Raw genomic sequence first — 115343 nt, forward strand, 5'->3', positions numbered from 1 at the left:
CGCATTGCCTCAAATTAAAAGTAACTTTAGGAGAAACGTTGCCTCACAATAGATGTTACCTTGGGCAGAGAATAGAGAGCTGCCGAGGGAGCTATGATGAGTCAACAAAGCAAGCGAGAATTAGTAGAAACCATCCGACCCCGCTATCAAAAAGGGAACAAAACAGAAAAAGCAAGAATACTGGATGAATTAGTCGCCATCACGGGATATCATCGTAAGTATGCGATACGAGTATTGGGTAGGACGGGAAAACCAAGAGCCAAAAAGAAACCGGGGCCACGGAGAATCTATCAAGGCGAGGTGGTCACGGCCCTGGAGTATATCTGGGAAATATGTGGTCAGATTTGTTCGAAGCGTCTAAAGCCATTTTTGCCAGAAATCGTAAAGGTACTTGAACGGAATAACGAAATCCACATATCGCCAGAGACAAAAAAGTTACTGCTGCAAATGAGCCGGTCCAGCATAGACCGGTGTTTGAGTTCAAGATATGACGTGCGTCCTCATGGGCTAAGCACCACAAAACCAGGTACACTCCTTAAAAAATCAATTCCGGTACGTACCTATACCCCCTGGAATGAGGAAAGACCGGGGTTCATGGAAATTGACCTTGTAGCTCACTGTGGAGATACAGCCGCAGGTCAATTCGTAAATACATTGACCTGCGTGGATATTTGCACGGGGTGGACCGAGTGCCAGGCAGTCTTCCCGCGTAGCCGACAGACGGTTCTGGAGGCTATTGTGGCCATGCAAGAACGCCTCCCGTTTGATCTATTGGGGCTTGATTCAGATAATGGCAGCGAATTCATCAATGAGATGTTGTTCCAATACTGCCAATTTGAAAAGATCACTTTTACACGCTCTCGCCCTTATCGCAAGAATGATCAGGCTCATGTCGAACAGAAGAATTGGTCTGTGGTACGTCATCTGGTCGGTTATGACCGCTTTGATACTCTCTCTGGATATAATCTTCTGCAGAGTATTTACTCTGATCTCAGTCTCTATTTCAATTTCTTTCAACCAGTGCTTAAGCTTATCTCCAAGGAGTATGTTGATGGTCGAATTATCAAACTCTATGACAAAGCGGCTACTCCCTACCAACGAGTTCTCGGTTCTGATCTGATCCCCTTCCAGATCAAAGCCAACCTCACCAATTTGTATGTTCAGCTAAATCCAGTTACTCTTCGTAAGTCCATAGATCAGAAGGTTCACCAATTATGTACTTTATCTCGGTAACATCAATTATGAGGCAACGATTACCCTTTGGTTACATTTTCCCGTGAGGCATTACGTCCACTTTAATTTTTTGTTGAATTGCGAATTAGGCTTTCTCACGGTATACTCTTTCAAAATTCTTCGCTGAAAATAAAAACATAGGAGAGAGTTTTGAAACGAGCTGTCAGCATCAGCATAGGATCTTCAAAACGGAATAAGTCAACACAGATTGATCTTCTTGGGGAAACCGTAGTCATTGAAAGGATTGGCACTGACGGCGATATGGAAAAAGCTGCCCAGTTATACGCCAATCTTGATGGAAAAGTTGATGCATTTGGAGTGGGTGGTACTGATCTCGGTTTTTGTATTGATGGAAAGTTCTTTCCACTTAATAGTATCCAATTCATGTTTAAATCTATTAAGAAAACACCCCTTGTTGATGGTAATGGACTAAAAATCCTGCTTGAATCACAGGTCGCAAAAATTTTACAAAATAACCTGGATGAAACAATTAAACCGAATAAAGTCCTGCTGGCTTCAGCTGTTGACCGATGGGGTTTGGCTGAATCATTTCGTCTGGCCGGATATACCTGCCTGTACGGTGATGTCATGTTTGCCCTCGGACTTTCTATTCCGGTCTACTCCATTAATACTCTACGGCGGCTTATCTCAGTCTTAATTCCAGTTGTATCCAACCTTCCCTTTAATTGGATCTACCCTACAGGTGAATCACAGGACAAACGGACACACAAATGGCAAAAGTATTTTGAATGGGCCGATGTGATCGCCGGAGATTGCCATTATCTGCACCGTTATATGCCAGATTATGTCCCGGGAAAGATCATTGTTACCAACACAACAACGCAAAGTGATCGAGATTTCTTCAAACAAACTGGCGCTTACGGATTGATGACAACAACCCCTGTTCTTGATGGCAGATCATTTGGAACCAATATGATGGAAGCCGCTTTGATTGCAGTTTCTGGTTGGAAAAAACCGATAGACTATACGCAAAATAGTGAATATCTCAACCATTTGAAAACCTTAATTGAATCGATTCACCTGGAACCTCATTTACAAATCCTGAATCCATAATGAATAACATTTCCTCTTCCCTTACTCCTCTGGATGCCATAGTAACAGCGGGTGGTACTCCAACACAGGGTGAACCTTTATACCAATACTGTGGTGGTAAGCCAAAAGCGTTAATGGATTTTGCCGGTAAACCAATGATTCAATGGGTGCTCGATGCACTTTCCTCCTCCAAGAATATCCATCGTGTTGTGGTTATCGGTTTACCGCCATTCACCGATATTTCATGTTCCCATCCAATGACAATTCTGGAAACTAAAGGCTCCATTTTGGCAAACCTCCAAGAAGGTGTCCGCGAACTTCAAAAACAGGGTGGAATCAGTCAGAAAGTCCTGGCTGTATCCTCTGATATTCCGGCTGTTACTGGCGAAATGATCGATTGGCTCATTGAGAAAGTCCATCAGACTGACCACGATCTTTATTACAATGTCATATCCCGTGAAATCATGGAAAAGAAATTTCCAGCATCAAAACGCACGTATATCAAATTGCAGGATGTAGAAATTTGCGGTGGTGATATCAACGCATTTGATTATGGAATGGTATTTCAAAAACAGAAGCTCTTTGATCAGATCATCAGTGCCCGCAAGAATCCCATTAAACAGGCATCAATTCTGGGTTTTGACACACTTTTCTTCCTATTAATAAAGAAGATGACTCTTCTTCAGGCTGAAATCAGCGTCAGTAAAAAGATAGGGTCACGGGGACATGCCATATTATGCCCCTATGCTGAAATTGGGATGGATATTGATAAACCACATCAATTTGATGAATTGCTGGCTCATTTCAAACCTGCTGGAGCTCTGGGTTAATGAAACAGTTGCTTCAGCTTGATGCAGATCTTTCTGCCCAGTTACGTCTATCACAATCATCCCGTTTCTGGAAACTGGCGGCTTTTACAGCTCATTCCGGTGATTCATGGTTCTGGATGCTGGGATTATTCATAATCTGGCTCGTCGGAAACAAGGAATGGCATCAGAGTTCTGCCTTGATGGCCGCCGGCGTAGCCGGATTGGCTTTATTTGTCTTTGCCCTTAAATTTACGATCAGACGTCAACGCCCACCTGGTGATTGGGGAGCCATCTACCGCAATACTGATCCACACTCATTCCCATCAGGTCATGCGGCCAGAGCTGGTTTGTTGGCCGTAATGGCTATGGGTTTGGGTCCTTCATGGTTTGGGATACTTGTACTTATCTGGTCGCCATTGGTCAGTTTGTCCAGGGTTGGAACCGGTGTTCACTATTTATCTGATATTATCGCCGGTCTGCTTCTGGGTATTGTTGCTGGCTTCGTTGTCCTGGCTCTTTCACCCTGGCTCATGCACACATTCTCCATATTTTTCTGATCACAAATCAGATTTATCTTTCGGTGTAAATTCTTGAAATAGTGTCCAGGTGCCTTTGCGGTTCTCCAATCCTTTCGGAGCTCGATCATAATAAATGTCAAAAAATCGCCCATTTGATGTGAGAATCCTGAAGAAAAATCGGCCAACACCCCACGATCCTTTTATGGCTGCAAAAGTGGAATGTGCATAGCTCATGTTTCGGGCCATTCGTCCCCGACGTGAATAATCAACCCATTCCATAATCTGTTCCTGAATAATGAGTGTTTCACCTCTCCAAATAAAAGAATCTGGACATCTGGGTTTTTTCTCTAATACTGGTTGAGAAATATATGCCACACAAATGGACTCATCTATGAAGTGGGTAGAATAAGAAGAAATATCAAAATTCATCATCAACCTGAGCAATCTCTGTACATACTATGAATTCTACACTTCTCGAAAACATAATCAAACCAACATTGGTCCTTGACGAGAACAAAGTCAGGGAAAACATTCACTTTATGGCAGAGAAAGCTCGACGATCAAATGTAATTTTTCGCCCCCATTTCAAAACCCATCAATCGAGGGAAATTGGCCGCTGGTTCCGTGATGAAGACGTTAGGCAAATAACTGTCTCGTCTGTAGATATGGCGGAATACTTTATAAAAGATGGCTGGGATAACATCACAATCGCCTTTCCTCTAAATTTCCGTCAACTTCCCCAGATTAACGAACTCGCTCAAATGATTAACCTGGGTATCCTGGTAGAAAATATCGAAGCCATACATGCTTTAGGGAGTTTAGATACTCCACTAAATATCTGGATAAAGATTGATACTGGTCTTCATCGGACAGATATTGAATGGAACTCACCCCGAAAATTGAAAGAAATCTTAGATACATCTGAAAAATATCCGAAGTTAAATATTAATGGATTGGTAACCCATGCCGGCCATACATATTCAGCAAAAACGGCAGAAGAAGCTGTTCAAATTCACAACCAATCCATCAAATATATGAACGATTTACGGCAATTTATAAATAAGCCGCATTTACTGATCTCTGTCGGTGATACTCCCGGGTGTAGTCAAATTCCTGAATTCTCAGCGATCGATGAAATCCGTCCTGGGAATTTTATCTTCTTTGACGCCGAACAATTGGAGATTGGATCATGCAAACCCGAACAAATATCTGTCGCACTTTTCTGCCCCATCGTTGCGTCTCATCCAGAAAGAAATGAAGTCGTAATTTATGGAGGTGCCGTTCATTTGAGCAAAGAGATGTATATCCATTCAGACCAACCGTGTTACGGATTGGTCGCTTCATTGGATTCCAATAAAGGCTGGGGTGAATTGTTGCAAGGCTGCACAGTCACGCGTTTATCTCAAGAACACGGTGTTTTATCAATACCAAAAACCATGATGGATTTGTTTCATCCTGGTGATTTAATTCCAATAATTCCGGTTCATTCCTGCCTTACCGCACATCTGATGCGCCGATATCTCTGTCTTGACGGGCATATGATTGATATGATGCCGATCTAGCCAATCAGAGTTAATGGAACCGGGGTAAAAACCAGTAAAAACACAATTATCCCTATTACTGCCAGGATTTTTCTTTTATTATCCAATTCCGTGATCTGATCCATAGGTTCTGCGTAAATTCGGCCAATAAAAAAGATGATCGCAGCCCATAACCACCATCCGCTCCAGACAAAACCAAGTGCAATAAGAATTACCAGGATAATTGGGAATAATTTCTGGGCTTTTTCTTTGCCTAGAAGAACATAAACTGCATGTCCGCCGTCAAGTTGACCGGCCGGGATTAAGTTTAACGCTGTTACCAGCATACCTGCCCAACCCGCCCAGGCTACAGGATGTAGCATTACGTCTATCCCACCAGCTGGATATGGCTGCCCGGTAAAGAAATACATAAACCAATAAAGAACAGGATTCATTGTCCCATAACTGGCCGGAGCCGGCAAAAGTTTGCCAAAAGCCAGGAATTTCATAAATAAATATAGCAAGCTGTTTCCTTCCATCGAGAGCATCTGCCCGGATGGAATATCCGGTTGAAGGATATCGATTTTTGAAAGTTTCAATCCAATAAATAGAACCGGAATGGCAATAACTAGACCAGCTAAAGGACCGGCCAATCCAATATCCAATAATTGTCGTCGATTGCGTGGAGACTCTTTCATATTAATAAAAGCCCCAAGTGTTCCAAAAGGACTCAATGGAAATGGAATGAAATACGGCAGAGTGACATGTATTCCATAATGCCTGCCCATAAGGTAATGCCCAAATTCATGAGCACCTAAAATAGCCAGCATACTGACAGCAAATGGCCAACCATTTTGGATGACAGAATAGATTGATCCTGTAACTCCACCTGTAAAAGGATTATTCGTTCCGTACATGGCTCCTGTAATAAGTACACTAATAAAAGTGAGCAGGAATAACAGGAGATTGATCCATGGATTTGATTTCTTGGGAGAAATCACGCCATTAATCAAAAGAATGACATGCCGCCCATCTTCTTTTCGAAAAAGCGGTGTTATATTGAATGATCTCAATTCCTCAGAGAGTCGATCATAAGCCGAGACAGAATCCTCTGAACGAAGCCTGCCGCGATATCGGACAATGTATCCGTCTTTCTCATCGCCCAATGTGACATCATCAATAATAAAAATTTGTTCAATAAATCGTCTTAATACCTCATCTGAGGCAAGATTTTCCATGTGTGCACCCTGACTATGAATTTAAATAAGGCGGGAATGGATGGGAGTCGAACCCACTGCGGCCTGCATAACAGCCCGCCACAAGTTTTGAAGACAGGGAAGCCCACCGGGACTCAACCATTCCCGCCACAAGGATACTTCAGAGTAATTTCACATACAAGGGAAATTGTATGGTTTTGATTACAACTATTCTATAAAATCGTCGTATAGTGTGTATGAAAACAAAATTGATAGGTTTTCACCTCTTGTATTTTTGAAGGTTGCTACTATACTACAGGGCTGTTGTGTATTATTACCGGTAAAACCGGAGAAACAGGAAGAATTCACATTATGGACGAGACAAAAGAAATCGAAAGCACTGAGGAAAACGATAAGCCTCCCAGTACTTCTCCGCGCCCCATTCGGGCGTGGAGAGTGGCAGTAATTGCCAATGTCAAGGGGGAAACAGTCTTACCAATTGATGGCCCCGCAGATGCAGGGGCTGAATTTGACAAGAAAGAAACAATTCAGGAAATTCAGTCAGCTATTGAGTCTGATGGTCATACTACAGTTTTTATACCAGCAGATGCAAACCTGCCTTATACGCTGGCACATGTAAGGCCAGATATTTGTTTTAATATCTCCGAAGGTATATATGGTGACGCTCGGGAAGCACAGATTCCGGCTCTTTTGGAATTATTACGCATCCCATATACAGCTTCTCGTGTATTAACCAATGCTGTATCTTTGGATAAGACCATGACAAAACGCATCTGGCGCGATAAAGGTCTTCCAACGGCGGCTTTTCAAGAGTTCGTCACAGGCAATGAGCCTCTCGCAGATGATCTTTCATTCCCCATGTTCGTTAAACCGGCCAGTGAAGGAACTGGTATGGGAATGGACGGCGGCTCTATAGTTTATGATAAAGAATCACTTTATCGGCGCATAAAATGGGTCATAGAAAACTACCACCAGGCAGCTCTGGTGGAAGAGTATTTACCGGGTCGCGAGTTCACTGTGGCGGTTATGGGACGTAGTGATGCAGCCAGATTCAGCCCCCGGCCTGACATCTATGGCCCGGATGGTTTTCACCGCTTTCCATTATTAGAAGTTGACAGCTCAGCCTCAGTTACACCAGGCATTTATGGTCACATAGCCAAGACGCTACATACCGGAGAAGCAGGTGTACCTCAATTTATCTGTCCTGCCTCAGTTGAAGAACCACTGGCATCTACATTGCAGGATCTGGCCATAAAAGCACATAATGCCATCAATGCTTTGGATGTTTCCCGCGTCGACATCCGCCTGGATAAAAATGGTGTTCCCCGGCTAATGGAAATTAACACACTTCCCGGTTTAACCCGTGGATTTAGTGATCTTTGTGTAATTGCTGAAGCCGAAAATTGGAATTATCGCGATATAATACTGGAAATCCTCTACCTGGGAGCTTCCCGTTTTGGGATGGTCACCCCCAGCGACAAAACTGCAAGGGGCATTCCAGTGCAAATTCCAGAATTTGTTCCCGTTTTTCAGAATCAACGACATTCACGATAAATAGTGGTCCACTCCTTATGAAAGCATAAGGAGTGGATCTACTTCGAAAATCCCGGGACCCTTAATGATGGGCCGGGTTTTTTGCTTATCCCATTTTTCCAGGTGGTCAGACCTTCGAGGAGTTGCTTATTGAAAAATCAAAATTGGTACACGTTCCACATAAAACACACAACCAAGGAGAGAAGATGAAAACAAAGTTTTTTACCATTATGTCCCTTTTAGCTGTCTTTGCTATGATCCTGACAGCCTGTGCACCTGCCGCAACGCCAGCTCCTGCGGCTGAACCGACAAAAGCAGCAGATGCCGCCGCTCAACCGACCGCCGCCGAAGCCAAACCGGCTGCCACTAAGATTCGCGTTGCTTCTGATGCCGCTTATCCTCCTTTCGAAACCGTAGATGAAAAGACCAAGGAAATGGTCGGCTTTGATATTGACCTCTTTAAAGCCATTGCTGAAAAAGAAGGTCTCGAAGTTGAATTTGTCAACATTGGTTTCGATCCTCTACTGGCCGGTATGGCCCAGTGCCAGTATGATGCTGCCATCTCCGCGATCACCATCACTGATGAGCGCAAGCAGAATATGACCTTCTCTGATCCTTATTTCAAAGCCGGTCAGGCCATCACCGTGGCTGCTTCTAATGATGCCATTAAATCTGAAGCGGACCTCAAGGGTAAGACCATTGGTACCCAGCTCGGAACAACCGGTGACATTCTCGCCAAGAAAATCGAAGGCGCCAATGTCAAAGCCTATGATAGCGTTGACCTGGCTTTCCAGGATCTACTGAACGGACAGGTGGAAGCCGTCGTCGCCGATAACGTTCCTTCCGAAGGTTTCGTAGGCAAGTCTCCGGATAAGATCAAGATTGTCGGTGATTTGTTGACTTCCGAAGATTACGGTATCTCTGTTTGCAAGAAGAACACAGAATTACTCGAAAAAATTAACAAAGGCCTGGCCGCTGTTAAAGCAGACGGTTTAATTGAAAAATTAAACACCAAATGGGTCAAAGGTGGAGTATCTGATGCCGCAGCCGCTCCTGCTGCAGCAGCTCCGGCAGAACCAATGAAGATTCGCGTTGCCTCTGATGCCGCTTATCCTCCTTTCGAAACCGTAGATGAGAAGACCAAAGAATTGGTCGGTTTTGATATTGACCTCTTCAAAGCCATTGCTGAGAAAGCCAATCTCCAGGTCGAATTTGTTAACATTGGTTTCGATCCTCTTCTGGCCGGTATGGCCCAGTGCCAGTATGATGCTGCCATCTCGGCGATCACCATCACTGATGAGCGCAAGCAGAATATGACCTTCTCCGATCCTTATTTCAAAGCCGGTCAGGCCATCACTGTCGCTGTATCCAATGACAAGATCAAAACCGAAGCGGACCTCAAGGGCAAAACCATTGGTACCCAGCTCGGAACAACCGGAGACATTCTGGCCAAGAAAATCGAAGGCGCCAATGTCAAAGCCTATGATAGCGTTGACCTGGCTTTCCAGGATCTGCTGAACGGACAGGTGGAAGCCGTCGTCGCCGATAACGTTCCTTCCGAAGGTTTCGTAGGCAAATCTCCAGATAAGATCAAGATTGTCGGTGATTTGTTGACTTCCGAAGATTACGGTATCTCTGTCTGCAAGAAGAACACAGAATTGCTCGATAGAATCAACAAGGGTTTAAAGGAAGTAAAAGACGCTGGTTTGATTGACGAGTTGAACACCAAATGGGTTAAAGGCGCAAGTAAGTAAGTCAAATTGATATCTAAGATAAGCGGCAGTGATGTAAAAACATTGCTGCCGCTTTTTCTTATAATACTCAAACAAAAAGTACCTTGTTAGTCCTTCATATCAACCGTATAATACAAATAGTCCCGGGGATGATCGGCTTCGACGGGAGAGGCTGGTCCCGGATGGCGAGCCGAGAGGTGCCGAACTCGTAAAATCCGCACAAAACTTTAAGTGCCAACCGCACTTCCTACGCTGCTCTTCCTCTCGCTGCATAAGCGATTGGAATCAGTAACCGCCTCTTCGTGAGACGGCGTCTGCCTACCCCGTTCACCGTCCGGTGGTAGAGTGGGCGTCACAAGGCCGGTGTGCCGTGCAGATTTCCGTGATCTGTACGAAAGAGGGCTCTAGGGCCTAAACGGATCGTCTGTTATTTGTTCTGTTGATCTCTGAATGGCAGGCTAAATAAAAGATCAACTACGCTCGTAGAGGTTCGAGGGTCGAATCTTTCGGACGCGGGTTCAATTCCCGCCATCTCCACTCAAGAACAAAAAAGGCAGCAAAAAGCTGTCTTTTTTGTTTCTCCATAATTCCTTTTTTATAATACTTCGCAAACCAATCCTTTCAGGTAATACCCTTCAGGAAAATTGAGCCCAACCGGGTGATCTGCCGCCTGGGTCATCCAATGGGTTATGCGTGCATGGACACCGGCATCCAAAGCAGCACCGGCTACAATCTTTTGAAATAAATCCTGACTTATACCGCCGCTACAGGAAAAAGTGAACAACACTCCTCCAGGATTTAACATTTTGAAAGCCAAAAGATTGATGTCTTTGTACGCTCTGGCAGCTTTTGCTGCATGAGCAGCTGTTGGTGCAAATTTGGGTGGGTCCAGAATGATCATATCAAATTTCTCGGCCCGGTCTCGCAAATTCCGGAGAGCCTGAAATACATCCGCCTCCATCCAATGTGCCCGATTTGAAGGAAGATCATTCAACTCAAGATTTTTCCTGGCTGTTTCCAGAGCTTCTGCAGAGCTATCAATAGATAGAACTTCTTCAGCACCACCGGTTAGGGTATGAACTGTAAATCCACCAGTATAGCTAAAACAATTGAGAATTCTTCTTCCTTGAGCCATTGAACCCGCCAAAATACGGTTATCCCGTTGATCGAGATAGAATCCGGTCTTTTGGCCATGCAAAACATCTACAAGAAATCTCAAACCTGTTTCCAGAATGGTCAAGTCTTTTTCTGGTTCCTTTCCCAATAATACACCGGCTTGTTCTTGAAGCCCTTCAAGTTTTCGGACTTCAACATCTGATCGTTCCAGTACGCAGGTTGCACTTGTCTTTTCTTGAAGAAGTCTGGCAATAACAGGCTTCCATTGATCCACTCCGGCAGATAGAGATTGAAGTACTACCGTATCTTTATAAAGATCAGCTATCAGACCAGGAAGGCAATCAGATTCACCGTGGATAAGACGAACGGCATCCGATTTTTTAAAGAGACCAAGATCGTTCCTCAACTGAATGGCAGTTTTTATCCTTTTATCAAAGAAGATTTCATCAATTTCTTCGTTGCCTGTCCAGGACCAGATTCTGGCCCGAATTTGAGAAGCCGGACTATAAGCTGCTGTACACAACCACTCATTTCGAGAAGATAGAACGTCAACAACTTCTCCGGCAGCGGGATCTCCTTTTACTGATTGAATTGCACCCGAAAAGATCCAGGGATGTTTTTGAAGTACTGATTTTTCACGTCCGGGCTTTAATATCAGTTGCTTTTTCAAGAGTTTTCTCCTGTTAATTTTCGTAATCCGGCTTCATCCAATATCGGTATATTAAATTCTCTGGCTTTATCTAATTTTGAACCGGGATTCTCCCCCAAAACCAGATAACTGGTTTTCTGGCTGACGCTTTCAGTCACCTTGCCACCGTATTTTTGAATGTATTCCTTCGCACCTTCTCTGGAGAGTGTAGGCAGGGTTCCCGTGACTACAAATGTCAATCCCTGCAAAGTTTGAAGTGCAGCCGTGGTATTCAGATTTGACTCTTTTTTCGGCCAAACTCCCAATGATTTGAATTTTCGTATCAATTCCCGGTTCGCTTCGAGTACAAACCAGTCAACAATCGCCTGCGCAATATTCGGACCGACTCCTTCAATGGTCAATAATTCGTTTATTCGAGCAGAAGAAAGTGCATCAAGATCAGTGTATTTTTTCGATAGATCCATTGCCATAACTTCACCAACACCATGAATCCCAATGGCTGTAATTAGACGGTTCAATGGCTGATTTTTTGAAGCTTCAATGGAGGCCAGAAGGTTATCGGCTTTTTTTGCACCAAAGCCATCCAATTTCAACAGTTCTTCCCGTTTAATGGCATAAAGATCAGCCGCATCTTTAATCAAACCAGTCGAGATTAATTGTTCAACAATTTTTATTCCACATCCGGCTATATCCATCGCAGTCCGGGATACAAAATGTTCGAGGTTTCTGACAAGTTGTGCCGGACAGGCTGAATTGACACAATACCATGCGACTTCACCTTCAAGATGTTCGACGGGTTCCTGGCAGGCTGGGCAAATGGCTGGTGGTACGTAGGGTTTCTCATTCCCGTTTCTGGCATCAAGGATCGGACCAATTACATATGGAATAACATCACCGGCCCGTTTTAACAAAATTCGGTCTCCAATCCGAATATCTTTCTCGGCAATGAAATCGAAATTATGCAGAGTTGCCTGTTTGACAATCACCCCCCCGATTTCAACCGGTTCCATGATGGCATACGGGGTGAGAACACCTGTCCGGCCAACATTAACACCGATATCCAGCAATTTCGTGGTAACTTCGCGGGCCGGAAATTTGAAAGCCATAGCCCCACGCGGATCCTTTCCAACAAATCCCAGCGATGCCGCTAGATCCAGATCATTCAACTTGATAACAGCGCCATCCACCTCAAAAGTAAGCGAATCGCGCGTTTCTGCCCGTCTCTCGCAGGCAGCCAGAACTTGATTCAGTTCATGACATAATTCCACCTGATCTGAAACAGGGAATCCCAACGCTTTTAAATACCGTAATAATTCCCATTGCGTTCTCGGAACCGTGCCATCTGCTTCCACAATATCATACATTAAGAGAGATAGTGGACGGCTTGCTGTCAATGCCGGGTCAAGTTGACGGCATGAACCCGCGGCAGTGTTTCGTGGATTCTGGTATGTGCGTTCGCCAGCTTCACTGAGTCGTTGATTCAATTCATGAAAATCTTTCAGGTACATGAAAGCTTCACCACGAACCACCAGCTTGTGAGGTGGCTTTGGTCCATCTTCTGAGATCGGGATTCTCAGAGGTAAAGACCGGATGGTACGCAGATTGGCAGTAATGTCTTCACCAATTTCTCCATCACCGCGGGTTGCACCGCGAACAAAAAGACCATCTTCATAATGTAATACGACAGTCAAGCCATCAATTTTAGGTTCAACGACAAAATCGGAATTTAAAACCCGGCTGTCCAATTTGGAAATCCGATCAATCCATGCCTTAATTTCATCAGTGGTGAATGCATTTGCCAGACTGAGTATGGGATGAGGATGGGCAAGTTTGTTAAATTTTTCTGAGGGAGCCGCCCCTGCACGTTGGCTGGGAGAATCAGGAGATATCCAATCAGGATGTTCGGCTTCTATTTTTCGCAATTCAAGCAGAAGCCGATCATATTCAACATCACTGATAATGGGATCATCCAGCACATGATAACGATAATTATGAAAATTGATTTCTTTTCTTAACTCAACTAATCGATCATGTTCGGCTTCAATGGTCATAATTCCCTCTTATTTCTTTCTAGTAAGAGCAATGGCTGTTTCCTGTAATTTTCTATCTTCTTCTGTTGAAGGTTCAATCACTATACCATGAGGTATGGGCTTTGAGTTTTCATCCACATGAATAAATGTGATAAATCCTTTTACAACCAATTCTTGATTAGCCCATACATCAATGAATGCAACCATACTGGTGGTACCTGCGTAGATTATTTTGCTATTGTATGTGATGATTTCTCCACAATGTACTGGTCTGGAAAAGGTCATTCCATGTATCTTCAAGCAGACAATACTATCGGGTGGTTTTATTCGAGCGGCTGCAATAAAACCAGCTTCAACAAACCATTCTGCACTTCTTCCAGCATACAAGGTACCATGATGGTTCAAATCTTCAGATTTCACCAAGTGATTTGAGGTATTACAGACCGGTTCCACAAATGCTCCTTTTTGCTTGTGTTACACTTAATTATCCGGAGGAATAAATGAATGCACTCAAAGTAATTGCATATATTGCTGCTGCTATTTTAATTTTCTTTGGTGTTCTGTTTATTTATGCAACATTTAGTCCCAACGGTCAAATCGGATGGTTAATCATCGGTGTAATTAGTGTTTTGATCGGATTTGTTTTAATCTTTTGGGCAGCCAGAAAACCTGCACCCACATCAGATCAAAATGTAACAGTAAAAATTGATCTGCCGGGAAATGTATCAATGGATACTATTAAATGTAAATCCTGTGGTGGAGTTCTCAGCTCTGAGAATATCTCGCTGGTTGCAGGAGCGCCAGTGGTAACCTGTCCATATTGTAAAACTACATACCAGCTCACTGAAGAACCCAAGTGGTAGAAAAAACCCGAAATAAATCACGGGGAGGAGTCCAATGTCCAGGTTTCGATGGTTAAGTATTACCTTGACTTTTCTATTGCTTTTATTTACAACTACATCTGCCTATGCGCAGACGTACCTCTTTCAGGTTCAAAGCCTCGATGTAAATGTCTATGCCAACACAGATGGCACATCATCCATTGATTATCAAATCGTTTTTAAGAACAGTGCAGATGCCGATCCTATTGACTATGTTGACATTGGCATACCCAATGATTCGTACTCACTATCGAACGTTAGCGCTGAAATTGACGGCTCCCGTATTTCTGATATTGAGAATTCAGAATATGTAAAACCGGGGGTGGCATTAGGTCTTGGTTCACGTGCGATTGCGCCTGGCAAAAGCGGAACACTACATGTAAGAATCAATAACATTAACCGCGTGTTTTATCCATCCACAGCGGAAGGTGTTAAAGATTATGCCAGTCTTGAGTTTTCGCCTACATGGTTTGGTTCACAGTATGTTACCGGAGCGACAAAGATGACGGTCACCTTCTTCTTGCCGCCCGGAATTTCTTCAGACGAACCTCGATATCATGCCGTTCGTGGAAATTGGCCGGGAAATACCGAGCCAGAATCAGGCTATGATACAGAAGGCCGGGTGTATTATCGGTGGACTGCCGATTATGCCAATGCTTATACCCAATACACCTTTGGCGCCAGTTTCCCCGCGAAACTCATTCCAGCAGATTCAATCGTAAAAGCTCCATTGATTAATATAAGTTTTGAAGACGTTTGTTGCGGCGGAGTTGCGTTGTTCTTTGCAGGTTCGTTTATCTGGGGAATCTATGAAGCCATCTGGGGGGCAAAGAAACGCAAACTTCAATATCTTCCTCCGAAAATTTCAGTTGAAGGGCATGGGATCAAACGTGGTTTGACGGCTGTTGAAGCAGCTATTCTGATGGAACAACCCATCGATCGTGTTATGACGATGATTCTTTTCTCAATTATTAAAAAGAATGCTGCATCCGTTATTCAAAAAGAACCCCTTACCATCAAGCCGTCTTCACCATTGCCTGAGGGTCTAAATGATTATGAGAAAGAATTCATAACTGCCTTTGAAGATTCTGATAAAAACAAGCGGAAGCGTGATCTGCAAACAATGATCATTAATCTGGTAAAAAATGTTGGTGAGAAGATGAAAGGCTTTTCTCGTAAAGAGACGATTGCCTATTATAAAGACATCATGGATCGCGCCTGGGCTCAGGTTGAAATGGCTGAAACACCTCAAGTGAAAATGGAAAAATATGACCAGTACATGGACTGGGCTATGTTGGATGATAAATTTGGCGATAAAACCAAAGAAGTCTTCCGCACTGAACCTGTATTTCTGCCTAACTGGTGGGGGCGGTATGATCCTGTGTTTTCCAGCCATTCCTCAGGCGGCTCATTTAAAGGAGCCGATGCCGTACCCTCCTCAAACAGTTCAGGAGGCGGCAGTATCTCCTTACCGTCTTTGCCTGGTGCTGATTTCGCTGCATCCATGGTTGGCGGTATTCAGAACTTTTCAAGCAATGTAGTAGGTGATCTGACATCTTTCACTAGCGGAATTACAGATAAAACCAATCCGGTTCCGGTAACACGTTCAACGTATCATGGTGGAGGTGGTGGAGGAAGTAGTTGTGCTTGCGCCTGTGCCTGTGCTGGATGTGCCTGTGCCTGTGCCGGGGGCGGCAGATAGGACCCGAAAATTCGTGAATAAAATCACATTGCGGTATTCCTCTTCAGGATTATTCGGTTGGCTTCGTCAAAAAAGAACACCAGTCAAACCGGGTATCTATTCATTTGACCGACAGGATCACAATGAAAAATGCCGAATCCATCTGCGAATCGATCCAGATGGATTCGGTACCCTGATGGTCAATGCCGCCCGTATTTATCACCTCAACGAGACAGCTTGTTTTATGGCCTGGTTATTTCTTAATGGCAAAACTGAACAGGAAGCCGTCTCGCGGATATCGCAGGTATATCAAATACCTTCACCAGATGCCAAAGCAGACTATCTGGCATTTTACCCCTCAATTGAAGCCCTGATACACCCTGATTCTACCTGCCCGGTTTGCGATCTTGATCTTGAAATTAACACACCTTTCAGTGCCCGTCCCACCGCCCCATATCGGATGGACCTGGCATTGACATATCGATGCAACAATAACTGTGCCCATTGTTACAATGCCCGCCCTCGCAATTTTCCAGAAATTTCCACAGGCCAATGGAAAAAGGTAATTGACCGATGCTGGCAGATCGGAATACCACATATTATCTTTACCGGTGGTGAACCAACCTTGCGCGATGATCTAGCCGAATTAATATCCTATGCGCAGTCGCTGGGTCAGATCACTGGTATTAACACTAACGGACGCAGATTGTCTGATGTCAATTATCTTGAAAGTCTGATCGCTGCCGGGTTGGATCATGTGCAGATCACTCTTGAATCCTCAGATAGAGATATACATGATAAATTGGTCTGTCATTCGGGTGCCTGGGACGAAACAATTGCCGGCATAAAAAACGCAGTCGCTTCAAAACTCTATATGATGACAAATACAACGCTTCTTCAAGAAAATTCGGATCATCTTGAAGAAACGTTGTTATTTCTCCATAATGTCGGCGTTCCGACTGTTGGATTGAATGCCTTGATTTATTCCGGCAGAGGCGAAACGGTTGGCACTGGCTTGCCTGAAACCAGACTTCCAGCATTATTGGATACTGCCAGAAGATTGACATCTGAATTTGGCCAAAAGCTCATCTGGTATACACCTACTCAGTACTGCCATTTTGATCCAATGTCACTGCAATTGGGGATTAAAGGTTGTACTGCGGCTTTGTACAATATGTGCATCGAACCGGATGGTTCTGTAATCCCCTGTCAATCGTTCTATCAACCGTTGGGAAATATTCTGAAGGATAAATGGTCATCCATTTGGGAACATCCTTTGTCAGTTTCTCTTAGAGAACGCAAGAATGTTCCTTCAGGTTGTACTTCTTGTGCCATGTTGCAGGAATGTGGTGGTGGTTGTCCATTGCATCAATTGACCAGTCAACCGATTCCTGTTCTTAAAGAACTTGCCTGATTTTATGGGAGGTAATTAAATGAAAAGTCTTCAATACATACGCGATCGTTTCTTCCCCAAACCACAACAATTGCCTTCCGGTTTTCATACATTTCAATCTCCTCCGGAAGTCACTCCACCATACCGCTTGCAGCTCAGACTTGAAAATGATGGTACTGGCATCCTTGTCGTAAATGCAAGGACAGTATTACATCTGAACCAAACGGCAGCAGAAATAGCTTACCATCTCATCTCGCATGATTCTGTAGAAGAAACAACCAGGAAAATTTCCAAACGCTATAACGTACCCAGGCAGCAAGCCCTCAATGATGTTACTGATTTTTCTGAACGTATTCAAACAATCATTGAGTCCCCTACGCTTGATCCGGTTTCCTTCCTTGATTTTGACAGGGTGGATCCCTACTCAAAAGAACTATCTGCTCCATACAGACTTGATTGCGCTCTTACATATAAAACAAATGATGACGCACCAAATGCTTTACCTACAGAACGGGTCAAACGAGAATTACTGACAGAAGAATGGAAAATTATCCTTCAGAAAACCTGGCTGGCAGGTATCCCGCAAATCGTCTTTACCGGTGGTGAACCCACCTTACGGCCTGACTTATGCGAATTGATTGCCGTCACACAAAATCAAGGACAGGTGACCGGCCTTTTGACAGATGGAAAACGTTTGTCAGAACGTGATTTTTTGCATGAACTTTTACAAAGTGGACTTGACCATGTAATGATCAACCTTGATCCAGAATCTCCCCAGGTTTGGGAAGCGATACGGGATGTTTCAAGAGAAGATCTCTTTTTGACGGTCCACCTGACATTGACCACTCACACGATTTCTGAAGCTCATGTAGTATTGGAAAATCTGCAAAGTTATATGGGTGAAAACCGAAGCCTTTCATTATCGGTCAACAACGCAGACCTATCCAAGCAATTAGATGCTATACGCAATGATGCGATAAGAATGGGATTCAATATGGTTTGGGATTTGCCGGTTCCATATTCTGCATTGAATCCGGTCTCATTGGAACTTGCAGAGGGAGCTTCCCCGGTAAAAGGCGCCGGGAACGCATGGTTATATGTCGAACCAGATGGCGATGTACTCCCTGCTCAGGGTATTACTACCGTGCTTGGTAACATTTTGACGGATCCCTGGGAAAAAATTTGGTCAAATCGAAAATAATGCCTGAATGACTTTTTCGAAAGACATACACAACCGATTTAAAGAACAGGCTTCCTGGACATACCAGGTCCAGGAATTGTTTTTCAAATCGGCTCATTTAATTCCTCAATCCAATGTCCTTGAAGTCGGATGCGGTACTGGAGCGTTTCTTCAATCCTTAAGCTCCATCGGTAAAGTGAATTTGTATGGAATCGATATCCAACCTGATTTATTGACAGCCGCCCAAACGAATACAATCTCCAGTCAAATTGCCTGTGCTGATGCAAATAGTTTACCTTTTGAAGACAACCTGTTTGATGCTGTACTATGTCATTATTTTCTTCTCTGGATCAAGAACATTGACCGGGTTCTTGGAGAGATGTACCGGGTATTAAAACCAGGTGGGATGATGGCTGCTCTGGCTGAACCAGATTATGGGTCTCAAATAAACTACCCATCAGAATTTTCAATTTTGGGAGAGAAACAACGCGAATCGCTGATTCGCCAGGGGGCAAATCCTGATTTTGGACGCCAATTACCAACAGCATTGGCTCGTTCAGGTTGTTCAGACATTTCTTTCGGAATAATGGGAGCTTTTCAGCAAGTTTCTTATAACTCAGAACAAATAAAGTCGGAACAACAATTAATATCCTCAGATATTCACAATGAAATTTCTGAAGAGGCACTCATATCTTTACTCAAACAGGATACTTTGTGCAGAGTGGAAAACACAAGAGTTCATTTTATACCTACTTTTTATGCCTGGGGGAAAAAATAGTTTGATAAAATTAGTATATTGACATCATTTTTGCAGAGTGCTATTATCTCAACGTTATTTCATAACTAAAATATTACGCCCCTGAAGAAATGGGGCGTTTATATGCCAGGAGGTGCAAAATGCCGTTCGTCAGTGAACTTATGGGGCGAAAAGTAACCGATATAGATGGCAACACCATAGGAACCCTGGTAGACCTGATAGCCACACAGGTCAATATTCCCATACCCAAGATCATCGCTATAAAAGTTAAGAGAAGTAATGGCAATGTGAACATACCTGCCACAGATGTAGCAGCCCTATTTGCACCCATAATTCCATTGAACCAGCATCAGGGTAATCTATCAGTATATGAAGAGCAAAATGATGATCTGAATCTTGTAGAAGATGTGTTGGATAAACAAATCATTGACACCAACGGTGTTCGTGTCGTGCGGGTAAATGATCTCGAGATCACCAGGGTAAACGGTGAATTCTATGTTTCCAACGTGGATATAGGCGGTGCAGGGTTATTACGTCGACTTGGTTTTAAAAGATCCACCCCGTCTGTTGCTGATAAAGCTGTTGGTGCCCTCCCATCAGGGATGATTTCATGGGAAGACGTGGAATTAATCACCCATGATGAGCCCATGCGCTTAAAAGTTCCCAGTGACAAGCTGTCAGTTTTGCATCCGGCCGACCTTGCTGAAATCCTTTCTGACCTTAACCGACAGGAAGGCAGCAAATTGTTGGAGTCTCTGGACGATGAGACACTGGCTGATACCCTGGAAGAGGTAGAACCTGATTTTCAGGCCAGTCTGGTTGAACAACTACCCAATGAACGTATAGCAGACGTCCTGGAGGAAATGTCACCAGACGAAGCAGCCGACCTGCTTGCCGAACTTCCGGAAGACCGCTCTGAACAACTGTTGAACCTCATGGAAAAGGATGAGGCAGAAGATGTTCGTAAGCTTCTTACCTTCCCGGAGGAATCCGCTGGCGGTATCATGAATACCGAATTTGTCACTCTTCCCGTTGATCTCACTGCCGGTCAGGCAATCACTCGGATCAGGGAAACAGCCAATGAAGCAGAGACTATTTACTACCTGTATGTAACAGATGAAGCCGATCATCTTCTGGGAGTGTTTTCTCTGCGTCAATTAGTGTTGGCGAATCCAAAAGCTCATATAAAAGATTTTATGGAGACACACCTGATCACTGTGGAATTGACAGATGATCAGAACCATTGCGCACAGATCATTTCAAAATACAATTTACTGGCAGTTCCGGTAGTTGACAAGAATAATGTAATCCACGGCATTGTTACGGCCGATGATGCGTTGGACAAGATTATCCCGACCGCCTGGAAGAAACGTCTTCCCAAGCTTTATCATTAATTCCCTATCCAGGAGGAGCATATGGCTTTCTTCAAAAAACTGAAGCGCTATCGGGCGCGCTTCCTCTTATTGCTGGCCGTTGTTGGTCCCGGGATCATCACAGCAAATGTTGATAATGATGCCGGTGGAATTGCCACGTATTCCGTTGCAGGCGCACATTATGGATATACCCTGTTATGGATGATGCCCCTGGTTGGTTTGGCACTCATTATTATTCAAGAAATGTCTGCCCGTCTGGGTGTGGTGACAGGTAAAGGCCTGGCAGACCTTATCCGTGAAGGATTGGGGGTCAAATGGACGACCATCATCCTCGGTATGCTTCTGTTTGTGAACCTGGCAAATACCGTTTCAGAATTTGCCGGTATAGCTGCCAGTATGGAAATATTTGGTATCAGCAAGTACATTTCTGTTCCACTGGCAGCGGTGGGTGTCTGGTTCCTGATTGTCAAAGGAAATTACAAAACCACCGAGAGGATTTTTCTGGTGGCCAGCGCAATCTATCTTTCTTATGTCATCTCCGGTTTTCTGGCACACCCTGATTGGTCTGAGGTATTCAATGCCTCTATTTCTCCATCTTTTCGTTTTGATGCCGGGTACGTTACTATATTTGTCACCATTATCGGTACAACAATCGCACCCTGGATGCAGTTCTACCAGCAATCCTCTATAGTTGATAAAGGGATTAAGCTCGAGGATTACAAATATGAAAAGGTGGATGTCCTGGTTGGGTCACTCTTCGCCGTCGTTGTAGCAGCTTTTATTATGATTGCCTGTGCAGCGACGATCTTTAAAACAGGTGCCCGAATTGAAGGCGCAAAAGATGCGGCTTTGGCATTGGGACCTCTGGCTGGAGAAAATGCCACCATTCTATTTGCATTAGGATTGTTGAATGCATCTCTGTTTTCCGCCGCCATCTTACCCCTCTCCACAGCATATACCGTCTGTGAAGCATTTGGTTGGGAAAGCAGTATCAGCCATGATTTAAAAGATGCACCTATGTTTTTTGGTATCTACACCGCCTTGATAGTACTTGGAGCTGCTATCATCTTGTTGCCCATAAAGTCTTTGATTGATGCCATGATGCTAAGTCAAACGTTCAACGGTGTGCTCTTGCCTGTTATTCTGATTTCCATGCTTTCACTGATCAATAATCGGCGTATTATGGGAGATTATGTCAACGGTAAAGTGTTTAATATTTTTGCCTGGATAACAGTTATTATTCTGATCATCCTGGCAGGCATTTTGGTGATAACAACATTTATCCCTGGTTTTGTTCCGGTATAAATAGTCTTATGAAAAATCTTGCCAAAAACTGATAGTCAGGCTTATAATACAAAACATTCGGGGCGTGGCGCAGTCCGGCTAGCGCGCTTGCATGGGGTGCAAGAGGTCGGAGGTTCAAATCCTCTCGCCCCGACTCAGGCCAATCACAGACATGTATACCTGTTCATTTGAGTAGGCATACGGTCTGTGGTTTTGTTTTACGCACTTTTGGGGACTAATCATCGACCGATTGCAAGAATTTCTCAAAATTACCTCCTTTCTATTGATTATCGTTGAGAATAATCGCCGAAGCACTAGATGACACTTCAGCTCATAAGATGATATTTCAATCCACGCCCCCGCATGGGGAGCGACATCTTTGCCCCGGATATCCTCCGGGGTTGCCTGGGATTTCAATCCACGCCCCCGCATGGGGAGCGGCGCAAATACACAGGGTAACCTGTGGGGAGGCAAGATTTCAATCCACGCCCCCGCATGGGGAGCGACGGGGGCGTCCTTGCTGGCCCAACCGAAAGGTTGGATTTCAATCCACGCCCCCGCATGGGGAGCGACCAGGTACAGCGCGAGAAAGAATTAACCTAGTAAATTTCAATCCACGCCCCCGCATGGGGAGCGACATGTAATCCTGCGGACAGACGCAAAAACACGTTCTATTTCAATCCACGCCCCCGCATGGGGAGCGACGAGTTCTTTCATTGGATTTATTGTAAGCAATGTAACATTTCAATCCACGCCCCCGCATGGGGAGCGACCGAGTGACATTTGTCATATCTACCTATTGACAATATTTCAATCCACGCCCCCGCATGGGGAGCGACTTGTGACTTGGTTGAGGCAATTTTAGGCGGTAGCATTTCAATCCACGCCCCCGCATGGGGAGCGACCGAGTGACATTTGTCATATCTACCTATTGACAATATTTCAATCCACGCCCCCGCATGGGGAGCGACTTGTGACTTGGTTGAGGCAATTTTAGGCGGTAGCATTTCAATCCACGCCCCCGCATGGGGAGCGACCAGGGTAGTGTGACCTAATAGCTTTTTCAGTGTATTTCAATCCACGCCCCCGCATGGGGAGCGACGGAGGAAATAATAAAGAATATTCAAATAGAAAAATTTCAATCCACGCCCCCGCATGGGGAGCGACGTTCTACGATTGGTCTGACGGTGACACATGGTGATTTCAATCCACGCCCCCGCATGGGGAGCGACTTATGGCCGGCGCAGAAGTGGCCCAGGCTGGTATATTTCAATCCACGCCCCCGCATGGGGAGCGACGTAAAATTGAAGAGATTTTACAATGTTTGCTAGATATTTCAATCCACGCCCCCGCATGGGGAGCGACCTCGTATTCGGACATGTCATCGGCAAATTTGTCTATTTCAATCCACGCCCCCGCATGGGGAGCGACAAACCGTCACCTCCTTCGTATCTGGAGACAACACATTTCAATCCACGCCCCCGCATGGGGAGCGACTGGTAAGAAAATATTCGGCCGCCTGGAAATTGTCAATTTCAATCCACGCCCCCGCATGGGGAGCGACCCCAGGACAAATCTGTTTCTCCCCTGAATTTGTATTTCAATCCACGCCCCCGCATGGGGAGCGACTTGACTGTGGCTGTGACCTGCCCACCCCGCTGGATATTTCAATCCACGCCCCCGCATGGGGAGCGACGCCCAGGGTAGGCGCCCCCGGACTGTATCTCCCTATTTCAATCCACGCCCCCGCATGGGGAGCGACTTCTTGCGTTGCGTATTTGATGGCATTATATTTTATTTCAATCCACGCCCCCGCATGGGGAGCGACGATATCAATAACAGCAACAGCAAATACCCTGACATTTCAATCCACGCCCCCGCATGGGGAGCGACCCTTGGGATGGTTCATTTACCGCAGCCATCAGAATTTCAATCCACGCCCCCGCATGGGGAGCGACGAACTGGATCATAGTTGAAGCCTATGATTCCAGAATTTCAATCCACGCCCCCGCATGGGGAGCGACAAGGACGCAACGAATACCGAAAAAATCAAAAAAAGTATTTCAATCCACGCCCCCGCATGGGGAGCGACTTTTTTCCTCTACTTCCTACATATTTTGTGATATATTTCAATCCACGCCCCCGCATGGGGAGCGACGACCATAGCATTAGCCACTAAAGAGGGTGTATTAATTTCAATCCACGCCCCCGCATGGGGAGCGACAAGATTGACTCATGGGCTATTTTGGAGCCAGGCGAATTTCAATCCACGCCCCCGCATGGGGAGCGACTAAATAGGGAAAAACAGTGCGCCGAAGCCAGGATATTTCAATCCACGCCCCCGCATGGGGAGCGACGCCGGAGACTATTGACCTGGCGTTTGGAAAACTGATTTCAATCCACGCCCCCGCATGGGGAGCGACACAGCAAACAGCCAAAATCCTTGATCGTTTTCTCCATTTCAATCCACGCCCCCGCATGGGGAGCGACAGGATGGATTTGACGGAGCGTTGATCAACCTGTGATTTCAATCCACGCCCCCGCATGGGGAGCGACCTATATCATTCTCGATCCATGGCCGCTGCAGGAATTTCAATCCACGCCCCCGCATGGGGAGCGACGAAAAACTCCCTGCCGGATGCGTAATTGTGCGCCATTTTCAATCCACGCCCCCGCATGGGGAGCGACCCGCTACCCCTACCGCTACCCCCGATATTATAGTATTTCAATCCACGCCCCCGCATGGGGAGCGACCATCCATGGGCAGACAGTACCGGTATTACCTCATTTCAATCCACGCCCCCGCATGGGGAGCGACCATTTGTAGGTGATTAATCCACCGCGTTTGATTTTATTTCAATCCACGCCCCCGCATGGGGAGCGACGGCCGGAGATATTGTCAGGCCGATCGGGGATTATGTATTTCAATCCACGCCCCCGCATGGGGAGCGACGGATACACCGGCACTGCTGTTCCGGATCATGCAGATTTCAATCCACGCCCCCGCATGGGGAGCGACCGTTGACCTTGCCCCATACTGGGGCAGGCATCCCATTTCAATCCACGCCCCCGCATGGGGAGCGACGATATTCGGGCAGCGGATCCGGCGCCGAACGCAAGATTTCAATCCACGCCCCCGCATGGGGAGCGACTCCAGACCAACCTGTCCCCAGTCTGTCTTGGTGAAATTTCAATCCACGCCCCCGCATGGGGAGCGACCTACCGGGCTATATCTTTCGGCCGCGCTGGACTGATTTCAATCCACGCCCCCGCATGGGGAGCGACACCGGGCGGGATGGGTCAGCCGGACGGAGAAATGATTTCAATCCACGCCCCCGCATGGGGAGCGACGTCATGCAGGTGCGCTATCCGTGCTTCTGGCGGATTTCAATCCACGCCCCCGCATGGGGAGCGACGATGATATCTCATTCAAGGTATGTATTGTTAATGAATTTCAATCCACGCCCCCGCATGGGGAGCGACCAGCCAGTCGCATCTGTTCCTTGATCATATTATCATTTCAATCCACGCCCCCGCATGGGGAGCGACGCTACCCCCGACATTGTAGCAAACATTCATGGTCATTTCAATCCACGCCCCCGCATGGGGAGCGACTTGGTAGGCACGGTGGATTTCCCTCGTTCACTGATTTCAATCCACGCCCCCGCATGGGGAGCGACGGAGGAGAGGCGACATGCAAATTATAAATGTCGTTATTTCAATCCACGCCCCCGCATGGGGAGCGACGTGACGAATGCCGGAAATCCAGGCATCTTCACCAATTATTTCAATCCACGCCCCCGCATGGGGAGCGACTCTGCGGGGGCATCAAATGAGCGAGACAAAACCCATTTCAATCCACGCCCCCGCATGGGGAGCGACGTCCAGCGCGTCAAGGGCTTTGCGGTCACGGTCTATTTCAATCCACGCCCCCGCATGGGGAGCGACTGCTTGCGGGCGATGATATGGCGTAACCTTTTTTATTTCAATCCACGCCCCCGCATGGGGAGCGACAGGAATGCGGGTGGTGGTACAAAATATTCGGGGAATTTCAATCCACGCCCCCGCATGGGGAGCGACTCCGGCGGTGGTGGGGTAGGAGGATGAGATGAGCATTTCAATCCACGCCCCCGCATGGGGAGCGACAATCGTCTACATGGTTGGACGTGGCAGGCTGGATATTTCAATCCACGCCCCCGCATGGGGAGCGACCCATCTATGATGTGGTGGTGTTTTCGGCATACGGATTTCAATCCACGCCCCCGCATGGGGAGCGACATATTCGGGCAGCGGATCCGGCGCCGAACGCAAGATTTCAATCCACGCCCCCGCATGGGGAGCGACGGCTGTAATATTCGCCGGGCTGCTGGATGGCCAATTTCAATCCACGCCCCCGCATGGGGAGCGACTTTTGGTGCTGTTTTGGTCAAAATGGTTCGTATATTTCAATCCACGCCCCCGCATGGGGAGCGACTTTACGGGCGTTCAAAAGTGCCCAGGTAGAACATATTTCAATCCACGCCCCCGCATGGGGAGCGACTAAATGGTCGCCTCGTACCCGTTTGTCAGGCGCAGATTTCAATCCACGCCCCCGCATGGGGAGCGACGGCAGTATCAGGGTTTGAGCCTCGGCAATTTCTGATTTCAATCCACGCCCCCGCATGGGGAGCGACCGCGCTGGCTGGGGCATAACAACGTCGAGGTCACATTTCAATCCACGCCCCCGCATGGGGAGCGACGCGCGGGGTCGCACAGTGGCCGTTGCCTGACGGATTTCAATCCACGCCCCCGCATGGGGAGCGACGCAAAGTTGTACTATATACACAACTGCCATATTAGATTTCAATCCACGCCCCCGCATGGGGAGCGACGTCATGCAGGTGCGCTATCCGTGCTTCTGGCGGATTTCAATCCACGCCCCCGCATGGGGAGCGACGTGACAGCTTGCAGGGAGCTTCATAGGCGCTGGTATTTCAATCCACGCCCCCGCATGGGGAGCGACAGCATTGATTTACAGACGCCAGTTTTCCACGGGAATTTCAATCCACGCCCCCGCATGGGGAGCGACGCCATTATGCAGTACCTGTCAAAATGGTGCGGGCATTTCAATCCACGCCCCCGCATGGGGAGCGACATCCGTAAATTTCGCCCTTCTGTTCCCCATCAGCATTTCAATCCACGCCCCCGCATGGGGAGCGACAAAAGCGGATCATCCATATGGGCATCCGGTCGTATTTCAATCCACGCCCCCGCATGGGGAGCGACTAATACATGATTTCCCGCCGACGCCGGCTTTGATGATTTCAATCCACGCCCCCGCATGGGGAGCGACGTGACATTTACCACGGCTACCTAGGATATCAATATTTCAATCCACGCCCCCGCATGGGGAGCGACGTTCCCGCGTGCGAACGCCTCAATCGACAATGCCGCATTTCAATCCACGCCCCCGCATGGGGAGCGACCATGATGTAGATGGCGCGGCGCCTGCTATGGGGATATTTCAATCCACGCCCCCGCATGGGGAGCGACGGGATTGGTAATCCAACCAAAGCCGCGTGGCGCGCATTTCAATCCACGCCCCCGCATGGGGAGCGACCCCGAACAACCGTGTTTGTGGCGTAGCATCTCCAGATTTCAATCCACGCCCCCGCATGGGGAGCGACGATTGATCAAACTGGATGGTTTTCTGGCTGGCATAAATTTCAATCCACGCCCCCGCATGGGGAGCGACTTGTGGATGCAACTGTTACATTGGATACGACCAGATTTCAATCCACGCCCCCGCATGGGGAGCGACCCGGTACCGTCCTTGATATACAAATCAATTTGAGATTTCAATCCACGCCCCCGCATGGGGAGCGACGAGCGTCAGACAGGGCAACAATCTCGCGGCCTTTATTTCAATCCACGCCCCCGCATGGGGAGCGACTCCAGGAGTATATACCATTGTGATGCAGACTGGGATTTCAATCCACGCCCCCGCATGGGGAGCGACCGGCCGCCATTGAAAAAGCCGAAGCATTGGAAAGTATTTCAATCCACGCCCCCGCATGGGGAGCGACATGTCGATTATTGGTTGCCGACCCGCCCCTGTCCATTTCAATCCACGCCCCCGCATGGGGAGCGACTTCATGTTGCGGGTGGTAATCTTCGACATATTGATTTCAATCCACGCCCCCGCATGGGGAGCGACCAAACGCCATACCCGCGCTCTGCCAGCCATCGAAATTTCAATCCACGCCCCCGCATGGGGAGCGACCGTGTGATTTGCGGATCATTGTTTATTCCAATCTATTTCAATCCACGCCCCCGCATGGGGAGCGACGGCAATCCCAACCATCATAACGGCGCTACTGGAATTTCAATCCACGCCCCCGCATGGGGAGCGACGTGATGCTGGCGGAGCGTTCATCGTCGGTGATAGTATTTCAATCCACGCCCCCGCATGGGGAGCGACGCTGCCGTTATCAGCATAGGCAGGTTTTGGATAATATTTCAATCCACGCCCCCGCATGGGGAGCGACTTATCCGTCCGGTGGAATCGGTCCATGATCTTGTCATTTCAATCCACGCCCCCGCATGGGGAGCGACTCCGGCGGATGATGACCCGGATTATGACCTGGAGATTTCAATCCACGCCCCCGCATGGGGAGCGACCGCAATTTCTGGCGATATTATTATCACTATCCCCCATATACTGGGGATCAATTGCTTTTATCTAATAAATCTCCCTTCTTTAAACGAAATTCTATCAAAAATGACTGCTTTTTTCCTGCGAACCTCAACAGCAATCCGTGTGAACATACACTTCGCAATTATATAATTAACGTTCCTTCCAAATCCATGGTTTTTTTTGATCCCACATGATACACCCTCGTTTTCCATTCATCACCTAAATAATAAAACCGGAGGCTGTCCTTTTCCTTATCCATTATCTTCTCCAATTGATCCTGCAATTGTTTGAACATGGCCGGTTCAATAAGGCATTCAAAAACAGAGTTTTGGACACGCTGACCGTAGTTCGTGCACTTTTTGGCCATTTTCGCCAGCCTTTTTTTCCCGGCGGCTGTCTCTGTATTAACATCGTATGTAATCAAAACCATCATGGTGATTTTCCTAATTCCAGAAAAAAGGTGGATAAGCGTCAATATCTCCCCGTAAATACCGAGCCAGAAGCAGTGCCTGAATATAAGGGACAAGACCAAGTGACACTCTCTCTTGCAGGTAGGGATGGGTGATCTGGTCCTTTTTTCTCTCCTGCCAGACAGTAAGCACTTTTTTACGGGTATCATCATCCATAAGAAATCCTCCGCTTTCTTTCTCTATAAATCCAGAACCATCAATCTGCTTTAGATTCACCATCGATAGAGCAAGCCGATCTGCCATAACAGGCCGCAACTCCTCCATAAGATCAAGAGCAAGTGAAGGTCTGCCGGGGCGATCCTGATGAAGAAAGCCTACATACGGATCCAAACCAACGGATTCTAAGGCTGAAGCGGCATCGTTGGCCAACATTGTGTACAAAAAAGATAGTAACGCATTCATCCTATCCAATGGTGGGCGTCTATTGCGTCCGGAAAAATGGAAGTCGTCTTTTTGATGTAAAATCATATGGTTGAAAATACTAAAGTAGACACGGGCAGCACTTCCCTCGTATCCCATGAGCTCTGAAACTTCCGTGCTATTCTTTACCTGCATCAGCATTTCCTTTAACGAAAAAGATGCATTAGATAACAGATCTCCATCGACCAGAATTGCATGGTCTCGAATTGTTCTATTGATAACCTTGCGACAATTTGAAATTTTTCCAAGTAAAAATCCCGAAGCAATGCGGGCACTTTCTGATTCATTCTCAGAAACCCGATATTGCTTTTTCCGCAATAGAACATTTCCGCGTACTTTGCCCTCCACTCTGGCGAGAAATTTACCATTAGGAGTAAGAAAGCATAATCTAATATTCTTTTCGGCACAGGCGCCCATCAATCCTGGGCTAACACCCTGATAGTTAAAGCAAATGATCTGCTCAAGGTTGTGCAAAGGAACCCTGGCAATAGTTCTTTCATCCTGTCGAAGAACGATATTTTCTCCATCTAATCCCAGGTAGGAATCTGGAGTGGTGATGTATAAAACATTAAGCAGTTTTTTCATTCACTCATTCTCAATATTCCTTTGTATATATTGAGAAACCGGCTCGACATTGCTTAACAAATCTGGAAGACATATATCAGATAACGAACATGACTGGCATGCCTTTGTTGGTTTTACTCGGGGAGTGTACCCTCGAGCAAAATACTCATGCATTTCATTGGCTATCTTCTCCACCAGGCATCGAAGGTCATTCTTGAATTCAACCTTTATCCGATGTCTGATTTCACCATAATAGAAAAAACCGTAATCTATCTCGATCGAAAGCATCTCTTCCAGACATATCGCCTGAGCACAAAGTTGAACTTCATCGCACGGATTAGATTTCACCGTGCCATGTTTGTATTCCACAGGAATCGGCATGAAAAACCCCTGCCGCCCAGGCAGGTTTACCCCGTCTTGCGACGGGGTAAACTCAACAACATCGCAAACGCCGTTCAAGCCCAGACGGTATGAAGCCACCGGCACGGATCGTGTGATGATCACACCATCGCGGACTTCTGTTTCGAACGGTTGGTCTGCCCGGTGATGCATAATTCGACCTTCTGATGTCAACACATTTTCCTGCCACTGACGCTCCACATGGATGAGCGCCCATTGACGCCGGCAAAATTGGAAGTGCTGCAAACCAGAAAGCGGCAGCAAATCATCAGCAGAGTACTCTGTCTTCATCCTGTGATACTCAACTGCTTTTATTCACCTTCAAGAACTTCACATTCCAGCCCTGGCAGGTCTTTATCAATCTCCGCCTTATCTGGAATTACATAATCATGAATACTCTGCGGTTCAGAAACACCGTCCTTCACTCTCACCCGGCTTTCTACTGTACGATGGACCTTCGCGGAAGAATACTGTCCATTATTCGAGTTATGTTTCCACCAATAGACCCGATAAACTTCCATGCTTCCCTCTGGCCGGGCAGAAGAAGCGTCATTCCGGAACAGGGACAATATGGCTTTCTTTACCGCTTCGGAATCCTCATTTGAAAAACCGGTTTTAGATGCCAGTTGCGGATTCATGGTTCCATAAAAAACATACACGCCATGATCCACACGATGTTTCATCCCCATGGTATCTGAGGCTTTTTTGGTTCCGTCGCCTTCACCGCTGACGCTCTTGGTAATCTGAATACTTGAAATTCGATCCAGAACCGGTGCTATCGAAAATGCCGGTTGAATGGAAACCGGGCCGCGTATACCGATGGAGACTCCATCACCCTTACCTTCACCGCCATAGGCAAAGACCTGGCCAAATGCCCTCACATCAATCCACTTTTTGCAGGCTGCTTCGGCAAACTTCGATTTATCATTTCTTATTTCTTTTGATAATTCACCTTCTACTCGGCTTCTCAGGCTCGGATAATTGTCAACCCGATTATCATCTGATTGGACAAAAATTGATAATCCTGAATCCTGCAGACGGTTTCGAATCTTTCGTTTCAAGCAGACATCAGAAAGTTCACCCCGCCCGTTGTAATCCACTCTAGGGCGATTTCCATTAAGAGGGTCACCATTCGGGTTGGCATTTTTCACAAATACGACAACGGCAAAGTCAATTTTATTCTGTAGTGTGGTCATGTTATTTTCTCCCTGTTTTAGTTTTCGTCTACTTCAGTATCATGATTTGAATCACTGGCTTTTCGCAATTCTTCCCTCTGGCAGTGATAGCCCAGCAGAAATTCTCCTGAAAGTTTCTTGTCGCTTAGAAAATCATCGTCGTTAAACGATGCAATGACCTCATCAATCATTCTCTGGCGTTTAATGGATTGCCCTCCCAGCCGGGCTTTATATGGCACCAATGAAAGCTCGATGTTCCTCCAGGTGGAATATGGATGATCAGCAAAACGCTGCATCAATCGGGCGGCACTGGTTTCACGGTTTTCACCCGCTTTATTCAAAGCCCATTGTTCCAGGCTCTCCGCCAGGGCTAACAATCGTCCATATAAATAATCGCGTGTTTTTCGATCTGGATCTAGACTCATACTATATTTCTCCCTTTCATAGTTTTGTTTTCTGAATAATGCACATGCAATACTCAGGGTTTTGTTCCATTCCCTGGCTTCCTTCGAATTCTGGTTTTCCGCACCTAGCAAGGCCTCTTCAAATTTCGTATTGTGTGGCAAAGATTCACAGGCTTTCATCGAATTCCGGTTTACTGCACGCCGGCAAGCTGATTCAACCAGATCTCTGGGAACAGGTTGTCCCTCGATAATGCAGGGAAGAATTCGTTTCAAAGTGGCTTTCCGCAATTTTTCATCAAGCCGGGAGCCATATGCAGCTACAGCAATATCGATGGGTGCAGGAGCGCCGATGAATTGAACAGGCCTGCGTATTACCTTTCCATTACTTTCATCTTGTGCAGTAACAAAATGGTAGGAGTGCATCCATGCACAGGATTCCTGCCAGTCTAATAAGCGGTTCAGGAATTCGGATCCATTCAATTTTTGGTAATAAGTCACAGACATCCGACCGGGCGTAGCTGCATCCAAACCCATCACAATGACAGATGTATTCACATCCAATTTCTGTGAATAACCGGCGATCAATTTATTCACCTGATGGGCAATTTCTTCGGCGGTTGGAACATTGGCTACTTTTCCTTCTGGCAGGGTATCTAAACCGAGCAGATCAACCGCATCATCCATGATCTGAGGAACATCCATCCCTGATGTCGCCCAAACGACAATTGCCAGGCCATCTTTCTGGTATCCCTGCCGGCTGATCAACCATCGCAGGGCAGAATGAGCTTTATGCGTTTCTTCATATCCTACAGTTGCCGCCTGTTCGGGTGTAATAAACCTCCCCCGGAACGTGAACCCAGAAAAATCATTCCCCGATATGAGTTTGGCTTTATCACCATCATGGCGGATTTTTGCCGGATGTTGTTCCGCCGGATAGCAGCGATTACCGGAAACATAACTCACGTCTGATTCCGTTCTTGTGCTGAGATAGAATTTAATCCACTTATCCCAGAGGTCCCGATCCGTCCAAACGGCACTCTGTATCGAACCGGGTATTTCGACCGCCCACCGAATAAAAATATCAGTCTGAGAAGAAGCAACCTCAAATATTCTGGGAGTCGGAATATCTTTTGTTTTTTCCCACTTATCCAGAAGTTTGTTATCTTTGCCGGCGATTAGAACATTTGCTGCTACGAGATCAGCAATCAGTGTTCCACCTTTAACATACTTTAATATTGCATGGATTTTAGGATCGGAATACGGCGAAGAACACCATTCTTCTAATAATTTTATATAAGAGTTTGTATAGGATCTCTTTGTTCCACCTACTTCAGAATAATTGTAGGCAATATATTGCAGCTTATCACATAATGGATGAGGAGCTTCACCGCTTGTACGCCCGCTTGAACTCTCTGTACATGGGATGATTGTTCGTGATGATTCTTTTGGAACTACGCTGGCCCGTCTGAACTTTCCTTCTTCATCAAGTACAACTTCCACCTGAGCTTTTTGCGTGGTATGGCAAATGGGCAGCAATGGCACGTTATTTTCATCTTCATCAATCTGTCCCACAATAGTCTGGCATTTTTCGTAGGTTTCAAATAAATCTTGCATCCAGCTCATCTTAGGCCACCCTTTCTGAATACCCTTCAAGCAAACCGGGCTCATCCAGCCCTACAGAGGAAGGCGGTCTGGCTATCATCGGACGGATAACTCTGCGAATGGAACAATCTTCCGGTTTGATGAATTGAATTACACCATCCTGCATCGTCGGACGCCAGAATCTGGCCTGTAATTCGCCTTTCCCTGTCTCATCCGGATAATCAAATCCATGAAACATAAGGTCAAAAGCCAGAGTTCCATAATTATCATAATATCCTTGTGCCTCACCAAACTTGACGGGTTCCACGTATGCCTGGCACTCTCGAGTACCTAAAAAGACATCCCGCCGTCCTCCCCTCTCGATCATTCGGCGGGCAGAAAAGAAATGCTTGTTTTCATTCCGATCCTTTTCCAGATCTGGCCGATGCATGTTCCAGATGAAATGTGCCTGAACCTGATACTCTACATCGATCAGGTAGGTATAGATTGAAAGGTCATTTCCTCCACTGTATTTAATCGGACGGATATTTCTGGCTTGCGTGCGGATCGGTCTCAATATACGCACCCTGTCTATCACCCAGATGAAAGTTGGTTTCCAATATATGGAACACATAATCCCTTTCAATGCCTCATATGTTGGAATTTGATAGGTGCATTTTTCTCCACCCACTCTGGTGATTGGATCTGTAAAAAGTGCGTATTTCCCTGTTACCTTGAATTCGACAATATTATCCATTACACCTCCTTAGAAACACAACAAAGACAATTCATTACCTGGTTCTTCACATAGACCATATTTTTCGTTGTAATACTGCTCATCCAGGTAAAATATTCCGCTTTCTGGTTTCACCTCCCTTACTCCACCTGACCTGGCAAGTTGCATAAAAGCATTTTCAAATGTATTAATCGAATAACGTTGTGCCTGCCGCAGCCAGTAGAATTGACTGTTACCGTACCATTCGCCACACAATCCAGCAATGATCTCTTTTCCTCTTGTTTTATATGGAACAACCACTCCTTTCGATACGGTATCGATTACACGAAATGCCCTTGAAGCCGATTGAAATGATTGCTTAAACGGTAGTATTTTCCCAACCAGTCCTTTTTTCTTCCAATTGTTAGTAGAAATTGAATTGGTAGATAACAAATTAAAAATATCGTCATGCCGGCCAATTACAGATTGTTCAGATACAGGAAATGTCATCACATCTTCCCGTTCGTAAAAGTAATGCCGGTAGTACTCTTCCATCAATTCGGGGCTTAATCGGCTATTCGAAAATCTCTGCGGATTTGCTTTGAAATCATCCAGCATTCTGTTTGTTTTTTCAGCACCCACTCGAATATCCACCAATCTATCCAAATTTTCATCCGCCGGATTGACAATCCATACATTCCCTGTTGTCCTGATGCCATTGCGATTACATCGACCGGCAGCCTGTGCGATCGAATCTAATCCGGCCAGATACCGAATCACCGAACCAAAATCAATATCCACTCCGGCTTCAATTAATTGTGTACTTACACAAATCACTGGTATCTTATCCTCTAACCTTTGGCGGATTTCTGAAAGTACATCCAATCGATGAGCCGGGCACATATTTGTACTCAAGTGAAAGACCAGATCCGGTTTTTGTTCACTTAACTTCTGAAATAGTTGTAAAGCAGATCGCTTTGTGTTTACAACAATCAAAACACTTCTGGATGAATCCAATTCATCCAGGGCTAATCGGGTAACTTCATTGACATCCCAACCGCCGGGTTTTCGTTCATCTAAAATTCTTGTACGTTGTAAGGCTGAAAAGAGCTCTTTCTCGTACGAAATGATTTTATTCTCCGGCATAATGGGTAATGACCGTTCTACAGACTTTATTTCATTTAGTAACGGCTGTGTAGCGGTAGAAAGTACTACCGAGCACCGGCAATTATTGACAAGAAAACGAACTGCCACATTAAAAAGATGAACACAACGCAACGGAATGGTTTGAATTTCATCGAAGATGATGACTGAATTGGCCAATTGGTGCATTCGTCTGGCACTTCCAGTTGCCGATCCGAATAGGGATTCGAGAAATTGAACCTGCGTAGTAAAAACAATCGGAGCATCCCAGTTTTGAGAAAGTATTTTCTGTTTATGTGATTCCTCATCGGGTGTGAGGTTGGAATGATGTTCCAGAACAATTCTGTCTAGTGGATTTCCTTTTTCATCACAATCATTCATTGCTTTGCGTACTTCACTGGCATTTTGATCAATGATGGATGTATAGGGAATAATATAAAAAACTCTATCCATATTGTTTGCTTTTGCATGGTTCAAAGCAAACCTTAAACTTGAAAAGGTCTTTCCACCGCCAGTAGGCACAGATAACTGGTAAATGCCGCGTGGTTTGGGCGCAAATTCGAAGCAAGTCTGAGAAACTCTATTTCGGAGTTCATCTACATAGTTCTTGTTTTCTTTATTTTCGAATTCTTTGATCTTTATATTTAATCGGTTCAACAATTCGTCCCAATGCACATAGTTGCCATATTGTCTAACCTGTTTATTTTCAGGATGCTCAAAATCCGCCGTATCAATGCGATCTGCATCTATCAGGCAGCTATACATAAACCGAATCAACAATCCAAACTTGAACGTCAGAGTATCTTTTGTGTCTGAATTCTCTTTTAATGTACTAAGTGTTGTGATGATGGAATTCCGGATTCTTTCATCTGACAATTTTTGCATAATCAGATTGCGCTGGGATTCCTCCAGTCTGGAAAAAGCCTCTTGTGTATGGGTAAAATCCTCCGATTTCTCCATCCGCCGGTCGAAAACATTTTCACCAGAAGGAGAGAGGCAATCAATCATTCCACTATGGTGTGACGCCACACAAAGAGCCAAGAACTGCCCTGTCAGTAATCCATCCTTCTCATTTTTCAAGTAAGAAAACATCAATTGTGCGCCTGCACTGGAATGATCAATCCTTCCTTTAAATTTTTCCGTGTCCACATAGTCATCACTATCCGGATCAATCATTCCGACTCCTGATTGGATATACTGTTGGAAATTTTCACTGGCTTTTCCAAGATCGTGAACCAATCCCAACAATTCGCCTGCTTCCCTTAATCCAACGACATCCGCGAATCGGCCGGTGATCTCTGATACACCGCAAAGATGTTCCCAAACACTTTGCGGTTGTTTATCACTTTCCCGCATATGTGCGATCAATGTTTTATTCTTTTTCATACATTTACTCCCCCACAATTCCATATGTTTTAGCCATTTTTAGTGTTTCGTCCCTGAGTTCTATCCTCAAGTTTTCTGGTGTTAGAACTTCAACACCCGCCCCCCACCCCCTGATCCAGGGCAGCATTTCCCTCGGTTCGGCAATCATCCCTTTCCAGATGATGCTTCCATCATTATTTTCTATCATTGTTTGAGATGGATGCCAGCGTGTCTCTTTTACTCTTTGTGCTACATTTTGAGAAAACTTTAGGACCACTTCCACCGGTTGCGAATCTGTGAACCAGACACCCCAGGCATTATTTAGAAGAACTTCGGGATCAAAATCTTCGGGAATCTGATACGGCTCATCCAGAAGTTCAATTGAAGTCACCCGTTCAATCTTGAACGTCCTGAATTCAAGCGAAGGATAGATCTTTCCAATGGCATAAAGTGACTGACCAAAAGCTCCAACTTCAATAAAATATGGAGCAAATATATATTCCTTAATTGGTCCATTTTCATGACTGCGATACCTGAGCAGTAATTTGCGATTTCTTGCCCAGGCTGATGTCATAATCTCCAACACATGCGTATACAATTGATCCGGCCGTTTGGACTCATTATCAAACGTATTGGCTGACTCACGGATAAACCGGCTGATTTGCGGTGCCAGACTTTCAAGAGTGATCCCCAATTTTCGGATAGTCGATGCTGCATGGGGATTTTTTCTATCCATATGGGTAGTCATCAAACGGCCGGCCAGATGGATAAACAAAACTTCATGTAAATTTAACCGCAGATTGACAAGGTATGCTTCTTTATCAATATAAAGTCGATTGTTTTCTTGATATATTGGAATAGGAATGTCTACGAGATTTCTATGGATGGTGGATCGATGAACACCCAGACGTCTGGCCAGTTCAGATTGAGTCAGTCCATCAGGACTGTCAAGTAGCAACGTTTCGATCTGCGAAAGTCGATGAGTTTTTTTCTCTATGTCGGTCATGGTCTCATCCTTATTCAATTATGACAGTTGTCTGTTGCATTTTGTGCAACACCGAGATTTCCCCATAAGATTTTTCTAGAGAAAAGTTTACTCCAAATCAATCAATATTTCATTTTTATATTGAATAGTCAGTTCTTACCACTAATTTTTCCTGAATATCTGGGAAAATCATCTGTTGGTTCTGTTACAGTTTCAACAATTAATTATGAATTGAAAAATTCATCACCTGAAAAATGAAACTCCGCCGAACAAAAGTATTGTCCGGCGGAGTTTTAAAAATTGTTTTTTTATCAACTCAAAAAAACTTTTCGCAGAGAGAAATTGCCTTTTAACACGATTGCCAATTATTTAGTGTTATAAGCTGCATGAATAATGGTTTTGAATCAAATCGTATCATCCCGAAGAGCATCAATAATATTTTCTCTCTCAATCTCATTAATGGCATACCACATAGTAATGAACACGATTGTAAGAACGCTAAACACGCTGATGGTCATACTACTCCAGGGGAAAACATAATTGAAATTGTCTACCCGTTCCACAGTGACCAACACTTTATAAATCAGCCACGAAATGATTCCTGCTATTGGAAGCCCATACAAGAGCGTTCTCATACCATAAAAGACACACTCAAAATTCATCATCTTATTGAAATCGCGATCAGACATCCCCACTGAGCGGAGCATGGCAAGCTCACGTCTCCGCAACCTGACATTCGTGGAAATCGTGTTGAATACATTGGCAATCGCAATTAATGAAATCATGAAAACGAAAAAATAAGTAAACACATCGATAACAAAAGTTAAGCTGCGCCATTGTTCAAATATTGCGTGAACATTGTACAGTGAATACTCGGACGTAATCCCCGCCCCCTGTAGTATCATTTCCATTTCAGTTACCGATTGTGATGGATTCTTGGACAGAAAAATCAAACCCACGTTTGCTTTTAAATCCTGTATTTGAAATTCCCCGATGAGCGAATATGGAGCAATCACCATAAAAATATACCCTTTAGGTGTTGAAGATTGATCTGGGGGAGGATCCACAGGGTATGTATCAACAAATGTTAAATCGAGCTTTTTCGCCAATTTTTCCATTGGTTGATTATTTTTTATTGGAATGACATTCATAGCCATAGAACGATTCGCAAACATATCAAACACTTCTATCGTGCCATCTTTTTTTTCGATCTGTTGCCTGGCAATGACAATCAGTTTCGCATGACGCCCTGTATACTCTTTTTCAGATAGACCCAATTTTTTGACAAATTCTACATATTTGCTATCCTCAATGAACTGGATATTCATCGGCAGATTTACTTCCTGGTCTGTTACTGTATGTCCCGTAAATTTCCGGTACCGATCAGAAAGATCATTGGCTTTAACTTCACACGAATACGCAAAAACCGCCTGATATGTGCTTCCATAGATCCCATCGGCGGTTTTTAATGTATCGTAAAGCGTGAACATTTCATTGATGTTCATTTCTTGAGCATTAAAAAGGATGTCACCTTCTATATCCGTCACATACTGTTCTGAAAGCCGTTCTAGTGTTGTTCTAAATGTGGTTCCCGATACAAATAACACCAGGCTCAAAACAAGCGAAAGTACGATGCTGCGATAGCGTGTTTTATTTCTCTTAAAATTCTTCAGTGCAAGATTCCCCTCCAGGCCGTAGATGTGTTGTGCGAGTTTTGATGTTTTTACAGCGTTTGATTCGGTTTTAATCACGTTCGTCTGGCGGATACTTTCTATTATGGGAGTCTTTGCTGCTTTTCGAGCCGGAATATAAGCTGATATCAATATCGTAACCAGACTGATTGCCACTGCCCCGATAATTGTGTAGATGGATACCGATAGGGTTAACGGTACGGAACTATAGAGAATAGTTCCGAAATTTCTGGCGACAACAGGTATGACCAGCCATATGCTGCCAATACCTGCCAGAACGCCAATCGGTATACCAATCGCACCAATACAAAGCCCCTCAAACAGAACCGAATCTCGCAATTGGCTTGGCGTGGCGCCTACCGATGAGAGAATCCCAAACTGACGGGTTCGTTCATTCAGCGATATATTAAACGAGTTATAAATCAGAAAAATTGAGCCTATCATGATGATGGCAACCAATATGCCGCCAACCGTGTACAGAAGTGTATTGATAAGTTTATTGTCTGATAGGCCCATGAAACGTAGCACATTATCGTTAAGGATATAGCCATGTGTTTCGGCTGCGCTGCTTGCATAAGCCTGCACATAGCGTGGATCTTTTAATGTAATGAACAGAGTGTAGCTGTCTATCTGGTCAGCCGGCTCTACTTTTGTAATTAATGTATATCCTGGTGCTGAATGTTCCTCAAAGGTAGGCCTTTCGCAGATGCCCACAACCGTGTAGGTTCTCTTGGTGATGGGTATAAGCGTTTCCTTGCCGGAAAGGAAAGGATCATGTTGGTTGAGACTCTTGTTTTCGGCTAAGCGATTTCCAACAGCAAGGGTAATCGTGTCACCTACCTTGAATCTGACGCCGCCCTTTATCGCGATGTGGGCCGGGACAAGCATCTCCCCGCTATTTTCAGGCAATCTGCCAGAAATCAGGCTGATGGGCAGGGTATTAAAAGTATCATCGCTGAATCCGGCGATAAAAAGATAGGGCTTTTCGGGGCTTCTCCCACCGTCCAGCGTTGCATAGCCGATGTTTTCGAATGTGGCGGTTTTTACAACGCCATTGTCATGAGATCGTTTCTGCACAAAAGAGGAATCAACCTCTAAAAATTCAACATGCCAGTTGCCGTATTTCACAATAGAACTGTTTAATAAGAAATTCAACAGGGAAGTGCCAAAGGTGGCGACTGCCGTAATCATGGTTGTGGACAAAATAACACCGATTATCGTGACAATTGTTCGGGTATGGCTTTTTTTCATACTTTGCAGGGTGATTTTATGAAAAACATTCATGGCCGCATCATCCTTTCATCCCGTGTTACTTTGCCGTCTGATATGCCGATAATACGGTGAGCTTGCAGGGCGATATTCTCGTCATGGGTGACCAGGATCAGAGTCTGACCAAATTTCTTATTGCTTTCTTTCAACAGTTTGATGATTTCATTCCCATTCCGGCTGTCCAAATTGCCAGTGGGTTCATCGGCAAGCATAACCGCCGGAGCATTCATCAATGCACGTCCTATAGATACACGTTGTTGCTGACCGCCAGAAAGCTGATTGGGCAGATGCGTTTTGCGATCTTGCAGCCCAAGCATTTCAAGAAGGTCATTCAGCCGTTCCTCGTTGACTTTACGTTTGTCCATCAGGATCGGCAAGGTGATATTTTCCACCACATTCAGAGTGGGAATGAGGTTGTGAAACTGGTAAATCAGCCCAACCTGCCGTCTGCGGAAAATGGCGAGTTTTTCATTGTTTTGGGCATATACATCCTGCCCGTCCAAATATACCTTCCCACTTGTTGGTGTGTCTACGCCACCGATGATGTGAAGCAATGTAGATTTTCCCGATCCGGAAGAACCGATGATTGCTGTAAACTCCCCCTTGTCGAAGGTAAGCGAAACATGGTCAAGCGCGGTAACCTGGTTTTCATCTTTTCCGTAAACCTTGCACAAATTATCAATTTTTATAAACTCCATTATGTGAGTCTCCTGTCTCATGGTTTACCCATATAATAGAAGCTCTAGCTTACGTTTCTGTGACATACAGGTGAGAGATTCGTCACTTTGGAAAACGTATGATGAATAACGCGCCGCCTTGCGGGTGATTTTTGGCGGTAATCGTCCCTCCCTGTCGGGTGACAATCATTTTGCAAAGAGCCAATCCAATCCCATATCCTTTAGCGTTGGTCTTTTTTCCCCGATAAAACCTGTCAAACAGGCAAGGTAAATCTTCTTTATCAAAGCCCGCACCGCTGTCGTGGATGGTAATCTCAGAAAAAAGCGGGTTGTCAATGCAAACTATCTCAATCTTCCCTTTCTCACCTATGCTTTCCATGCAATTCTTCAGAATGTTTTGAATGGCTTCCGAAAGCCAACCAGAATCACCCTTAATAATCATCCCTTTGGGGATGTCTATCAACACATCAATATCATGGAGATCTAACGGGATCAAGAACGGGCGAAGGGCTGCGTCTATCAGGTTATAAATATCAATCGGCCCATTTTGGAACACAACAATACCTGCGTCTAGACGGGACAATTTCAATAATGAAGTAACTAACCAATCCATACGAACTACCAATTCCTCTGTTTCCCGCAGGAATGCATTCCGTTCGTTTTCATCAGGGTTATTTGCCAACAAAGAAAGAATAAGGCTTGCCGATGTGAGCGGGGTTCGGAGTTGGTGGGCGATGTCGGCCAGCGAATCAGCAAGATGTTCTTTTTCCTTTTTCAGCGTTTCATTTTGCTCCCGAATACGTTGCAGCATCTTTGTTATTTCACATTTAAGAATGGATAGTTCACCCTCGTCTGATTCACCAATATCCATGTGGTCCAAATTATGAAGGACAATATCGATTTGGTCTGAAATTCGTGCAATGCTTTTATATCGGGCTCTGGTAAATATAAAAAATGCCGTACCAAATGCTGCGGCAGAAGATATTGAAAGAATTCCCGCCGCTGTATTAATAGCAAATCCAAACAAGACAGAAATGGCAGTTAGGAAGGAAAATAAGATGGCGAACTGCCGAAATTCTTTATTCCGAAGCATTCCCGCCCCCCAATCGATATCCTGTCCCGCGAACTGTCAGAATGATTTTCGGGTTAGCTGGCTCTTCCTCAATTTTTTCTCGCAAACGTTTAATATACACAGTTAATGTATTGTCATTAACAAACTCACCGGCCGCGTCCCATAATTCGTCAAGCAGCCTCCCCCGCGTGATAATACTTTTTGGGTTGTTAATAAATACGAGCAATAAGCGGTACTCCAATGCTGAAAGAAAAACCTCTTTCCCGTTTTTTTTCACTACACCATTAACCGTATCGACATGAAGCCCGTGAATTTCAATATCCGATCCGGAATGCCCGGTTTTTCGCAGTGCAGAGCCAATTCGTGCAATCAATTCACGAGGACGAAAAGGCTTGGTGATATAGTCGTCTGCACCCATATTCAACCCGGTTACAACACTGCCTTCATCGCCCGAAGCTGTCAGGAAAATAACTGGAATATCTTTCTTCATCTTTATTTCCGTACAAACCGTAAAGCCGTTCCCATCCGGCAAAGAAATATCAACCAATGCCAGATCAAATTTATTCTCGGCAAGAACAGTCAGAGTCTCGTTCCGCGTAGACGTGTGGGTAACAGCAAATCCCTCTCTGCGGAGTAAAAGTATAAGATTCTTGGCGATTTCTTCATCATCTTCAACAAGAAGTAATCGTGGCATCAATCAGTCCTCCGATTCATTAACCATTCTTGAAAGTCGTCCATGTCTTCGTCACATAATTCATTATTGGAAAAAGTAGGAATACCAACCATATAAGCAATTATCCTGAAAGCATCAGTTTACCACGCCAGATATTGTGCCAAGACAGGGCTCAAGCAATCACTACCGTTCCCCTTTGACAGGCTCGCGGCTCGATAATGCTAACAAAATCATCTGATGGCAAAACCGCATTACTGAAACTACCTGAAAAGATAGGCAAGCTCTTCTTATGTTACTTATTTGTTCCACCATTCTTGAATTACATTTCAATATTGTTCAGATGATCGGTGATGTGGTCACCCTCAGGATAATGCGAGTAGAAACCAACAATTCTTCACCTGAGAATCCCTAGAAGATCATTCTGGAAGTCTATAAAGATCAAATGGATAATTTAATAGACAATTCCCTAAAGCACATTATTCAGATTGCCGAAATTCATTTTTCACTTGCTTATCTGATTCACTTCTACCAGTGATAAAAGCCAAAAGTTACTCGTAGCTGTTGATATCTACATTTTTCAAGAGATATCAAGGCCTTCTTGAAATACTATCCAGTCAATAGAATTTTTGTTTACATGATTTTATGATATTCGTTACTTCCATAAGAAAACAAAAAAGGTGTCAACATCCCAAAATTAGTACCACTTTAAAGTAGAAACTCAGGCATGAATTGATGCATATTGGTACGGTGATAAGCCCTTCAATGACTCATGGGGCCTAATGACATTGTATTCTTCCAACCATTGTTCTGAAATTTCTCTCACCTCATTCAGTGAATTGAATAAATAGGCATCCAGAATATCTTCCCGGTAGGTCCGGTTGAATCGTTCAATATATGCGTTCTGAGCCGGTTTGCCAGGCTGTGTGTGAGCCAATTGAACGTTGTGTTCCTGTGCCCATTCCTCCAACCGATGGGAAATAAATTCCGGCCCATTGTCCATCCGTATTTGCTTGGGGCAGCCACGCCATGAAATGATCATCTCCAGAACCCTTATTACGCGTTCTGCGGGTAAAGAAGTGTCCACTTCGATCCACAATGCTTCTCGGTTGAAATCATCCAGAATATTCAATGTTCTAAACGCTCTTCCGCTGGCCAGGCTATCGCTCATAAAATCGATTGACCAGCAGTGGTTGGCCACCTCTGGTTGAATCAGTGGCAGCGGAATTCGTTTTGGTAGTCGTTTTTGGGGCTTGATTTTTAGATTTAGGCGTAAATCACAATAGACCCGTCGAATTCGCTTGTGATTCCAACCATGAGCCTCATTTCTCAAATAATCACGCATTTTCCCGAATCCCCATCGAGGCTTTCTCCCTGCCAGTTCTAGCAAAGCCTTTGCGATCTCCTCGTCCTTGCTCTTTTTTGCCTGATACCGGTACACGGTTCGGCTCAATTTCAGCATCCCACATGCCTGACGCTCGCTCAGTCCATACTCTTGCATAGCATATCTCGCCAAATCCCGGCGTGCATCAGGCTTTATAGTTTTTTTTGAACAATATCCTTTAACGCTTGATGTTCCAGACTCAAATCGGCAAACATCCGTTTGAGGCGCTGGTTTTCTTCTTCCAATTCTTTTAATCTTCTCAGCGAACTGGCATCCATTCCGCTGTACTTTGATTTCCACTTGTAGAAGGCACTTTTGCTAAATCCGTGCTTCCGGCTTAAATCTTCAACCGGTATCCCTGATTCCGCCTCTTTGAGGATCGTCACGATCTGACCTTCTGTGAACTTCATCCGCTTCATGTGGTCTTCTCCTGGTCTGATTTTGCCAGAAGTTTCCACTTCTTGCTGGTACTATTTTAGGGGATGGTTACCAAGGGTATATATCTCTTTAGAGTTTTGTTCTAATGTCCTTGGGGAAAAATGAAATCGTGCATCGTAGCTACATTAGGAACTGAAGCCCAGGTAATTACCACTGTAACTGATTGCCTTCTGGAATTAAAGAATAATATCTCGCAGGTTTATATTATTCATACGTCTACGTCGGATGGTTCCATTAAAATTGCTCTTGATCGATTAAAAAAAGAAATAAAAACATACCCTGGTTATAAAAATATCAAGTTTGATTTTTGTCCTATAAAATTATCTTCTGGTGAAAGTATTACTGATGTTGACTCTATTGAATCGGGTCAGGCAGGCTTCCAGCTGATATATCGAACAATTTTAGATGCAAAAAGAAATGGATTTCAAATATTTCTATGCATTTCTGGGGGCAGGAAAAATTTATCTCTCTTTGGAATGTCAGCAGCTCAATTATTATTTGACGATAATGACAGACTTATCCATCTCTATTCTTCACCTGATTTTGTCTCAAGTAAGGAGATGCATCCAAGAAATCGTTTTGATGCCAACCTTGTAGAAATTCCTGTACTTCTTTGGAGCAAAATTTCTCCGGCTTATTTGTTGCTAAATGACGTGGTTGATCCTCTTAAAGCAATCGAAATATATAAGAACATACATTTAGAAGAGAGAATAGAAAACGGCAGCGTGTTTCTGCTTTCCATTCTTTCTCCAGCCGAACAACAGGTTGTAGAATGGCTGGTCATTAGCGGATTGACAGATATAGAGATAGGCAAAATTTTGCATATCTCAGATCGAACCGTTGAAAGTCATATACGATCAGCCCGCATCAAAGCAGAAGACTATTTTCAGATTTCAACGATCAACCGAGCCGGTCTAATTGCACTTCTTCAACCAGCGGTAATCTTTATCAAAGGAGGTAAATTCGGGGAAAATCCGGATGTTTAATAATTCAACATGTCATAAGATAGATGCGTTCACACCCATCAGGCAGGGGAAACAGGGGGTACGGTCTGGTGGGTGTGACGCTAAGAACATTCATAGATGGGAGGGTTAATGGAAGAATACATTTTACAAGCAGCTTTGGCTGGTCTGATCCATGATGTGGGGAAAATTCTTCATCGGGCGGATGAAAAACCAAAAGCAAAACACGCAGAATATACGCAAAGCTTCATAGACCTTCTTCCCGCAAGATACAGAATGATGTGTCGTGTATCTGAATACCATCACAATCCCGATTCAGGCGATGCAAGTTCTCTTCCGGTGACGTGGCAGGTTTCCCTGGGTGATAAACTTTCTGCCGGTGAGAGGGCAGATGAAAGATCTGAAAAAGATGGAAATGATTTTCCGATGCAAATGGTCTCCATCTTTGATCGCATAAACCATCCCTCGATCTTAAATGATGCAAACGGCACCCATTATCTCTCGCTGGAACCTTTGAAATTAAGCAAAGACCACATCTTTCCACAAAATGCACCTTTGCCAAAAGCTCAACAGCATCATCTTTACGAGAGCTTGAAAGCAGAACTTATAAAAATAGGGCAATGTGACCAGGACGACCCTGAAACATATATTGAAACCTTTCTGTCTGCTCTGAAGGAGTTTGCCTGGTCAGTTCCCTCTGGCTATTACTACAACCTCCCGGATATTTCTCTCTATGATCATTCGAGAATGACCGCCGCGCTGGCTGTCTGTGTGGCTGATTGGCCAATTGAGAAATTACGATCCATTCATGGCGCAGTTGTCAGGAAATGGCTTGCAGATAAAGACCCTCAAAAGAATAAGCTTCAACCAGAAGATGTAGAAAATTTAAAAACTCCATGTGCTCTGCTTGTAGGTGGTGATCTTTCTGGTCTACAGAAATTTCTTTATACCCTCTCTTCCTCTGAAGCAGCAAAGACACTACGTGGACGCTCATTCTATCTTCAGTTATTAACAGAAGCGGTTATGCGCCTGGTTTTACGAAGGGTTGGAATTCCGGGGACGAATGTGGTCTATTCAGGTGGTGGTCATTTTTATATTCTGGCTCCTGTTTCTTCTGAATCAAAGCTTGTATCGGTTCGAAAGGAAATAGGCAGAATTTTGACCAGGGCACATGGTTCTGAGCTCACCCTTACTTTAGCCTGGACAAAAGTACCTGCAGAAGGTTTTTCGGTGAAAGAATTTCCGAAATACTGGGGAGACATGCAATCGGCCTTGAGTAAAGCAAAGTTGACACCATTCTCAGAACTGGAAGAAGATCTTTATGATCTCATCTTCAAAATCAAGGAGACTGGCGGCAACCGGGATCATGTTTGTTCAATTTGTGGAAATGAGAACGATTCTGTTCATAAAGATGCCGATGCCAAAGAAATCCAGCTATGTTCCCTTTGTCAATCATTTATTAAAGAGTTGGGCACCCAACTGCCGATCTCTAGCCAGATAATTCTGGGTTTTGGTGAACCTGTAGAATTACCGACATCTGGTTTCACCGCGTTAAATATTTTATCGGCTCTGGGTATGGAGGTTCATTTTAGTGACGGTAAAAATGAAGTGGATTTCAGCTCTCAAAAACAAATTTTTGTGGAAAAAGCCTGCGTTTGGGAATTAAATGATATTACGTCGAAGAAAGTGAAAGTTACAGGCGTCCCCTGTTGGAGAACCAGACACTACACAGTAAACCAGATTCCCAAGGAAAAAGATCAGCCTATTACATTTGATGATCTTCAGAAGAAGGCTGAGGGAATCCACAGACTGGGTGTATTAAGGATGGATGTGGATAACCTGGGTAGTCTTTTCGAAAAAGGACTTCGAGATAAAAAAGATCAGTCTCTTGGTTCGCTCTCACGGTTAAGTACCCTTAGTTTCTCACTTTCACTCTTTTTTGAAGGATGGGTTGGAAAGATCTGCTCCACCTACAAAGATCGAATCTATGCCGTTTATGCCGGCGGGGATGATTTGTTCCTGATTGCTCCGTGGAATGATGTCCCCGGACTTGCCCTTGCAATTGTGGATGACTTTCGCGCTTTTACGGGAAATAATCCTAATCTGCACATTAGCGGAGGAATGGCATTCATCCACGGGAAATACCCGATTTATCAGGCGGCGGAAGATGCCGGTGAAGCCGAAAACCTGGCAAAATCTTTTGAAGGTAAGAACGCATTCGGTTTCCTTGGAAAGGCCTACTCCTGGGATCAATTTAAAGAACTAGACAGGATACATAAATCTATTCGAAATCTTGTCACATCGAAGGATGAAAATGGCCTTACCGGACCACAGGCGCTCATTGGGTTGCTCAGGGAATTGGGTGACCAAGCGGAAGACGCCCGTAAGAAAAAAGGAAAACCTGTTTATGGTCCCTGGATCTGGCGGGGTGAATACACTCTCACTCGCATGATCGAACGGGAGAGAAAGAGCCATCCAGAATTAGCAGATTCATTAGAAAAACTAAAATCTGACCTTCACAAAGATATGTATATGAGAATTGAAGATTACGCCGTTGCTGCCCGCTGGGCGCAGCTTGAAATCCGTAAAAATCATCAGGAGGATAAAAAATGAACATTCAAACAATTATTACCGCCGATCCAGATGGGCAGGAACTGGTAAAACAGGCTGAAATCCTTGGGAAAAACCTTAAGGATGGCAACGTTACAAAATCCCAAATGCGGTCAATTTTTTCTGAAGCCCGTCAGATTGAGGCTTCCTGGGGAAAAGGGAATTCGGCACTTCGGTTAAGCATGTTAAAACCAAAGCTGGCTTATCAAAAAGCGCGCCAACCGAAAAACGCAAAAACAGCTTTTGGTGATTTGGTATTAGATCTAACACAAGGAATTGATGCAGTTCTGGATTCCAAGGTCTCTGTTGAAGAACGTGATAAACGTTTCAAGAAACTGATGAATTATTTCGAAGCTGTTATTGCCTACCATCGCGCTGCCGGTGGCCAATAAATCTCTGGGAGAAATTCAAAATGACAACCAACATTCAACTTTATGGACGTGTCGTAATCACGGCAAATATTAATACGCTAACCGGCTTGCACATCGGGGGTACTTCGGCGTCAATGGAAATTGGTTGTGTTGACAATACCATCATCCGCAATCCGATCAATGACCAACCTTATATCCCTGGTTCCAGTTTGCGCGGAAAGATGCGTTCACAGACAGAAAAGATTCTGGGTTTGGAACAAAATCAATCCATTGGACAGGATGTTACCATTCACTCCTGCCAGGAACCGGAAGATTTTAAAAAGAATGGCGGATGCCCGGTCTGTACGATTTATGGATTACCCGGCGAACGGGATTTCAATACAACATCACGGCTTGTTGTACGGGATGTGTCCATGACACCGGAGAGTGTAGAAAAACTGAAACACTTGCAAACCTATCTTCCTTTCGTGGAATGCAAGACAGAAGTAGCTATAGACCGGGTGACCAGCAAAGCAACACCTCGTTCAATGGAACGCGTTCCTGCTGGAACGGTATTTGGACCTGCAGAACTTGTTTATTCCATTTATGAAGTGAATGATTTTGAGCGTCTATCTTATGTTTTTGAAGCCCTCCAGTTGGTTGAAGATGATTATCTGGGTGGGTCAGGATCTCGTGGTAGTGGAAAAATCCGGTTTGAATCGATAAAACTTACCGCGCGTTCTAAAAAGGATTACGGTAACGCCGTAGATCTGGGCACTTTCCCATCCATTCAGGAACTGAACAATGCGCTCAAATCAATAACAGCAAAAGCGAAGGAAACCATTCTTTTGGAGTCAAAATGAATCTGATAACCTGGGAATTCACCGGCGGTCCGTTTCATTTTGGCCGGCGGGGATTAGGACAGGAGGTTACTGCCGCCTGGTTCTCTTCTGACTCCCTGTTCTCCGCGCTTATTTCCCGCCTGGCTGCGATTGAAGGGGCAGAAGCTATTGACGCATTCATGGAACCTTTTGTCAACAATTCTGCTCCATTTATCCTATCCTCTCTGTTTCCCCGTGTTGGCAGACTTTACTTCTTTCCGGTTCCAGTTGCCCGTGGAAAACGGGAATTAAAAGAGAACATCTCGTATAAAGACCTGAAGAAGGTTCGTTTCCTCTCAGAACGGCTTTTTATGCGAGTCATCAAAGGCGAAGATCTTGTAGATATTTATCCTAAAGCTGTCAAAATGCAAAATGGAATCTTACTGGCGGATCCTGATGAAGCCAGGGATGTTCCTTCGCAGGTATGGAAAGAAGATAAACGTCCACATGTCACTCTGGACCGCCTGACTCAAAAATCCATGTTGTATTTCACGGGTGAGATTTATTTCGCACAGGACTGTGGTTTTTGGACGGCAGCGGATATCCGCGAGGCATCATATCTTCCAACGTTAAGTTATCTTTTAAATGAAGTGGGAGAAGCTGGTATTGGAGCAGACCGCAGCACTGGTTTAGGTAGGTGCGCCGTGGTACGAGGAAAAAGCATTGACCTTCCCGAACCGAAATCAGACGGGTTGATGGTCACATTGGGTCGGTTCCTGCCCAAAAAAGAAGAGACCCATACCTTTATGAAGGATGGTTGCGCTTATAAACTGGAAACAATCGGCGGATGGATCACTTCACCGCAGGAGATGAATCAGCGGAGACGGATCATTCGCATGGTTTCTGAAGGCGCTGTACTTGGTTCTCTCCCTCATCCATGTGGAGACCTTGTAGATGTACGGCCGGTATATGACGGGAAAGCCGGTTTGGACCACCCGGTCTGGCGCAACGGGCAAGTACTCGCATCCGCATATGTACCTGCAATGAAAGGTGGTTAGAAATGACTACTTTTGATATTAAATTGACAACGAAATTTCCGGTGCATATCGGTGATGGAACAACCTTGCATAATAAATTCGATTTTATCTCTGACGACAGATTTACCATGCGGTTGAATGAAGAAACAATCCTGAAAAAGTATGGTTCTCAGTTGGTTCCAGGGAGCAACGGTTTTTACCGAGCACCGGGTGATTTATTATCCGCAAATGATAAGAATGACAGCCAATTCTTCCGCTACATAATCCCTGGCACACCCCATTCTGTGAAAGAATACTCAGAACTCAAATCATGCATCAAAGACGTATATGACCGGCCGTATATCCCCGGTTCATCTCTGAAAGGTGCTATCCGAACCGCTCTGGCATGGGCAGGGTTTCAAGAAAGAAATCTCAAACCATCGAAGGATGTTCTATTTCAAAAAAGAGAAGAAGCAGGGCAGATATTTGAGAGAGAACTTTTCGGGGTTGATTCTAATCAAAGTATTATGCGTGCTTTGCAAGTCTCGGATCTAACCATAGACAGTGAATATGATAAACCAGGCGGTGGATTGAAAGTTTTTAATGCACAGGTGATCACAGAAAAGTCTTCTGATTCTCTTATTCAAATTGAAGCCATCAGAAGAGGTGTTGGCTTTTATGGAACTATCAAAGTTGATAGCTTTTTATTTCCTGAGGTGAAAAATTCATCACCCTATGCATTGGAGGTTAAAAAGAAACTTGGATTTGGAAAACGCGCCGATTGGTTTACTACAATTTGCGAACGAACCACTCGTAATAGCATAGAACGAATTGAAAGATTGCTAGAATGGTTCTCTAAAGTTGATGGCAGTGAAAAAGTAACGAATTATTACAATGACCTGTTAAATTCAAAAATTGGTGAGAATGAAACCTTGATACAGCTTGGTTGGGGAACCGGCTGGGATGGCATGACTTTTGGTGCCTTGCTTCAAGAAGACAAGTACTTATTTGAGCAAATTGTGAGCAAGTTCAACATGTCCAAACTCTCAAAATCAGGTATTCACCGTCAACCAGGAGAAAAATTCCCAAAATCCCGCAGAGTTATCACCCATAATGGTGCAAGTTACGCCCCTCTGGGTTGGGTAATGGTGGAATTCAAGGAGCGAAAATCATGATCCTTTTCACTTTCCTTGGGGCTGGATCGTATAACGAAACTACATATACCCTGGGGGAAGAAAAGCGGGTATCTTGTTATTCTCCTGCTGCAGCGGCTCATCTTCTTCATGTGACGTCTGTAACCGCGTTCCTGACAGATGAAGCAGAAGCAATCCATCGGGAAGGGCTGGAACAGGCCCTTCCCGACGGATGCCAATTGAAATGTGTCCATATCCCCTACGGGCGCAATGAAAATGAATTCTGGGAAATATTCCATGCTCTTAGCCAGGAAGCCTCATATGCCGGTGACCAGGCCTGGGATGTGACCCATGGTTTTCGCAGCCTTCCATTGCTAAGCATGCTTACATTGACTTTCTTGCGAAGCGGTTTGGGTATAAAGCCAGTGCGCGTACTTTATAGCTTATATGAGAAGAATGCGGATTCCTGCCCAATGATAGACCTTGCACCCATGTTGAATCTGATGGACTGGGCTTCTGCCGCCGATACCTTTACCCGTAGTGGTGATTCTCGCCCCCTCGCCTCCATTTTAAATAACATACGCAATGGTTTTATGCGTGAAGGGCCAAAAACCAAACAACAACAGATCGAAATGGCACCGGTTACGGATTTAGCCGCGACCATGGAGGATCTTTCCATGTCGCTGGCTTTGCTGCGTCCGAGTTTGATCACAGACGCTGCCAAAAAATTACACGCAGTACTTCCGGATTCAGAAAAAGCCCTTGAATTTTCTTCTCGTACTCACCCCATTTCCCTGTTACTGCCGCGTATCGGCTCAGCCTATAAACCCCTCGTCCTAGAAGATGGTTCCATATCCTCACAGCTGGCCTCCTGGTTGAACCTCATCGGCTGGTATATCGACCGCGGATACTATGCACAGGCTGCCACTCTCGAAAGAGAATGGTTAATCTCATGGCTGATGGAGCGCAAAGGGAAAAAGGAATTGCTTCTTAATGTGGAAGATCGTGAAGCTATGGCCAGAATTCTTACCCGTGAAGCAGATGACTTTATTCGTTCTAAAAAAGAACCGGTCGAACTGGCGGATATTCCCAACATCAGGAATATTTTTGGCCCCTGGAAAGGTTTCTTCGAGATCCGCAATGATCTGGATCACGCCGGTATGCGGCCTCAATCCAAACCGCCCGCGGCAATTATCGCGACAATCGAAAGAACGTTTGCCATGCTGAAAAACCTGCCGCTGGAAGTAGAATAAAAACATGTTCCTTCTTTCCCTGGTAGGCGAACAGCCTATACCCGTCTTGATTCCATTATGGCAGCAATGGACTACCCGACCGTTTTCCAGGTCTTCGGGAGCATCCCCTTTCTCCTGCATACAATTTGCCGGTTCTAAAAACACGCTGCCAGTAATTGCCCACCTTGAAGTGATTATTCGCAATAAACCCGGCTTTGAAGACGTAGAGATCCGCCCTGCATTGACGATTGATGCATATGACATCCAATCTACCAGACAGGCGCTCGAAGAAGCAACAAGTAGTGCGGAGGCGGATGGATTTCGTAGTGTTCTCAACATCACCGGCGGCACGAAATTAATGACTCTGGCTGCGCTTCAGGCAATGAAAAGAAAATCATCCATCAGCGATAACCTTCTAGAAACAAATATGTTGTATATCAACACAGAAAAAAATCGCCTGATTTTTCTCAACGCAGACGGGGAAGAAACCGGCAGTGAGGAAATATGTGTCAATCTGACCATCGCCGAGTATCTTCAAGCGCATGGTATTGAGGTAAGTGATAACCAGGCGTTTAACCCCAAAGGTGCCAATAATGACGCCCTCCCGCCTAAAGCGGGAGATGCTCTTGAAGAACGTGTGACCTCCCTTGCAATAGATTCGGGGTATTTTGATGAAGTCCGCCGCAATGTGTACATCCGTAAACCGGTGCCTGACGGAAAAACTGTATCCAATGAGCTGGATGTGGTGGCCATTTCCAATGGCAGGCTGGTGGTTTGTTCTTGCAAAGCCGGGATAAATATCAAAAAAGAAATGCTATACGAATTGTCTTCCCTTTCTCGCCGTGAAGCTGCCGGTATTTACTGCGGCAAGGTCCTGGCACTTGGGCAGGAAGACATTCCGCCGGGAATCCTTGAAAGGGCACGCGCCGATCACATTCGGCTGGTAACCGGTTCTGAGATAAACCGGATTGCCTTTATCATGCACCTGGAAACCAGATAAGAAAAATCTTTATTAACCGGATATTTCATGATCATCATCAATTTTTCCCACCCACTTTCTGAAAACCAGATTCATCAGATCGAAACACTTACCCCGCATAAGGTGGAACAGGTTATCAACCTGCCAGTGCAATTCGATAATGACCTGCCCTACGCTCCACAGGTCAAACAGTTAGCTGACCGTATACCCCTCGATAGTGAGACGCTTCAAACCGCGAGGATTCTCATTAACCCGCCGGCGCTCAACTTCATTACCGCCATGTTACTGGCCGAACTACACGGGCGCATGGGTTTTTTCCCGCCGATTCTTCGCCTCCGTCCTGAACCGGATAGTATGCCTCCGACCTTCGAAGTCTTCGAAATCATAAATTTGCAGCATATTCGGGAAGAAGCCCGCAAAACTCGTGAGAAATGACTACAGGTCGGAAATAGAATGACGAATAAGACCGAATTGTTATCCATTGTCTTATTGATAAAAAAAACAACAGATGCCACTGACGGCCAGCCAGTCTGGTGGGGACGTGCCGCGCATGCCTTCGTGCTGGACCTTATCCGGCAGGCTGATGAAAAGCTGGCGGCGGAGATTCATGACAGTGACAGCCTTAAGCCTTTCACAGTTTCATCGCTGATCCCGGTTAGACCGAAGCAGGAGGAAAATGGCTGTCTTTACCGTCTACGGATAACCGGCCTGACTGCCGCCGTGTGCGCCGTTTTGGAAGATTCTCTGCAATCTTCAGGCTCATTAGCCCCGGGAAAAGTAATTGAACTGGATTACCAGCCTTTCACCATCCAGGAAGATGGTGACACACCCTCCGTGAGAGAGTGGCACGGATGCGGCCGGTATGACTTACTGGCGACTTCACGGCTGGGTTCAGAGGCTCAACCGCCCCGCCGCTTCGGCTTTGTGTTCACCAGCCCTACAGCCTTCCATCAGGCAGAAAAGACAATGCCGCTGCCTCTGCCGGGATTGGTGTTTGGCAGCCTACTCGAACGCTGGAACCGGTATTCTCCCATTCAATTCCCGCCTGAAGCCAGGCGTTATGCAGAAGAATGCCTGGGAATCTCAGGGTTTGATCTGCACAGCCGGCCGACGCGGGTGAAGAACGGCGGCTTGCGGCTCGGCGCTATTGGAGAGGTGAGCTTCACCGCATTGACGTATGACCGCTACTGGCAAAGTGTCCTTGATGTGTTGTCGGAGCTGGCGGTATTCAGCGGTGTGGGTGTGATGACTTCGCAGGGTTTCGGGCAGTGCCATCGAAAGGACGAACAGAAATAACAGGGGGAAAGATGCCACCGGTTTATGTTGTTCAACAGAATTCGCGGATTCGTATCCGTAACCGGCGTTTGCAGGTGGAGAACGGAGAAGAGGATAACGCAGAGGTTCTCACCAGTATTCCACTGGCCCAGGTAGATCAGGTTGTGTTGTTTGGAAATATTAGCCTGACCACTCCAGCAATTAACGCCCTGCTTGAAAAAGAAAGTGATGTGGTTTTTCTCACTTCAGATGGTGATTTCCGAGGAAGATTAGTGGGTGCCGTCACTCCGCATGTTCCTCTCCGTCGTGCACAGTATGAACACACCGGTAATCCTGAATTTGTATTACAGACAGCCAAGGGGATTCTTAACGCAAAAGTGTCTCACCAGCGTACTCTTCTTATGCGCCATATGAGAGATTTCCCCGACCCAGTTATCGCTTCAGCCATTGATCAATTGGGAAATTGTTTATTATCCATATCCCGAAAAAACACTCTATCATCGTTACTTGGTCTCGAAGGAGCGACAACGGCGGGGTATTTCAGCGGATATCGGCGTTTCTTCTCATCGGAATGGAATTTTAACGATCGCAACCGCCGACCACCAGCTGATCCCGTAAATGTCCTTCTATCATTCGGTTATACTCTGCTGGCTCAAATCGCCAATGGAGCAATTCAGACTGTAGGAATGGATCCGTTTGCAGGAATTTATCACCAGGTAGCCTACAACCGCCCGGCACTCGCTCTGGATCTGATGGAAGAGTTCAGGCCGGTTGTGGATGGCGTTGTTATGTGGTGCTGCCGCAGCGGGCAGATCACACCTGCTGATTTTTCCCCTGGACCCGACGAAAAACCAGTTATTCTTAATCAACAGGGATGCAGGCGGTTTATCGCAGCCTTTGAGGAACGTATGGATAAACCATACACACATCCCATTGCGAAACAGAGACTGCCAATTCGCCAGTGTGTCATTGAACAGGCGCGCCAACTTGCCCGACGTTTTCAGGAAAACCGCCCCGGTTATCAGGGAATGGGTTTTCATTAGTTTTCATTAGAGGTAATGGTATGGACCGTTTCTTTTACATACTTGCTTATGATATTTCAAATGACAAACGCCGTACAAAAATTGCAAAGCTCATGGAATCGAGCGGTACACGAGTTCAGGGAAGTGTCTTTGAAGCCTGGTTTTCACCGAAAGAACTGGATAAGGTGGTGCAGCGTTCAAAAAGAATACTTGTTGATAAAGAAGATTCTCTACGTGTGTACTTTCTCTGTGAAGATTGCCGCAAAAAAGTCAGTCTGTATGGTAAAGGAAAAGTGACAGAAAAACCTGGATTGGTGATTATTTGATGAATTCGCGCACCCCCTCTTAAAAAATGGTAAAATATACATAATTTGTGAGGGAGGATGCGCGACCAAAGGAATATATTAAAAGAAGAAACAAACTACGGTTTAAAACAATAAATGCCCGTCAGGGCATTGAGACTCATCCAGCCATGCGGGAAGAGTACTGTCTTCATCCCAGTTTAAAACAATAAATGCCCGTCAGGGCATTGAGACATAACCCATGATGCGGGTATATCCACCCTTGGTCTGGTAGGTTTAAAACAATAAATGCCCGTCAGGGCATTGAGACTAAATTTTGAGAAATGAATCACATCAATCTGGTTTATCACAAGTTTAAAACAATAAATGCCCGTCAGGGCATTGAGACTCAGCCAGGCTGTTATTTATTAGCTTTTCCAATTGTGTTTAAAACAATAAATGCCCGTCAGGGCATTGAGACCAACTGAACTATTTTCCTATGCTTCAACTGAAGTTTAAAACAATAAATGCCCGTCAGGGCATTGAGACCTCCATCAATTCGGCATTCGAATGACCTCTCTTATTCTTTTGTTTAAAACAATAAATGCCCGTCAGGGCATTGAGACAAGGATTTTCTTGCCTTTGTCATCCGTCATTGTTTTTGTTTAAAACAATAAATGCCCGTCAGGGCATTGAGACTCGGAATCAACTTCCTGACTAGCGAAGCCTGCGCCCTTTGTTTAAAACAATAAATGCCCGTCAGGGCATTGAGACATCAACTGTTTAGCGGCGGCCTGCAATACGTCTGCTGGTATAGTTTAAAACAATAAATGCCCGTCAGGGCATTGAGACTCATTGGTGGATTTTACCAGTTGCATGAGGATTGTTTAAAACAATAAATGCCCGTCAGGGCATTGAGACCATCAGCTTCACTGTTGTACTTCATAAGTACAGTAAGTTTAAAACAATAAATGCCCGTCAGGGCATTGAGACGGACCTCAACAGCCCGCTTTGAATGGACATAATCGATGGTTTAAAACAATAAATGCCCGTCAGGGCATTGAGACATCCTGGTTTCTGGCGGATATATCGCGGAGGCGGAGATAGTTTAAAACAATAAATGCCCGTCAGGGCATTGAGACCAAAATCTCCTTTAACTCGCCCTCTAACTCTAAACTGTTTAAAACAATAAATGCCCGTCAGGGCATTGAGACCCGTTGAAAGAAATTCTGGAAAAGATAGCTATATGATGAAAGAAGAAAAATGAACACTATTTCATCTGAGTTAATTTTTATGCTTGTGATATTTGCTGTTCTGTTTGTTACAACAATTGGATCACTGTTACTAATTTATATTGCAATAAAGATACAACAAACTTGTCAACATCCCAAAATTAGTACCACTTTAAAGTAGAAACTCAGGCATGAATTGATGCATATTGGTACGGTGATAAGCCCTTCAATGACTCATGGGGCCTAATGACATTGTATTCTTCCAACCATTGTTCTGAAATTTCTCTCACCTCATTCAGTGAATTGAATAAATAGGCATCCAGAATATCTTCCCGGTAGGTCCGGTTGAATCGTTCAATATATGCGTTCTGAGCCGGTTTGCCAGGCTGTGTGTGAGCCAATTGAACGTTGTGTTCCTGTGCCCATTCCTCCAACCGATGGGAAATAAATTCCGGCCCATTGTCCATCCGTATTTGCTTGGGGCAGCCACGCCATGAAATGATCATCTCCAGAACCCTTATTACGCGTTCTGCGGGTAAAGAAGTGTCCACTTCGATCCACAATGCTTCTCGGTTGAAATCATCCAGAATATTCAATGTTCTAAACGCTCTTCCGCTGGCCAGGCTATCGCTCATAAAATCGATTGACCAGCAGTGGTTGGCCACCTCTGGTTGAATCAGTGGCAGCGGAATTCGTTTTGGTAGTCGTTTTTGGGGCTTGATTTTTAGATTTAGGCGTAAATCACAATAGACCCGTCGAATTCGCTTGTGATTCCAACCATGAGCCTCATTTCTCAAATAATCACGCATTTTCCCGAATCCCCATCGAGGCTTTCTCCCTGCCAGTTCTAGCAAAGCCTTTGCGATCTCCTCGTCCTTGCTCTTTTTTGCCTGATACCGGTACACGGTTCGGCTCAATTTCAGCATCCCACATGCCTGACGCTCGCTCAGTCCATACTCTTGCATAGCATATCTCGCCAAATCCCGGCGTGCATCAGGCTTTATAGTTTTTTTTGAACAATATCCTTTAACGCTTGATGTTCCAGACTCAAATCGGCAAACATCCGTTTGAGGCGCTGGTTTTCTTCTTCCAATTCTTTTAATCTTCTCAGCGAACTGGCATCCATTCCGCTGTACTTTGATTTCCACTTGTAGAAGGCACTTTTGCTAAATCCGTGCTTCCGGCTTAAATCTTCAACCGGTATCCCTGATTCCGCCTCTTTGAGGATCGTCACGATCTGACCTTCTGTGAACTTCATCCGCTTCATGTGGTCTTCTCCTGGTCTGATTTTGCCAGAAGTTTCCACTTCTTGCTGGTACTATTTTAGGGGATGGTTACCGAGGTTGAAAAATTAGGTAAGAAAATTGAACAGATTATTGGCGCATTATTCCTTATTGGGTTCATCTTGCTTTTCGCGTGTTATGGACCAATCATAATTTTTTAGGCCTTTCACTGCCACCATGCCATTGAACTGAGATTCTTCAGTTCTTAATATTGAACTACCTCAAGGTTATCAAACCGCTTCGTTCTAATGAATGTTTGAAATGAGTTTAAAACAATAAATGCCCGTCAGGGCATTGAGACCTACATCGACTGCAATTCCTGTCGACCGATTTAAAACTTCGGTTTAAAACAATAAATGCCCGTCAGGGCATTGAGACATTGATACATGTCCTTGACAGTCCGATTCAAAACAGTTTAAAACAATAAATGCCCGTCAGGGCATTGAGACAAAACTACCGCATATTTTGTGCCTTTTCTGAATTTTGTTTAAAACAATAAATGCCCGTCAGGGCATTGAGACGAAAGTCATAAGTAATTGTGGCGTCGAAAAAATCAAACATGTTTAAAACAATAAATGCCCGTCAGGGCATTGAGACTTGACGGCCTCGGCGCTTGCCGTGTTCTGTAAACTTGGTTTAAAACAATAAATGCCCGTCAGGGCATTGAGACGCTCCGATGGCTGAGCTCGTCGAAGCCGTCGAAGCTGGTTAAAACATATTAATTTAACATTTACAACGATTCCGTACCGCCATGTTATAAACTTGAAATCAGGAAATTTCAATAGCAAGACGAAAAGTATTACTATCAACCACAACGTTACACAATTTTCATAGCATGAGTCAGTATGCCAGAGAATCAGCGAACACTATGCACAACAAAGTTGTTCATCAGGTCTGCAGTCATCGAAAAACTGAACTGTTTTTATTACGGCTTCAGTTGCATCATCTACTTATCCATTAATCATAAAACATCAAACCTTTGACGGATGTATTTTTATTCATCACATTGATGGAAAAACACGCGAGAATTCGGTTCGTAACACAATCCATATAATCTGTTCCTTCGTATACGTCTGGCTTTTCTTGAAAAATAGACAATCCCGTCAGAATTGACAGTTTGAAGATCAAAAATTATTGAATCCACTGTTCAGATCAAATTGTGGGTAATTTCGTTCCAGCTGCTCCCTGTACCATTCATACGTCAATAATCCTCGAGAAACGATGACAATTTCCCGGCGCATTCCTAATGCGTACTGGTAATACCACAGGGCAAAGGTTTCACCATCAGATTTCGGGTAGAGTATCTCCCCGGGTTTTGCCCCAGAAAGAGTTGTTTCAGCATAGTGAGCCAGGTCACCTGAACGGGGATCCACCTGTGCATACCGTGTAGGCACCGTCCACACCAGTGAAATCGCCAGGGCAATAGACATCACAATACCGATGTTTAACGACCATTTTGTGTAATGCCATAAGTACAATAATCCCCAGAAGATCCAGATGGCAAAACAAACCATCGCCGGCAAGGAATAGACAAGAGAATCTGTTGTTTTGTATCCAACAGCCATAATGGTATAGGCGAAGAAAACATATACCGTTATGCGATGAAATTTCCTGTTTTGTTGAAAAGTTAAAACACCGATCATTCCAGAAATCAGCCCGATATACCCGAAATTGTCGGTCAGCATTCCACAAAACGAAATAATCCGTTGAAGATATTCATGGGGAAGTATGGCAAATAAATAATCGTGGTAATCACCCCCGCTCACCAGCCACAAAAAGCCGCTCCATGACCGTGCATCCCCCCAGCTCACGGCAGGAAGGTCGGCCGCACGGAGAGGAATAATTATGTACGGTATCAACCCTGAAAACCAGCCGGCAAAAGCCGTCACGGCGGATGCTGTTGAATGGCTCTTTTTATAAAACACCCACGATGCATAAAGAATTGCCGGATACATTAACAAAATGGACGTATGATTGCCAATCCCCAACCCACCGACAAAGGCGATGGCACAAAATCCCGTAAGATGTTTACGGATGGTTTCATCCGGTTGTGAAAGGATGGCAGCTATCCAGAAAAGCGCCAGAGATAAGAATAATGCATGTAGTGCATACACTTCAACGATCACCGCCTGTGACCAGAAAAGCGTTGAAACTGTAAGGCACAATGTTGTCAGGCTGCAGGCTAACTTATTGCCGGAAAAAGGGAAAAAGCGCAACGTACTGTAAAAAAGAACTGCACAGATGCCTGCCGGCAGGATGGAAGCCTGTGCCTGCCTCCAGACCGGCGTCCCAAAGGGGATCTTCTGACATAATTCAGAAAGAAGCAGATAAATGGGATAACCGGTTGGATGGGGAACGCCGTTTGTCAGAACAGCTGTGAGAAAGTCGCCGCCGTCACTGCCAAAATTCGCAGAAGAAAGGCGAGAAGGCGCCATACTCTCAAACAAAACAACGGAGAACAAGAAAACTCCAATCTGCAGGCACACATCGGATTGGAGCAGGTTAAATAAAAAGTGGGTTTTCCACCCACTTTTCACATTTTCTGTTTGTTTGCTTTCAGGGTTACGATGGTTTTCCGACAACGAAAATGCCTGTCAGGTTTGTTTCAGCAGAAAGATAGTCACCGTCCAGTGCTGCTACAATACGAGTCCATGCGCCAGACACAGGATCAAAATGGTATAGCCCCATATCAGGGTCTTTCTTCAAGGCTTCTTTTTCTGATTCGGCTAAAAATACACCGACTTTCATCTTTCCTGAGAAATCCTTTTCGTCAACAGTAACCTGAAATGGTTCTGTGAGGAAATTAAAAGAGGCCAGTGGTTTGATATCATCCTGGGTCAGCACAACCATTGACATAGCTGTTCCAGGTTTGGGGCATTCAATGAATTCAACCCGGCCTACGTTGGCAATTTCCAGAACCACGTTCTCGCACTTATCCGGAGCGATCAAAGTGGCGGTCGTGCCACCGGTAACTGGAATTACAACATCTGGACCGCCAATTGGGGGCGGATTATATGGGATGGTCCCCTGGGCATTAACCACATTCCAATTTACGCTGAACAGACTGGCAACAATCATAAAAGTAGATAAGAATCCAATGAGCATTTTTTTCATGGTATTTCCCTCCAAATTGAACAGAACATTCATTCAATTACCCTCAAGTATAAGATATCAATCCCAAAGATGAATAGCTAATTCCACGTATTCTTTGGAAAACACTGATTAAGTGTCTGCACTTAATTTGTGTTCTTTAACCATCCATTTTTTGATGCAATAAATACAGCCTGAGTTCGGCTGGTTGCATTGAGTTTTCTCAGAATATTCCTGACATGGGCTTCAACCGTCCGTTCACTGATCCCAAGATGACTGCCGATTATCTTGTTCGGCAGACCTTCATATAACAGGTTCAATATGAGGTTTTCACGTTTGGATAATTCAGGGGTTTCAGAAGAAAGCCCGGTTACTGGTTCGTCTAATTTTCGGATATACGCCAATAACTCGGCGACCACCGTCGGCGATAACGGTGATTTATTGGAAGCCACGTCACGGATTGATTGAACCAGGTAATCTTCTCCCATATTGACTTGAATGCATCCATGTGCACCGGCACGCAATAACCGGATGATGGATGTAGGGTTAAGAGGATCTTTGGCCAGCAGAAGAAACTTGGTGTGATTTTCACAGTGTTCTGAAATCACTTTTTGCATCTCATCTAGGCATTGTTGCATGTCCAGAACGACTACATCAGGATGATACTGTTGGATATCCCCTCGCAATTGACTGCAATCTAACGTCAGGCAGATGATATTAAAATCAGCCTGACGGGAAAGGATGGAAACCAGTCCAGAACGGGATAAATAAAAGGAATCAGAAACCAGTATATTGATCATAAATCAGGGTGAAATTTTTTGTAAAAATAGTTGAATATCTGGCCGTTAATGGATTGAATAGGAAAAAGTAAGGGTATTAATTGATTGTTCAAAGTTTCCCTCAAAAGCCCATTCATTTTTTGACCGGCTCATGTAGAATTCAGGTTCGCTGGAAACAAATCTGGCGTTTGCGGGAATTTTTATATAGATTTTTACTGGAAGACTGTCAATTCCGGGTTGTTTTTGAAATGTCAAGGAATAGGTTGTTTTTATTGAATCTGACGACAATACATATTCTGGTAAATTTTCATCAAGTCTGACTGACCTTTCAGATTCTGCCGGAACGATGACCAGTCCATTAACTTCGTGAAAATCACCCGGTTCAGTTTCTTCTCCGGGGTTTGGTGACCATGCTTGAGAAGACAGGAACAACGAAGGATCGAGTTCTGGAACATTAAAAGCGGATAATGTCGTTCCCTTATTCCTGATAATCCGCCAGTAATCCCAGTAACAGGCTGGTTTCATATAAACCATCTGACTTTTTTGTTCGGGGGTACTCCCCTGAATGCAATTCACACTCCCCCTGAACGGATTCTCATAGGTCATTTCTACTTTGGAAACCGGTTTCTGTGGATTCGAGAGATCAACAGAATATGTCAGGCGGCGCTTGATCAACTTATCCAATTTGTTATAACCCAGGTTTGAATCGACCAGCATCAGGTAATCCTGCTGACTACCGGCTAATCCCCCGTCAACCTGCCAGGATTTGATCATAGCCTGGATTTCTGCATCATTTGACATACAGAGGATGTCGCCCTCCAAAACTAGCGTTTTAATGAGCCGTATACCCCCGGTCAGATGATTAACGTCCATCATCTCTGTGAACTTTGTAAGGATGGCAGAAAACAGCGGTTTAATGAAGTTTTTTCGTTCCTTAAACTTCTTTGCAGAAAGCGCTTCCATCTTTTCTGAAATCATGAAATCTTCAACATTATCTTTTGTCACCGTTTCACCAGATACAGTAACCGGCCCGGTGAATTCCAGCACCTTCCGCAATGTTGACTGGTGAACTGCAATGACGCCATCCGTTTTTATTCCGGTGGATAGAAAATATAGTTCTTGAACCTTTTTTGCCGATTCAGGAAACGATGGATACCAGTTGGCATCCCGGGGAAGCCAGTAATGCGCAAATAATATCCATTTTAAAGGAAGAGGAGCTTCTATTCTCTCTGATATGTAATTGAAGGATGAATCCTGGAAATCCAGTATAGTAATCTGCCCTTTTTCGAACCGCAGAAGCCCGAAGGCAGTGACAAAGCCGCCGGTGGCGCGTAATTCGTCAGAATTTTGCACCATGATAAGATAAGTGACCGGCCTGTCTTCACCGGTCATCCGGGGGATGAGTGTAAGCGTGGAAGCCGCTTTGTTCAGCCCGGCGAGGATCTCTTTCAGATTCTGGATTTTTTTCTGATACTCTTCCGGCCAGAGGTTCCCGTCAACCTGATCAATTTGACTTTCAGCTTTTTGTATATACGCAATTGCCGACTTAATTCCGGATTGATTCTCATTGACTTTGCGTACCAACGGTAGTGACTTTTCGCCGCTCACTGTGTTCCCGGTTGGAAGAATCAGGACCGGCAGCAGCTCTTCTATGGCAAGCAGAGTCTGGTCGGCGGCTTCAATGATCGGCTCGACCTGCCCTGCGTAAACTCCAATACGCGGTAGGGATGAAGCCTTCTTCAGCCATCCATAGTAAGGAGATACCTCTGCCTGGATCAGGTCAATATCAGAATGGGCAGCAGCGATCTTCTCTTTGTATGTATTCATATCAAGATCACGTTTTTTGACCATGTCATTCAATTCATTGACGGTACCTCGCAGCCGGTTAACGCTGTCTGACACGGCCTTCGCATGCGGATACACAATCAATCCAGTGGATATCATCAAAATTAAACATACCCCGGCGATTAGGCCGCAACCCGATTGTCTTTTTTTCAATTCGATTCTCTTTTTATAAATACCGCTGCTTTGACAGGCTTCGCGCCGTCTGGACGATGTTTGGCAGGCCTGATGTGATCAACCGGACAAGTTCTTTGACCACTTCATCAGCGTTGGTATCTGATGAGGCTGGATCGGGAATATCATACGTCTTTTCTTCGGCGATCTCCGTGAGCATGAAGATCCGCGAGGCGGCTTCTGGGAATTCAAAACACAGGGCTTCTTTGTGGTTGGCTTCCATTACTATGATCAAATCAGCGGCGCCAAGCAATTCCCGGTTGACCGAATGGGTGACCTGATACTCGATCCCCTCCAGCCCGAGCTGCCGGGCCAGCTGACGGGTGATACCGGGCAGCGGACGTCCGTTCTCCGTCCAGGTGCCAGCACTGTTGATATACCATTCTCCCGCATCATAGAGGGCAGCCAGTTCTTTACGCAGCAACCCGGCAGCCAGTGGACTTCGGAATTGGTTGGCAGTGCACACCACGAGTATGGAAGGCATATTAATCTGTGAAAGGAATCAGTACCCAATCGCCGCGGTTGAAATGGCAATCTGCCGGGCAATTGTTGTATTGTTCGAGCAATTTGTTATCAACCGTCCCGGCGGTTGACAGGCGGCCGGCGGCGGCTTCTTCATCAGTGACCTGGTGGATGCGAAATGCCGGCATTCCTGGCACTTTCTCCGTCATGCCGGGGGCAATGATGATGACCGAACCGATCCACAGGGGATACGACAGATCGTAATTCAGGTCGACCAGAATGGCGCGGGTAGTGTTAAATTTAAGGGCAAGAAAGTCATACCCTTCCCCTTCGATAACTCGATGAAGAACAAACTCCTGCCCGTCGATGATGAAGGGTTTTTCCAGGGTTATATAGGCGTCTGACGGTGTTTCCGTTTTACCGGGCGTGGGCGAAGGCTGTGCCGCCGGGTCTGTGACGCGCCTTCCGATGGCAGCCAAGGTAATGGTCTGGTATACCATCGGTGAGGCGGTTGCCGGCGGCAGGGTGACTGTGCTGGTCGGACGGATTGTCAGGGTAAAGGCCGGGGTTGCCGTCGGCTCATCAACAGCATTGCCGGTGACCGGGATCAGCCCCGCAGCCAGTTCTGTTTCAACCGGCCGGGTCATGTCAACCGTTGGAACCAGGGTCGGGCCGGTAGCCAGTGCTGGAATCTCAACTCCCCTAACGACGAAATAGTAGTACCCCAGACCAAGCAGCGCCAGAATGACGAACACCCAGAGGGAAACACGCACCGGAGTCGAAAGGCGGTGATGGCCCGGGTTACGTCCCTGAAGCGCTGCCGGGAACACGTCGGTCTCGTTCTGTAGAAAGACACGGCAGGCGGTGTGATTCTGGGTGAGACAGTATTCCCGTTGATGGTCAAACGTCGGAGAGACAGGTCTTCGACAGTGATAGCAGCAGTTTGACGCAGACTCATACGCCAGCGAGGTGGTTTTGTCATACCGCAGACCCAGGAAGGGGCAGATGGATCGGTTGTTGTCGGTGTTGTTAATTTCCATTAATTCTCACGGCTGGGGATTTCCCGCCTGTTTTAATAGGATCCTTTTCCCCGGATGACCACAAACGCTGTGCGAATGAGGATGTGCATATCCAGCCAGATGGACCAGTTGCGCACGTAGTATTCATCGAGGCTGACGCGGCTCTCGTAGCTGGTGTCGCTGCGGCCCGATACCTGCCACATGCCCGTCATTCCGGGGACGACGTGTTTGTACAGCTCGAACCGCCGGTTGTAATATAGAATTTCTCCGTTGACGATCGGCCGCGGTCCCACCAGCCCCATTTCACCCTGGAACACGTTGATGAGCTGGGGGAATTCGTCGAGGCTGAATTTTCGCAGGAATTTGCCCACCCGGGTGATGCGGGGATCGTTTTTGAGCTTGTAAGTGGCTTCCCACTCGGCACGCAGATCGGGGTTCTTCTCCAGATAGTCTTTCAACATGACGTCGGCATCACGGTGCATCGAGCGGAATTTCCACATCTTGAAATGTCTGCCTTCGTACCCGATGCGGTCTTGTTGATAGAAGACCGGCCCCTCTGAATCTAGTTTGATGAGCAGGGCGATCAGGCCGAACAACGGCAGGGTGACTGGCAGCGAAATGAGGATGAAGCACAGGTCCATCAGCCGTTTGGTGTGCATCTGACTCTTGTTGAGCAGGTTGTGACCCACTTCGAGACCCAGTATCCCGCCGATATCCAGCGGCTGGATGCACAAACTGCTGGTGACCTGCGAACTGGTGACCATGATCAGGCGTTCAAACTGCATGGCCTGTTCTTCGACCAGCCGCGTATGCACGTTCTGTGAAGTCTCGGGGACGACCAGAAAGGCGGTCTTGATGCCGTCGAAGCAGTCTGACCGCAGTTTCCCGCCAGAGAGAACGTCGTTATCATGCAGCACCCGGTTTTTGACGGCGGTGCGGTCGGTTTTGCGCCGGTCAACCACGGCGACGGGAATGTAGCCCATTTTGGGATGCGCGCGCAGGAATTCGGCCACTTCGTTGCCCAGGCGGCCGTTGCCAAAGATGACTACCGGTTCGCCCCAGATGCCAAATTTGACCCCCACCATGCGGACGAGTTCACGCATCACCGGTATGCTGACCATGCACAGCACCCACGAGAGGATTAACGCCCCCCGGCTGACGGATTCGCTCTGTTTGATGATGAAAAGGAATGTGGCCAGGCACATGAAGTAGATGCTGGTCGAAAGGCTCAGCCGGCGCAGTTCTTCGACGGCGCTCACGTGATGGTTGTACAGGCCGGTCATAAAGTAGATGAGCACGCCCATGCACATGAGCAGCGAGATTTCTGAGTAGATGGCCGGGATGTTCTTGCCGGTGAGGGTGAAGCGGATGGTGATGGACAGCCAGTTGGCTGCAAAGAGGCACAAGAGGTCGCTGGCGATCAGGCAAAGTGACATGATGTTCCGGCGGTTGAAGATGGTGCCGGATAGGTGTCGTTGTGTTGAATTGTACGTTAGTGCTGTAATTGGTTCATCAGACATGGGTTCCCCGCTCTTCCCTGTATCAAAAAGGCTCCATCCCTGTGCGGTGGAGAAAAAGAAAGACAACTGTGCAGTTTTTGGCTTTATAGCCGGGTTTGGGTCAATCCTTTGCCGCCCCCTGGGTTCGTCCTGCAATATTCATACAATGTTAATTCGTTGACAACCTGCTGGGAATAGGCAATTCCACGTAATGCAGGGTTTTCTCATCTTTCCACCCGTCATTCGTATTCCGCCAGGATGGCCTCAAATTGATGGTAGATGGGTTCAAGGGCAAAGTGCTTTTCAGCATACGCCCGGGCATTACGCCCCAGGCTTTCGCGCAGGTCCGGCCGGTTGACGAGTGTCTCGGCCTGCGAGATCCACCCCGCCGCATCCCCCGGCTCGCTGACCAGCCCCGCCTGCGCCGATTCGACCATGCCCGCGGCTTCATTTTGATGTGACATCGAAAGCAGCACCGGGCGCCCCGCGCACAGGTAGGTGAGCACTTTCGAAGGGACAGAGAACCGGCTGGCATCGGCATTAATCAGGGAGACAAGCACACTGGCAGAAGCCAGTACCTGCGGGTAAACATCCGCTGGCTGAAACGGCAGGAGGATAAGATTGGGCAGCCCCCGCCGCTGCTGCTCGCCGCGCAGCCAGTCAGCCCCGCCGCCTTCTGATACCACCACCACCCGCACGCGGTCATCGGTTTTGAAGTGCTCTGCCAGGGTGACGAACATCTCAGGGTTGTGTTTGTACCCCAGTATGCCGGAATACAGAAAGTTGACGGTTTTATCGAGCCCGTGTCCGCGCGACCAGGCGTTATCCTGATCCATCGGGGGGATTTCTTCGAGCGGCGCCCAGTTCGGGATGACGTGCGTTTTGGTGCGCTCGATCCCCCAGTCATCCAGCAGGGGGTAAAACCCCGGGCTGATGAGGATGACTCTGTCGCTCTGTACAAGCAGGCGGCGTTCCATCTGCTGGTAGTAGCGCCCCATCAGGCCGCCCATCACGGGGATTTTATGCCGCAGGATGTTTTCCATGGCAAGCCCGATGGCATCCTGGAACCAGAAGATGAAGCGGGAACGGGTTTCACGGCAGGCTTGCGCCAGAATGCGCTGGGAATCGAGCGGGGTGTTGGCTGATATGACCACGTGCGGACGTTCTGCGCGAATATGGGCGGCCAGTGTTTTTCCGTAAGACTGTTCCCACAGGTAGCGGTTGACCAGGTTGTACTTGGCCAGCGGCCGCCCGGTGCTTACGGCTTTGCTGGCAAAAGTCCGGCTGGCCGGGTCGCCGCAGCGTTTGACGAGCTGGTCTGAACTGTAGAGGTATGTGATTGTATGGTTTTGCGAGAGCCGCCGTGCCACCTGCTGGCTGAAGGCGTATCCCCCGTAGTCATGGAACAGGATGTTCAATTTTGTATGATAATGGATTTTGATATGTCAATTTTAGAGAAAAATAAAAACTTCTTTTGTAACCAATTTATCGCGATAACAAAACCATAAGAACTAAACATAATTACAGTTGGTAGAACAAAAATCGGATACCTCGGTAAAACAAAAAACACCATAGACACTGCTGTACTAGTAAGCAATAGAAGATATAAGACCATGAATTTTTTGTAGTACTTAATACTATTACATAGACCGAGTATAAAAAATGGAAGCAGACAAAACCACGGCCCTAAAACTAACGGTGAATGCACCTGTGGGTAATTCATTTCAAAACCAAAATATACCCCACCCCAGTAATAGAAAAATTTACGAATGGCAAGGACGATTACTCTTCCCGGGTTTGCCCTCATTACCTTTATTGCCTCATCTTTATATATTTGATCGCGATCAATTTCATATTTATTTGAAAGAACGATATTTCGGATTTTCTCTTGTAATTCTTCTGATTCTTTTACAGGGGGAACGACATAACTGCCAAAGGTTCCCTCTGATTTTTCATTTTGGCCCTGCCAGAGATTATAGCCACCCGAAATGGTCAACGGCGTTAGTTCGCCAAACACGAGAAAATTCCGAATAACCCAGGGGCTGATCGTAATTCCAATGGCTAACACAAAAATGGCTGTAAATTTCCAATGTGATTTTCGATTGGATATGAATAACCAGATAATTACCAGAATGGCAAATAATACTGTTTCAGCCCTGGAAAGGATCAATAGACCAAGAACTACACCTGCTCCAATATTCCATGACAATATCTTGTTGGGTGAAGTTTCCCGAAATAACATTGTTACTAGATATAGGAAAAGTTGAGCTAAAAAGACATATAAGATGACCGCAGAAATCTGGCTGGAACTAAAAGCCAGAATAGGATAGAAGCAGGATATAACCAAAGATAGTACTGCTATAGTTTCATTAAATAACTCTTTTGTTGTTTGATATACCAGGAGGCAAATTAATGACCCTAAAATTGCTTGAATTATTTCAATTACAAAAACCGCGATTTTCTCATTTCTTATAAGACTTGTTATCCCTGCCAGAAAATATGGATAGGCTGGGGGCATATAAGCAGATGGGAAAATAGTCTTAGAACTATCAATATATTTTGTTGTTATTTCATTTTCTTGATTCACCACATAATATGCAAAACCACGATTATGAATTATGTTAAGAACAAGAGTACTAAATTCATTTGGGATATTTGTATCACCAATGATTGGGATTAAAGATAATCTTAACAGAAAAGAGAAAAAAATGAAAATAAACAGATATTTTTGTCGCATCTCTTACCACTTGAATTGAGGTATCGTTTTAGGCCTATCGTTTTTTAACAAAGATCCCCTCAGTTGGATGTTTTCATTAAATCTTTATAATAACATTCGAATTCTTTTCCAATAATCTCTTCTTTACATTTGCTTCTTATAGAATATTTCGCATTCTCACCTAAATAATTCGCAAAGTCAGAATCTTGAAACAATCGATCAATTTCCTGAGTGAAACCTTGAATATTTCCAGGTTCTACGATAATTCCATTTTCATAATTACATATTAAGTCCAAAATACCATCAATACTTGAAGCAACGACTGGTTTTCCAATCCACATAGCTTCAATTAATGCTCTAGGCATCATTTCTGAATGTGAGGGAAATACAAAAATATTATTTTTTTCCACTATTTCCATTGCTTCATCTTTTGAAAGCCAACCTGTAAAGATAACATTTTCTTCTAGCTTTTTTTCTTTTACAAGAGCATTTAGTTTCTCTTTATACTTTTTATCATTTATCCCACCAACTAAGAAGCAGACAATAGTTGGATATTTATCTTTCAATGAAGATACAATGTGAATAAGGTCCTCTTGAGCTTTTCTGGGTTCAATATTTGCGATATAGGAAATTGATATCAGTGTTTTTTTTGGGGGGGTGTTTTTTATTTGAACATTATTTTCGTGAAATGCATTTGGTATGAAGCGAACACGTTTTTGTTGTAAATCATTATGATATAGATAATCTCGAAGAGTTGTAGATAATGCAATAAACCCGTCAGAAAAATAACGAATATAAAATATGCATATTTTTCTAGATATCCAAGATTTCCAAACGGTTGGATTATGCGAAATACCAATGATCCTTGATTTCTTTAATACGGGAATGAATAATGATGAGAACCAGAGGGCAGGCAAGTCTTTCAAATTATTAGAAAGAATTGAATCGTAATAATTTTCTGACAAATATGAGAATAAGAATAGAGAAAATTCTATGAAACCGAAAAATGATGATATAGGAGTAAATTCAACAATAGATAAATTTTTCTTTAGGAATCGCAATTCATCAAGATCAATTGACGGATCAAAATATCTGTCATGAGTAATAAGGATTGTAAGATCTAGATTTGTTTGCAGGTGAGCGTAAACTTGAGATTGAATTGGACGAATTATGAGAGATTTATTCATTTTCAAATAGAGAAGTACAGTTAGTGTAAGTTATCAAAGACAATAGAGTTCAGCATATTTCGCAATCGAAGATTGCCAACTAAATTTTTCTATTGCCAGTGATTTACATTTTGATCGAAGATTTGATTTATCAACATGGTAATTACAGAAATCAATTATAGATTTGGTCGAACGATTAACATCAAAAGATATGGAACATAAAATATCTGTTTCCCCCATTAGGGATTTTATACAACCGATATTTGGTGTTGAAGCCAGTGCAACACCACTAGCAAGATACTCAGATATTTTTATTGGGCTAGCCACATGATTAATCAGAATATCCTCTCTGAGGATAATACCTATGTCAGATGCAGATAATAAGTTATATGTCTCCTCTACTTTATTGGTCGAAAAAATGTGCCAATGAGTTATATCGATTTTGAGTAAATCTGCTTTTTGTTTGAGTAAATCCACATCTTGAGTTATTACTAAAATGTGAGTTTTTAGAATTGATAATTCTAGTGATCGCAATAATCTAATTATTTCATCAGGCTTTTGCCATTTAAGAAAACTTCCACTATATACAAAAACCCATTCGTCGTTATTAACATTCCAATTTTTACGTAAATCTTCTCTAATTTTTTCTTTTCCTTCAAATAATCTTATATCAACACTTGCAGGAATTGTATTGATTCGTAAATTTGAATATTTGTTCTGTAAATATTGTGTCATCGTTTGAGATACAGATAATAATTGTGAAGCTCTAGTAGCACATATATATTCAAAATATTGAAGAATTTTAAACCAGTAATAATTAATTGGTGTCTTTTTTTTGTCTAAAATCATCTCTTCAGAAGATAATCCTCTAAAATCATGAATCCATGTTATATTTTTTTTATTTCTTGCTAAGGTATTAATAAAGTAACCTGAAATACAATATCTTGTGTAAATAATTACATTTTGTTCTAAATACTCTTCTTTGTTTTTTATTAGCCAAATAGTAGCCCTGAAACATGCAAGAAGTATTGTAAAAATATTTATCTTATTTGAAAAATAAGGAAGAATTGTCTTTTTAATATTAGATTCTGATATTTCATTTTTCTTTTCAAAAGTATGTTCTTTTTTATCACATGTAATAATTTCCACTTCTGAACCAGCATCTTTAATTAGTGAAGCAGGAATTAGCACTTGTGATTTAAATACACCATCTTTGCTGGCTACAAATTCTGGAACAAAATAAATTATCTTCTTCATAATACTTGCCTATATACATCGATTATTTCAGCACCAATACTTTCCCAGGAAAATTTTTCGGTTATCTTCTCTTTGAGATTGAAGTTCTTTTCTTCTATCCATTCTCTTTTTATTGATTGATAAATATTAGTAGTATTTGGTTTTGTATATGTTATTAAGTTTCCTAACACTTCCCCCATAGCAGTTCTTTCTGTAAGAATAATTCTTGTTCCTGCAGCCGAAGCTTCTAATACAGATATAGGAAATACTTCGGATTCACTTACAAGTGCGAATAGTTTTGCTGATGAATATGCAGATGCAAGCAATGGATCATCATTGTTTATGGCATCGATAAATAGTACATCAGATTCCTTTGCCTTTTCCTTACATTCCAGATAATAGCCTGGATGTTGAGTATTAGCAGGTCCAATAAGAACTAATGGCCAATTACCTTTTTTACATGCTTCGATCAACTTTAGTTGATTTTTCCTTGGTTCTATTTTCCCTACACATAATACAAAATCTCTCTTCCCATATTTTTCTAGGAATAATGTTGGGGTTGCATTTAAAAATTTTTTATCTATACCATTAGGTATTACTCTAATTTTTTCTGGCGAAATAGAAAATGCTTTCTTTATAATTTCTTTTTCTTTATCAGTTAATGCAATTAAATAATCAGCTAACCTGGCTATACCATAAGATTGCTTTATTGACGAGAAAACTCCTCTACATCTCTTCGAAATTTGAACTTGCATACTTAGAGTAGCTAAAGATCTATCCTGCAAATTAAGTACTGAGCTGACAATTAATGGTTTTGATTTCGCTTTTACAATTTCGGCGAATTCATAGATTGAAGGGTGTAATGAAAATATATGAACCACATCAACATCAGATAATTTTGATTTCCATGGGTCAAAATAAACTACATCAATTCCTGCTTTTTCTAATTGATCCGCTGTTTTTGCTATTTGTATTTGCATACCCCCCAAATTTTGACCAATATGGGGATATGAAACAAAAAGTACTTTTATCATTAGTTTGTTATCAGTCCAGAGTTATTATTGCGCATTTTTAGAAGATCCATTGAAAGGGATTCTGGATAAATACTCTCATAACAAAAAAGTATGGCAAGGCTTATAAATACAGGTATTGAGCCAATATCACTAATTGAAAGGATACCTAAAAAAGAAGCAAAAAATCCCAATAGAAAAAAGCTCCTTGTAATGTTCTTTCCATTTTTGATCATTCTTGATATAGACATGGAAATTATGAGAATAATCGGAGAATAGTATATAAATAAACCAACCAATCCAAGATCAACTAGAATAGCTAATAGCGTATTATGGACAGCATCTCCCACTCTTGTTACATAACCACCCAACCCAATACCCACGAATATATTCTTGGGATTTGACATAAAGATATCTATAGCTTTCATCCAAAAGTAAGTTCGACCTTCCAGTCCCTCTTCTGTAACACTTTTATATATAGATTCAAACCTAATTAATAAAGCATGTTGGTAAAAATAAATATATATAGGAATAATTAAAAGAAATAAAAATGAGATTATTATGTTTTTTTTATCAATAAAACATGAACAGATTAGAATAAAAATTAAACAAATCATACCAGCTCGGGAATATGTACCAAGAATACCAATACAAATTCCAATTTGAACAATGGACCAAAAAGTCTTCTCCCAAAACTCTCTAGATTGTTTTTTACATATTGTCGTTGAAATAAGTGGTGGGAGATATAGTAATGATAGATAATTTGGTTCTGTCCCCCAAAATACCAAGCGTTCGTACATATCAAGCAGTCCAGAATTGTGTTTTATAAGTATCCAATTGTGAGATAAACCCGTATAGTATTGAATCAGACAGATAACGAAAGTTAGGAATCCAATAATTGAGTAAATCTTCAAAAAATCAGAAAGTTTTGTTGCTTCATTTATTACAATTATTACTAATAAAAATATTGAAAATCCCCTAAAAGCCCAGTTGAAATATCTAATTCCATTAGTTATATTTGGTGTATAAAAAAGACTGCAAAGGGCATATATGCAAATTAGTACAAGAAAAAAATAGATAATATTGTTCTTTTTATAAAACAATGCTGTCTTTTTGTAATTTATTAAAACACTTAGCATAGTAAATATTACGAGAATGATGGCAATAGGATAGGAACTGTATTTGCTTCCAAATTGGATAATTGGCCAATAATAATTACATAATATTACGATTATCCCAAATAGTGGATTTTTAAAAGAGGCAATAGCTCCTAAAAATAGACCTAGAAATCCTATAAAACTAAATCCCCCTTGAAATGCAGATCCAAATGCCATAAAAAAAACAGCGCAAATAAATATAGAATTATTGATTCTATTTTTGTTTTTCAAGTTCATATATATAATAAAAAGAAATAACTACTTACTTCAATTTTTTCTATATCGAATTACTTTTGCTGGATTACCTGCAACGATACTGTATCTTGGTACATCTTTAGTTACGACTGAACCAGCGCCTATTATTGAACCTGTTCCTATAGTTACACCCGCAAGGATAGTAACCCTGGCACCAATCCATACATCATCTTCAATAGTAATCGGCCCTGCATCATAAAAACCTTGTTCTACCATTGGGCGATCTAATAAATCAAAACAATGATATTGGCTATAAATTATGCAACCAATAGCCATCATCACATTATCACCAATTGTTAAATCTGCCCTAATCCAACTGTCTATTCCAAGGTCACTATTATTTCCAATAGTTATTGTTTTTCCTGTATCAAAATCCGCACCTTTATAGATATTAATTCTTTTCCCTGCTTTTCTTACTACTCTTTTTACTAAAAATGCCCTAAACCAATTTCCAAATTTACCAAATGGGTATGATTTTATCGGTAAATTTTTCGCATTGTTGTAATATAAAAAAAGATGTACCTAATGATTCTTTTCTCGAAATCTACGGATATTTTTTATAAGAATTAAGACTGATACAACTTTTTATCCATCATTTTCAAAATCCATTTCCTTTTCCAAATAATTATCGAATAGTATAAAGAAGTACCTAGAAATGCGATAAGAAGAATAATCTCGCGAGAGAAATCTAAATAGGTTAAAAAGGAAAGTAGGCATCCTAAAGGTATAAATGCCCCTAGACTTTTTCCTATGTATTGCGATAACTTCTTCCAATTCGCTCCAGAGATATTCATTATCATCACACATAGAAACCCATATACAATAATTCCAGATAAAGCGAAAAGTAAAATCGCTATGCGTGGATTTTGTGATATTCCACCTATTAAAAGTGAAATAAATCTGCTGATGAAAATCACAATATCAAGCTTAAGACTAAATTCCTGCTTTTGTAAAACAAGGAATATATTACTTATTGGTGAAGAAATAAACCAGAAAAACATCCAAATGCTGAGTATTTGTGTATATACTCCAGCTTCTGCCCATTCTTTTCCAAAAAGCAAAAAAAATAAATCTGAACCTGTTATGGTTAAGACCAATAATGGAAAGAGCGTAAATAAAACAAGGTAGTCTAGAGAATTTTCGACCAATTTAGAAAGATGGCCTTCTTTTTGTGCTTCAGCAGCTCTGGGTAAAAACGCTTGAGAAATTGTTACACCAATAAGATTCATTGGCATTCTTAAAATTTTATTCCCTAGATCATACAAACCAGAAACGGATGGAGAAAAATATGCAGCAAGCATAAGAGTGGGTAATTGCCAGGAGAAATAATTCAGAATGCCGGAACCAGTACTATACAGTGGAAATTTTCTATAACGATAGATTAAACTTTTCATTAATTCGATGTCTATTGCTGAAAGTATCTTTTGTAAGTCAGTCCAAAATGTTTTTGTAAATAATACTAATGTAGATGCAATATTTCCCCAGATAACTCCATGAATCAGTATTCCAATTGTTGGTGGATTTATTAATCCTAGACCAACTTGAAATGAGGAAGTTATTCCACTATAAGTTACTCTTCCAATCGAAACATCTCCAAACTTGTGGAATCTCGTATTCCAATAACTAATTACTTGAAAAATCCCTGTAAAAAAATTCAGAAGAGGTAAAACCCAGAGATAAGTGAAAAGATTTGATGCATTTAACAGCTTTAAAAATGTATTTCCCACAGAAATCGTTAAAATCCACACCAGAAATGTTGTAAAAATTACTAATAAGAAACATAAAACAAGAATATTGCTTGCTTCTTCAAATGTGTCTGGTAGTATGATTGCCAGTTCATATCTCAATGAAGAGACAATAGTCAATACTCCAGTAATTGATATAAAAATAGCTAAGCTTCCAGTTTGCTCTGGAGTATATAATCTGGTAATTATTGGAATTGCAATTACATTAATAAGTTGCGCCAGTACGGTTCCAGTTAATATTGAGAATATATCTTTAAAAATGCTTTTTTTTATTTTTTCTAGAAATTGAGTAAACATATTATTTAATAAACACTTGGAAAGTGTGATATTAATTTTTCAAAGGAATAATAAACTTGCATATATCATTAATTAATTGGCATTTTTTATTTGTGATTTTTTCCCAATTAATATCTCTAAAAATCTTATGGTCAACTAAAATGACAATAAGATCTGCATCTTTCAAAGCATCTTCCAAATTTTCTTCTAGTGATTCGCCAATTTTATGTAATGATCTTTTTATGTAAGGGTCAAATATTTTGATTTCCAGATTATTTTGATGTAGAAGGTTTATTATTTCTAATGCCGGACTTTCTCGAAAATCATCAACATCTGGTTTGTATGTAACTCCGAGGCAAGCTATTTTCGGGTTTTTTATTCCTGATAGAGTTTTTTTTATTTTTTCAACGATAAATTGAGGTTGTGAATCATTAGTTTTTCGTGCTTGATAAATCAATTCCACCGTATTCGGTGCCTTTTCAACTAAAAACCATGGGTCAACACTAATGCAATGTCCACCTACCCCAATTCCAGGTTGTAGAATTTTTACTCTGGGGTGTAGATTAGCTATAGAAATAGCTTCAAAAATATCTATTCCAAAAATATCTGCAAATCGAGAAAATTCGTTCGCAATGGCAATATTTACATCTCTGTAAGTATTCTCCATTAATTTGACCATTTCTGCTGTGGTCGAATTCGTGGTTATGATTTTTCCCTTAACAAAGCAACTATATAATTCTTTCCCTTTTTCGGCGGAATCTGGTGTAATTCCACCAATAACCCTGGCATTTTCAACAAGTTCTTTCAATATCTGCCCTGGTAATACTCTTTCCGGAGAATAAGTAACATAAAAATCTTTCCCGGCTACGAGTCCACTTCTTTCAAGAATTGGAGTTATAAGATTTATTGTGGTCTGCGGTGGTGAAGTGGATTCCAATACAACCAGATTGCCTTCTCGTAAATGTGGAACGATTGCCTCTGTAGCAGTTTTTACCGCATCCATATCGGCAAGTTTATATTTTTTACCGTCTGTATAACCAAATTCTGAATGTTTAAAAGGTGTTGGTACAGCAATAATAAAAGCGTCAGCCGGTTTTACATCTGATCCAATTATTAATTTTCCAGATTGGATAGCGTCCTTTACTAATTCTTGTAAGCCCGGTTCCTCTATGTGAATTCCGCCATTTTGTAGTACATCAACAATATTTCTATTAATTTCTACACCATAGACTGTTTTTCCATGTGTAGCAAACATAGCAGCAGTTGGTAACCCTATGTAGCCCAATCCTAGAATGCAGATTTTTTCTAGTTTGTTGTTATTAGTAATGTTTTCCATTTTTACCCCTTCTTCTTCCCCTCACCGTCATAGTAATACTTGCCCTTGGCGTAATACTTGTTGTAGTAATACCCGTAGCGCTTGCTTGAGGGGTTCACCTCATTCAGCACCACCCCCAGAATAGTGGCATTCACCGCCTGCAGGGCTTCAAGGCTCTGGCGGAACGCGCTCTTCTTTGTACTGCCCGGTTTGGCCACCAGAATCACCCCGTCAACACTCTGAGCCATCGCGGCGGCGTCCGTCACCGTGAGCACCGGGGGCGTATCGATCACAATCATGTCAAACCCATGCAGCAAAATCTCCATGATCTTGCCCATGCGCTGCGAAGTCAGCAATTCAGACGGGTTGGGCGGCAGGCTGCCCGAAGTCATCACCGCCAGCCGGGGTGACGTGGTGCGCTGCAGCGCGTCAGTAATCGCGTCATCCGGCTTCACAAACAGGTCGCTCAGCCCCAGCCGGTTCATCAGCCCGAAGCGGTGATGCACCTGCGGCCGGCGCAGATCGGCATCCACCAGAACCACCGTCTTCTCGCCCTGGGCCACCACCACCGCCAGGTTCGTCGAAATCGTCGTCTTACCGTCCTGCGGCGTGGGGCTGGTGATCACAATCTTGCGCAGCGGCCGATCCACCGAAGCGAAATTGATATTGGTGCGCAGCGCCCGGAACGACTCCGCCACCGGCGAGCGTGGTTCCGCCTCACAGACCGGCTTGCCGTCTGTCACCTCATGGCGGGCGATCACCCCCAGAATGGGGATGTTGAAACTCTTGCGCACCTCTTCAGGATTCTTGATCGAATCGTCCAGCATATCCACCGCGAAAATCGTCCCCGCGGCGAGCAGCATCCCCACCACCACAGCCAGAAACGTATTCTGCATCGTGCGCGGGCTCACCGGCGTATAGTTCGGCGTGGCGGGCTCCGTCACCACCACATTCGTACTGGTCTGGGCTTCTGAAAGGCGCACCTTCTCATAATTCAGCACCAGGTCAGAATACAGCTTGGTATATTCCGTCAGCCGGGCTTCAAGCTGCTGCCGGCTGGCTTCATTTGTGGTGATCTCCAACTCGCGGGTCGTCTTCTCGATCTGCGTCCCCATCTCCGTTACCTGCTTCTGCAGGCCGTCTTTACTGGTGGTGTAGCGCTGCGATTGCAGCTCGCGCACCCGGTCAGCAAACACCCGGGCCAGAGAATTGGCCATATCCGCCGCGCGTACCGGGTCAGGGTCCGTCACCGTCACCACCAGAAGCTGGGTCTGGTTGATCAGCTCGACAGAGATATTCTTCTTCAACTGCTCCACCGTCAGCGTGAGGTTCTGGTCATCGATCACCCCCTGCAGCACCGGCGAATCGAGCACCATCTCGGAATACGTCGTCGGCATTGTCGACGTGTTGAGCATCGACTTGCTGTCAATCGTGCTGATCGACGGCGGATCGCTCACCAGCAGCCGGGTGGTCGTCTCATACATCGGCACCTGGCGCGACGAAATAAAGTACGCCGCCGCACCGGCCACCAGCCCCGCGAGAATGATCACCCATGCCCATGACCATAACAGGTACAGGTATTCTTTAATATCCACGCCCGAATCAAACGGGTCTGCTGCATACGAAGATGACACGGGTGAAAAACGTTCAGATGAGTAAGTATCCATTAATTAACCTGATGATTTGGGATAAATAGAATCTAAAAGACAGACGAAAGCCGCCTGAGAATATCCAAGCTCCGCCCTTTCGACATCAGCCGATGCCGAACACACTTTGCCCTGACGCACACCCTGCCCGAAAAACCTGCCAGTCTCACCGACGGGGGTGGTTTGTCTTATTCAATTACCTGTATTTGGTTGAGAAAACGGCTTTCTACCTGTAAGACCCCGCTGCTGTAGTGACCCCCTGCGCCGAACCGTCTATACTTGCCTTGATGAAAGACTACCGGATGATCAGCTACTTCTGGGATTATCACCGCACATCAAACCAGCCTGTGAGGTAATAATTTATAACGACCGCATTATAGCATTAAAACTTCTATTTTCGTATTAATACTTAATATATTTGTGGAAATATGTGGAGAACACCTATAATTTCCCCCTTAACACAAGATAATGAGTTTTTCTGCGGTTGTAACCGTCATCCTTTGTCTCCCGGCCGATGAAATAGAGGCACTCTCAGGGCAGACCGGCTGAAGATGCTCCCATACCTGATCGTATTCTCCTCAGGGTGAGGACATATCTCGAAGAGGAGCGATATTAAGTAATAATACCTAGTTATTAAAATGCCTGATACGTTACAATACTTATCATAATTAAGCGGTTAATAGTAGGGGGAATTCAAATGAGTCATAAAGTAAAAATTGTATTTCGAGAGGGGGGAGATAATGTCAACTATCTGGTGTGTCTTACATTGCAAACCGAATAAAGAAGAATTTGTGCACCGTGAATTGGAATATAGAGGAGTGGCGCATTTCTATCCATTCGTTACGGTGGTGCCAGTCAACCCCCGCAGCCGAAAGCGGCGTCCGTATTTCCCGGGGTACATCTTTGTTCATATCGACCTGGATAATGAAACCCAGGCATCTGCACTGCGCTGGGTGCCAGGCACGGTGGGACTGGTCACCTTTGACGGACTGGTCGCCGGCGTGCCCGAGAGTCTGGTCAATGCCCTGCAGAAACGCATGGCCGAGCTTCCCGCTATCATGGCCGCTGAACGAACCTTCCGCCCGGGCGATCGTGTGCGGGTGGTAAGTGGTCCCTTCGCCGGTTATGAAGGCATTTTTGACATGAACCTCAGCGGGCAGGAACGTGTACAGGTGTTACTTCGATACCTGCATCACAACATCCGTAAGGTGGATATTAATACAGCGTCGCTGGTCAAGGTGACGGCAGCTGGCACCACGTCTTAATCCAGAGGTGGTGTCAGGCCATGATCGGTAGGTAATATTCCTCAACAATCCTGTCAACCTTATCGTTGGTTTAGTACCCTTTATCCGATTTATATCAGATCTATTGTTTTTTCATCAAAAACTCTCTTATTACTTTTACCTCATACATCTTTTTTAAAATAGATTTTTTTAAAAACAGTTCAAACCAGTATGTAAAAAATGTTAACTTGAAATCCATTTTTTCGTGTTTTATACTGATCAGGTAAAAATTGTAGGGTTGGATAATCGAAAGGGGAATTATGAATAAACCAGCGTTTCGCGCAATTACTTTGGTTATTGTGCTCAGTTTTCTATTGTCAAATGTCAATCCGATGGGAGTGATGCCGGTAAACGCCCAGGTGAGTGACCGTCTCTCAAATGAACATCCGGTATCGCAGGAAACAGTTGTTCCATCAGCTGAGGAACCAACAGAAGTTCCATTGCCTCCCACCGAACTACCGGAAATTCCATCCCCAACTACAGTAGTGATCATTCCGACAAATACAATTGATGTTCCTCCAACGGATATCCCTGAAATTCCTACTCCGACTCAGGATATCGAGATTCCCACGACAACGCCTATCCTTGAAACCCCGGTTGCAACTCTAACCGATCAATCTCCTACGCCCACTTCAACAGTCGAATTCACGGCTACCGCTACAGCAGTGATGACAGAAACTCCTTCGGTGCCGCCCTTTATAAATTGTGATGGTGTATCAGAAATACCCACGGCCGAATGCCAGGCGCTGGTTGACCTCTTTGATAGCACATCCGGTTCTTCATGGACGGTGAACACAAACTGGAAACAGACAAATGAACCCTGCTCCTGGTATGGTGTAAGTTGCTCGGTCGGGCATGTGACCGGGCTTAATTTCAACGGCATCGATACCGGTGAACGTTTCTCGGGGAACAACCTGGTTGGGAACTTGCCGGATAGTCTCTCCAATCTGACAAACCTCCATCAATTGTTGATGGAAAACAACCAGATTAATGGCACTATTCCATTATCTTTGACCGGCCTTACCAGTCTCGAATCCATAGACCTGGCGAATAATCATCTCACCGGATCCATCCCGGCTGGCCTGGGGAACCTGACTAATTTGAAATTATTGAATTTATCTGACAACAATATTACCGAAGGCATTCCAGATGAGATCGGAAATCTGACAAAACTAACCGCTCTTTCAGTTCGTTCTACATCGTTAAATGGTAGTCTTCCGGAATCATTAATCCATCTGATGACTCTATCTCAGTTTGATTATTCGAATACACAGCTATGCGAACCGGGTACCTCAGATTTTCAGAACTGGCTAGGAACCATATCTTCTTTGTCACGTACAGGAATTTGCCCTGTTGGAAATATCACCGGCAAAGTTACCAAACGTGATGACAATTCTCCTATTCTCACATCCGTCTGCATCCGGTCATACGATTCAGATGAAGATAAAGGCTGTTTCAAAACAGATAATCAGGGAGTCTATACAGCGCCCAATTTGCCAACAGGTGACTATCGGGTTTTCGTCAATGAAACCGGCTATGCGTTGCAATACTATAACCATACATTTATCCGGTCAGAAGCTAAACGGGTATCGGTTGGGTCTGGTGGAACAACTTCGGGGATTGATTTCTCTTTATCACTCGGGGCAACTGTAACCGGCACAGTATTCACCGAAGATGGGTCAACACGGCTGGCTAAAATCAATGTGAGCCTCGATGCTGGTGGAACAAAAGGTGTGATGAATACCTGCACCGATTCCGATGGAAATTATTCCTTCACCGGAGTACCGTTCGATAGTAAATTCCAGGTGTTCGCTGCGAGAGGGAAAAACAATTGCGACAATAATTCCAAAGTGTATTCCGCACAATATTGGGATCACACAGATTCTGAACAAAAAGCAGCAAGCATTTCTGTAACATCCGCCGAGCAGGGAAAAACTGGCGTTAATTTTTATCTGGCAACAGCTGGAAAAATCACCGGAACTGTAACCTCTGCCGCAACAGGTTTACCAGTTTCTGATGTTTGTGCATACATTGAAACGTATGATAATTCGTCTTCGGGCAATTGTTTTTATACAAATTTGAATGGTGTGTATTTATCAGACCCGCTTGATCCCGGGGATTATCGGGTAAGAATTGACCAACCGGGATATGCACTTCAATACTATAACAACACGACAGATTGGAACTCCGCCGCTCGTGTTAAAGTTACATCAGGTGCCACAAAAACCGGAATCAATTTTTCTCTGCAACCCGGAGGAACAGTCATTGGAATGATTTATGGACCAGATGGTATCACCCCAATCCATGACATGAACGTCACCCTTGATGGTGATGGATTGGGGTTCTGGGCCTGTAGCTACCCGGATGGACATTACGAATATCGTTCTGTCCCATTGAATAAAAAATTCAAGCTGCGTGTCGCCCCTGTAGAAAGTACCAATTGGTGCAAAGATGGTGCGCCTAGCGAATATCCGGAGCTGTTCTGGAATAATACAAATGAGTGGAATGAAGCCACTGAACTAGAGTTGACCGCCTCTTCCCCAACACTCACCGACATTAATTTCACCATGCGCGTGGGTGGGCATATCAGTGGCAGGGTTACCACTGCCAGTAATGGAAATCCAATTTCCGGAGCAAATGTCTGTTTTGAAACGTACGACAATGGAACCTTTGGCGGATGTGTCAATACAGATAATACCGGCAACTATACTTCAGATATTTTATCTGCTTCAGATTATCGAGTAAAAATCTATTCCTCTGGCTGGGGATGGCAGTTTTATGACCATACAACCAATTGGGGAAATGCTGCACGTGTCTCGGTATCTGATGGCAACACCACCAACAATATCGATTTTGCTCTGGTAAATGGTGGAACAATCTCCGGGACAGTTTTTGCTGCCAACGGGACTACACGACTCCCAAATGTAGTGGTTGTGGCCGAAACACCTGATGGTGGTTCCGGTGTTTGCACAGATTCTCAGGGCAATTATTCTTTTGATCGGTATATTCCAACAGGTACTGATATTCGCATACGTGCAGGTGTAATAGATTGGGGAAACTTTTGTGGAGATAACACACAAAAAACGTATGCACAACAATTCTGGAAATATGCCGATACCTTTGATTCTGCTACGGTGATCCGATTGGATGGATCCACACCTGCCAATAATATTAATTTCAAACTTAAACAGGGTGGAGTTATTAAAGGGCATGTATTTGATAAGAATACAAGTGCGAATCTGGCAAACATAAAAGTCGCCCTGACAACAGATAACAGATTCATAGACACCTGCACAGATTCCAATGGTAATTATCAGTTTACAGGTGTCGAGGGGAATACAGCTTGGCGAGTGGTAGCTGTTCCTGATGGCAATTATTGCAATGGTTTTATTCCTCCATATAGTCGATTGTATTGGAATAATTCAGCATCCTGGGGTAGTGCGACAACATTGACAATAACAACCCAAAAGATGTTATACGAAAACATCAATTTCGGTTTGTCATCTGGTGGCCTGATTTCAGGGAAAGTAACATCACTTGCAAGCGGGGATCCTCTTCCAGACACTTCAGTTTGCATTGATAATTACGACACACAAGAATGGGTTTATTGTGCAACAACGGACAAAGCTGGAAATTATATATCTCCAAGGTTGGCAAGCGGTGATTATCGCGTTTATATTTACAAAGATAACTACGGATTCCAGTTTTACAACCAAACACTGATTTGGGATAACGCAACCAGAGTAACCGTTGTTAACGGATCAACAACAGAAGGTATTAATTTTGAACTGGTTAACGGGGGAACCATTCAAGGGATAGTCACCGATAAACAGGATAATCCTCTTCCAAACATGAACGTCGATATTTCAGATGGCTCTTTTTCAAATGGAGTTTGTACTGACCAGAATGGCGAATATTCCATCAAATGGGTGCCTTTTGATACACCCGTTCAAGTTTCTGTTGGACTTGGTCTAAATAGCTGCCAGGGAGGAGTTGTAAGTAAATACTCTGCTCAATTCTGGGAAAACGCAAGTACACGACAAGATGCCAGTACCATAACGCTAAATGACGGAAATCCTCTCGCCGAAAATATCAACTTTTCTCTTGACACAGCCGGCGTAATCAGTGGATATGTTTTTGATACATCAGGGAATCCACTTGCCAATGCCTGGGTAGGTTTACGGCTTCATGGATCGCATACATTTCTTGAAAATTGGAGTCAAACTGGATCTGATGGAAAATACTCCAAAGGAGCCATCCCACCGGGAACGTATGACGTAATTGTTGCGCATGATGGCTATGCGCTATATCACTATAACAATTCCCCCAGTTGGCAAGATGCCGACCCAATAACCATAACACCTGGCCAAAAACTCACCGGTATCAATTTTATTCTTCCACCAGGTGGAACGATTTCCGGTAAAGTACTTAATAGCGATGGAGTTTCTCCCTTATCGAATTTCCCGGTCTGGATCGGAGATGCCAATTTTGGCGTTGGCGATTTTCAGTGTACCAACGAAACTGGAGAATTCGCATCCGGTATTATCCGTCTCAATACCGACGTCTATGTAGTAGCGGCTCCTGTGGGTATTCAGAACTGGTGCTCCCATTCCACCGATGGCTACACTCCAGAATATTGGCAAAATGCAAATAACACACAAAATGCCACAACATTGAAATTAACGTCCCAGGGACAGGTTATCAATGGCATAAATTTGGTAATGAGTTCCAGTGGAACGATCACCGGTACAGTCCGCCAGGCCAGTGATAACACACCTCAAGCTGGCATTGATGTCTGTATACAAGATTTTGATAATTATAAAATAGAAAGAGGTTGTTTCACCACCGATGAAAATGGTGTCTATATAGCCCCAAATATGCCAGCGGGGGATTATCGTGTCTTCGTTTATAAAGACCATTGGGCTTGGGCATTGTACAATAACACAGATCTCTGGGGTGATGCCACTAGAGTGGTCGTTACTGCAGGAAATACTACATCGGGGATTGATTTATCCTTGTATCCTGCTGGAACCGTTTCTGGTACCGTATATGCAGAAGATGGGATAACTCCATTACCAAACATGGCCGTTGAAATTGATTGGGGTAATGACGCAGGTAGCTCTTTCAACTGTTCAGATGAACATGGAAATTACAGTTTCTTCAGCATTCCATTTAATAAACCACTGATGGCAATCACATCCCGAGTGGAAAATTGGTGCGAAGGAGGAAGTGAAGCTTACAGTACACAATTCTATCCATTCAGCGATACTATTGCCGGTGTCGAAGAATTTACACTGACAGAAAGTTCACCTATCAAAACAGGTGTAGATTTCAAAATGAAATTGGATACCACTGCGCCTGATACTCCTGTTCAAATCAGCCCATTAAGCGGAAAATCATTTTCCTCACCTCCGGTCTTCTCGTGGAATGATGTTGGAAGTCAAAGATACAATTTTATGCTTGCTAAAAATGCTGACTTTAGCTCACCAATAATCTCAATTACCCAGCATGAACATACATTTACCCCTGCTTCTTTATCGCCTGGAAAGTATTACTGGCGTGTTAGAGCGACTGATCTTGCAGGTAATAAGAGCTCATTCAGCCCGGTCTGGATTGTTTATATTACCCTTGCGAAACCAGAGTTGAATCTTCCTGCCAATGGAGCAAGTATATTCGGTACGCCTACATTTTCATGGTCTTCCTTAGTTGGAGCAAGTTCATATAGATTTGAATATGATGATGATACTGATTTCAGTAGCCCAACTTTTTCCTCAGGAGTGCTTACGACAACCAGTATTACTCCGCCGCTGATGAAAGCTGGTAATTATTACTGGCATGTAAAGGCAGTTGATATATATGGTAATTCAAGTCCCTGGAGTACTGGCAGAAGCATAACAATCCAATCACCCAAAATACCAATTCTTACTTATCCGACAGATGACCTTTCTCCAGTAAGGGTTGTTCCCACCTTTACCTGGGGAACCGTCACAGGCGCCACCGCCTATCAGTTCCAGTTGACGAATGTCGATAAAAGCACCACCTTCACCACGCCAGGAGAAGGTGTCTCCGGTACCCCGCTGACCACCACAAGCTATAAGCCCGCCAGCATGGTGGTGATGGATCACTATACCTGGCGTGTTCAGGCTCGCGACGCTGCCGGCAATTGGAGCGGTTGGAGCCCTGAATGGCACTTCCAGCTCAAACCACCGTTGATCACGGCCGCCCCGGCTCTCAAATTGCCTGCCGTGAACGTTTTGATCAATGCCCCCACCTTCTCCTGGGCCGCTGTAACCAATGCCGCTACCTATGACATCGAAATCGACACCGCCACCTCCTTTGCCTCCACTGATTACCTCTCCGAAACCGGGCTGACCGCTTTAACCTACACTCCCTCCGGTCTCTCTCCAGATGGCGGCTGGTTCTGGCGGGTAAGAGCGGTGAATGCCTTCAACGAAGCCGGTCCGTGGTCGCCTGCCCGCTCATTCATCCTGGATACCACCGCTCCGACTGTACCTGTACTCATTTCCCCGACAGATGACCTTTCTCCAGTAAGGGTTGTTCCCACCTTTACCTGGGGAACCGTCACAGGCGCCACCGCCTATCAGTTCCAGTTGACGAATGTCGATAAAAGCACCACCTTCACCACGCCAGGAGAAGGTGTCTCCGGTACCCCGCTGACCACCACAAGCTATAAGCCCGCCAGCATGGTGGTGATGGATCACTATACCTGGCGTGTTCAGGCTCGCGACGCTGCCGGCAATTGGAGCGGTTGGAGCCCTGAATGGCACTTCCAGCTCAAACCACCGTTGATCACGGCCGCCCCGGCTCTCAAATTGCCTGCCGTGAACGTTTTGATCAATGCCCCCACCTTCTCCTGGGCCGCTGTAACCAATGCCGCTACCTATGACATTGAAATCGACACCGCCACCTCCTTTGCCTCCACTAATTACCTCTCCGAAACCGGGCTGACCGCTTTAACCTACACGCCCCCCGGTCTCTCTCCAGATGGCGGCTGGTTCTGGCGGGTAAGAGCGGTGAATGCCTTCAATGAAGCCGGTCCTTGGTCGCCTGCCCGCACTTTCACCCTGGATACCACCCCTCCGACTGTACCTGTACTTATTTCCCCGACAGATGACCTTTCTCCAGTAAGGGTTGTTCCCACCTTTACCTGGGGAACCGTCACAGGCGCCACCGCCTATCAGTTCCAGTTGACGGATGTCGATAAAAGCACCACCTTCACCACGCCAGGGGAAGGTGTCTCCGGTACCCCGCTGACCACCACAAGCTATAAGCCCGCCAGCATGGTGGTGATGGATCACTATACCTGGCGTGTTCAGGCTCGCGACGCTGCCGGCAATTGGAGCGGTTGGAGCCCTGAATGGCACTTCCAGCTCAAACCACCGTTGATCACGGCCGCCCCGGCTCTCAAATTGCCTGCCGTGAACGTTTTGATCAATGCCCCCACTTTCTCCTGGGCCGCTGTAACCAATGCCGCTACCTATGACATTGAAATCGACACCGACACCTCTTTTGCCTCCACTGATTACCTCTCCGAAACCGGCCTGACCGCTTTATCTTACACTCCCCCCGGTCTCTCTCCAGATGGCGGCTGGTTCTGGCGGGTAAGAGCGGTGAATGCCTTCAACGAAGCCGGTCCTTGGTCGCCTGCCCGCACTTTCACCCTGGATACCAAGGGGCCAGATGCTCCGTCACTTACCTCGCCTGTTAGCGACATACTGACCAACAATACAAAACCAACTTTTACTTGGAAAACAACCCCAACTGGTGTTAAGTATCAGATTGAATTCTCAACCGATAATTCACCTTTCGTTCCGATTTACACCTCGGGTGAATTGACAACTACTTCTTTCATCCCTACTACCTCACTTCCTGCTGGCGAGATTTACTGGCACGTACGTGCCAGAGATATTTCCGGCAATTGGGGTGAATGGAGCGATGTTTGGGACATAATCATTGATCTTAATCCACCAGCTGCGCCTGTTCTTTATAGTCCTGTTGATGGACTATCAACAATGAATACCACACCAACATTTGCCTGGTTGTCAGTCGATACAGCCGTCGGGTATCAATTCAGATACGACAACGATGCTAATTTTAGTTCACCTGTTTTTACCTCACCCACACTCACGGGGAACACTTTTACAGCACCGAAAATGGCATCAGGAACGTATTACTGGCAAATCAGAGCCATTGATCATGCAGGCAATTGGGGTGCCTGGAGCACATCCAGAATGATCCAGGTCGATTTAGAACCACCCCCAGCCCCCATACTGCTTAGTCCTGCTGAAGGCACGATTTCTATTAATCCAATATTCCAATGGAATGCGTCTGCAGGTTCCATAGGGTACCTGATTCAAATTGACTCTCAATCCACTTTTACCGCTCCCATTGATTACACCTCATTCGAATCTTCCACCAGTCATTTACTTGGAAAATTTATACAGGCTGGTAAGTATTACTGGAGGGTAAGAGCAGCGGATGAAGCAGGCAATTGGGGAACCTGGAGTGCTGTAAGAAGTTTCACAATACCAGGATAAAACAAGTTTTTCTCAATATACAAAGACAGGCTAGAATGCATCTGATTCTGGCCTGTCTTTACATTCAAATTATGACTTATTATTATCTTCCATTTTTAAAATGAGATTAGAGCAACAGCTTCAAAACAAGTATTATTAGAGATCCGCAATCAGTAAATATAAAACCCTGTGCAATTCAATTTCATACCTTCAATAACCGACCAAACAACGTTAATAACAATGGCAATAAAAATAACAAAGGTATTACCCAGATCATAATATACGAAGCTGTCTCAAAATAATGACTCAAAATGGAATAATCGCCAACTCCATATCCGTTTGAGACTCTATTCCCTTCCTTGCCATAAAGACGGACCATCAGGTCACCTGTCTTTTCATCATACCCATTGTCCAAATAATACTTTTTGACAATAGTAGGATTTTCTTCAATTGTCTTAATATCGTATGGAATGATCACACCATAATCAGGATCCACCACCCACCAGATATTACTCTTTTCGTTAACCTCGGCTGTCGCCACAACATGACCGTCCAAACCGATAATTTTTGTGTCAATGCCGCGATCGTACAGAGCTCCAGCGAGTATTATGGCATGTTCTGAACATAATCCGACACCGCGTTCAATGGCGCGATGATAGTCTAGATATTCATATTTTTGAAATTTACTGGGGAGAATGAAGGAACTAAGGTTCAGAATATAGTTTTCCTGAATCGGAATACGCAAGTTATATCTATCAATTCCGTCATTTTCCCAGTAATGAGCAATACCTTGATTAATTGCGTAAACTGCTTTTTTTATAAAATCTGCTCTATTCGAACAATCCGAATCTAATATTTCATACACTTGCTTTTCTGAAAGCGTAATATCATTTCTAAATGGTGTACTTGTCTCATGATATATTTCAGGATTCCTCAAGGATGTAAAAAGCCCTGTGATATTTAATCCCAAAAGCAACACACCAATAATAGCCAGGATGACTCGCTTCTTCATTATTCCTCGTGATGTATTATTCAATTTCACTTGCCATGTACCTGCATTTTTACCACATTACTCACTGAATAATCCATATTGGAGATAAAGCTACCCTCGCTTATCGTTGAAAGTTGCCAGAACTCAAACTTTCCCTGTAGAATTGTAGAAAATGTCGTCATCCAATAAGGTTCATCTACTTTCATTCTTCAGGCATCAATCATTCGATTGGGTCTGGAAAGTCATTATCATTCCCTTTGTAGCCACCCGCCTTTGTTGGCTTCTGGTTGGCTATTATGCAACCGGTAACTATCTTCCCAATCCTACCTATGCGAAATATGCAAGCCGAGGGTTTTATCTAACACATTTCTTCCCGGTAGATATATTTAGTCGTTGGGATTCAGGCGAATATTTTTCCATCATTACTCGTGGGTATGCACCTTCCAGTGATATCCACACTGTATACAGTAATATCGCTTTTTTCCCTCTTTATCCATATCTTGTAAAAAGTCTGGGCTGGATTGGGTTTTCATTACCTGATGGATTTTATGTCGCTTTTGGGGTCATCCTCTCCAATCTTTTTTTCCTCGCAGCAGCAGTTCTTCTCTATAAATTCATACTAGAAGTGCTTGATTTTTCAGAATTAGTTGCTTCAAGATCCATTGGTCTCTTGTTTGTTTTTCCCACCGGTTTTATTTTTTCCTGTTTTTATACAGAAAGTCTTTTTCTTTTTTTGTTGATTCTCACCCTTACCTTTGCCCTCAAGGACAAATGGAAATGGGCTTCTCTCAGCGCATTCTTCATCCTATTGACACGATCTCAAGGATTGGTTGTCTGGGGGATACTCTTCTTTCTCTATCTTGAAAAGAAAAAATGGAATATAAGGAAAATTGATGTAAATATAGGCTGGCTTCTTCTCTCTCCCATAGGTCTACTTGCCCATCTTTATTATCTATACAGGTTGACAGGCGAACCCCTGGCACCATTTGTCGCCATGACTGCCTGGGGTCGTGCTAATACAACAATACTTACCAGCCTGTGGGAGAACCTTTCGGCGCCCTGGCTGGATGTCTACAAAATTGACCTGATGTTTTCCATTGTCTTTATTCTCATTAGTATTCTTATTTTTGTGAAATGGCCGGTCAAATCCATCGGTCTGCTCTCATTGGCACTCAGTGTTATGCCCATTGCCAGCGGCTTATTAGTCTCCACATCGCGGTATCTGTTGATAGTCATCCCGGTTTTTATCTTTCTTGCGGAGAAAATTCATAATCAATCAGGTTATGATTTTTTGCGAGCCATCTTTTTTACTCTTCAAATAATCTATTTCGCAGGTTGGGTAAACTATTACTGGATTGTTTAGCTTGTTGGCTTTATAAACTTTTTAATCCAATTGTGTAATAATTATCTTATTGGTTGGCTTTATGAATATTAAGGAGGATGAAATGGCATATATTGATTGGAATGAATCCTATTCTGTCGGTGTAAAAACAATGGACGATCAGCATAAGAAGTTGATTGGCATGATCAACCAGCTACATGATGCCATGAAAGAAGGCAAAGGTAGTTCTGAAATTGGGTCAGTTTTATCTGGTTTATCCGATTACACAAAATATCATTTCACAGCAGAAGAGAAATTACTGAAAGAAAACAATTACCCTATGCTTCTCATTCAGGAAAACCGGCATAAAGAATTTATTACCAAACTGGATGAATTTCAAAAAGATGTATCCTCGAAGAACCTGGCAATCAGTCTCAAAGTGCGTGATTTCCTCCGAGATTGGTTGATTAACCACATCTCGGGAGAAGATAAAAAATATATGAAATATTTGAATGACAAAGGTATCAATTAATCTTCGGTGAGGTAGATGCTGCCCGGTAGAACATCAACAAGATTGCCCCAATGAGGAAGCTGAATCCGGCCAGATTAACCATCCATCCCATGGCGTTATCTGCCCAGAGAAGGCCGGTTTTATCGAGCAAATAGTGCCAATCGTGTATAGGGTTCCCGCCTCCAAGAAGTAAACCGGGTGAAAATAATTTTAATTGTTGGGTTCGAGCATCCATGATATATGTACTAATCTGATTCAGGCTCTGACCAATCCAAAACATGAATATCCCACAGGCAAACCATTGTCTCCTTCTGACTGTGAGGAGCAAACATACTGTAGGCAGGAATAATTGCCCCAGTGTTCCACCAAGGACACCAATAAATTCACCCATGAAACTGAAGATCACATGTCCCATTTCATGAGCAATGAAGTCAACCATCGAGACGGCTGAAACCAGCAACCTGATCAGCGGAATTGATAATTTTGGGAAAATGACCTGGATGGACAGAATCAGGAAGAAAAGGCCAGCCAATATATATCGAACCAGATGTATCGGATAAACCTCTTCGAAAGATCGGCTTCTATAGTCCATGGGTAATTTATACCGTACATCAACCAAGATTCCCATAAAAGATCACTAAACAAGAACAGACCAGTTCAACCTGGTCTGTTCTCAAATAACAGAAATCTCTTCGCTCTGGGAATAGTTTAAAGAGTCCAGCCATGGGCTTTTGCCTGGGCTTCGAGTCTGGCCAGACGTTCTTCAACGGTCAATGTTGTTGAAGGGGTTGTCGAACCCGGTGTCACTCCAGCAAATTTTTGTAAATCAATGAGATCACCGTTAAAATAATTGATATCCAACAGGGATTCGCATCCAGGTAAGATAAATTTATCTCCGGTGAATTGCCAGAATGTCCATTTGGACGAACCGGATGGGAGCGCCGGACCTGCAATAGATGGTTTATACGTTGAAGAGAAATTTTGCCAGGTTGTACGTACCGTCGTAGAGTTATAGGGATAATGCGCCATCCATAAGGGATATTTTGGAAGCCAACTCTGAGCAGGCTTGGCATACGTATTAATAAATGAAGCTCGTGAATATACGATCAAGGGGATTTTTGTCCGTTTCGCCCAGGTCTCAAGAATGGTCTTGGCGTTCTGGCTGATTACAGAAGGAGATACTATCTTAGTAACCCTTCCGTTGCTCCATTCTTTCCAATCACCCCACTGTTGTTCAACGTCTGCCGATATCATCTTGTAAGGTAAACCTGAGACGGCATTCAAGAAATATTCAGCCTGTGCAACTGCATCCACAGTCGGATCGCACCAATGGTACAAACCGATAATCATCCCTGCCTTGTTGGCACCTTCAACATGCTTGACCATCATCTGGTCAGTCATATAGTTTCCCTGAGTGGCTTTAATAAAAACAAATTCCACTCCGTTTGACTTCAATAAGGCCCAATCAACTTTCGATTGCCAACGGCTTACATCTATGCCAAGTATCATCCAACAGACTCCCTAGAGAATAAGCTATACAACCTGTTGCAAAAGCTGTGCCACAAAATTAGTTAAATAATCGGACACGCTTGGTATAATACCGAAATGACAAAGAAATTATCTCGCCGCGACTTCCTTAAATTGACTGCTCTTGGTTTGGGTAGTCTGGCTTTCCGACCGTATTTTGGACCAGTTGAAGACCTTGATGGGGGTGAAATAGCCCGGGTTGCTATCAAATCTGTTTCAATTTACAGCCGGCCTTCAGATAAAAGCCAGATTATCTATCAGCGTTTCCGTGATGAATTGTTGAATATATATGAGACTGTGATTTCTGATGACGGCCCTGAATATAACCCGGTTTGGTATCGTGTATGGCGGGGATATGTTCACAGTGCACATCTACAGACTGTACGTATCAGTTTAAATCCCGTCCTTGAAACTGTGCCCCAACCACGCCAACTGGCCGAGGTCTCTGTTCCATTCACGGAAGCATCTATTAATAATAAATTGACCGGATGGCGTACGTTGTATCGCCTGTATTATGGTTCCACTCATTGGATAACCGGTATTGAACCGGGTCCAGATGGGAGTTCATGGTATCGTGTCAATGATGAATTGATTGATATGGATTACCACATTCCCGCCGAACACCTGCGTCCAATCCCAGACGAGGAATTAACCCCAATCTCACCTGATGTAAATCCCGAATTAAAGCGTATTGAGATTTCTTTATCCCGTCAGATGTTGACAGCCTACGAAGGTGATAAAGTCGTATTGAATACTAAAATATCCTCCGGATTGCCAGATTCACATGTATATGAAGATGGGAAAGTCTCTACAAACACACCAACCGGGGAATTTAATATCCAGGTAAAAATGGCTTCAAAACACATGGGCAGCGGGGAATTGCTTTACGATCTGGATGCGTATATTTTGCCCGGTGTACCCTGGTGCTGTTTCTTTGAACCGAAGACCGGTGTGGCTACACACGGAACATACTGGCATACCAATTGGGGAACTCCCATGAGTCACGGTTGTGTTAATTTACGGACAGAAGAAGCCAAATGGTTGTTCCGTTGGACGACTCCGATAACGCCAGCCAACGCCATCGAAAAACTGGGCCGCGGTACTCGAGTCATTGTTAAATAACATCATTCGTCTACAAATTCTCTGAAAACTCTATTGGCCACCAGCCAGGCCTGACGGGTTAGCCGATAATGGCCTTCTGGTGATATTTCTACCAAATTACTGGATAAAAGTTGTTTAATCTTTTCACCTACGATTTCGTCGAGAGGAACGCCGAATCTCTGGAAGAAATCCACCGGGTTTATGCCCTCTTCCAGTAGGCGAAATCCCATAAACATGAAGGTTGATATTTCATAAGATCGATCAACTGTTTGAATAAAAGGAAAAACCTCTCGACTCTCACAAGCCAGGTTGATACTCTTTATATACCGACCTATCCATTTCGCATTTTCCATAAGAATGGACGATGTTGTCGACATTCTGCACGAATCCCTGGGGAGAAATCCAACTGCACCACAGCCAAGACCATAATATGGGAGTAAATGCCAGTATTGCAGATTATGTTTGCAGCGAAAATCATTCGTTTGAGATGATTTTGCCCAATTCGATATTTCATAATGCCGGTAACCAGCCTTTTCGAGGAATGCGCAGCTCCACTCGTATTCTTCTGCAGCCAGATCATCGTCAGGTTCCTGGATGGTTCCCTGCGATATCTTTAAAGCCAGTGGAGTGTTTTCCTCAATAATAAGACTGTATAAAGAAAGATGTTCAGGGTCGAGTTCCAGTGCCTTTTCAAGAGAAAACTTCCAATCCGAAAGTTTCTGACCAGGTAAACCAAAAATGAGGTCAAGGTTGATATTCGCAAAACCAGCATCTCTTGCCAGACTGACTGCCGAGTTCAACTCTTGTGGAGTGTGTGCTCTATCCAAAAGATCAAGCTCATTTTTAATCGCCGATTGCATGCCGAAACTGATCCGATTGAATCCCAATTTCCGATACTCATCCAGTGAATGCCAGTCAATTGTACCCGGATTTGCCTCAAGTGTTATTTCCGCCTCAGGCAAAAGAAAAAAATTATTCCTGATGCAGGTAAAGACATCTTTATATACATTTGGGGAAATCAACGAAGGTGTTCCTCCGCCAAAATAAAGCGTCTTAATCTGATTTCCCTCACCGACCAGATTAATCTGTTTCTCAATCGCTCGAATGTATTCAGGGATCATTCGCTCAAAACCGGCAAAAGTGACAAAATCGCAATATCCACACCGGCGTTTACAGAAAGGAATATGAATATAGAGGCTTGAATCCATCAGTGAATTGTATCAATACCTCAATAATGCGGAAAACGGTCTTTTTCAGAATGACCAAACTGCCTATGGTATAATCCGAGTTTCCGGGCAATTCCCCCGGACTATATTGAAAATGAACCCACAATCTACATCCACCTCACGTATTTGCCCAACCTGCGGTTCAAAAATTGGTGAAAATGCCACTCGCTGTCAGGTTTGCGGACGCAACCTTGTCCCTACGGACTCGAAATCGGCGAATCGACCAATTCAAGGATCTCGCTTACCTGAAATTCACCTATCATTACCTGTTGCCATTGGGGTTATCATACTTCTTCTGGCTCTTGGCGGTGTGGTGATCTATTCCGTTCTGAGTGGTACCGGCCGGGTAACCCAGCCTACGGTGACTCCAACTGCCAGTTTAACACCGACTATTACTTCGACTCCACTGCCGAGTGAAACTCCAACACCGCTGCCATCATTCACTCCCTTACCACCAGTGGAATACACCGTAAAATCCGGCGATAATTGCAGCATTATTGCAGCCGTTTTCAAAGTCTCTATCAATTCAGTTATTACGCTGAATAACCTTCCTGCCGATTGTGGCAGTTTATATATCGGTCAAAAACTACTTGTGCCACAACCTACACCCACAGCTTCACCATTGCCCTCTGCCACCTTGAGCGAAGCTGACTCCACTGAACAAGCCTGCGAAAAAGTCAGTTACACCGTGGGAGAAAATGACACCCTCAGTGGTATTGCCAATGCTTACCGTGTGAGCATGGATTCGATTAAGACATTTAATGGTTTGACCAGTGATACGGTATATCAGGGTCAGACCTTGAATATTCCACTATGCGAAAGACTGCCAACCGCCGGTCCCACCCCGACACCTACAGCTCCACCACCTTATGGCAGCCCGAATCTATTATTACCGGCAGACGGAACGTCTTTTACCATCCAGAATGAAACTGTCACTCTTCAATGGGCTTCCATCGGAGAACTCCGTCAGAATGAAACCTACAAAGTTACTGTCATTGATGTTACAGACGGTGCAGGTCGCAAACTGGTGGATTATTCAACGGATACTAAATATATCGTTCCGGTTACCTTCCGACCTGCTGGAAATACACCCCATGTAATTCGTTGGTCCATCACTGTGGCAAGGCAGACAGGAACGACCAAAGACGGAAATCCAATCTGGGAAAATGCCGGTGCATCGAGTTATGAACGTGTCTTTACATGGTGGGGCGGCGTACCAGAAACCACACCAATTCCGGTTCAACAATAAACAGCAAAAGAGCGGGTTGCCCGCTCTTTTTTGTTATTTTATCGCTCAAGATAATGTGTAACCTGTATCGCTGCTGCAGCTCCCATCCCGGCTGATGTAATGACCTGCCTGAAATGTGAATCAGCCGCTTCACCGGCGGCAAATACTCCCGGAATACTCGTTTCCATGAATTGGTTGCAGCGAATAAATCCTTTCTCGTCCATATCCAGCTGCCCTTCGAATAATTGAGTATTGGGTGTATGTCCGATAAATATAAAAATCCCGTCTACGGCTATTTTGGAAATTTCTCTGGAGATTGTATTCCGTAAAATTAATTCTGAAACTTTTCCATCCCCTTTAATTTCCTCGACCACGCTATTCCATACAAAAGAAATTGCCGGGTTCTCTTTCGCGCGTTTTTGAAGAATAGCGCCTGCACGAAGAGCATCCCGTCTATGGATGATTTTTACAGATGATGCAAACCGAGTCAAAAACAATGCTTCTTCCAGAGCACTATCCCCTCCTCCAACAACCGCGACATTTTTCCCTTTGAAGAACCACCCATCACAGGTAGCACAATACGATACACCTTTCCCGGTTAATTCTTTTTCGCCGGGAATGTTCAAATGTACCGGACTGGCTCCCGTGGCAATAATCAGACTTTCTGTTCGGTACTCTCCAGAATCTGTTTTAATCAAAAATGGATGATGTGAGAGATCTACTTTTGTTGCAGTGGCAAACTCAATCCGGGCGCCAAACTTCTCTGCCTGTTTCTGGAACAATTCACCCAACTCGGCTCCACCTACCCCATCAGGAAATCCAGGGTAATTTTCGATGATGTTTGTCGTAGAAGCCTGTCCACCTGGTTCAATTCCACTGATCACAAGAGGTGAAAGCTCAGCGCGGGCTGCATACAAGGCGGCAGCTAAACCAGCAGGTCCTGAACCCAGTATTATCAACTTTTCATGTTTTGAATTTGCCATGTTTGTAGATTCCATATCTTCTCCTGATATTTCAGTGTTTTTCTATAATAGCATTTTGATGAATCTTTTGTATCCCGGTTACAAATAAACACAGGCAAAATGGGAAATAATTAAAATGCTACCATAATCGATACTGCTAAAATGCCCCAAACCAAAAATTCGTAAAAGGTGTTTTATATGATGGAAAATCCTACTTTATCTGGAAGAACCGCTCTGGTGACAGGCTCAGGTCGGGGTATTGGCCGGGCTATTGCTCTTCGTCTGGCTCGTGATGGGGCGGATATTATTGTAAATTATGCCCGAAATCAGAAACCGGCAGAACAAACTGCCGATGAGATCAGAGACCTGGGAAGAAGGGCGATAGTTATTCGTGCAAATGTGGGAAAAGTGGAAAACATTAATCATCTCTTTGAAGAAATCGAGGCCGAATTTGGCAAATTAGATATCTTTGTCAGCAATGCCGCCACCGGTTTTAATCGTCCAGCAATGGAACAAAAAGAACCCGGATGGGAATATACCCAGAACGTAAATTCCCGTGCTTTTTTGTATTGTGCGCAAAAGGCTGTTCCGCTTATGAAAGAAAACGGAGAAGGATGGATGGTTGCTATATCCAGCCCTGGTTCCATAAGGGTTCTTCCCGATTACATCTCGGTTGGAGCCAGCAAAGCTTCGCTTGAAGCCATTACAAGATACCTGGCCGTTGAATTGGCAGCAGATCATATTCATGTTAATGCCGTTTCACCAGGTTTAGTCTTAACCGAAGCTCTTCAACATTTTTCGGCAATGAGTGATCCTGATTTACCCGACAGATTGATAGCCAATACTCCCTGCGGGAGACTGGTCACGCCGGAAGATGTGGCAGATGTGGTCGCCTTCCTTTGTTCCCCATCATCTGCAATGATATGCGGCCAGGTGATCACTGTCGATGGTGGATATACTTTGGTGGCACCTCGTTAGTCTTCCCGGGTTAATACAGCTCGAGCTGGCGCGCCGTCAGATCCTTCTATCTTCAAAGGTAAACATACCAGTTGATAACTACCAGGGGCAACGTCTGATAAATCCAATCCCTCCAATAACACAACCGAAGATTTGAGAAAAACCTCATGGGTTGGTCGGCTCTTACGAAAAGGTGAAACTGAAAGGTAGTCCATCCCAACCAATTTGACACCCATTGCCACGAGTTCTTGTGCTCCTGCTTCATCAATACCGGCAAATTCAGTCCGAAATTGGGATTTATATTTGGACCAGAAGGCAGAATTATACGTTTTGAAAAGTACTCGTTCCGCACCAGATTGAATTCCACATGATAGAACAATTTCTCGGGAGATAATAGAAATATCATCAGGAATACGAACAACCTGAGCGGGACCAATAAGGGAGTCTAATGGCAGGGATTCAATTGTGGGTGCGCCGGGTAAAAAGTGGAACGGAGCATCCACATGAGTTCCCGTATGGCAACCAGCATCAAGCCGTGACACATTGGCGTTGGCGCCTTCCTCTATTTTACTGATCCGTTCAATCACCACTTTTGGATCGCCTGGCCAAACAGGCATCTCTTTTCGAATGGGAACAGATATATCCCAAAATTTCATTTATTTCTCCTTCCCTTTTTGCACAGTTAATATATGAAATCCCCACCCGGCTAAATTGACAAATAATCCTTCGGTAGCGAGTTCGCTTCCTTGCCGGGTAAACGGTTCAATACCAAACAGATCTTCGAATTCCACATTGTCATCATTATTCACAGACCATGGGATAATGATCCGACCCTGCGACGGCATTGGACAATAATTTACCACAATCAATAAATGAACAGTCGCAAGATTCCAATGATAGGCTATTAAATTTTGACAGGATTGGTTATCATACCAGCCATTTACATTGCACAACTCCCATTGGCCATTTTCAGGGAGCTGCCTGACAAATGAATTGAGTTTCTTAAAGAAAAGCAGGACTTCTGTATTGGCAGGTTCAACCTGTCGTCGTCCCAGTAATACATGGTTCTTAATTTTCCGCCCTTCCCATTGACCTTCATATAACATTAAACCGCCGGGCAATGTGGAAGCCAATACTGAAGCAGCTTTCATTTGAGAGGGTAACATTTGGGAAAGAATTCTATTTTCATCATGATTTTCAATGAAGCGCAATAAATGGTTTTGAAAACTCACATCAGCTTGAATATGCTGACGGATGGAACCAGCAGATTCATGAAGTAAACGATCATAAAGCCGTTTGTCGTAACAAAAATCAAAACCCAATTGCAGAAGGTCCCATTCCAGATCCCAGTAAGCTTCGGCGATGAAAACCGTATCAGGATGGGTCTTCCGAATAGCAGTGATAACCTCTTCCCAGTACTCTGTTTCAGGGTTTGCGCCAGCCCGCGTCTGCCATGTATAAGTAAAAACTCGATTTAGCATCAACATGGCCATGTCACAGCGAATGCCGTCACACATTTCACATATATGTTCCAATACGTGGATTGATTCCATTCGATATCCGCGAGAAAAAGCATTCAATTGAGCCACGTCCTGCCAGGGAGGGAAAAATGGATCCCGTCCTTTGCAGAAGATCCCAGTAGAACTTTGAAAGTACTCTCTTGGGTATTGAAGTAATTCCAATTCATCACCCGCAATAAAATAATCCGGATGGTGGGCAATCCAATCATGGTCTTGAGCAACATGGTTAGGGACAAAATCCAGAAAAAGTTTTATACCGTGATTTTGAAGTTGTTTTCGAAAAACAGCCAACGCATCATCTCCCCCGAAGTGAGGATCTACACAGTAATCCTTAATACAGTAGGGAGATCCTGGTAAATCTTCCATTTTCCAATCAGGAAGCGAATGACTATAATCCTCGTAGAGACCTGTATTTTCCTGACTTATTTTCCGTCCCAAAGGACTGCGTGTCCATACACCAATAAGCCAGACAGCATTAAACCCCAATGAAACAAAATCATCAATTTCGTTCTCTGGAATTTGATCCAGTGTGAGCTTTTTTTGATATTTCTTTTCCAGGTCATCCATCCAGACCCAGGTATTTATCTCTGCCAGTATTAGTTTCCCACTTCCCATAATGTTGACATCCTGTCGGTTAACCCTGGAATAATTCCTTAGTACTACTATATACAATATCCATTGGATTGACAAACACGCCATACACCGCAACTTATTTCTTATTTTTGCGTATACAATCATGAGTATAAATTTGGAAAAAAGAACCCAGCGAACGTTGAATCATTCGGAGGAGAAATGAAATCTTTTATTGTGCGCCTTCTAATTAATGCCATTGCCCTGGCCGTTACCATCTTGATCGTACCGGGTATTTATTTCAACGGAGGAATTGACAGTCTGCTCATTCTTGCGCTGATTTTCGGACTGGTGAATGCCATCATTAAACCGCTTTTTTCCTTCCTGACGTGTGCATTTTATGTTGTTACACTCGGCCTGTTCACATTTATCGCCAATGCTTTGATGCTGTATCTCACCAGCAATATTGCGACAACATTCGGTATTGATTTCACCCTCGAAAACTTTTGGGCAGCCATTATCGGAGCGTTGGTTATCAGTATTGTCAGCTTCTTCCTATCCATCCTTTTCGATCGAAAGAAAGACTGAAAACGAATTCCGAAAATCCACCGGTCTGAAATAACCGGTGGATTTTCTTTTTAAATTCATTCTGATAGCTTCTGACACAGGTAAACCGTATAATTGTCTCAAATTAATCTTGATACGAGGATGACATGCGTGAAGTCGCAGTGATCGGTATCGGTCAGACTAGAGTGGAAGAGCATTGGGATAAATCGCTCCGTGAAATTGCCGGTGAGGCAGTCCTTCTGGCGTTACAGGAATGCGGTCTTGAACAGGCTGAGAGTCTCTATGTTGGAAATATGATGTCAGGCTCTGCCAACCGACAGCAGCATCTTGGAAGTTACATCGCTGATTGGGTTGGAATGCGTTATACCGAAGGCTACCATATTGAAGCTGCCTGTAGTTCAGGTGCGGCGGCTTTTCGATCGGCCTTAATGGCGGTGGCATCAGGATCTGTTGACTCAGCCATTGCCGTGGGTGTGGAAAAAATGACAGATTCACCTGGTGGAGAGATCACCACCCAACTTGCTACAGCGGCAGATGCCGATTGGGAAGCCGATATGGGGTTATCTTTTGTAGCGATTAATGCACTCATTATGCAGCGATATCTACATGAATATCACTGGTCAAAAGACGACTTTGCCGGGTTTTCCATCAACGCTCATGCCAACGGTGCCCATAACCCGTTTGCCCGATTCCAGGAGCCGATCAACAAAGCCGGATATCAGAAAGCTCCTATGATCGCAGAACCCATCAACCTGTTAGATGCCTCTCCCATGGGAGATGGTGCCGCAGCCGCTGTTTTGATTCCTCTTGATAATATAAGAAAACAGGCCGGACAAAAATTGGTTAAAGTTGTTGCCTCTACAGCAGCCACAGATACAATTGCAGCCCATTCCCGGAAAAACCCGATCTGGTTATCAGCAGCAGAAAAATCTGTCAAACAGGCATACAATCAAGCGGGAATTTCCCCTAACGATATAGGTGTGTTTGAATTGCATGATGCATTCACCATTATGGCTGCCCTTTCATTGGAAGCATGCGGCTTTGCTGAGCCCGGACAGGGCCCACGCGCAGCGATTGAAGAGCAAATCTGCCCCAAAGGACGAATTCCAATTTCCACAAGGGGTGGTCTTAAAGCCCGTGGGCACCCGGTAGGTGCAACTGGTATGTACCAGATCGTGGAAGTTGTTCAACAGTTGCGCGGAGAAGCTGGTGAAACCCAGGTGGAACGTCCGGTATATGGTATGTCACAAAATATCGGTGGAAGTGGATCGAATATCATCACACATATCTTCAAATCAGAATAAATTGTATGGCTGAATTGAATAAAGGTTTGCTGGAAGCATATCGAGAAAAAACCTACAACAGTCCTCCTTCCTCCCGGATACATACCCGGGAGGAAGCTGTTCAATTTGTGAATCAACGTGGCTTTATTTTTTTCTGGCCCATTAATGGCATATCGTTACCCAGTCTGTGGGTGGCAGCCGCAGGGAACCGCCCGGTGCCGGATGATCATGACGATCCCGGTCATATCACCTGGGATTGGAAGGATTCACTGCTGGGAAAAGGGAAATGGTATTACGGACGTGTACTGGCTCGTAAGAATTGTATGATTTCACTGGAAATGCTCCCCTTTTTCTATGCCCTTTCACCGAATTACGGGGAACCAGAAGAAGATTACCTGGAAGATTACAGAAATGGCACACTTCCCCTTGAAGCAAAGAATGTTTACGAGGCGTTGCTTAAGGAAGGCGCTCTGGATTCAATTGCCCTGCGAAAAGCTGCCCATCTTTCTGGCACCGGTTCTGAAAGCCGCTTCAATAAAGCCCTTGAGGTTTTACAAACTGCTTTCCGATTGGTTCCTGTGGGAATCAGTACAAACGGCGCCTGGCACTATTCGTTTGTCTATGATCTTTTTCATCGGCATTTTCAGAATGCCATCAATTCTTCCCGAATCATTACTGAAAAGACAGCCAGGGTGAAGATTTTAAAGACCTATCTGCTCTCTGTAGGAGCCTGTCAAATGGGAGAGATGCGGAAACTCTTCCATTGGGATACACAGGCTCTGCAATCGACCATCGATATGTTGGTAGAAGAAAAATTCGTCCTGAATTATGTAGGGATGTCTGGCGAAAAAGGCAGCGGCCTGTGTCTTCCCAATCTGATTAATACTATCAATTCACAATAAACATATAATTACTCTATACTTTGCAGCATTCCGGGGAGGACCCATTAACAATGGAATTTCATGTTTCTCGTACGGCTCGCGACCGTTACCAGTTTGATGAATCCCTCTTTACCCTGAACGGTAATATTATCTTTGCCAATTTTCACGCCGCCCGTTTGTTTGCACAAAAGATGAATTCAAAACGGGATGTGGTCCATTATCCTGAAAAAGCTGTTAAAGCCGGGCAAATAAATGCGCTCGGTCTGATTGATGAAATCTTGCATTACGTTTTCAAAACATATCGAGACCAGAAAAACCCACAGGTAATGCAGGGTCTTTACTCTCATCTGGAAGAAAATTTTGGCAAACCGGCTGTTGATCATTTATTTTTAGAATTCTGCCATGAATTTCCACCATTAGATGTCTATACAAAAAAGATCGATATCGAGACATATCTTTCTGGCAGTACAGAAGGTGTTTCCAATCGCCTGAATACTCTCGAAGAGATCATCCTTCTGTGGGTAACCAACAAGAATCCGGCAGCAGTCTCGGCGTTCCAGGAATTGTTTGACGAGAAAAATCTACTGACGCAGACAAAATATGGACTCATGCTTGATTCCATCTATGCATTTTTTGAAACACAACCGCATTTTGGTCCAGAAAACCAAAATTTGATAGATATGTTCCGCAGTCCGGCTCTGGCCGTACCCAATTCTCTACCAGGCCAGTTGGATTTTATTCGCACTCACTGGGGAATTCTGCTGGGGAAATTTCTCTTCAGACTTCTCAGTAGTCTCGACTTCTTACGAGAAGAAGAGAAACTCAGTTTCACCGGCCCCGGTCCAACCCAGGTACCGGTTTATGCACACGGTTTATTAGAGAGTGAACATGAGCAATATTCTGCTGACCGTGAATGGATGCCCCGGCTTGTTCTTTTGGCAAAGAACACCCTGGTCTGGTTGGATCAGCTCAGTAAGAAATACGATAGACCGATTTCACGGCTCGATGAAATTCCTGACGAAGAATTGGATCTACTGGCAAGCCGTGGATTTACAGGTTTATGGCTGATTGGTCTTTGGGAGCGCAGTACAGCTTCAGCCCGTATCAAACAGATGTGCGGTAATCCAGATGCTGTTTCTTCTGCCTATTCCCTGTCTAGATATGAAATAGCTAACGAAATCGGAGGTTATGAAGCGTATGAGAACCTCAGAAATCGTGCCTGGCAGCGAGGCATCCGCCTGGCCAGCGATATGGTTCCCAACCATATGGCCATTGATAGCGATTGGGTGATTAATAATCCTGACCGTTTCCTATCTCTGCCATATAGCCCATTCCCATCCTATTCTTTTAATGGGCCCGATTTATCACCTGATCCCCGAATTGAAATCAAGATTGATGACCATTATTACAACCGCACAGATGCAGCCGTAGTTTTCCGTCGCATTGACCGAACCAATGGAGATACGCGCTTTATCTACCACGGCAATGATGGAACCAGTATGCCCTGGAATGACACAGCCCAATTGAACTACTTAAATCCTGAAGTTCGAGAAGCAGTGATCCAAACCATTCTGGATGTCGCCCGGAAATTCCCGATCATTCGGTTCGATGCGGCTATGACTTTGGCCCGTCGGCATTTCCAGCGTCTATGGTTTCCGGAACCCGGTTCCGGCGGCGATATCCCTTCAAGAGCGGAACACGGCCTGCCCCGAGAAGCATTCCTCGCTGCCATGCCGCATGAATTCTGGCGAGAAGTGGTAGACCGTGTGGCAAAAGAAGCTCCAGATACGCTCCTCCTGGCTGAAGCCTTCTGGCTGATGGAAGGGTACTTTGTGCGCACACTGGGTATGCATCGAGTCTACAACAGTGCTTTCATGAACATGTTGCGTGATGAAGAGAATGCCAAGTTCCGTCAGTTAATAAAAAATACGCTGGAATATGACCCGGAAATACTTCGCCGGTATGTCAATTTCATATCCAATCCAGATGAACGTACGGCCGTAGATCAGTTTGGCAAGGGTGACAAGTATTTTGGTGTTTGCACATTAATGGCCACTCTCCCCGGGTTGCCTATGTTTGGGCACGGCCAAATTGAGGGATATACCGAAAAATACGGTATGGAATACAAACGCGCCTATTATGATGAGAAACCTGATCAGGCTCTAATCGATCGGCATGAGCATGAAATCTTTCCAATTGTTCGAAAACGAGCTCTGTTCGCCGGAATTGAGAATTTTTATCTGTACGATTTCTATAGCAATCAAGGTTCTGTGGATGAAAATGTAATCACATTCACCAATGGGCTGGGAAATGACCGGGTGTTGGTGGCTTACCATAACCGGTATGGCGAAACCTCTGGCTGGATTAAAACCTCCTGTGCCTTTACCAAACGCAGTCCTGATGGTCATCGCCATCTGGCTCAGATCTCCCTTGTGGATGGATTGAACTTTCATGTGGGAGAAAATCGGTATATTATCTTCAGAGAACAAAACAGCGGTCTGGAATTTATCCGCCCATCAATAGAATTGCGTGATCAGGGTCTATTCCTTCAGCTTCATGCTTATACCTGTAACGTTTTTACTGATTTCCGTCAGGTAGAAGATGACGCCTCGCATCTTTATCAACAATTATGCGATATGCTCCATGGCGAAGGTGTCCCTTCAATTCAAGACTGTATTCAAGACCTTTTATTGAAAGTCGTCTTGCAGCCAATGGGAGAAATCCTTAATCCCGGTTATATCAGCTACCTGAATTCACAAATTCTAAAACCTTCTGCAGATATTCTGGCAATCAAAGATGAAACCCGTGGAAAAATGAGACAACTCCTCAAAGGAGCTATCAGCCTAAGACCGTCAGCTCAGGATGTGGATGAAGTGATTGAGGAGACTGCCCGGTTGATTGAATTACTTTTTGTATTAGGTGCAAATCCACCAGTTAAAGCTGCTCCCGGGGCAGATATTCGAAAGAAAATGTCCGTCATCCTTCAAAAGAACTCCTGTCTGCGGCTTGCGACCATAATTTTCTCCTTTATTTCTCCATTAGGTCGAATTGTTGATCCGAACGATATCGCCAACAACAGCATTAGTCTTTTTGATGAATGGAAAGCCGGCCGTTTTGTGGAAAACACAATCAACGGTATGGGTATGACCCGACAGGAAGCCATACATATCGTAAAGATGGTCCGTGTTCTAATTTCCCTGCAAAAATGGACAGATAATCCGGAAAATCAGAATCCATACCAGTTAATGCAATCTGCTTTATCAAATCCTGATATTCAACATTTGTTACAGATGAACCGATATCAGGAAATTCTCTGGTACTCAAAAGAAGGTTATGAAGATTTCTTAAATTGCCTTCTGGCTTCTGTCGTTTTTGAACCCGATGCAACAGATCCATCCTTACAGTATGAACGTCTCGTTTTCGTCAAAGAAATTCTCACCGATCTGGAGACCGCCGGTAAAGGATCAGAGTATCAAGTGGAGAAATTGCTTCAATCTTTGGAAGGCACGCCTGCCCAGGCAGCCTGAGCAGATTGAATATGCTTTTTGAAAACTTGATCTGCGCGTAAATTGGATCTTGTACTGACAACTTTTTTAAGATCGGAAAGAATACCATCAAGATCAAGATCCGGTTTGACTTGCCGGGTTAACCAGACAGCCTGTGCTGCATATTTCACATTATTGCGCGGTTCAATCCGATCAAAATCATCAAAGAACCATCCGCATGATGTAAACATGCGCTGTCGTTCATACTGGGCTTTTAATAAAAAAGCAATATTCCTGAGCATTTCTTTACTGCAGGAAGATTTTGCATGAGAACGAATAAACTCATCCAGTGGAATTTGCCCTAATAATACTTCGATGTAATTATCGCGTAAGGCATATGGATCCAATCCATATCCATCCAACGTACGTTCAAACACCAAATCAACTTCCTGAGCTACACGATTAAGAGCCACTCGCAATGGAGCCTTCCAATGACTACCAGGTGTGCATCCGCAATCATCACTCCATCGGATGACACCATGATGGCAGCTCCATGATGAGTTTTCAACAATAGTCATATCCTGAGTGGGGAGGTTTTCCTGAAGCCATTCGGCTGGAAGCATTTGCCTGACAGGTTTTCCAATGTAAGACGCTGTCGTTAGTCGGGCAAGGAATTGGTCTCGAAACCGTTGGTGATGTCCATACAATTCACCATCAGAGGCAATGATTAAGAATTTATCACGGGGAACTCCCAACCCATTTTGAAATTCAGGCAAAATGGCATTAACCATGAATTCATCAGCATTCCGGGTAGCTCCCGGATCAAAACTGACACGGGTTGAAAGAACCTGGTTATAAAAAAAGACAACCATCCGTTTTCCCTGACCCAATTCCACCCATCCCGGTTGGTTTAAATCTTTCCCATGATCTGCACATTGCCATGGGGCCAGAATCACATATTTAACCCCGCAACTACAGGCAACTCGTAGTGTCTCAGTATCCACTGCTGCCTCTGGCAGCCACAGGCCTTCGGCAGGATGTCCAAAGCGAGCCTGGAATTCATACATTCCCCAGTGGATTTGCGTACGTTTATCCCGTTTAGTTGCCAGTGGAAGAATCGTGTGATTGTATGCTTGAGCCATGCCGTTCGGTATTCCGGTGGCATCATACATATCGCGTTCCTGCTGGATGATGCGTGCCAGTGTTTCAGGATCAGCAGTTTGCATCCATTCCAGCACAGTCGGCCCCAGGTTGAAACTGATTCTCGAAAAATTACCCAGATCCGCATTTGGTTTATAACATTGGTCATGGATACGCGCATTCCAGTTGTCATATGGATATGCACCCTCCTCTTTGGGAATAATTCCAGTCAGAGGATCTTCCCTAGGAGGTTGATAAAAATGTCCATGAACACAAAAAGCGGATAACGACATAGTATTCCGATCTATGATTACAGATAATCTAATGATTGATGAAATCGTGCCGGAATCAGATTGAAGTTGCGTGAAAGCGAGTCCAATGGACAGGTTCGGTCTACTGCCAGATAATCTATCCAATAAGTTGAAATTGGAAATCGACGGCTTTGTTCCAACCAGACCGAAAGTACCCGTAAATACCCGGGCATGATGGGAATAATCCGCCTGTGCAAATCAATCCTATCCATAATTATCTGGATTATTGATAAAAATGAAAGTGTTTCCCCTCCCCCAATTTGATATGTCTGCCCCAGACTATCAGGATTTTCCAATGCAATAATCAAACAGGTAACCAGATCTTGAATCCAGATTGGCTGCAATAAGTTAGAACCATCACCAGGGATTAGTAAAACACTCGGAGATATTTCAATAATTCTCGCGAAATCATTGGTGAAGTGATCGTTTGGGCCGTAAACAACAGCCGATCGAAAAATCGTATAGGGTACACCACTGTGGATAATCAAATTTTCAGCAATCGCTTTGGCTTTGAAGACGGGAAACGCCGAAGCCTTGTCTGCACCCAAATGACTCATATAAAAAAAACGGTCGATTCCAGCTTCTCTTGATGCTTCAGTAAGTGCCCGGGTGCCATCAATATCCACACCATCAAGATCTGACTTTACTCCCAGAGCTTCCGTCCCTGCGAGATGAATGACTGTGTTGATACCTTTTAATGCCGCCCGCAATCCACGCGAATCATTGAGGCTGGATACGGCAACCTGAACCGGTAAACCAGTCGGTAAATTTGGAGATTTTGGTGAAGGACGCAGTAATAATCTCACCTCGTAGCCCTGCATTATGAGCTGTCGAACGAGATGTTGACCGATAAAACCGGTTCCGCCAGTAACAAGAATCACAGGGCAAGATTATAGCAGACCTTTATCACCTTCTGGATTCATCGGCATAGTTCTTGCAAGATGTATCGCAACATTCCTTGATATCAGGTAATGGCAAATGAAAGCACTTGAAGAATTGGTCAATACAAAACGGTCGAGATTGGGCTTCCATTATTATCCCAATTCGCTGCATTACAGTGAAAAAGACGCAGAAATTTGGATTCCTCAGCTTGATTCACTGGGAGCTGGTTGGCTCGTTCTCATCAGTGAATCAGACCGGGCAATACCCGAAGCTTTCTTTTCTGCGTTGAAAGATGCACAGATTGAACCTGTCGTTCAATTCACTCAGGGATTGGAAAAAAGGCTCGAAACGACGGATATGCGCACTCTCCTTCAGGCATATTCCCGTTGGGGAGTTCATACGGTCTCTTTCTTTGATCGTCCCAATTCTCGCAGCTCATGGCCGGTTTCTGAATGGGCCCAAAATGGTCTGGTTGAACGCTTCCTGGACCGGTATATACCTCTGGCCAGTCTGGCAATTGAATGTGATATTGTTCCGTTATTTCCCGCTCTCGAACCAGGGGGGAATTTCTGGGACACGGCCTTTTTATCACTGGCGCTGCAATCATTGGCACGAAGAAACCGCGCCGATCTTTTGGATAACCTTGTTCTGACAGCCTACGGTTGGACACATAATAAATCACTGAATTGGGGAGCTGGTGGTCCTGAACGCTGGCCTGATGCACGTCCCTATTTCACTCCACCCGGTGAAGAAGATCAAATGGGTTTCAGAGCATATGAGTGGTACATGGCCGTTGCATCTGAAATTGTACACAAAAACGTTCCCATTATCATGATGGGTGTTGGTGTTCCACATGAACCACAATCACCTGTCCATAAAGATTGGCCTGACGAAAAACATACAGATATTTGTCTGGCCATCACACAATTATTACGTGGTGAGCCGGCATCTGACCCTGAAAATCCAACCAATCCACTGGAACCGTTAAGTAATTCTGTTCTGGCAGCCAATTTTTGGCTTTTGACGGATGAAACCGGCAGCGAACACGCTGCAGATGCCTGGTTCCGTCCTGATGGATCCACCCGGCAAATTGTCAATGAAATCAAGGGAAAATCCAACCAGTCTAAAACACTACGGGCAGAAATGCCGCCTGAAAACGTGAAATCTGTTGATACAGCCAAAGATCACCCCATTGAGCATTATCTTCTCTTGCCCAGCTATGAATGGGGAGTGGCTGATTGGCATCTGGATGTGATCAGACCATTTGTGAAAAAATACCGCCCAACCATAGGTTTTTCCCTGGAGCAAGCATCATTGGCAGTAAAAGTTACAGTAATTGGGAATACCCAGTCCTTTTCAGATGAACAACTGGACTTGCTACGGAATGCCGGCTGCCAGGTTGAACGGATATCCGGCGACGGCACAAGTATTGCAACACAACTTCAAGAGAGGTGACCTATGATTGAGACTGTAAATAATACAGATAACAGCCAACCAGCCTTTGAAACCCGTAAACCTGTCTTGAAAGTAGTCGGAATCGGTGGCGGTGGCAGCAATGCCATTAATCGAATGATCGAATTAGGCATCGAAGGCATTGATTTTATTGCTGCCAACACGGATGGTCAGGCTCTCAAAAGTTCCCTGGCTCCTGTAAAAATTCAATTGGGTCCTAACCTGACTCGCGGTCTGGGTGCCGGCGGAAAACCCCAGGTGGGTGAATCTGCGGCAGAAGAAAGTGCCAAAGAAATTCATGCTGCACTTTATGGTGCAGATATGGTCTTTATTGCTGCCGGTATGGGCGGCGGTACAGGTACGGGAGCTGCCAGCATCGTTGCCCGTGTGGCTCAGGCTATTGGCGCAGTGACCATCGCCATTGTAAGTTTGCCGTTTTCCTTTGAAGCAGGACGGCGGCAGGTTAATGCCCGTGAAGGTTTGGCCAAGCTTCGCCAGTTTACCGATACATTAATAACAGTTCCCAACGATCGGTTGCTTCAAATTGCTCCCCACGACCTTCCTCTTGAAATGGCTTTCCGCCTGGCAGATGATGTTTTGCGTCAGGGTATCCAGGGTATCAGCGAACTTGTGTTACAACCAGGTGTAATAAATGTGGATTTTGCCCATGTTCGTCAGATGATCCAATCTGGTGGCGGGGCTTTGCTGGCCATCGGTCAGGGTGAAGGCGAGGAAAAGGCTCATCAGGCAGTGGAACGTGCATTGCATCACCCACTTCTTGACTCAGTTCCACTTGATCAGGCTACTGGAATTATCGTCAATTTCACCGGTGGAAATGATCTCACCTTCCTGGAAGTGGCAGATGCCATGGAAAGTCTGCAACGCCGTACAAATAAGCGTGCCAATATTATCCCGGGTATCATAAATGCACCGCAGATGCATGATCGAGTTCAAGTTATCCTGATCATTACCGGCATCGGTTCGACACCGGTTTCAGGCACTGTATTACAGACCCTGCAGGGCATCGCGGCAACCCCGCCAGCCAGAGCTACTTCTCCGGCTGCACCGCAGGAAATTCGAACTGGCCAACCTCCTTTCATTCCGCTCTCCGAGCCTGAAGATATTCAACAATTGCAGCAGGAAGCTCCTGAACGCATGGAAGTAATGGAATACACCGGCGTTTCAAATAATCTTGATGTTCCTGCTTTTATTCGCAGGAGAATGAGATAACGGAAAGAAAGGATTTTTCCTAATGGACAAATCAATTCTCAATAAGATTTGTGCCCAGGTATATTCACGTCATCCAGAGGTACGCAATACTCAACCTAAAGTGACTGAACAGGACGCTGGAAAGTATTTACTGATCTTTACCGGTACGGCATTTGGCGTCAACGGCAAACCGATTCCCAGAACGATCCGTGTCGTTGCCGATGAAACCGGAAAGATCATCAAAATATCCTCTTCTAGATAAAGGATGGTCAGCATGGATGCTCTCCTGAATAAAGTAGAGATTCTCTTTTGGGACCGTATAACTCCAGCATTATCAGAATCACATATATTCCAGGTCCTTGTAAAGAAGGGATATGAAATTGTTCATAAACCTGATATTGAATCTACACTTCTTTGGTGTATTGGAGCCGGTGTGTTCGGCCTGTTAACTGGATTGATATTAAGTATTCTTTCTGCGGCTTATTGAGAAAAAAGGCAAAATAATGCAATGTTCACCACCTGAAACCGATGAGATAAAAAATGGTGGATTTTTGAATAAATCCACTGAAATGTTAAAAAAAGGATTTCTGAAACCCACAATTTGGGTTTTCGTCGCAATATTTCTTGTTACAGTCATCATCGGGTACTGGCTGGGAACTACATTAGTTATTTCACAGAATGCAAATAAAACTATTTTTCCTAAAACAATGGATAAATCCGAAGCTCGGGTGATTACATTGCTTGAGGTAACTGATCTGACGGATGATCAACCTCAATTATTATCCATCTGGTTTGTTTATCTGACTCCCGGCAGCCAACCCAGACTCGGATTTACGCCAATTGCCTCGCCTGCTCTGGTAGATAACCCCAACAATCATCTTTTAAAAGAATTTTCACTTGATAAAGATCGTAATCCTTCTGCCGATTTTATAAATTCACTGAGAAAATTCCATATAAAATCAAATGGATATGTAGTTCTTGATCAAATGGGGGCGGCAGCGTTTATCAATTGGTTTTCGGGGAAAGATATAAATCAACATCTGGCATTGGAAAATCACTCCATGACAGAGTATGGTCAAATCTTACGTGGAATGTGCAATACGTTTCCGCAAATATCAGAAAAAGGCATTTCAGAATTTCCCTGGTCACGCTTTCTACCAGATCATATTAACGTCTCATTACCTATGTCACAGGTAATGGATAATATCAATTTTCTTACAACGGCTATTCCCCCACAATGTGAGATGGTCCCCTTACCATAAGAAGAACGAACACCTGGGTGAGGGGGGCACCCAGATGTTCGTCTAAATATAGTTTACCAGCATTCTTATTATTTACAATACCTGAAATACTTTCTTAGCAAACTCTTAACTTGATTCTCTTTCTCACAGTCTGACGGAGATGTTTTATAATAAATATCGGTTTGCTTATATCTTTTGTAAAAGGTTTCTTTTATTATATGGGCAAAAATCAATGGTTTTTGAATTTCCGAGCCTGGTCAGTTCACTTTTATACCAGTCTTGGTTTGGCAACTGCGTTCTTTTCATTACTGGCTATCTTCTCAGGTAATGTCAAATTATTTTTTATTTTTCAAGGTATATCTCTGTTTATTGATTCTACAGATGGTTATTTCGCCCGCCGGTGGAATGTAAAAAAATGGGCTTCCCAATTGGATGGCCGCAAACTGGATGATATTACAGATTATTTGAATTATACTTTCCTGCCGGTGGCATTTACCTATAAATTCGGTTTAATCAC

At 44.4% G+C, this 115343-nt stretch carries 88 protein-coding genes, 2 tRNA genes, 1 other RNA gene and 3 CRISPR repeat arrays (1 of these 94 running past the window's edge); of the genes, 45 read left to right on the plus strand and 46 right to left on the minus strand.

Annotated elements, in window-relative coordinates:
- Positions 1-93 precede the first annotated feature (93 nt).
- The 4 genes from LTAR_RS16240 (at position 94) to LTAR_RS16255 (ending at position 3652) form a co-directional block, all read left to right on the plus strand.
- Positions 94-1233 carry an integrase catalytic domain-containing protein gene (locus LTAR_RS16240; protein WP_081419793.1) on the plus strand — a complete coding sequence of 380 codons (1140 nt, stop codon included), beginning with the start codon at positions 94-96 and terminating at the stop codon, positions 1231-1233.
- 150 nt (positions 1234-1383) lie between these two features.
- Complete coding sequence (locus tag LTAR_RS16245; protein WP_062423367.1) at positions 1384-2307, plus strand: DUF8754 domain-containing protein; 924 nt, start codon at positions 1384-1386, stop codon at positions 2305-2307.
- Positions 2307-3116, plus strand: coding sequence for a nucleotidyltransferase family protein (locus tag LTAR_RS16250; RefSeq protein ID WP_062423368.1), 810 nt, complete (start codon positions 2307-2309; stop codon positions 3114-3116). The genes LTAR_RS16245 and LTAR_RS16250 overlap by 1 nt, the downstream gene beginning before the upstream one ends.
- The gene (locus tag LTAR_RS16255) at positions 3116-3652 is read left to right on the plus strand and encodes a phosphatase PAP2 family protein (RefSeq protein ID WP_062423369.1); all 537 of its coding nucleotides are present in this window, start codon (positions 3116-3118) and stop codon (positions 3650-3652) included. Before LTAR_RS16250 ends, LTAR_RS16255 begins: the two co-directional genes overlap by 1 nt.
- On the opposite strand, the gene LTAR_RS17465 is transcribed toward LTAR_RS16255, so the two are convergent.
- Complete coding sequence (locus tag LTAR_RS17465; protein ID WP_062423370.1) at positions 3653-4045, minus strand: DUF6504 family protein; 393 nt, start codon at positions 4043-4045, stop codon at positions 3653-3655.
- A 26-nt stretch (positions 4046-4071) separates the two neighbouring features.
- Here LTAR_RS17465 and LTAR_RS16265 point away from each other — a divergent pair, with 26 nt between their 5' ends.
- The gene (locus LTAR_RS16265) at positions 4072-5175 is read left to right on the plus strand and encodes an alanine racemase (RefSeq protein ID WP_081420042.1); all 1104 of its coding nucleotides are present in this window, start codon (positions 4072-4074) and stop codon (positions 5173-5175) included.
- On the opposite strand, the gene LTAR_RS16270 is transcribed toward LTAR_RS16265, so the two are convergent.
- Complete coding sequence (locus LTAR_RS16270) at positions 5172-6371, minus strand: site-2 protease family protein (protein WP_062423372.1); 1200 nt, start codon at positions 6369-6371, stop codon at positions 5172-5174. The genes LTAR_RS16265 and LTAR_RS16270 overlap by 4 nt on opposite strands.
- A gap of 31 nt (positions 6372-6402) precedes the next feature.
- Positions 6403-6496 (minus strand) — tRNA-Sec (locus LTAR_RS17190).
- 205 nt (positions 6497-6701) lie between these two features.
- Between LTAR_RS17190 and LTAR_RS16275 the strand changes: the two genes are divergently transcribed.
- From LTAR_RS16275 to ssrA, 3 genes are all read left to right on the plus strand, one after another.
- On the plus strand, positions 6702-7904 hold the full coding sequence (locus tag LTAR_RS16275; protein WP_062423373.1) for a D-alanine--D-alanine ligase family protein: 1203 nt from the start codon (positions 6702-6704) through the stop codon (positions 7902-7904).
- A 185-nt stretch (positions 7905-8089) separates the two neighbouring features.
- Positions 8090-9637 (plus strand): basic amino acid ABC transporter substrate-binding protein, encoded by a 1548-nt coding sequence (locus LTAR_RS16280; RefSeq protein ID WP_062423374.1) that lies wholly within the window; start codon positions 8090-8092, stop codon positions 9635-9637.
- A gap of 124 nt (positions 9638-9761) precedes the next feature.
- Positions 9762-10156: a transfer-messenger RNA gene (gene ssrA / locus LTAR_RS16285) on the plus strand.
- A gap of 55 nt (positions 10157-10211) precedes the next feature.
- Here the strand turns inward: ssrA and LTAR_RS16290 are convergent.
- The 3 genes from LTAR_RS16290 to LTAR_RS16300 are packed head-to-tail and all read right to left on the minus strand — an operon-like array spanning position 10212 to position 13864.
- Positions 10212-11402, minus strand: a complete 1191-nt coding sequence (locus tag LTAR_RS16290) for a class I SAM-dependent rRNA methyltransferase (RefSeq protein ID WP_062423375.1) — start codon at positions 11400-11402, stop codon at positions 10212-10214.
- Complete coding sequence (gene ligA / locus LTAR_RS16295) at positions 11399-13432, minus strand: NAD-dependent DNA ligase LigA (protein WP_062423376.1); 2034 nt, start codon at positions 13430-13432, stop codon at positions 11399-11401. Before ligA ends, LTAR_RS16290 begins: the two co-directional genes overlap by 4 nt.
- Before the next feature lie 9 nt (positions 13433-13441).
- The gene (locus tag LTAR_RS16300) at positions 13442-13864 is read right to left on the minus strand and encodes an acyl-CoA thioesterase (protein ID WP_062423377.1); all 423 of its coding nucleotides are present in this window, start codon (positions 13862-13864) and stop codon (positions 13442-13444) included.
- Positions 13865-13911: 47 nt separating this feature from the next.
- Here LTAR_RS16300 and LTAR_RS16305 point away from each other — a divergent pair, with 47 nt between their 5' ends.
- From LTAR_RS16305 to LTAR_RS16340, 8 genes are all read left to right on the plus strand, one after another.
- On the plus strand, positions 13912-14274 hold the full coding sequence (locus LTAR_RS16305) for a hypothetical protein (protein ID WP_062423378.1): 363 nt from the start codon (positions 13912-13914) through the stop codon (positions 14272-14274).
- 34 nt (positions 14275-14308) lie between these two features.
- The gene (locus LTAR_RS16310) at positions 14309-15994 is read left to right on the plus strand and encodes a hypothetical protein (protein WP_062423379.1); all 1686 of its coding nucleotides are present in this window, start codon (positions 14309-14311) and stop codon (positions 15992-15994) included.
- Complete coding sequence (locus LTAR_RS16315; protein ID WP_158423464.1) at positions 15921-17387, plus strand: PqqD family peptide modification chaperone; 1467 nt, start codon at positions 15921-15923, stop codon at positions 17385-17387. Before LTAR_RS16310 ends, LTAR_RS16315 begins: the two co-directional genes overlap by 74 nt.
- A gap of 19 nt (positions 17388-17406) precedes the next feature.
- A complete protein-coding gene (locus tag LTAR_RS16320; protein WP_062423381.1) occupies positions 17407-18567 on the plus strand; it encodes a PqqD family peptide modification chaperone in 1161 nt (386 codons plus the stop codon).
- Positions 18568-18574: 7 nt separating this feature from the next.
- Entirely contained in the window at positions 18575-19324 is a 750-nt protein-coding gene (locus tag LTAR_RS16325) for a class I SAM-dependent methyltransferase (RefSeq protein ID WP_062423382.1), read from the plus strand.
- 119 nt (positions 19325-19443) lie between these two features.
- Positions 19444-20697 (plus strand): magnesium transporter, encoded by a 1254-nt coding sequence (locus LTAR_RS16330; RefSeq protein WP_062423383.1) that lies wholly within the window; start codon positions 19444-19446, stop codon positions 20695-20697.
- Between the two features lie 21 nt (positions 20698-20718).
- Positions 20719-21981 (plus strand): Nramp family divalent metal transporter, encoded by a 1263-nt coding sequence (locus LTAR_RS16335; protein ID WP_062423384.1) that lies wholly within the window; start codon positions 20719-20721, stop codon positions 21979-21981.
- Between the two features lie 58 nt (positions 21982-22039).
- Positions 22040-22114 (plus strand) — tRNA-Pro (locus LTAR_RS16340).
- Between the two features lie 189 nt (positions 22115-22303).
- A CRISPR array of direct repeats spans positions 22304-28620; the repeat unit is 32 nt; unit sequence ATTTCAATCCACGCCCCCGCATGGGGAGCGAC.
- Positions 28621-28778: 158 nt separating this feature from the next.
- On the opposite strand, the gene cas2 (LTAR_RS16345) is transcribed toward LTAR_RS16340, so the two are convergent.
- The 13 genes from cas2 (LTAR_RS16345) to LTAR_RS16405 all read right to left on the minus strand — a co-directional run bounded on the left by cas2 (LTAR_RS16345) (position 28779) and on the right by LTAR_RS16405 (position 45039).
- Positions 28779-29069 carry a CRISPR-associated endonuclease Cas2 gene (cas2, locus tag LTAR_RS16345; RefSeq protein WP_062423385.1) on the minus strand — a complete coding sequence of 97 codons (291 nt, stop codon included), beginning with the start codon at positions 29067-29069 and terminating at the stop codon, positions 28779-28781.
- A gap of 10 nt (positions 29070-29079) precedes the next feature.
- Entirely contained in the window at positions 29080-30111 is a 1032-nt protein-coding gene (gene cas1c / locus LTAR_RS16350) for a type I-C CRISPR-associated endonuclease Cas1c (RefSeq protein WP_062423386.1), read from the minus strand.
- Positions 30112-30780, minus strand: coding sequence for a CRISPR-associated protein Cas4 (gene cas4 / locus LTAR_RS16355; protein WP_062423387.1), 669 nt, complete (start codon positions 30778-30780; stop codon positions 30112-30114). It lies immediately after the preceding gene.
- 20 nt (positions 30781-30800) lie between these two features.
- Positions 30801-31685, minus strand: coding sequence for a type I-C CRISPR-associated protein Cas7/Csd2 (gene cas7c, locus LTAR_RS16360; RefSeq protein WP_062423388.1), 885 nt, complete (start codon positions 31683-31685; stop codon positions 30801-30803).
- A gap of 17 nt (positions 31686-31702) precedes the next feature.
- Positions 31703-33691 (minus strand): type I-C CRISPR-associated protein Cas8c/Csd1, encoded by a 1989-nt coding sequence (gene cas8c / locus LTAR_RS16365; RefSeq protein ID WP_062423389.1) that lies wholly within the window; start codon positions 33689-33691, stop codon positions 31703-31705.
- A gap of 1 nt (position 33692) precedes the next feature.
- Positions 33693-34406, minus strand: a complete 714-nt coding sequence (gene cas5c, locus LTAR_RS16370) for a type I-C CRISPR-associated protein Cas5c (protein WP_062423390.1) — start codon at positions 34404-34406, stop codon at positions 33693-33695.
- 9 nt (positions 34407-34415) lie between these two features.
- Complete coding sequence (gene cas3 / locus LTAR_RS16375; protein WP_139044611.1) at positions 34416-36893, minus strand: CRISPR-associated helicase Cas3'; 2478 nt, start codon at positions 36891-36893, stop codon at positions 34416-34418.
- A gap of 4 nt (positions 36894-36897) precedes the next feature.
- Positions 36898-37878 carry a helix-turn-helix transcriptional regulator gene (locus LTAR_RS16380; protein ID WP_062423392.1) on the minus strand — a complete coding sequence of 327 codons (981 nt, stop codon included), beginning with the start codon at positions 37876-37878 and terminating at the stop codon, positions 36898-36900.
- Between the two features lie 383 nt (positions 37879-38261).
- Positions 38262-40832: an ABC transporter permease gene (locus LTAR_RS16385; protein WP_062423393.1), complete on the minus strand. Its 2571-nt coding sequence runs from the start codon at positions 40830-40832 to the stop codon at positions 38262-38264.
- A complete protein-coding gene (locus LTAR_RS16390; protein WP_062423394.1) occupies positions 40829-41515 on the minus strand; it encodes an ABC transporter ATP-binding protein in 687 nt (228 codons plus the stop codon). The genes LTAR_RS16385 and LTAR_RS16390 overlap by 4 nt, the downstream gene beginning before the upstream one ends.
- Before the next feature lie 82 nt (positions 41516-41597).
- Positions 41598-42587, minus strand: coding sequence for a sensor histidine kinase (locus LTAR_RS16395; RefSeq protein ID WP_062423395.1), 990 nt, complete (start codon positions 42585-42587; stop codon positions 41598-41600).
- Complete coding sequence (locus LTAR_RS16400; RefSeq protein ID WP_062423396.1) at positions 42574-43260, minus strand: response regulator transcription factor; 687 nt, start codon at positions 43258-43260, stop codon at positions 42574-42576. The genes LTAR_RS16395 and LTAR_RS16400 overlap by 14 nt, the downstream gene beginning before the upstream one ends.
- A gap of 697 nt (positions 43261-43957) precedes the next feature.
- A protein-coding gene (locus tag LTAR_RS16405; RefSeq protein ID WP_139044612.1) for an IS3 family transposase occupies positions 43958-45039 on the minus strand; the annotation gives its coding sequence in 2 pieces (ribosomal slippage) (positions 43958-44778 and positions 44778-45039; 1083 coding nt in all).
- 120 nt (positions 45040-45159) lie between these two features.
- Here LTAR_RS16405 and LTAR_RS16415 point away from each other — a divergent pair.
- The 12 genes from LTAR_RS16415 to cas2 (LTAR_RS16470) all read left to right on the plus strand — a co-directional run bounded on the left by LTAR_RS16415 (position 45160) and on the right by cas2 (LTAR_RS16470) (position 56784).
- Entirely contained in the window at positions 45160-46044 is an 885-nt protein-coding gene (locus tag LTAR_RS16415; RefSeq protein WP_062423398.1) for a CRISPR-associated ring nuclease, read from the plus strand.
- 108 nt (positions 46045-46152) lie between these two features.
- A complete protein-coding gene (cas10, locus tag LTAR_RS16420; protein WP_062423399.1) occupies positions 46153-48633 on the plus strand; it encodes a type III-A CRISPR-associated protein Cas10/Csm1 in 2481 nt (826 codons plus the stop codon).
- Positions 48630-49022 (plus strand): type III-A CRISPR-associated protein Csm2, encoded by a 393-nt coding sequence (gene csm2 / locus LTAR_RS16425; RefSeq protein WP_062423400.1) that lies wholly within the window; start codon positions 48630-48632, stop codon positions 49020-49022. The genes cas10 and csm2 overlap by 4 nt, the downstream gene beginning before the upstream one ends.
- Before the next feature lie 20 nt (positions 49023-49042).
- A complete protein-coding gene (csm3, locus tag LTAR_RS16430) occupies positions 49043-49843 on the plus strand; it encodes a type III-A CRISPR-associated RAMP protein Csm3 (RefSeq protein ID WP_062423401.1) in 801 nt (266 codons plus the stop codon).
- Positions 49840-50859 carry a type III-A CRISPR-associated RAMP protein Csm4 gene (gene csm4 / locus LTAR_RS16435; protein ID WP_062423402.1) on the plus strand — a complete coding sequence of 340 codons (1020 nt, stop codon included), beginning with the start codon at positions 49840-49842 and terminating at the stop codon, positions 50857-50859. The genes csm3 and csm4 overlap by 4 nt, the downstream gene beginning before the upstream one ends.
- 2 nt (positions 50860-50861) lie before the next feature.
- The gene (gene csm5 / locus LTAR_RS16440) at positions 50862-51992 is read left to right on the plus strand and encodes a type III-A CRISPR-associated RAMP protein Csm5 (protein WP_062423403.1); all 1131 of its coding nucleotides are present in this window, start codon (positions 50862-50864) and stop codon (positions 51990-51992) included.
- Positions 51989-53203 (plus strand): CRISPR-associated DxTHG motif protein, encoded by a 1215-nt coding sequence (locus tag LTAR_RS16445; protein WP_062423404.1) that lies wholly within the window; start codon positions 51989-51991, stop codon positions 53201-53203. Before csm5 ends, LTAR_RS16445 begins: the two co-directional genes overlap by 4 nt.
- Before the next feature lie 4 nt (positions 53204-53207).
- A complete protein-coding gene (locus LTAR_RS16450; RefSeq protein WP_062423405.1) occupies positions 53208-54182 on the plus strand; it encodes a Card1-like endonuclease domain-containing protein in 975 nt (324 codons plus the stop codon).
- Positions 54183-54209: 27 nt separating this feature from the next.
- Positions 54210-54596, plus strand: a complete 387-nt coding sequence (csx15, locus tag LTAR_RS16455; protein ID WP_062423406.1) for a CRISPR-associated protein Csx15 — start codon at positions 54210-54212, stop codon at positions 54594-54596.
- 18 nt (positions 54597-54614) lie between these two features.
- Entirely contained in the window at positions 54615-55457 is an 843-nt protein-coding gene (cas6, locus tag LTAR_RS16460) for a CRISPR system precrRNA processing endoribonuclease RAMP protein Cas6 (protein ID WP_062423407.1), read from the plus strand.
- An 11-nt stretch (positions 55458-55468) separates the two neighbouring features.
- Positions 55469-56479, plus strand: coding sequence for a CRISPR-associated endonuclease Cas1 (gene cas1, locus LTAR_RS16465; protein WP_062423408.1), 1011 nt, complete (start codon positions 55469-55471; stop codon positions 56477-56479).
- 20 nt (positions 56480-56499) lie between these two features.
- The gene (gene cas2 / locus LTAR_RS16470; protein WP_062423409.1) at positions 56500-56784 is read left to right on the plus strand and encodes a CRISPR-associated endonuclease Cas2; all 285 of its coding nucleotides are present in this window, start codon (positions 56500-56502) and stop codon (positions 56782-56784) included.
- Positions 56785-56884: 100 nt separating this feature from the next.
- A CRISPR array of direct repeats spans positions 56885-57953; the repeat unit is 36 nt; unit sequence GTTTAAAACAATAAATGCCCGTCAGGGCATTGAGAC.
- Positions 57954-58156: 203 nt separating this feature from the next.
- Here the strand turns inward: cas2 (LTAR_RS16470) and LTAR_RS16475 are convergent.
- The 18 genes from LTAR_RS16475 to LTAR_RS16565 all read right to left on the minus strand — a co-directional run bounded on the left by LTAR_RS16475 (position 58157) and on the right by LTAR_RS16565 (position 80662).
- A protein-coding gene (locus LTAR_RS16475) for an IS3 family transposase (protein ID WP_139044612.1) occupies positions 58157-59238 on the minus strand; the annotation gives its coding sequence in 2 pieces (ribosomal slippage) (positions 58157-58977 and positions 58977-59238; 1083 coding nt in all).
- Between the two features lie 281 nt (positions 59239-59519).
- Positions 59520-59924: a CRISPR direct-repeat array (repeat unit 36 nt; unit sequence GTTTAAAACAATAAATGCCCGTCAGGGCATTGAGAC).
- 454 nt (positions 59925-60378) lie between these two features.
- Entirely contained in the window at positions 60379-61689 is a 1311-nt protein-coding gene (locus LTAR_RS16485) for a protein O-mannosyl-transferase family (RefSeq protein WP_139044613.1), read from the minus strand.
- A 127-nt stretch (positions 61690-61816) separates the two neighbouring features.
- Positions 61817-62368: a hypothetical protein gene (locus LTAR_RS16490; protein ID WP_139044614.1), complete on the minus strand. Its 552-nt coding sequence runs from the start codon at positions 62366-62368 to the stop codon at positions 61817-61819.
- A gap of 122 nt (positions 62369-62490) precedes the next feature.
- Complete coding sequence (locus tag LTAR_RS17610) at positions 62491-63144, minus strand: response regulator transcription factor (RefSeq protein WP_062423412.1); 654 nt, start codon at positions 63142-63144, stop codon at positions 62491-62493.
- 45 nt (positions 63145-63189) lie between these two features.
- The gene (locus tag LTAR_RS16500) at positions 63190-65067 is read right to left on the minus strand and encodes a DUF4012 domain-containing protein (protein ID WP_062423413.1); all 1878 of its coding nucleotides are present in this window, start codon (positions 65065-65067) and stop codon (positions 63190-63192) included.
- A 67-nt stretch (positions 65068-65134) separates the two neighbouring features.
- A complete protein-coding gene (locus tag LTAR_RS16505; protein WP_062423414.1) occupies positions 65135-65623 on the minus strand; it encodes an arsenate reductase/protein-tyrosine-phosphatase family protein in 489 nt (162 codons plus the stop codon).
- 1 nt (position 65624) lies between these two features.
- Positions 65625-66641, minus strand: coding sequence for a hypothetical protein (locus tag LTAR_RS16510; protein ID WP_062423415.1), 1017 nt, complete (start codon positions 66639-66641; stop codon positions 65625-65627).
- Positions 66642-66673: 32 nt separating this feature from the next.
- Positions 66674-68140: an undecaprenyl-phosphate galactose phosphotransferase WbaP gene (gene wbaP, locus LTAR_RS16515; RefSeq protein WP_062423416.1), complete on the minus strand. Its 1467-nt coding sequence runs from the start codon at positions 68138-68140 to the stop codon at positions 66674-66676.
- A gap of 218 nt (positions 68141-68358) precedes the next feature.
- Positions 68359-69537 carry a glycosyltransferase family 4 protein gene (locus LTAR_RS16520; protein WP_081420046.1) on the minus strand — a complete coding sequence of 393 codons (1179 nt, stop codon included), beginning with the start codon at positions 69535-69537 and terminating at the stop codon, positions 68359-68361.
- Complete coding sequence (locus tag LTAR_RS16525) at positions 69534-70856, minus strand: glycosyltransferase family 39 protein (RefSeq protein WP_062423418.1); 1323 nt, start codon at positions 70854-70856, stop codon at positions 69534-69536. The genes LTAR_RS16520 and LTAR_RS16525 overlap by 4 nt, the downstream gene beginning before the upstream one ends.
- 59 nt (positions 70857-70915) lie before the next feature.
- Complete coding sequence (locus LTAR_RS16530; protein WP_062423419.1) at positions 70916-72022, minus strand: glycosyltransferase family 4 protein; 1107 nt, start codon at positions 72020-72022, stop codon at positions 70916-70918.
- 33 nt (positions 72023-72055) lie between these two features.
- Entirely contained in the window at positions 72056-73258 is a 1203-nt protein-coding gene (locus tag LTAR_RS16535) for a glycosyltransferase family protein (RefSeq protein ID WP_062423420.1), read from the minus strand.
- Complete coding sequence (locus tag LTAR_RS16540; RefSeq protein ID WP_062423421.1) at positions 73255-74271, minus strand: glycosyltransferase family 4 protein; 1017 nt, start codon at positions 74269-74271, stop codon at positions 73255-73257. The genes LTAR_RS16535 and LTAR_RS16540 overlap by 4 nt, the downstream gene beginning before the upstream one ends.
- Positions 74271-75581, minus strand: a complete 1311-nt coding sequence (locus tag LTAR_RS16545) for an O-antigen ligase family protein (RefSeq protein WP_158423466.1) — start codon at positions 75579-75581, stop codon at positions 74271-74273. Before LTAR_RS16545 ends, LTAR_RS16540 begins: the two co-directional genes overlap by 1 nt.
- A gap of 90 nt (positions 75582-75671) precedes the next feature.
- The gene (locus LTAR_RS17725) at positions 75672-76139 is read right to left on the minus strand and encodes an acyltransferase (RefSeq protein WP_081420047.1); all 468 of its coding nucleotides are present in this window, start codon (positions 76137-76139) and stop codon (positions 75672-75674) included.
- An 86-nt stretch (positions 76140-76225) separates the two neighbouring features.
- Positions 76226-77701 (minus strand): lipopolysaccharide biosynthesis protein, encoded by a 1476-nt coding sequence (locus tag LTAR_RS16555; RefSeq protein ID WP_062423423.1) that lies wholly within the window; start codon positions 77699-77701, stop codon positions 76226-76228.
- Between the two features lie 31 nt (positions 77702-77732).
- A complete protein-coding gene (locus tag LTAR_RS16560; protein ID WP_062423424.1) occupies positions 77733-79016 on the minus strand; it encodes a nucleotide sugar dehydrogenase in 1284 nt (427 codons plus the stop codon).
- A 2-nt stretch (positions 79017-79018) separates the two neighbouring features.
- Entirely contained in the window at positions 79019-80662 is a 1644-nt protein-coding gene (locus tag LTAR_RS16565; RefSeq protein ID WP_062423425.1) for a tyrosine-protein kinase domain-containing protein, read from the minus strand.
- Between the two features lie 719 nt (positions 80663-81381).
- Between LTAR_RS16565 and nusG the strand changes: the two genes are divergently transcribed.
- Both nusG and LTAR_RS16580 read left to right on the plus strand, forming a co-directional pair.
- On the plus strand, positions 81382-81906 hold the full coding sequence (gene nusG / locus LTAR_RS16570) for a transcription termination/antitermination protein NusG (protein WP_062423426.1): 525 nt from the start codon (positions 81382-81384) through the stop codon (positions 81904-81906).
- A 278-nt stretch (positions 81907-82184) separates the two neighbouring features.
- On the plus strand, positions 82185-90482 hold the full coding sequence (locus LTAR_RS16580; protein WP_081420048.1) for a carboxypeptidase regulatory-like domain-containing protein: 8298 nt from the start codon (positions 82185-82187) through the stop codon (positions 90480-90482).
- Between the two features lie 181 nt (positions 90483-90663).
- Here LTAR_RS16580 and LTAR_RS16585 read toward each other — a convergent pair whose 3' ends face one another.
- A complete protein-coding gene (locus tag LTAR_RS16585) occupies positions 90664-91497 on the minus strand; it encodes a hypothetical protein (RefSeq protein ID WP_139044616.1) in 834 nt (277 codons plus the stop codon).
- Between the two features lie 127 nt (positions 91498-91624).
- Here LTAR_RS16585 and LTAR_RS16590 point away from each other — a divergent pair, with 127 nt between their 5' ends.
- Entirely contained in the window at positions 91625-92815 is a 1191-nt protein-coding gene (locus tag LTAR_RS16590; RefSeq protein WP_062423430.1) for a putative hexosyltransferase, read from the plus strand.
- 82 nt (positions 92816-92897) lie between these two features.
- On the plus strand, positions 92898-93305 hold the full coding sequence (locus tag LTAR_RS16595; RefSeq protein WP_062423431.1) for a bacteriohemerythrin: 408 nt from the start codon (positions 92898-92900) through the stop codon (positions 93303-93305).
- On the opposite strand, the gene LTAR_RS16600 is transcribed toward LTAR_RS16595, so the two are convergent.
- Both LTAR_RS16600 and LTAR_RS16605 read right to left on the minus strand, forming a co-directional pair.
- Positions 93298-93912, minus strand: coding sequence for a hypothetical protein (locus LTAR_RS16600; RefSeq protein ID WP_062423432.1), 615 nt, complete (start codon positions 93910-93912; stop codon positions 93298-93300). The two genes, LTAR_RS16595 and LTAR_RS16600, sit on opposite strands and share 8 nt — an antisense overlap.
- 80 nt (positions 93913-93992) lie before the next feature.
- Positions 93993-94793, minus strand: a complete 801-nt coding sequence (locus tag LTAR_RS16605) for a glycoside hydrolase family 25 protein (protein WP_062423433.1) — start codon at positions 94791-94793, stop codon at positions 93993-93995.
- A 96-nt stretch (positions 94794-94889) separates the two neighbouring features.
- Between LTAR_RS16605 and LTAR_RS16610 the strand changes: the two genes are divergently transcribed.
- On the plus strand, positions 94890-95933 hold the full coding sequence (locus tag LTAR_RS16610; RefSeq protein WP_062423434.1) for a L,D-transpeptidase: 1044 nt from the start codon (positions 94890-94892) through the stop codon (positions 95931-95933).
- 2 nt (positions 95934-95935) lie between these two features.
- Here the strand turns inward: LTAR_RS16610 and hemW are convergent, their stop codons facing one another.
- A complete protein-coding gene (gene hemW, locus LTAR_RS16615) occupies positions 95936-97120 on the minus strand; it encodes a radical SAM family heme chaperone HemW (RefSeq protein WP_062423435.1) in 1185 nt (394 codons plus the stop codon).
- A gap of 112 nt (positions 97121-97232) precedes the next feature.
- Here hemW and LTAR_RS16620 point away from each other — a divergent pair, with 112 nt between their 5' ends.
- Positions 97233-98387: a LysM peptidoglycan-binding domain-containing protein gene (locus tag LTAR_RS16620; protein ID WP_139044617.1), complete on the plus strand. Its 1155-nt coding sequence runs from the start codon at positions 97233-97235 to the stop codon at positions 98385-98387.
- A gap of 38 nt (positions 98388-98425) precedes the next feature.
- On the opposite strand, the gene trxB is transcribed toward LTAR_RS16620, so the two are convergent.
- A complete protein-coding gene (trxB, locus tag LTAR_RS16625; protein WP_201776018.1) occupies positions 98426-99364 on the minus strand; it encodes a thioredoxin-disulfide reductase in 939 nt (312 codons plus the stop codon).
- 162 nt (positions 99365-99526) lie between these two features.
- Here trxB and fabL point away from each other — a divergent pair, with 162 nt between their 5' ends.
- Positions 99527-100306 carry an enoyl-[acyl-carrier-protein] reductase FabL gene (gene fabL / locus LTAR_RS16630; protein ID WP_201776019.1) on the plus strand — a complete coding sequence of 260 codons (780 nt, stop codon included), beginning with the start codon at positions 99527-99529 and terminating at the stop codon, positions 100304-100306.
- Here fabL and LTAR_RS16635 read toward each other — a convergent pair.
- Together LTAR_RS16635 and LTAR_RS16640 are read right to left on the minus strand one after the other, a co-directional pair.
- Positions 100303-100941 (minus strand): cyclase family protein, encoded by a 639-nt coding sequence (locus tag LTAR_RS16635; RefSeq protein WP_062423437.1) that lies wholly within the window; start codon positions 100939-100941, stop codon positions 100303-100305. The genes fabL and LTAR_RS16635 overlap by 4 nt on opposite strands.
- On the minus strand, positions 100942-102420 hold the full coding sequence (locus LTAR_RS16640) for an alpha-amylase family glycosyl hydrolase (RefSeq protein ID WP_062423438.1): 1479 nt from the start codon (positions 102418-102420) through the stop codon (positions 100942-100944).
- A 177-nt stretch (positions 102421-102597) separates the two neighbouring features.
- On the opposite strand from LTAR_RS16640, the gene LTAR_RS16645 reads away from it, so the two are divergent.
- From LTAR_RS16645 to LTAR_RS16660, 4 genes are all read left to right on the plus strand, one after another.
- Entirely contained in the window at positions 102598-102963 is a 366-nt protein-coding gene (locus LTAR_RS16645; RefSeq protein ID WP_062423439.1) for a phage holin family protein, read from the plus strand.
- A 125-nt stretch (positions 102964-103088) separates the two neighbouring features.
- Entirely contained in the window at positions 103089-104246 is a 1158-nt protein-coding gene (locus LTAR_RS16650; RefSeq protein ID WP_062423440.1) for a thiolase domain-containing protein, read from the plus strand.
- A gap of 5 nt (positions 104247-104251) precedes the next feature.
- A complete protein-coding gene (locus tag LTAR_RS16655; protein ID WP_062423441.1) occupies positions 104252-105127 on the plus strand; it encodes an AlkZ-related protein in 876 nt (291 codons plus the stop codon).
- Between the two features lie 50 nt (positions 105128-105177).
- Positions 105178-108633 (plus strand): alpha-amylase family glycosyl hydrolase, encoded by a 3456-nt coding sequence (locus tag LTAR_RS16660; RefSeq protein WP_062423442.1) that lies wholly within the window; start codon positions 105178-105180, stop codon positions 108631-108633.
- Here the strand turns inward: LTAR_RS16660 and LTAR_RS16665 are convergent.
- Positions 108597-110024 carry a DUF3536 domain-containing protein gene (locus LTAR_RS16665; protein WP_062423443.1) on the minus strand — a complete coding sequence of 476 codons (1428 nt, stop codon included), beginning with the start codon at positions 110022-110024 and terminating at the stop codon, positions 108597-108599. The genes LTAR_RS16660 and LTAR_RS16665 overlap by 37 nt on opposite strands.
- Positions 110025-110041: 17 nt before the next feature.
- On the minus strand, positions 110042-110923 hold the full coding sequence (locus LTAR_RS16670) for an SDR family oxidoreductase (protein WP_062423444.1): 882 nt from the start codon (positions 110921-110923) through the stop codon (positions 110042-110044).
- A 97-nt stretch (positions 110924-111020) separates the two neighbouring features.
- Here LTAR_RS16670 and LTAR_RS16675 point away from each other — a divergent pair, with 97 nt between their 5' ends.
- The 6 genes from LTAR_RS16675 to LTAR_RS16695 form a co-directional block, all read left to right on the plus strand.
- Positions 111021-112379 (plus strand): hypothetical protein, encoded by a 1359-nt coding sequence (locus LTAR_RS16675; RefSeq protein WP_062423445.1) that lies wholly within the window; start codon positions 111021-111023, stop codon positions 112377-112379.
- A 3-nt stretch (positions 112380-112382) separates the two neighbouring features.
- Positions 112383-113606, plus strand: a complete 1224-nt coding sequence (ftsZ, locus tag LTAR_RS16680; RefSeq protein WP_081420050.1) for a cell division protein FtsZ — start codon at positions 112383-112385, stop codon at positions 113604-113606.
- Between the two features lie 22 nt (positions 113607-113628).
- Complete coding sequence (locus tag LTAR_RS17085) at positions 113629-113847, plus strand: hypothetical protein (RefSeq protein WP_139044618.1); 219 nt, start codon at positions 113629-113631, stop codon at positions 113845-113847.
- A 12-nt stretch (positions 113848-113859) separates the two neighbouring features.
- Positions 113860-114072, plus strand: coding sequence for a hypothetical protein (locus LTAR_RS16685; RefSeq protein WP_062423446.1), 213 nt, complete (start codon positions 113860-113862; stop codon positions 114070-114072).
- A 64-nt stretch (positions 114073-114136) separates the two neighbouring features.
- Positions 114137-114847 carry a hypothetical protein gene (locus LTAR_RS16690; RefSeq protein ID WP_139044619.1) on the plus strand — a complete coding sequence of 237 codons (711 nt, stop codon included), beginning with the start codon at positions 114137-114139 and terminating at the stop codon, positions 114845-114847.
- A 197-nt stretch (positions 114848-115044) separates the two neighbouring features.
- On the plus strand, positions 115045-115343 hold the 5' end (the start) of the coding sequence (locus LTAR_RS16695) for a CDP-alcohol phosphatidyltransferase family protein (RefSeq protein ID WP_062531968.1). Its footprint extends 400 nt past the window's final position; 299 of the gene's 699 nt are visible here — the first part of the coding sequence; the start codon lies at positions 115045-115047; the stop codon falls past the right edge of the window.

This window comes from Leptolinea tardivitalis, from assembly GCF_001050275.1.
GTDB classification, from domain to species: domain Bacteria; phylum Chloroflexota; class Anaerolineae; order Anaerolineales; family Anaerolineaceae; genus Leptolinea; species Leptolinea tardivitalis.

Coding starts and splice junctions, on each gene's coding strand:
- LTAR_RS16250 (WP_062423368.1), top strand. CDS start 2,307: ATGAATAACATTTCCTCTTCCCTTACTCCTCTGGATGCCATAGTAACA.
- LTAR_RS16510 (WP_062423415.1), bottom strand. CDS start 66,641: ATGGAAATTAACAACACCGACAACAACCGATCCATCTGCCCCTTCCTG.
- LTAR_RS16240 (WP_081419793.1), top strand. CDS start 94: ATGATGAGTCAACAAAGCAAGCGAGAATTAGTAGAAACCATCCGACCC.
- ftsZ (WP_081420050.1), top strand. CDS start 112,383: ATGATTGAGACTGTAAATAATACAGATAACAGCCAACCAGCCTTTGAA.
- LTAR_RS16390 (WP_062423394.1), bottom strand. CDS start 41,515: ATGGAGTTTATAAAAATTGATAATTTGTGCAAGGTTTACGGAAAAGAT.
- LTAR_RS16270 (WP_062423372.1), bottom strand. CDS start 6,371: ATGGAAAATCTTGCCTCAGATGAGGTATTAAGACGATTTATTGAACAA.
- LTAR_RS16645 (WP_062423439.1), top strand. CDS start 102,598: ATGAAATCTTTTATTGTGCGCCTTCTAATTAATGCCATTGCCCTGGCC.
- LTAR_RS16490 (WP_139044614.1), bottom strand. CDS start 62,368: ATGAAAAAAATGCTCATTGGATTCTTATCTACTTTTATGATTGTTGCC.
- LTAR_RS16505 (WP_062423414.1), bottom strand. CDS start 65,623: ATGCCTTCCATACTCGTGGTGTGCACTGCCAACCAATTCCGAAGTCCA.
- cas8c (WP_062423389.1), bottom strand. CDS start 33,691: ATGAGCTGGATGCAAGATTTATTTGAAACCTACGAAAAATGCCAGACT.
- LTAR_RS16635 (WP_062423437.1), bottom strand. CDS start 100,941: ATGAAATTTTGGGATATATCTGTTCCCATTCGAAAAGAGATGCCTGTT.
- csm4 (WP_062423402.1), top strand. CDS start 49,840: ATGAATCTGATAACCTGGGAATTCACCGGCGGTCCGTTTCATTTTGGC.
- LTAR_RS16280 (WP_062423374.1), top strand. CDS start 8,090: ATGAAAACAAAGTTTTTTACCATTATGTCCCTTTTAGCTGTCTTTGCT.
- LTAR_RS16445 (WP_062423404.1), top strand. CDS start 51,989: ATGATCCTTTTCACTTTCCTTGGGGCTGGATCGTATAACGAAACTACA.
- LTAR_RS16675 (WP_062423445.1), top strand. CDS start 111,021: ATGAAAGCACTTGAAGAATTGGTCAATACAAAACGGTCGAGATTGGGC.
- LTAR_RS16500 (WP_062423413.1), bottom strand. CDS start 65,067: ATGATATCCACTGGATTGATTGTGTATCCGCATGCGAAGGCCGTGTCA.
- cas2 (WP_062423385.1), bottom strand. CDS start 29,069: ATGATGGTTTTGATTACATACGATGTTAATACAGAGACAGCCGCCGGG.
- LTAR_RS16620 (WP_139044617.1), top strand. CDS start 97,233: ATGAACCCACAATCTACATCCACCTCACGTATTTGCCCAACCTGCGGT.
- LTAR_RS16595 (WP_062423431.1), top strand. CDS start 92,898: ATGGCATATATTGATTGGAATGAATCCTATTCTGTCGGTGTAAAAACA.
- LTAR_RS16255 (WP_062423369.1), top strand. CDS start 3,116: ATGAAACAGTTGCTTCAGCTTGATGCAGATCTTTCTGCCCAGTTACGT.
- LTAR_RS16560 (WP_062423424.1), bottom strand. CDS start 79,016: ATGGAAAACATTACTAATAACAACAAACTAGAAAAAATCTGCATTCTA.
- LTAR_RS17610 (WP_062423412.1), bottom strand. CDS start 63,144: ATGATCAATATACTGGTTTCTGATTCCTTTTATTTATCCCGTTCTGGA.
- cas3 (WP_139044611.1), bottom strand. CDS start 36,893: ATGAAAAAGAATAAAACATTGATCGCACATATGCGGGAAAGTGATAAA.
- cas7c (WP_062423388.1), bottom strand. CDS start 31,685: ATGACCACACTACAGAATAAAATTGACTTTGCCGTTGTCGTATTTGTG.
- wbaP (WP_062423416.1), bottom strand. CDS start 68,140: ATGTCTGATGAACCAATTACAGCACTAACGTACAATTCAACACAACGA.
- LTAR_RS16685 (WP_062423446.1), top strand. CDS start 113,860: ATGGATGCTCTCCTGAATAAAGTAGAGATTCTCTTTTGGGACCGTATA.
- LTAR_RS16600 (WP_062423432.1), bottom strand. CDS start 93,912: ATGGGAATCTTGGTTGATGTACGGTATAAATTACCCATGGACTATAGA.
- LTAR_RS16640 (WP_062423438.1), bottom strand. CDS start 102,420: ATGGGAAGTGGGAAACTAATACTGGCAGAGATAAATACCTGGGTCTGG.
- LTAR_RS16590 (WP_062423430.1), top strand. CDS start 91,625: ATGTCGTCATCCAATAAGGTTCATCTACTTTCATTCTTCAGGCATCAA.
- LTAR_RS16660 (WP_062423442.1), top strand. CDS start 105,178: ATGGAATTTCATGTTTCTCGTACGGCTCGCGACCGTTACCAGTTTGAT.
- LTAR_RS16275 (WP_062423373.1), top strand. CDS start 6,702: ATGGACGAGACAAAAGAAATCGAAAGCACTGAGGAAAACGATAAGCCT.
- ligA (WP_062423376.1), bottom strand. CDS start 13,432: ATGACCATTGAAGCCGAACATGATCGATTAGTTGAGTTAAGAAAAGAA.
- LTAR_RS16555 (WP_062423423.1), bottom strand. CDS start 77,701: ATGTTTACTCAATTTCTAGAAAAAATAAAAAAAAGCATTTTTAAAGAT.
- nusG (WP_062423426.1), top strand. CDS start 81,382: ATGTCAACTATCTGGTGTGTCTTACATTGCAAACCGAATAAAGAAGAA.
- csm3 (WP_062423401.1), top strand. CDS start 49,043: ATGACAACCAACATTCAACTTTATGGACGTGTCGTAATCACGGCAAAT.
- trxB (WP_201776018.1), bottom strand. CDS start 99,364: ATGGAATCTACAAACATGGCAAATTCAAAACATGAAAAGTTGATAATA.
- LTAR_RS16395 (WP_062423395.1), bottom strand. CDS start 42,587: ATGCTTCGGAATAAAGAATTTCGGCAGTTCGCCATCTTATTTTCCTTC.
- cas5c (WP_062423390.1), bottom strand. CDS start 34,406: ATGGATAATATTGTCGAATTCAAGGTAACAGGGAAATACGCACTTTTT.
- LTAR_RS16535 (WP_062423420.1), bottom strand. CDS start 73,258: ATGAAGAAGATAATTTATTTTGTTCCAGAATTTGTAGCCAGCAAAGAT.
- LTAR_RS16605 (WP_062423433.1), bottom strand. CDS start 94,793: ATGATACTTGGCATAGATGTAAGCCGTTGGCAATCGAAAGTTGATTGG.
- cas4 (WP_062423387.1), bottom strand. CDS start 30,780: ATGAAGACAGAGTACTCTGCTGATGATTTGCTGCCGCTTTCTGGTTTG.
- fabL (WP_201776019.1), top strand. CDS start 99,527: ATGATGGAAAATCCTACTTTATCTGGAAGAACCGCTCTGGTGACAGGC.
- LTAR_RS16655 (WP_062423441.1), top strand. CDS start 104,252: ATGGCTGAATTGAATAAAGGTTTGCTGGAAGCATATCGAGAAAAAACC.
- LTAR_RS16380 (WP_062423392.1), bottom strand. CDS start 37,878: ATGACCGACATAGAGAAAAAAACTCATCGACTTTCGCAGATCGAAACG.
- LTAR_RS16540 (WP_062423421.1), bottom strand. CDS start 74,271: ATGATAAAAGTACTTTTTGTTTCATATCCCCATATTGGTCAAAATTTG.
- LTAR_RS16265 (WP_081420042.1), top strand. CDS start 4,072: ATGAATTCTACACTTCTCGAAAACATAATCAAACCAACATTGGTCCTT.
- LTAR_RS16530 (WP_062423419.1), bottom strand. CDS start 72,022: ATGAATAAATCTCTCATAATTCGTCCAATTCAATCTCAAGTTTACGCT.
- LTAR_RS16400 (WP_062423396.1), bottom strand. CDS start 43,260: ATGCCACGATTACTTCTTGTTGAAGATGATGAAGAAATCGCCAAGAAT.
- LTAR_RS16650 (WP_062423440.1), top strand. CDS start 103,089: ATGCGTGAAGTCGCAGTGATCGGTATCGGTCAGACTAGAGTGGAAGAG.
- hemW (WP_062423435.1), bottom strand. CDS start 97,120: ATGGATTCAAGCCTCTATATTCATATTCCTTTCTGTAAACGCCGGTGT.
- LTAR_RS16545 (WP_158423466.1), bottom strand. CDS start 75,581: ATGGCATTTGGATCTGCATTTCAAGGGGGATTTAGTTTTATAGGATTT.
- cas1c (WP_062423386.1), bottom strand. CDS start 30,111: ATGAAAAAACTGCTTAATGTTTTATACATCACCACTCCAGATTCCTAC.
- csm2 (WP_062423400.1), top strand. CDS start 48,630: ATGAACATTCAAACAATTATTACCGCCGATCCAGATGGGCAGGAACTG.
- LTAR_RS16485 (WP_139044613.1), bottom strand. CDS start 61,689: ATGGCGCCTTCTCGCCTTTCTTCTGCGAATTTTGGCAGTGACGGCGGC.
- LTAR_RS16450 (WP_062423405.1), top strand. CDS start 53,208: ATGTTCCTTCTTTCCCTGGTAGGCGAACAGCCTATACCCGTCTTGATT.
- LTAR_RS16580 (WP_081420048.1), top strand. CDS start 82,185: ATGAATAAACCAGCGTTTCGCGCAATTACTTTGGTTATTGTGCTCAGT.
- LTAR_RS16335 (WP_062423384.1), top strand. CDS start 20,719: ATGGCTTTCTTCAAAAAACTGAAGCGCTATCGGGCGCGCTTCCTCTTA.
- LTAR_RS16565 (WP_062423425.1), bottom strand. CDS start 80,662: ATGGATACTTACTCATCTGAACGTTTTTCACCCGTGTCATCTTCGTAT.
- LTAR_RS16525 (WP_062423418.1), bottom strand. CDS start 70,856: ATGCGACAAAAATATCTGTTTATTTTCATTTTTTTCTCTTTTCTGTTA.
- LTAR_RS16305 (WP_062423378.1), top strand. CDS start 13,912: ATGAATGCACTCAAAGTAATTGCATATATTGCTGCTGCTATTTTAATT.
- LTAR_RS16610 (WP_062423434.1), top strand. CDS start 94,890: ATGACAAAGAAATTATCTCGCCGCGACTTCCTTAAATTGACTGCTCTT.
- csm5 (WP_062423403.1), top strand. CDS start 50,862: ATGACTACTTTTGATATTAAATTGACAACGAAATTTCCGGTGCATATC.
- LTAR_RS17085 (WP_139044618.1), top strand. CDS start 113,629: ATGGACAAATCAATTCTCAATAAGATTTGTGCCCAGGTATATTCACGT.
- LTAR_RS16320 (WP_062423381.1), top strand. CDS start 17,407: ATGAAAAGTCTTCAATACATACGCGATCGTTTCTTCCCCAAACCACAA.
- LTAR_RS16310 (WP_062423379.1), top strand. CDS start 14,309: ATGTCCAGGTTTCGATGGTTAAGTATTACCTTGACTTTTCTATTGCTT.
- cas6 (WP_062423407.1), top strand. CDS start 54,615: ATGACGAATAAGACCGAATTGTTATCCATTGTCTTATTGATAAAAAAA.
- cas1 (WP_062423408.1), top strand. CDS start 55,469: ATGCCACCGGTTTATGTTGTTCAACAGAATTCGCGGATTCGTATCCGT.
- LTAR_RS16665 (WP_062423443.1), bottom strand. CDS start 110,024: ATGTCGTTATCCGCTTTTTGTGTTCATGGACATTTTTATCAACCTCCT.
- LTAR_RS16385 (WP_062423393.1), bottom strand. CDS start 40,832: ATGAATGTTTTTCATAAAATCACCCTGCAAAGTATGAAAAAAAGCCAT.
- cas10 (WP_062423399.1), top strand. CDS start 46,153: ATGGAAGAATACATTTTACAAGCAGCTTTGGCTGGTCTGATCCATGAT.
- csx15 (WP_062423406.1), top strand. CDS start 54,210: ATGATCATCATCAATTTTTCCCACCCACTTTCTGAAAACCAGATTCAT.
- LTAR_RS16415 (WP_062423398.1), top strand. CDS start 45,160: ATGAAATCGTGCATCGTAGCTACATTAGGAACTGAAGCCCAGGTAATT.
- LTAR_RS16325 (WP_062423382.1), top strand. CDS start 18,575: ATGACTTTTTCGAAAGACATACACAACCGATTTAAAGAACAGGCTTCC.
- LTAR_RS16330 (WP_062423383.1), top strand. CDS start 19,444: ATGCCGTTCGTCAGTGAACTTATGGGGCGAAAAGTAACCGATATAGAT.
- LTAR_RS17465 (WP_062423370.1), bottom strand. CDS start 4,045: ATGATGAATTTTGATATTTCTTCTTATTCTACCCACTTCATAGATGAG.
- cas2 (WP_062423409.1), top strand. CDS start 56,500: ATGGACCGTTTCTTTTACATACTTGCTTATGATATTTCAAATGACAAA.